Here is a 114,544-nt window from a genome sequence, read left to right as displayed (position 1 = left end):
ACCGGCGAGCCTGCCCCGGAGCCACCACGCTGGGGCCCGACCGCAGGACCCGACCCATCGCCACCCGGCGGGAGGAGCCGCATGAGCACGGACGCGAGCACGACGGACGCGGGCACGACGGACGTCGCCCCCCAGCCCCAGCCCCACCCCGAGGAGCCGGTGCGCCACCTCGGCATGGTCGGCCTGGGCAAGATGGGTGGCGGCATGCGCGCCCGCCTTCGCGACGCCGGCCTGCAGGTCACCGGGTACGACCGCGACCCGGACGTCACGGACGTCGACAGCCTGGCGGCGCTGGTCGCCGCCCTGCCCGCGCCCCGCGCCGTGTGGGTGATGGTGCCCGCGGGTCCGATCACCCAGGGCGTCGTCGACGAGCTCGGCGAGCTGCTGGAGCCGGGGGACCTCGTCGTCGACGGTGGCAACTCCAAGTGGACCGAGGACGAGCAGCACGCGCAGGAGCTCGCGGCCAGGGGCATCAACTTCCTGGACTGCGGGGTCTCCGGCGGGGTGTGGGGCGAGGACGCCGGGTACGGGCTCATGTGCGGCGGCTCCGCCGAGGACGTCGCACGGATGCTCACCGTCTTCGACGCGCTGCGTCCTGAGGGCCCGCGCGAGGAGGGCTTCGTCCACGCGGGCGACGTCGGCGCCGGCCACTACGCGAAGATGGTGCACAACGGCATCGAGTACGGGCTGATGCAGGCCTACGCCGAGGGCTTCGAGCTGCTGCTGGCCAAGGGGATCGTCAAGGACGAGACCGGCTGCTTCAAGGCATGGAGCCGAGGGACGGTCGTGCGCTCGTGGCTGCTGGACCTCATGGTCCGCGCCATGGAGTCCGACCCGGGGCTGGAGAAGATCCAGGGCTACGTCGACGACTCGGGCGAGGGTCGCTGGACGGTGCAGGAGGCGGTCGAGAACGCCGTCCCCGCCCCGGTCATCACGACGGCGCTCTTCGCCCGCTTCGCCTCCCGGCAGGCCGACTCCCCGGCGATGAAGGCCGTCGCCGCCTTGCGCCACCAGTTCGGCGGGCACGCCGTCAAGGACGCGGGGCCGAGCTCGGGCGCCGGGGACTCCGACTCCGACACGCGGGGCCGCTCGGACCAGCTGGGCGCCGGCGACGCCGACGAGGCAGGCCCGACGTCGGGCGGGCGCGCCGTCGACCACGAGGGCTAGCGGGTCGGAGGCCGGGTCCCGGGCCGCAGCAGGTCGGGTCGGGGACGGGGCAGCAGCAGGGGCGAGCAGGAGCGGGAGGGCGGCGCGTGCACGTGGCGCACCTGTCGCTCGCCGACTTCCGCAACTACGAGCGCGCCGAGCTGCCGCTGGAGGCGGGGGTCACGGCGCTCGTGGGGCCCAACGGCCAGGGCAAGACCAACCTCGTGGAGGCGCTGGGGTACGTCGCGTCGCTGTCCAGCCACCGGGTCGCCCAGGACGCCCCGCTGGTGCGGGCGGGCGCGGAGCGCGCCGTCGTCCGGGCCAGCGTCGTGCGTGACGGCCGGCCGGTGCTCGCGGAGGTGGAGATCACCCCGGGACGGGCGAACCGGGCCCGCCTCGGGCGCTCGGCCCTGCCGCGGGCGCGCGACCTCGTCGGGACGCTGCGGACGGTGCTGTTCGCGCCGGAGGACCTCGCGCTCGTCAAGGGCGACCCCGAGGGCCGCCGCCGCTTCGCCGACGACCTGCTCGTGCTGCTGGCGCCGCGCCTGGCCGGCGTCCGGGTCGAGTACGACCGGGCGTTGCGGCAGCGCAACGCCCTGCTGCGCAGCGCCTCCGGCCCTGGCGGGCGACGTCGCAGCGGGGGCGACATGGCCCTGGCGGGTCTGGAGGTCTGGGACGACCAGCTGGCAGCCCTCGGCGCGGACCTGCTCTCCGCGCGCCGGTACCTGCTCGCGCGTCTCGCGCCCTACGTCGCCCGCGCCTACGACGCCGTCGCCGAGACCGGCCCGGGCGGCGTCGGCGCGGGGGCGGCGGCCGCGGGTGCCCCGGCGGACGTGGTGCGGCTGCGCTACCGCAGCTCGCTCGCCGAGCACCGCGGCGAGGGCGAGGAGGACCTGTCCGCCGAGCCGGCCCGGGCGGGCGGGGCGCCGGCCCGGGACGTCCTCGCCGACCAGCTGCGGGAGGCGATGGCGGGCCTGCGGCAGCGGGAGGTCGAGCGCGGTCTGACGCTCGTGGGGCCGCACCGCGACGACGTCGTGCTGTCCTTGCGGGGGCTGGCGGCGCGGGGGTACGCCAGCCACGGCGAGTCGTGGTCGTTGGCGCTCGCGCTGCGGCTGGGGGCCTACGAGCTGCTGCGCAGCGAGGGTCCGGGAACGCCTTCCGAGCGTGAGCCGGTGCTCGTGCTCGACGACGTCTTCGCCGAGCTGGACGCCCGACGGCGGGCCCGCCTGGCCGAGCTGGTCGCCGGCGCGGAGCAGGTGCTGCTGACGGCCGCCGTGCCCGAGGACGTCCCCGCGCAGCTGACGGGCCGCCGGGTCGAGGTGCGCGCCGGTGCGCTGGTGCTGCCGGAGGTGCCGGGGCACCCCGTCGAGCCCGCCGACACCGTCGAGCCTGTGCGGCAGGTGGACGCTCATGGCTGAGCCCGGGCCGTCCGGGCCGGACGACGCCCTCCCCTCCGGCGACGCCCTCCCCTCCGGCGACGCCCTCCCCTCCGGCGACGCCCTCCCTTCTGGCGACGCCGTCTCCTCCGAGGCGGTCGGGCCGCCGGACGCCGTCGACCCGTCTGCGGACGCCGTGCGGGCGGCCCTCGGCCGGGCCCGGGCGGCGGCCCGCGAGCGTGGCCTCCTGCCAGGGGCCGCGGGGTCCCAAGGGGCGGCCGCCCGGGCGGCGCGGCGCGAGCAGGCGCAGCGACGCCGCGCCGGTCCGTCCATGTCCGGGGCGGCGCCGGACGAGCGCGACCCGCAGACGGTCGCGCGCAGCATGGACCGCCTCGTCGGCGAGCTGGGGTGGAGCGCACCGGTGGCCGTCGGCGGCGTGATGGGCCGGTGGGAGCAGGTCGTCGGCCCGGAGGTGGCGGCGCACGCCACGCCGGAGCGCTTCGCCGACGGCGTCCTGCTCGTGCGCGCGGACTCGACGGCGTGGGCCACCCAGCTGCGCCTGCTCCTGCCGGTCATCGCCCGGCGCCTGGACGAGGAGCTCGGCGCCGGCGTCGTCACGTCGCTGCAGGTCAAGGGGCCAGGGGCGCCGTCGTGGCGCCGGGGCCCCCGCCGTGCCGCCGGCGGCCGCGGCCCGCGCGACACCTACGGCTGATCCGCTCCTCCCCGGCCACCGCTCCTCCCCGGCCACCGCTCCTCCCCGGGCGCGGCCCTCCTCGGGGCGCGATGCGGTGATGCGTACCCCCACCCGAGACCGGCACCTGAACGGCTCAGCGGGCCGTCCAGGGGCCTCAGCGCGTCGCCGACGGCGGTCGGTGCCTCGGGCCAGGGGTAGACTTCCCGTGATCAGCGGGGTCCGACGCGGCGACGCGCGGGCGTCGCACGCGCAGCGGAGGGACACCTGGCCCGTGACGAGCACCGGACCCGAGGGCACCGACGGACCGGCGGGCGAGACACCTCGTCCGCACGCCTCACCCGCGGGAGGTCCCGGGGCAGGCGTCCCCACCGGGCCCGAGGGCGAGGTCCAGGAGCGCGCTCAGCTCGAGGCCGACGACGTCGCGGACGCAGAGGGCGTCGCCCCCGTCACCCAGGACGGTCACGGCCTGGACCCCAGCGCCCGTCCCGAGGACGCGGCCTCCCTGGCCTCGCAGGTCCAGGGCAGCTACGGCGCGGACGCCATCACGGTGCTCGAAGGTCTCGAGGCGGTCCGCAAGCGCCCGGGCATGTACATCGGCTCGACGGGCGAGCGTGGTCTGCACCACCTCGTCTACGAGGTCGTGGACAACGCCGTCGACGAGGCGCTCGCGGGCTACTGCTCGCACATCGAGGTCGTCATCCGCCCCGACGGCGCCGTGTCGGTGACCGACGACGGTCGCGGCATCCCCGTCGACGTCCACGCCACCGAGGGCCGCAGCGCCGTCGAGGTCGTCCTCACCGTGCTGCACGCCGGTGGCAAGTTCGGCGGTGGCGGGTACGCCGTCTCCGGCGGGCTGCACGGGGTCGGCGTCTCGGTCGTCAACGCGCTCTCCAGCCGGCTCGACGTCACGGTCCGCCGCCAGGGGCACGTGTGGCGCCAGAGCTACCGGCTCGGGGTGCCGCAGGCGCCCCTGGAGCGCGGCGAGGCCACCGACGAGACGGGCACGACCGTCGTCTTCTGGCCCAGCGAGGACGTCTTCGAGACCACGGTCTTCGACTACGAGACCCTGCGGGCCCGCTTCCAGCAGATGGCCTTCCTCAACAAGGGCCTGACCATCAGCCTCACCGACGAGCGTGACGGCGGCCGCGGGCCCGCCGACGGCGAGGAGGTCGGCGACCGCGGCGAGCCGGCCAGCGCCCGCGGCGCCGAGGGCGACGTGGCCGACGACGGTGCCCGTCGCGGGGTCACCTACCGCTACGACGGCGGGCTGGTCGACTACGTCACGCACCTCAACACGGCGAAGAAGATCGAGGTCGTCCACGACGAGGTCATCTCGTTCGAGTCCGAGGACACCGAGCGCTCGATCGACGTCGAGATCGCGATGCAGTGGACGGGGGCCTACTCCGAGAGCGTCCACACGTACGCGAACACCATCAACACCCACGAGGGCGGTACCCACGAGGAGGGCTTCCGCTCGGCGCTCACCTCGCTGGTCAACCGCTACGCGCGCTCGAAGAACCTGCTCAAGGAGAAGGACGACAACCTGACGGGCGACGACATCCGCGAGGGCCTGACCGCCGTCATCTCGGTCAAGCTCGGCGAGCCGCAGTTCGAGGGCCAGACCAAGACGAAGCTGGGCAACACCATCGCCCGCACCTTCGTGCAGAAGGTGGTGAACGACGAGCTGGGCGAGTGGCTGGAGCGGAACCCCAGCCCGGCCCGTGAGGTCATCCGCAAGTCGCTGCAGGCCTCGGCCGCCCGGATGGCCGCCCGCAAGGCCCGCGAGGCCACGCGCCGCAAGGGCCTGCTGGAGTCCGGCGGCATGCCGGGCAAGCTCAAGGACTGCCAGACCAAGGACCCGGCGCGCTCGGAGATCTTCGTCGTCGAGGGCGACTCCGCCGGTGGCTCGGCCGTCCGCGGCCGCAACCCCGAGACGCAGGCGATCCTCCCGCTGCGCGGCAAGATCCTCAACGTCGAGAAGGCGCGGCTGGACCGGGCCCTCGGCAACAAGGAGGTGCAGGCCCTCATCACGGCGTTCGGGACGGGGATCGGCGAGGACTTCGACATCTCGAAGCTCCGCTACCACAAGGTGATCCTCATGGCCGACGCCGACGTCGACGGCCAGCACATCTCGACCCTGCTGATGACGCTGCTCTTCCGCTACATGCGTCCGCTCTTCGAGGGCGGTCACGTGTACCTGGCCCAGCCGCCGCTGTACCGCCTCAAGTGGACGACGGGCGAGCACCAGTTCGTCTACACCGAGCGCGAGCGCGAGGTGATGACGAAGGAGGGCGTCGCAGCCGGCCGTCGCCTGCCCAAGGAGAACGGCGTCCAGCGCTACAAGGGCCTCGGCGAGATGGACTTCTCCGAGCTCTGGGACACGACGATGGACCCCGACACCCGCACCCTGCGCCAGGTCACCATCGGCGAGGCTGCGAGCGTCGACGAGATCTTCAGCGTCCTCATGGGCGAGGACGTCGAGTCCCGACGCTCCTTCATCCAGCGCAACGCCAAGGACGTCCGCTTCCTCGACATCTAGCGCCAGACACGAGGCGAGCTGACGTCATCGCTGCGGCGACGGACAGGGCTCGGACATCGGGGGCGGGCTGAGCGGCGCCTGCCCGAGGAGACGAACGAGGAGGCGGGGGGTGGGGTGGTCAGGTGGGGCACGTGAGGCGAGCAGCGAGGCCGGGGCGTGAGCCCGGCGGAGCGCGTAGCCAGTGCCCCACCTGACGACCCCACCCCCCGCAGCCAGCCGAGAGAACCCCAGCCGCAGCGCGCGAGCACGACCCACCGACGAGCACCATCCGTTGACGAAGGACTGACGTGAGCGAGACGACGCCTGAGGGCCCTGTCACCGACCGGGTCGAGCCGGTCGACCTCCAGCTGGAGATGCAGCGGAGCTATCTCGACTACGCGATGAGCGTCATCGTCGGTCGGGCGCTGCCGGAGGTGCGGGACGGCCTGAAGCCGGTGCACCGGCGGGTGCTGTACGCGATGTACGACGGCGGGTACCGGCCGGACCGCGGGTTCAACAAGTGCAGCCGCGTGGTCGGCGACGTGATGGGTCAGTACCACCCGCACGGGGACACCTCGATCTACGACACCCTCGTGCGGCTCGCGCAGGACTGGACGCTGCGGTACCCGCTGGTGCAGGGGCAGGGCAACTTCGGGTCGCCGGGCAACGACCCGGCGGCGGCGATGCGGTACACCGAGTGCCGGATGGCGCCGCTGGCCATGGAGATGGTGCGCGACATCGACCAGGACACGGTCGACATGGCGCCGAACTACGACGGGCGCAGCGAGGAGCCCGTCATCCTGCCGAGCCGGTTCCCGAACCTGCTGGTCAACGGCAGCGCGGGCATCGCGGTGGGGATGGCGACGAACATCCCGCCGCACAACCTGCGGGAGGTCGGGGCGGGGGTGCAGTGGTTCCTCGAGCACCCGGAGGCGAGCAAGGAGGAGCTGCTCGAGGCGCTGCTGGAGCGGGTCAAGGGGCCTGACTTCCCCACGGGGGCGCTCATCACGGGGCGGCGGGGCATCGAGGACGCCTACCGCACGGGGCGAGGGTCGATCACGATGCGCTCGGTCGTCGAGGTCGAGGAGATCAACAACCGCACGTGCCTGGTGGTCAAGGCGCTGCCGTACCAGGTGAACCCGGACGACCTGGCGGAGAAGATCGCCGGGCTGGTGCAGGACGGGCGGATGGCGGGGATCGCCGACATCCGGGACGAGACGTCGGGGCGCACGGGGCAGCGCCTCGTCATCGTGCTCAAGCGTGACGCCGTCGCGAAGGTCGTGCTCAACAACCTGTACAAGCACACGTCGCTGCAGCAGTCCTTCGGGGCGAACATGCTGGCGCTGGTCGACGGGGTGCCGCGGACGCTGTCGCTGGACGGGTTCGTGCGGCACTGGGTGGACCACCAGGTCGAGGTCGTGGTCCGGCGGACGCGGTACCGCCTGCGGCAGGCCGAGGAGCGCGCGCACATCCTGCGCGGGCTGGCGCGGGCGCTGGACGCGCTCGACGAGGTCATCGCGCTGATCCGGGCGGCGGCGACGGTCGACGTGGCGCGCGACGGGCTGGTGGAGCTGCTCGGCATCGACGAGGTGCAGGCGCGGGCCATCCTCGACATGCAGCTGCGGCGGCTGGCGGCGCTGGAGCGGCAGCGGATCGTCGACGACCTGGCGGCGCTGGAGAGCGAGATCGCGGACTACCGGGCGATCCTGGAGTCACCGCCGCGCCAGCGGGACATCGTCAGCTCCGAGCTGGCGGAGATCATCGAGAAGTACGGCGACGACCGACGCACGGAGATCGTGCCCTTCGACGGCGACATGTCGGCCGAGGACCTCATCCCGGAGGAGGAGGTCGTCGTCACGATCACGCGCGGCGGGTACGCCAAGCGCACGCGCACGGACGCCTACCGGTCCCAGCGGCGGGGCGGCAAGGGCGTGCGGGGGACGGCGCTGCGGGGCGACGACGTCGTCGAGCACTTCTTCACGACGACGACGCACCACTGGCTGCTGTTCTTCACCAACCTGGGGCGGGTCTACCGGGCGAAGGCGTACGAGCTGCCGGAGGGCTCGCGGGACGGGCGCGGGCAGCACGTGGCCAACCTGCTGGCGTTCGCGCCGGGGGAGCAGATCGCCCAGGTGCTGGACCTGCGGGACTACGAGCAGGCGCCGTACCTGGTGCTCGCGACGCGGCGGGGCCTGGTGAAGAAGAGCCGGCTGTCCGACTACGACTCGCCGCGGGCGGGTGGGCTCATCGCCATCAACCTGCGCGGGGGCGGGGACGTCGCGGCCGACGTCGCCGGTGACGACACCGAGGGGACCGAGGGCGACGAGGCGCCTGCGGCGGCGGTGGCCGTCGGGGGCGACGAGCTGGTGTCGGCCAAGCTCGTCGAGGCGACCGACGACCTGCTGCTGGTCTCCCGCCAGGGCCAGTCGCTCCGGTTCACGGCGAGCGACGAGGCGCTGCGGCCGATGGGTCGGGCGACGTCGGGCGTCACGGGCATGCGGTTCCGGGACGGTGACGACCTGCTGGCCCTCGGTGTCGTGCCGCAGGGCGCGCAGCACGACGTCTTCGTGGTCGTGGAGAACGGCATCGCCAAGCGCACGCCGGTCGACGCCTACCGGGTGCAGGGCCGGGGGGGCTACGGCGTCAAGGTCGCGCGGCTGTCCGAGCGCGGCGGTGACCTGGTGGGGGCTCTGCTCGTCGACGAGGGCGACGAGGTGCTCGTCGTCATGGGCCGCGGGCGGATCGTGCGCAGCCGCGTGGACGAGGTCCGCACGACCGGCCGGGACACGACGGGCGTGCGCTTCGCGACCCCGGACGACGGTGACGCGATCATCGCGGTCGCCCGCAACGCCGAGCGGGCGATCGAGGAGGAGGTAGCGGCCGGAGAGGCGGTCACGGATGGTGACGGTGCGGTCGATGCTGTCGACGCGGTGTCACGAGACGGCGACGGTGGTGCTCCCGGCGGCGTGGACACGTCCCCTGCGGGGGGCGATGGCGTAGCGTCGACGGCGGCCGAGCCGGTCGAGGACGTCACCGGCGACGGCGAGGGGGCCGCTGAGGAGCCCGACGACGACCGAGGGAGTGACGCGTGAGCGGGAGCCAGGCGCGACCCCAGCAGTCCGCGCCCGGCGAGGCGCGCTCCGGCGACCGGTCCGGCAGCTCGGGCACCGGCGGCTCGAGGGCCGGCGGCTCGGGCGGTCCGGCGCAGGCCTCGCGGCCTCGCGCGGAGGGCCAGCGTCCCGGCAGCGGTCAGGCCTCGACGACGCAGACCCAGGGCGGCCGCGCCGGTGCGGACCCGTCCCGTGGCGCCCGGACCCAGGGTGCGCAGGGCGAGGCGGCCGGTGCCTCGCAGCCGCGACCGGCGGCTGAGGCGCCCGCGCCCCAGCGGCGCGTGCGGCTCAGCGTCTCGCGGGTCGACCCGTGGACGGTGCTCAAGCTCTCCTTCCTCGTCTCGGTCGTCGTGGGCATCGCCGTCGTGGTCGCCGCCGGCACGCTGTGGACGGTGCTCGACGGGGTCGGCGCCTACGACAGCGTCAACCGGCTGATCGAGCAGCTCTCGGGGACCTCGACGGTCGACGTCACCGACTACGTCGGCTTCACGCAGGTCGTGTCGGCCGCGACGGTCCTCGCCGTCGTCGACGTCATCATCATCACGGCGCTCGCGACGCTCGGTGCCGTGGTCTACAACGTCTCGGCCTCGCTCGTCGGCGGCGTGCGCGTCACCCTCACCGACGACTGACCCCGACGACCGACCGGGTCTCACCGCCGCTCCCCCTGCACGCGCGGAGACGGACGCGGGGCGGTGCGGCGGCGGTGTGGCGGCGGGCGGTGGTCCCGCGTTTGGGTCGGGCACAGGCACTGGGGTAGCCTGCGGACGCCGTCGGACGACGTCGCAGCACCCGGGCCTATAGCTCAGTCGGTTAGAGCGCTTCCCTGATAAGGAAGAGGCCAGAGGTTCAAGTCCTCTTAGGCCCACCGCTGGCGCCCCGCGCCGGTCGCCCTCCCGGGGGGCGTGGCGCAACTGGTAGCGCACCTGCTTTGCAAGCAGGGGGTTAGGGGTTCGAGTCCCCTCGCCTCCACCCCGAGGCCTCGAAGGCCCCGCACTCTCGCCGGTGCGGGGCCTTCGTCGTCGTCGACACGCCTGTCCCGTCTCCCCGCGACATGTGACCTCGTCGACGCACCTCCGCCACGTGTGACCATCACGTGGGGCCCTGGCGGTGGGCTGTCGACGCCGCCGCCGCATCACGGTCACACGTCGCGGGGAGATGGACGACGACGGCCCGCCCCCACCGGGGACGGGCCGTCGGTCAGAGCTCTGGTCAGGGCTTGCTCTGCTGCTCCTGGGCCTTGGCCTTCGCGGCGTCGGTGCCCTCGTCGGCCTTAGCCTTCGCCGCGTCTGCGCCGTCCTTGACGGCGTCGGCCGTCTGGTCCGCGGCGCTCTTGGTGGAGTCGGCGGCCTTGTCGGCCGCGTCCTTGACGGCGGCGGTCGCCTGGGCCGTCGAGGACTTGGCGTCGGCGGCGGCCTGGGCCGGGGTCGTCGAGGAGGCGGTGCCGGTCCCCGAGGTCGACGTGGCCGCCCCGCCCGGGGCACCCGAGTAGGCCGAGGTGCCGGTGCTGGCCGCCCACGGGTCCTGCGTCGGCTTGGTCGAGCGCCACGCCGCGTAGCCCGCGGCCCCGGCCGCGCCGAGGATGCTGAGCACGAGCAGGACCTTGCCGACGCCGCCCGAGCGCTGGTTCTTCTTGGCCTTCTTCTCGGCCTTCTTGAGCTTCTTCTGCTGCTTCTTGATCGAGCCCTTGACCGGCTTGTGGACGTCGTCCACCTTGTCGGAGGCCGCTGCGGCCGCGGCGTTGAGCGACTCCACCAGGCGAGGCAGGAAGTCGTCGACGATCTTGTCGTGCGCGGCGTCGACGGCGGGGGTGATGGTGCCGGCGGCGGCGGCCACGCGGGGCGCGGCGGCCTCCACGCTGCGGTCACGCGCCTTCTCGTAGTGCGGCGTCGCCCAGTCGCGGGCGGCCTCGGCGTAGTGGCCGGCGCTCTTGCGGGCGCTGTCGGCCGCGGGGCCGACCTTGTCCTTGAAGGCGGCGGTCTGCTTCTGCAGCTGCTTCGTCTGCTTCTGCAGCTCCTTGGTCGCCTTCTCGCTACGACTCTTCGTCCCGAATGGCACGCGGTCCTCCGTGGGTCAGGGCCGCCGCCGGGTGCTGGCTGCGGCAGGTGGCTGCTGCGGTGCTCGTCTCGTCACCCTCCGGCACGGGTGCGCCGGAGCGGGTCGGTGGATCATCCTGCCCCGCCTGCGCGCTCTGCGCCGCTCGGGGGCACCATCTGCGCGGCGTCGGCCTGGTCCGGGCCCGGCCGGGCGTGAGGCGGGCGACGGCCGCGTGGGAGGATCGTGGTCATGTTCGCGACGATCAAGACCTCTGCCGGCGACATCCGCGTCGAGCTGTACGAGAACCAGGCGCCGAAGACGGTGAAGAACTTCGTCGGCCTCGCCACCGGCGAGCAGGAGTGGACGGACCCGCGCACGGGCAAGGCCTCCACCGAGCCGCTGTACTCGGGCATCGTGTTCCACCGCATCATCAGCGGCTTCATGATCCAGGGTGGCGACCCGCTCGGGACCGGCACCGGCGGCCCGGGGTACACCTTCGACGACGAGATCCACCCGGGTCTGGACTTCACCAAGCCCTACGTCCTGGCCATGGCCAACGCCGGCACCCGCGGCGGCAAGGGCACCAACGGCTCGCAGTTCTTCATCACCCTCGCCCCGACGACGTGGCTGCAGGGCAAGCACACGATCTTCGGCGCGGTCGTGGACGACGAGAGCAAGGCCGTCGTCGACGCGCTGGGCTCGGTGCCGACCGGCGCCGGCGACCGCCCCCGCGAGGACGTGGTCCTGCACGGCGTCGAGGTCGACCCCTCCGCGTGAGCGAGCGCCCGGGCCCCTGGTCCCCGACCCCTCCCGAGGGGTCGGGGTCCGGGGGTGCCAGGCCCGGGGACGGCGGTGGGTCGGGCGGCGTGCCCGTCTGCCCCCGCCACCCCGACCGGGAGTCCTACGTCCGCTGCCAGCGCTGCGGGCGACCCGCCTGCCCGGACTGCCAGCGCGAGGCGCCCGTCGGCGTCCAGTGCGTCGACTGCGTCGCGCAGGCGAGCAAGCAGATGCCCACCGTGCGGACGGCCCTCGGCGGGCGGGCGCGCGGCGGACGTCCGGTCGTCACCCTCACGCTCATCGGTGCGTGCGTGGTGACGTACGTGCTGCAGCTGGTGTCGGGCGGGCTGATGGTCAACCTCTTCGCCTTCTGGCCGCCGGTCGCCGACGTCCAGCCCTGGCGCTACCTGACGTCGGCGTTCCTGCACTCCCAGGGCGGCTTCCTGCCGCTGCACCTGCTGCTCAACATGTACGTGCTCTACCTCGTCGGGCCTCCGCTGGAGCAGCTGCTCGGGCGCGGTCGCTTCCTCGCGCTCTACCTGCTCAGCGCGCTGGGCGGCTCGCTCGCCTACCAGTACGTCTGGCTCCTCACCGGCGGGGACCCGCGCTTCGCCGTCGGGGCCTCCGGTGCCGTCTTCGGACTCTTCGGCGCGCTCGTCGTCGTGCAGCGCCGGATGAACGCCAACGTCGGGCAGGTCGGCCTCATCCTCGGGATCAACCTCGTCATCTCCTTCGTCTTCCCGTTCATCGCGTGGGAGGCCCACCTCGGCGGTCTGGCCGTCGGCGCGCTCGTCACGCTCCTGCTCGCCCGCACCACCCGCCGGCCGCGCGCCCAGGTCATCGGGCTCCTCGGCGTCGGTGCCGCACTCGTGGCGCTGGTGGTGCTCGCGGGCGTGCTGACCTGACGGCGCCCCGCAAGCCCGTCGAGGCGCTCGCGCCTCGGCCCGCTCCGGGTGCTGCCCGCGCAGGACGGCGTGAGGGTGGAGGGGCACCGGGCCACCCGGCCCGCCCGGCCCGCAGGAGCGCCGCATGACCACCCGAGCCGACGACCGGACCGCCCCTGGGCAGGAGCGTGACCACGACCCGTCGGCGCGCGAGGCAGCGCTGCTCGCCTCGCTGCCGCGCGACCTGCTCGTCGACGGGAGGTGGCGGCCCGCCTCGACCGGGGCGCAACTGCCTGTCGTCGACCCGTCGACGGGGCAGGTGCTCACCGACGTCGCCGACGCGAGCCCGGCGGACGGCGCGGCCGCGCTGGACGCCGCCGTGGCGGCGCAGGAGTCCTGGGGCCGCAGCGCCCCCCGCCAACGGGCTGAGCTGCTGCGGCGGGCGTTCGACGCCGTCGTCGCGCGCACCGAGGACCTCGCGCTGCTCATGACGCTGGAGATGGGCAAGCCGCTCGCGGAGTCCCGCGGCGAGGTCGCCTACGGCGCGGAGTTCCTGAGATGGGCGGGGGAGCAGGCGGCGCACGTCGCCGGGCGCTACCTGCCCGCCCCGGACGGCGGGCAGCGGGTCCTCGTGCTGCGCAAGCCGGTCGGGCCGTGCCTGCTCATCACGCCGTGGAACTTCCCGCTGGCGATGGCGACCCGCAAGATCGCCCCGGCGCTGGCGGCGGGCTGCACCGTCGTCCTCAAGCCGGCGGCCGAGACGCCGTTGACGGCGCTGCTGCTCGCCCAGGTGCTCCAGGAGGCGGGCCTGCCGCCCGGCGTGCTGGGCGTGCTGCCGTGCTCGGACGCTGCGGCCGTCACGGGGCCGCTCGTCGCCGACCCGCGCCTGCGCAAGCTGTCCTTCACCGGCTCGACGGCGGTGGGCCGCCAGCTGCTGCGCCAGGCCGCCGACGGGGTGCTGCGGACGTCGATGGAGCTCGGCGGCAACGCGCCGTTCCTCGTCTTCGACGACGCCGACCTCGACGGGGCCGTGGACGCCGCGATGGCCGCCAAGCTGCGCAACGGCGGGCAGGCGTGCACGTCGGCCAACCGCTTCTACGTCCAGGCGGGCGTCGCGGCCGAGTTCACCCGGCGCCTGGCCGAGCGGGTCGGGGCGGTACGGGTCGCCCGCGGCACGCAGGACGGCGCCCAGGTCGGGCCGCTCATCACCGAGGCGGCCCGCACGAAGGTCGCCGACCTCGTCGACGACGCCGTCGAGCACGGGGCGAGGGTCCTGACCGGCGGGGCCCGCCGCGAGGGGCCGGGCTACTTCTACGAGCCGACCGTGCTGGCCGACGTCCCCGCCGGCGCCCGGCTGCTCGCGGAGGAGATCTTCGGGCCGGTGGCGCCCGTCGTCACCTTCGCCGCCGAGGAGGAGGCGGTGGCGCTGGCCAACGACACCGAGCACGGTCTCGTCGCCTACGCCTGCACCGCCTCGACCTCCCGGGCTCTGCGGCTGGCCGAGCGGCTGGAGACGGGGATGCTCGGCGTCGGCACCGGCGTGATCTCCGACCCGGCAGCGCCCTTCGGCGGGGTCAAGGCGTCCGGGCTCGGCCGCGAGGGCGGCGAGGAAGGCCTCGGGGAGTACCTCGAGACGCTGTACGTGGGGATCGCCGACCCCTGGGGATGAGCCGCGTCCTTCTCCCCGCTCTTGTCCACAGGTCTTGTCCCCACTGTGGGGACGGGGCGTGCGGCCTGTGGAGGACGACGTCGTCATCCACACTGTGGAGAAGTCCTGTGGGGAACTTCCACCGCTGTGCTTCGGCTGCTCATGGCCCCCGGCCGAACACCTGTCGGTGCGTCCACCGGTCCACGACGACGACGGCTGTCCACCGCCGGCGTGCCGGCACCCTGGGGACGACGTCGTCTCGCCCGCCGCGTCGTGGAGGGTCGGGCGCCGTCGGAACGAGGTACTGATCGGATGCTGGCCTGATGAGGGTCGGCCGCACCGCGAGAGACGCTGGGCCCTGCTTCAGCGGGTGGGCAGCACGCCGCGCCTTCCCAGAGAGGACGGGCGGCGTCGAGGGCAGATCAGCGCCGGGTGGGGCGCTGGACGAGACGGGCCGGCGTCAGCGCCAGCGCGTCGTCATGAGGAAGCCGGCGAGGATGATCCCGAAGCCGGCGACGAGGTTCCAGCTGCCGATCCCCGGGACGGGGAGCTGGTTCTCCGAGACGTACCAGACGACGATCCACACGAGCCCGAGCAGCATGAGCCCGACCATGACGGGCACCCACCACGTGGGGTTGGGACCAGCGGGGCGGCGCGCCTTGGCGGCACCGGTCGCGGTCACCGGCGCGTCATCACCCTGGGGCGAGGACTTCTTGCGTCGGCGGGACTCCGGCATCGCGGCTGCTCCTCGGGGGTCGGGCTCGGGCCGTCGTCGAGGGACCGCCTGTGCGGGCGGCGCTTACGGCGCCCGGCGGCCTCCCGTCGGTGCCCCGTACCCTAGTCGTCGTGGGGACCGGGGGGACGAGGCTGACGCGCGGGGGTGCCGCCGCGGTCGCGGGCGTCCTCTTCCTCGCGGGCCTGCTCTTCTCCACGAGCGCGCGGACGGCCGACGGGAACGACCTGCGCGACGACGACGAGGACCTGCGGGCGCTCGTCCTGGAGGAGGGCCAGCGGGTCGCCGACCTGGAGGCCCAGGTCGCCGCAGTCCGCGGCGACGTCGACGCCCTCGGGGTGCGCGAGGCGCCGACGTCGCAGGCCGGCAGTGGGCCCTCCGACCTCGCCGTCGCGAGCCAGACCTCCCCGGTCAGCGGCGAGGGGCTCGTCGTCGAGCTCGCCGACGCCCCCCGCGGAGCCGCGTTGGAGGCGGGGTACTCCTTGCAGGACACCGTGGTCCACTCCCAGGACGTCCAGGCCGTCGTCAACGCCCTCTGGGAGGGCGGCGCCGTCGCGATGGGCGTCATGGACCAGCGGGTGGTGGCGACGACGGCGGTCCGCTGCGTCGGCAGCACATTGCGCGTCCACGGCCGCTACTACCCGCCGCCGTACCGCATCGAGGCGGTCGGCGACCCCGAGGCGCTGCGCGCCGCGCTCGACGCCTCCCCGGCCGTCCAGCTCTACGTGGCCGCCTCGGAGGACCTCGGCCTGGTCTACGACGTCGAGGAGGACGCCCTGGACCTGCCGGCGTTCGGCGGCTCCCTGGCCATGTCCTACGCGCGGCCGGCGCCGGCGGCCTGAGCGGACCGACGGGTCTCGGGCGAGCGGCCACGACGCTCATGGCAGCCGGCAGGTGATGCTGTGGGCAGATCTCGTTATCGACGACGCGGCCTCCACGGCGACGCCGTCAAGTCGTCAAGTCCGATGCCGAGAAGAGATCGAGGACACAGCTCGGGGAAGGCGAAGGCATGACGACGACGAGACCCGCCGCGTCATCCACCCGCGTCCTCGGCGGCGTCACGACCGTCCTCGGGGAGCTGCTCGTCACCCTCGGCGTCCTGCTCCTGCTCTTCACGGGCTGGCAGCTGTGGTGGACCGACGTCGTCGCCGACCGTGAGCAGGCGCAGACCGCGGCGGCGCTCGTCGACCGGTGGGCTGACCCGCAGCTGGTCCCGACCGCCGGTGACGCGCCCGTCCCCGACCTGGCCGAACCCCTCGCCGGCGAGGTCTTCGGCCTCGTCCACGTGCCGCGCTTCGGGCCCGACTGGCAGCCGCGCCCCCTCGTCGAAGGCACGACCACTGCCGACCTCGAGGCGGGTGTCGGCCACTACGCCGGCACGGCGCTGCCGGGGGAGGTCGGCAACGTCGCGATCGCCGGGCACCGCAACACCTACGGCAAGCCCTTCCACGGCATCGCCGAGCTGCAGGCCGGCGACCCCGTCGTCGTGGAGACCGCCGAGGGCTGGTTCGTCTACCGCGCCACGACCGCCCGCGTCGTCCGGCCCGACCAGGTCGAGGTCGTCGCCCCCGTCCCGGGCGAGCCCGGCGCGCAGCCCACCGAGAGGCTCCTGACGATGACGGCCTGCCACCCCATCGGCACCGCCCGGGAGCGCTACGTGCAGCACGCCGCCTTCGACCGCTTCGTCCCCCGCGCCGCAGGCGCCCCGTCGGAGCTCACGCAGGTGACTCCATGAGCATCTACGGCACCCTCTGGGCGGCCCTGCCCGGCCCGCGGCCTGTCCGCGTGCTCCTCGCCGCGCTGCTGGCCCTCGCCGTCGTCGCCGTGTGCTTCCGGTGGGTGTTCCCCGCGGTCGCGCCCTCCGTACCCTGGAACGAGGGCACGGTCGACGCACCGCCCGCCGCGAGCGCGGCGACCGACCCCGCTCCCTGACGGCCGCACGGCCCAGGGGCCCGCCGGCGGACCCGCCGGCGCACCGAGCACCGGGAGACGCCGCCGTGAGCAGCCCGAAGATCCTCGTCGTCGACAACTACGACAGCTTCGTGTGGACGATCGTCGGCTACCTGCAGCAGCTGGGCGCCGACTGCGAGGTCGTCCGCAACGACGCCGTCGACGCCGACGCCGTGCGGGACGTCGACGGCGTGCTGGTCTCCCCCGGACCCGGCGCCCCGGCCGACGCCGGGTCCAGCCCCGCGCTGGTGCGCGCCTGCGCCGACGAGGGGACGCCGATGCTCGGGGTCTGCCTGGGTCACCAGGTGCTCGCCGAGGTGCACGGCGCCACGGTCACCCACGCCGAGGAGCTCATGCACGGGCGCACGAGCCAGGTCGTCCACGACGGCGCGGGCGTGCTCGCCGGGCTCCCCGCGCCCTTCACCGCGACCCGGTACCACTCCCTCGCCGTCGTCGACGCGACCGTGCCCGACGACCTCGTGGTCACCGCCCGCACCCCCGGCGGCGTCGTCATGGCCCTGCAGCACCGCGAGGCCCCGCTCTACGGCGTGCAGTTCCACCCGGAGTCCGTGCTCACCGAGGGCGGGCACCGGCTGCTCGCCAACTGGCTCGCGGTCTGCGGCGACGACGGCGCCCCCGCCCGCTCGCAGGGCATGGCTCCGCTCGTCACCCGCTGAGACCTCACCGCTGGCGCCGACGCTGGCGGGCGAGCAGGCCGGACGTCGTCCGATTTGCCCCTTGTCCTCAGTTTCACGCGGCTCTCGTGTTGGTCGAGCACCACGTCCGCAACTGACCCGCGACCTTGCGCCTCGCCGCTCGGCTCAGCACATCTGCGCGCCCGCCGATCGAGAGGCATGGACGTTGGGCTGGCGTGATGGATACCCGAGGACCGGACCATCTTGTCGACCTTCGTCGCGAGCCGTGGCTCTACCCCGGGCCAGCACCTCTAGCGGCGCAACTTTTACATTCTGATCACGCTGAGTCACTCGATCTCGTCCATGGCAGGCGCCTTGGGCAGAGCCGCGTCCGTAGGAGCGGTGGGCTGGTCAGCCTCAACGAGGCCTTGCTCGTAGCTAACGCCGCCACCGTCGACAGCAGGACTGTCGTGGTGGCGGTCGGCTCGAACGCCTCGCCACAAGTCCTGCAGGCCAAGTTCCGGCGCGGCGGTGTCAGCGGCGTCGTGCCTCTGGTCCCTGTGCGCGTGCGTGGTTTAGGAGTAGGACTCAGTGCTCACGTATCGACCCCTGGTTACGTCCCGGCCGCGCCCTTCGCCGAGCCGACGTTTGGCCTGAAGCCACGGCTCCTGTGGGCTGCCTGGCTTGATGGCGAGCAGTTGGCTTGCCTTGACGAGACGGAGCCCAACTACACTAGGACGACGCTGAGCGCTGACGAAGCTCCTTTGACGGTGGAGACCGGCGAGAGGCTCGGCCAGTACTGCGTTTATGCGAGCAAGCATGGCGTCATCACCGACACCGACGGACGTCCACTGCCGTTGAAGGCAGGGCAAGACGCCGCCGTACGTGTCGTCTGGCAGTTCCTCGGCGAGCAGGTGCCGGCGGAGGGCCCAGAGGTCACGCGGGAGCTCATGCAGCGCCTCGCCGGTGACGAGTCAGCGCGGCGAGGCGCTGGTCGGGCGCTCCGAGAGCACGGTCGGGTCGTCGCGGACTCGCTGCCGCGACGTGAGCTGCAGGCACTTCCGTACCGCGACGTGGTGAGCACGTGGAAATCCGTCAGCCTCCCGAGGCCTCCGAGTGCGCGAGCGGAGGTCTCGGAGCTCCGTGTGGTGGGGACGACCTCAGCGCTGGACCGGGAAGGTCAGTCGTGCGCCGTTGTCCACCCTCGGTCGACCGTTGCGCGTGGTGGCACCTCTGCAGTGCAGCTACGCGGGGACTTCGGGCCCGCCGTCGTCGCTCGACTTGTCGTCGACCCCGCGGTGGGTGAGGAGACTGTACGCGTCGACCAGGTCCTACGGAACGCGATGGGCGTCGAGATCGGCGAACGAGTCTCGCTCATGCCGGTCTCCGTGCCCGGAGGTGTGGTCGCTGACCGGCTCGTCAGCCGTCGGCAGTACGCCATCTGCCGTGTGCAGCCGGCTGACCTCGCGACGGTCGAACGTGAGGTCTGCCTCCTCGACGAGCTGACCCTGTCCTTGTTGGGTGTCGCAAGCGGTGACACTGTGGTGCTGGAGGGACTCACCGACCACAGCGGCGGTGTCATCGCTTCAGCGCGGGTCCGTGCTCTCGCCACACCGGCGGAGGTGGGCGAGAGACGGCGGACGCTCTCGGGCGGAGACCTTCAGGCTCGTTTCCCATGCAGCCGGAGAGTGTTGGCCGTCTACCCCGACCTGCCGTGGATCTTTCTAGATGCCGCAACACGAGATCTGCTCGGTCTCGGCAACGGGCGCCTCTCTGCGATACGGGTGCGTGCGGCTCGGGGCCACCAGGTCGCCAAAGAAGCACGTGAGCTCATGCTGGTGCTGTCTGTCGCCTTGCTGGGACTCGTGACGGTGGTGGAGAACACCTTCCTTCTCGTACTGACCAGCGTCAGCCTCCTGACGGGTGCCGTCGTGCTGGTCCTCACCAGACTCAGGATGCGACTGGTCCATCCGCGTCCTCGGCGACAGCCCAGTCCGGGCACACCTCAAGAGCGAGCAAAGCCTTGCTTGCCGGAGCAGCGAGGAGGAGACGTGGAGGAGGCCACGTCACCGCGGCCCCGGCGCCAGTGGGACGACGTGTGCGAACCGGCGCTCGGAGAGCGACGAGCGGCGCGTGTCGAGGGACCACCCCGGCGGGACGTCGAGATCTTGCCGCGCTGGCTGAGTCGTCGACACACATCGGTGCCGCATCCCAGAACCTCTGACGTGGTCGGGGTGACACCACCGGGGAGCGGCGACGAGGTGGACGGGCGCGATCCGTCCTAAGCGTGCTCAAGGCGACGAGCGGTCACCCTCCGGCTGCGCGGTGGTCGTGGTGTCGGGCTCCGTCTCGGTCGGCTCGGGCGTCGGGACGGTCTCCGTCTCGGTCGGCTCGGGCGTCGGCGGCGACGGGACGGCGACGACGAGGGTGACGGTCGAGCCCTGCGGCACGGGTCCCGCGCCCGGGTCCTGGCTCACGACGACGTTCTCGGCCACCTCGTCGGTGGTCACGAAGTCCTGCGTCGGCGTCAGCCCCAGCGAGATCAGCGCGCTGCGAGCGGTCGTGACCGGTAGGCCCACGTAGTCCTCGATCTGCACCGTCCCGTCCGAGACCACGAGGTCCACGCTCGAGCCCGGCGCGACGGTCACCCCGGGGCCAGGGTCGGTCGAGATGACGGCGCCCTCCGGCTGCCGCTGGTCGGGGGACTCGCTCACGTCCCCGACCTCGAGGTCTACCTCTTCGAGCGCGGCGCGGGCCCGCGCCTCGGTGAAGCCGGTCACGGACGGCACCGTGACCGACTCGGGGCCCGTGGACACCGTGACCTCGACGGCGCTGCCCTCCTCGACCTCCTCGCCCGCAGCCGGGTCGCTCGCCACGACGCGACCTTCCGGGACGTCGGCGGACGGGGCGCTCGTCGCCTCGAAGTCGAGGCCGGCGGCCACCACGGTCGCCTCGGCGCCCGCCGCGGTCTCGCCGACCACGTCGGGCACGACCGTGAGCACGGGTTCCTCGTCCGCCAGCAGGCGCGGCAGGAGCACCGCGGCGGCGACGACGAGCGCGAGGGCGACGAGGGCGGCCAGCACCACGACGGCCCGGCGGCCCCGGTCCGGCGCCTCCTGCTCCTCCTCGGGCGCAGCGGGAGGGAGCTGGACCGGCCCGCTCGGGACCGACGTCGGCACCGGCGCGGCGACCGCGCTCGTCGCCGCCGCGACCGCCGCCACCTCGGCCGTGCTCGCGCCGCCGTCCGCCGCCGCGAGCAGGTCCAGCCGGAAGGCGTCCGCGTCGGGGTAGCGGTCGTCGGGGTCCTTGGCGAGGGCCCGCGCGACGACGCCGTCCAGGGCCGGCGGCAGCCCGGGGTGGTGCGCCGACGGCGGCTCCGGGGTCTCGCTGACGTGCTGGTAGGCCAGCGACACGGCCGACTCGCCCTCGAAGGGGGGCCGGCCCGTGAGCAGCTCGTGCAGCAGGCAGCCCGTGGAGTACAGGTCGGTGCGGGCGTCGACCGGGCGCCCGCGGGCCTGCTCGGGCGAGAGGTACTGCGCCGTGCCGAGGACGGTCGAGGTGTGCGTCGCCGTCACCGACGTGTCCGCCATCGCCCGGGCGATGCCGAAGTCCATGACCTTGACGTCGCCGCCGGGCGTCAGCATCACGTTGGCCGGCTTGATGTCGCGGTGCACGATGCCGGCGCGGTGGCTGTAGGCCAGGGCGGACAGCACACCCGCGGTGATCGTCACCGCGAGGTCGACGCCTACCCCCGGTTCCCCGTCCGACTGGCCCTCGCCCTGCTCGCCCTGGCCTCGGCCCTGCTCGTCCTGTCCCTGCTCGTCCTGTCCCTGCTCGTCCTGGCCCTGCTCGTCCTCGCCCGGTGCCAGGCGCGTCGTCGCGTCCGTCGAGCCCGCCGGGGCGCGCCGGCCCATCGCCGCCGTCGGCTCCGGCGCCCCGGAGACGGGCAGGCCCCGGGCGCGTCGGCGGTCGTCGAGCAGCTCTCGGACCGTCGCGCCGCGCACCAGCTCCATGACGATGAAGGGCAGCGGCTCGTGGCCGGGTGGCAGCGCGCCCTCGCCGACATCGTGGACGCCGACGACGGCGGGGTGGTTGAGCGCCGCGGCCGAGCGCGCCTCGCGCCGGAACCGCTCCTGGAAGGTCGCGTCCCGCGCCAGGTCGGCCCGCAGCAGCTTGACGGCGACCTGGCGCCCCAGCACCTGGTCCTGCGCCGCGAGGACGACCGCCATGCCGCCGCGCCCCAGCTCCTCGCCGAGCACGTAGCGGTCGGCGAGCACCCGCTCCGGAGGCGCCTCGGGCGCCCCCGTGCCGTCGTCGCTCACGAGGTGCCGCCACCGCCCGACCTGGCGAGGGGTGCCGTCGGCGCGGGGCGGGCCTCCACCGCGGTGGCTGCCTCGGTCGCGGTCGGTGCCGGCGCGGCCTCGGTGCTCGGTGCCGGCTCGCTCTCCGTCGGGTCGGTCGCCGTCGGCTCCGGCTCCGGCTCGCTCTCGGTCGGCGCCGGGTCGGGCTCCGGCTCGTCCGGCGCCTCGGCGTAGGTGACCGTGAGCGTCGTCGACGTCGGCACGGTCCCGGTGGGGCTCACCGCGACGACGTCGCCCGGGTCCTGCGCCGTGGTCGTCTGCGCCTGCGGGCTGACGGAGAAGCCGAGCGCCTGCAGGTCGGCGCGCACCGCCTCCAGGGAGCGCCCGACGTAGTCGTCGGCGTCGACCGACGCCGTCTCCTCCTCGTCCTCGTCCTCGCCCGTCTCGGTCTCTTCCGGCGCGGGCGTGCTCGCCGACGGCGTCGGTGCGGGGGCGGCCTCCTCGGCCGGGTCACCGAGCAGTGCCACGCCGATGACGGCCAGCACGCCGAGCAGCAGCAGCACCAGGACGGCGACGAGCGGTGCGCTGGAACGCCTCTTCGGCGGCGGGCCGCTGCGGCTGGCCCCGCCGGGAGGGCGCTGGCGCACCGGCGGCGCCGGGGCGGCCGGCGTGACCGGGGGCTGCACCCTCGTCGCGGGGGACTGCACCGCCGTCGCCGCCGTGGGTGCCTGCTGCGGCATCGCCGTGGTGGTCGCGGCCGTCGCGGCAGCCCCCGCCCCGGCGACGAGCCCGGACGCCACGAGCGCGCGGTGCGCCCCCGCCTCGTCCCCGCGCCCCAGGGCGGCGGCGACCGCCGCCAGCGCGCTGCCGTCGGCGGGCCGGCGCGCCGGGTCCTTGCGAAGGCACACCTCGACGAGCTCGCGGATGCCTGCCGGCACGTGCCCGGGCAGCCCTGGCGGCTCGTCGTTGACCTGCGCCATCGCGACGGCGACCTGGGAGTCGCCGGTGAAGGGCCGCTCGCCCGTCAGCGTCTCGTGCAGGACGACGCCGAGGGCGTAGACGTCGCTCGCGGGCAGCGCCGGCCGCCCCATCGCCTGCTCGGGCGCCAGGTACTGCGCCGTGCCCATGACCTGCCCGGTCCGGGTCAGCGGTGCCTGGTCCCCTGCCCGGGCGATGCCGAAGTCGGTGACCTTGACGTCGCCCTCGGGGGTGATGAGCAGGTTGCCCGGCTTGACGTCACGGTGGACGACGCCGGCGGCGTGCGCCGCGCCGAGCCCCGAGGCCGCCTGGGCGACGACCCGCACGGCGCGGCCCGGGTCCATCGGCCCCTCGCGGGCGATGATGTCCGACAGCGGCGCCCCCGGCACCAGCTCCATCACGAGGTAGGCCGAGCCCTCGACCTCGCCGTAGTCGTAGATGCCGGCGATGTTCGGGTGCGCGAGGGCGGCCGAGTGCCGCGCCTCCGCCCGGAAGCGCTCGAGGAAGCCGGGGTCGCCCGTGAACTCCTCCTTGAGGATCTTCACGGCGACCTCGCGGCCGAGGACCTCGTCGGCCGCGGCCCACACCTCGCCCATGCCGCCGACGGCGATCCGGGACGTCAGCCGGTAGCGCCCCAGCACGTCACCCGCTGCGGGCCTCATCCGCCGACCACCGCCTCCATCACCTGGCGGGCGACGGGCGCCGCCGTCCGGCCGCCCGAGGCGTCGTCACCGGCGACGCCGCCGTTCTCGACGACGACGGCGACGGCGACCTGCGGGTCGTCCGCGGGCGCGAAGCCCGTGAACCACACGTGCGGGTCCTCGTCCTGCCCGTCCCCGTCCTGGTCGCCGACCTCCGCGGTACCCGTCTTGCCCGCCACGTCGACGCCGCTGATCTGCGCCGCCGTCCCCGACCCGCTGCTCACGACCAGCTCCATCATCTCCGTCAGCTGCTGCGCCGTCTGCGACGACACCGCCCGCCCCAGCTCTCGCGTCCCCGGCTGCTCGACGACCGAGAGGTCCGCCGCACGCACCGTGGCGACCATCTGCGGGGCCACGAGGACGCCGTCGTTGGCGATGGCCGCGCTGACCATGGCCACCTGCAGCGGTGTCACCCGGACGCTGCCCTGGCCGATGGCCGCCAGCGCCCGCTGCGGCTCGTCGAGGTCCTCGGGGTAGCTGCTCGCGGTGACGTCGACCGGGACGGCGAGAGAGCGGCCGAAGCCGAAGTCGGCGGCCTCCTCGGCGACGGCGCCCTCCGGCAGCTCCAGCCCCAGCGCCCCGAAGGCCGTGTTGCAGGAGATCCGCAGCGCGTCGGCCAGCGACACCTCGTCGCCGGGTCCGCAGGCCTGGCCCGTGACGTTGGGAAGGCTGATGTCGGTCTGCGGCAGCGGCAGCTCTGCCGGGCCGGGCAGCACCGACTGGGGCGTGTAGTCACCGGTCTCCAGCGCCGCGGCCGCCGTCACCAGCTTGAAGGTGGAGCCCGGCGGGTAGAGGTCGCCGGCGAGCGCCCGGTTGACGAGGGGGTCCTCGGGGTCGGCCAGCAGCCGCTCGTAGGCCTGCTGCACCTGCGCGGTGTCGAGCGAGGCCAGCTCGCCGGGGTCGAAGGAGGGGTTGCTCACCATCGCGAGCACCCGTCCCGTCGAGGGCTCGAGCGCGACGACGGCGCCGCGCTGGCCGGCGAGGGCGTCCTGCGCCGCCTGCTGCACCTCGGGCACCAGGGTCAGCTCGACGTCGGCGCCCGAGGCCTGGGTGCCCGTGAGCAGGTCGGCGACGCGCCGGGCGAAGAGCTCGTCGGCCGTCCCGGCCAGCAGCGGCCCGACGGCGCTCTCGATGCCCGTGCTGCCGTAGACGACCGAGTAGAAGCCCGTGGCGTGCGCCCACTCGGCACCCCCCGGGTAGGTGCGGCGGTAGGCGATCTCGCCGTCGTTCTCCACGGACTCGGCGAGGATCTGCCCGCCCGCGGCCGTGATGGCGCCGCGGTCGCGGCCCAGCTCGTCGAGCAGGGTGCGCGAGTTGCGTGGGTCGGCGTCCAGCGACCCGGCCTGGGCGAACTGGACCCACGTCGCGCCGCCGAGGAGCAGCGCGAAGAGGAGCGCGACGACGACGGACAGACGGCGCAGCGGCGTGTTCATACCGTCCTCACCACCTGGGTCTCGCTCGTCGCCGGGTCCGGCGGCCCGCTGGGGGCCGGCGTCGGGGCGGGGCGCCGGGCGGCGTCGGAGATGCGCAGCAGCAGGCCGATGATGATCCAGTTCGTGAGCAGGGAGGAGCCGCCCGCCGCGAGGAACGGCATGGTCAGGCCGGTGAGGGGGATCACCCGCAGGACGCCGCCGGCGACGACGAAGCACTGCAGCGCCACGGTGAAGGCCAGACCCCCCGCGAGGAGCTTGCCGAAGCCGTCGCGGACGCCGATCGCGGTGCGCAGGCCCCGCTCGACGAGGACCAGGTACAGCAGCAGGATCGCCAGGAGCCCGGCCAGGCCGAGCTCCTCGCCGAGGCTCGCGAGGATGAAGTCGCTGTTGGCGAAGGGCACGATCTCGGGGCGCCCCCGCCCCAGCCCGGTGCCGGTCAGCCCGCCGTTCGCGAGGCCGAACAGCCCCTGGACCAGCTGGTAGCTGCCGCCGAACGGCCGGTCGTAGACCTCCGGGTCGAAGGGGTCCAGCCACCCCGAGACGCGCTGCTGCACGTGGGCGAACAGCCTCCAGGCGACGTAGGCGCCGCCGGCGAAGAGCCCGAGGCCGATGGCGATCCAGCTGACCCGCTCGGTCGCGAGGTAGAGCACCGCGACGAAGAGCCCGAAGAAGAGCAGCGACGTCCCGAGGTCGCGCTGCAGCACGAGCACGCCGACGCTGCCCGCCCAGGCCACGAGGATCGGCCCGAGGTCGCGCCCGCGCGGCAGCTGCAGCCCGAGGACCTTCCGGCCGGCGAGGGAGAGGGTGTCGCGCGCCGTCACGAGGTAGCCCGCGAAGAACACCGCCAGCGTGATCTTGGCGATCTCCCCCGGCTGGAAGGAGAGCGGCCCGACGGCGATCCAGATCCGGGCGCCGTTGATGGTCTGGCCGAGGACGGGCAGCAGCGGCAGCAGCAGCAGGACGAGGCTCGCGACCATCGCGACGAAGGTGTAGCGCCGCAGGTGGCGGTGGTCGGTGAGCAGGGCGACGACGAGCGTCGCCGCGGCCACCCCGATGGCCGACCACAGCAGCTGGCGCGGGGCCTGCGCGCTCCCGTCGGCGAGGTCGAGGCGGTGGATCATCGCCAGACCGAGCCCGTTGAGGGCGACGGCGACGGGCAGCAGCGTGGGGTCGGCGTACGGCGCCCGGAGGCGGACGACGACGTGGACGAGCAGCGCGAGCACCGCGAAGCCGCCGCCGTACCAGAGGACGCCGTCGCTCCAGGTGCCCTCGACGCCGACGCCGACCAGTCCGTAGCTGAGGGCGGCGACCCCGACGGCGAGGACGAGCAGGAGCAGCTCGACGCCGCGGCCGGTGCGCGGGGCCTGTGCGGGGGCGGAGGTGACGGCCATCCTCAGCTCCCTCCGTCCTGGTCCAGGGCCGAGCACCCGGGCGGCACGTCCTCGGTCCCCGCCGCCTCGGTGGGCTCGGCCGTCGCTGGCTCAGCTGGCTCGGTGGTCTCAGCTGGATCGGACGCCTCGGTGGGAGCCTCGGTGGGCGTCGGCGTCGCCTCGGAGGCGGGGCACGCCTGCTCGAGGAGCACCAGCGCCACGCCCTCGGCGGCCTCGCGGCTGTCGGTGGTGATGCCGTCCTCGACGCGCTGCCGGGACACGGGCGGCAGGTCCGCCAGCCGCAGCCCGACGGCGCTGACCTCCGAGGACATGGACAGAGGGCCGAGGTCCTGAGGCAGGCCGCGGTAGACGCCCACGGCCCCGCCCTGGTCGGCGCCGACGAAGTACTGCCGCTGGCTCCACGTCCACGCCGCGAGCGCGCCGCCGACGAGCAGCACGGCGACGAGCGCCCCCGCGAGCGCCCGCGGCCACACCGGGCGGCGCAGGCGCCCCGAGCCGCGACGGGAGGGCTGCCCCCCGGACCCCCGGCCGGACCCGGAGCCGGACCCGCTCGTGGGCCCGCCGGCGGGGGCGTCCCCGGCTGCCGTACGCGCGCCGGGGGTCGCGGGGGTGACCCCCGCGAGCAGCCCGGGCTGGGAGGCGGCCGCGCCGACCACCGTCACGTGGTCGGGCGGCGCCGTGCGGGCGTCGACGACGTCCGCGACGACGACGGTGACGTTGTCCGACCCGCCCCCGTGCAGCGCCAGCTCCACGAGGACGTCCGCGCACTGGCCGACGTCCTCGACGCCCGCGAGGGCGTCACGCATCGCCTCGTGGGCGACCATCCCCGACAGGCCGTCCGAGCACAGCAGCCAGCGGTCGCCGGTGCGGGCCTCGCGGACCGACGTGTCGAGCCTCTCGTCCTCGCCGCCGTCGCGCAGGACCCGCAGCACGACGGAGCGCTGGGGGTGGTGCTCGGCGTCCTGCGGGCTGATGCGGCCCTCGTCGACGAGGTGCTGGACGAAGGTGTGGTCGTGCGTCACCTGGCTCAGGACGCCGCCGCGCAGCAGGTAGGCGCGGCTGTCGCCGATGTGGGCGAGCACGAGGCGGTCGCCCGTGCGCAGCAGTGCCGTCACGGTGGTACCCATGCCCGCGAGCGCCGGTTCCTCCCGGACGCGGTCGACGAGACGACGGGTGGCCCGGCTGGCGGCCTCGACGAGCCGGCGCTCGGCGTCGGCGTGGCTGTCGCCCTCCAGCCGGCTCAGCTCGGCGACGGCCAGGGCCGAGGCGACGTCACCGCCCGCGTGCCCGCCCATGCCGTCGGCGACCGCGAGCAGGTGCGGGCCCACGTAGGCCGAGTCCTGGTTGGAGGAGCGGACGAGGCCGACGTGGGAGCGGGCGGCGTAGCGCAGGGCCGTGGGCACGGGCCGTTACCGCCGCAGCTCGAGGACCGTACGACCGATCCGTAGCTGCGCCCCGGCGCGCACGGGGGTGGCGGCCCCGAGCTGGTCGCGGCCGAGCAGGGTGCCGTTCGTCGAGCCGAGGTCCTCGACCCACCACGCCCCGTCCTGGGGGAAGAGCCGGGCGTGCCGGCCGGAGGCGTAGTCGTCGTCCAGCACGAGCGTGGAGTCGGGAGACCGGCCGATGACGACGGGCGAGCTCGCGAGCGTCAGGCTCGTGCCGCGCAGCGGGCCCTCGACGACGACGACGGCGCGCGGCGAGCCGCGGTCCTCGCGCGGGGGCGGCGGCGCGTTGTCGCGGCGCTGCGGACCGGCGGGCGCGGCGGCGCGGGCCGAGCGGGCGCCGAAGATGTCGCCGCGCAGCACGCCGACGACGGAGAGCACGAGCACCCACAGCAGCACGAGAAGGCCGAGCCGCAGGGCCGTGAAGGCCAGCTCGCTCACCGGCCGTCACCGCCGAGGTCGAGCTCGGAGGTCTCCGGCCGCCGCGTGCGGTCGCGGCTGGAGAAGGTGATGCGGGTGCGCCCGACCGCGATGACGGCGCCGTCCACGAGCGGCGCGGACTCGACCCGGCGCCCGTCGAGGAAGGTGCCGTTGGTGGAGCCGAGGTCCCGGACGCTCGCACGGCCCGCCTCGACCCGGATCTCGACGTGGCGCCGCGAGACCCCGGGGTCGTCGACGACGACGTCGGACTCGCTGCCCCGGCCGACCACGGTCGCGCGCCCGGTGAGCTGGTAGCGGCTGCCGTCGACGTCGAGCACGGGGTGCTCGGGTGTCGCCGAGGCCGCCGTCGCGGGGGCGATGGAGCCGCGCACCCGGGCGCTGCGGACGTTGAAGACGCCTGTCTCCAGCTCCTCGTCACGCTCGAAGACGACCGAGACGGGGCCGAGGAAGGCGTAGTGCTGCTGGCGGGCGTGCTCGGTGACGGCGTCGGCGAGCTCCTCGCCCAGCGCGTCGTCCCACGTCGCGATCCGGTCGTGGTCGCCCGGGCCGAGCGCGATGGTGAAGGCGTTGGGGACGAGCGTGCGCTGGCGGCTCAGCACCTGCGCGGAGGTGTCGGTCTCCTTGCGCAGGGCGCTCGCCAGCTCGACGGGCTGGACCTCGCTGCGGAAGGCGCGGGCGAAGACGCCGTTGACGGCGCGCTCGATGCGCTTCTCGAAGCGGTCGAGTGCTCCCACCGCAGCCTCCCTCCTGCTCGGCCTCTGCCCCGTCACCGGGTCTGCGATCGCGTCTGTCGTCGGGCTGCCCGTGGCTCACGAGCGCCCGCCAGCCTAGCGACGACGTCCGGGCGCACCGCCGTCCTCGGCCCGGCGCGGCCCGTCGTGGTCCGGCAGGGCCCCGTCCGGCTCACCCGACCGGACCACCTCACCGGCCCCACCCGGCCGTCGGGGGGTTCTCTCGTCGTCCGGGGCGGCGGCGCCCGGGTGCTAGCCTCGGCACCGCTCGCGCGAGTGGCGGAATGGCAGACGCGCACGGTTCAGGTCCGTGTGCCCGAAAGGGCGTGGGGGTTCAACTCCCCCCTCGCGCACCGTGAGCAGCAGCCCCGGACCGACGTCCGGGGCTGCTGTCGTCCGGGGCACGGCGCCGTCGCGGGCGGCCGACGTCCCCGGTCCTCGCCGTCGTGGGCCGTGACGGCTCCGCGGGCGCCGGGGCTCCCAGGTAGCGTCGCCGCGGCGGGGGGCCCACGCTGCAGGGCCGGGACGAGGAGGTGCGTGTGAGCGAGACGCCTGTCTGCGCCGACCGTGCCACCCCGTCGTCCGCCGTGGACGCGACCGCCGGTGACCGCGGCCTGCTGGTCGCCGCGCTGGAGGCCGTCGACCAGGCCGTGTGCGTCTCGGACATGCGCCGGCCGGACGAGCCGATCGTCTACGTCAACCCGGCCTTCACCCAGACCACGGGGTACACCGCGGCCCAGGCCCTGGGCCGCAACTGCCGGTTCCTGCAGGACGGCCTCGACGTCGGGGACGCCCCCGCCCGGATCCGTGCGCTCCTGCGCGAGGGCCGCAGCGGCGTCGTCACGCTGCCCAACGGCCGGGCGGACGGCACCGTCTTCGTCAACGAGCTGTCCCTCTCACCCCTGCACGACGCCGAGGGCGTGCTGACGCACTACGTCGCGGTCCAGCGCGACGTCACCGACCGGGTCGAGGCCGAGCGGGCCCGCGACGTCTCGCGCCTGGAGCAGACCGAGCTGGCCGAGCAGCTGCAGCGCACGCTCGTGCCCCGCCGGCTCCCGGACGCGCCGGGGTACGCCCTGGCCGTCCGCTACTCCCCGGCGACCCGCGCCGACGGCTCCCGCGGCGCCGTCAGCGGAGACGTCTACGACCTCGTCCCCCGACCCGGTGGCGGCTGGTTCGCCGTCATCGGGGACATCTCCGGCCGGGGCCCCCGGGCGGCCGCCGCCACCGGCGTGCTGCGGTGGTCCCTGCGGGGTGTCGCGACGACGGTGGACGGGCCCGCGGAGCTGCTGCGCGACGTCGCCGCCGTCGTCCTGGACGCCATGGACGGGCGGTTCGCCACCGCCGCCGTCGTCGCGCTGCCCGACCTCGCCGACCCGGCTGGCGACGAGGCGGTCATGGACGGGGCGCCGACGGACGGGGCGCTGACGGACGGGAGACCGGGGTCCGGGGGGGCCGCGACCGCCGTCGTCGCCCTGGCTGGCCACCCGCGCCCGGTGCTGCTGCCCGCCGACGGCCCGGCGCGCCACGTCGGCCGCCACGGGTCGCTGCTCGGGGTGCTGCCCGACGTCAGCACCTACGACGAGGCGGTGCCGTTGCGGCCCGGTGACCAGCTGGTGCTCTTCACCGACGGCGTCACCGAGACGATGGACTCCTCCCGGCAGATGCTCGGCGGGGACGGCCTGCTCGCCGCCCTCGACGGCATCGCGCCCGAGGACCGCCGCGGGCCGCACGCCCAGGACGCCACCGCCGACGCCGTCCTCGCGGCCGTCGAGGCCCACGCCGGCGGGCCCAGCTCTGACGACCTCACGCTGCTCGTGATCGCGAGGCCGGTCGCCGCGCCCTAGGTGTACCCGGCGCTAGCAGGCGGTCGAGACCTCGGGCCGCCACGCCTCGTCGTCGACCCGGTCACCGCCGAGGGGCGTGGGCCCCTCCCGCGGCGCCCGCGGGGCCGCGCACCACCGGTCCCCACCCGCGCGCTTGGCGGCGTACATCGCCGCATCGGCACGGGCGAGCACCGTCGCCGCGTCCTCGCCGCCCGCGGCGAGGGCCGTGCCGAGGCTCGCGGTGATGCGGTGCAGGCGGGCCGGGGGGTCGTAGGGCGCGCCGACGGCGGCGACCACCCGCGCCGCGACGACGTCGAGGTCCGCGGGCACCGAGAGGCCGGGGCAGACGACGACGAGCTCGTCCCCGCCGAGGCGGGCGACGGTGTCTCCGGGCCGCACCGCGGCGTCGAGCCGCCCCGCGACGGCGCGCAGGACGTCGTCGCCGACCGCGTGGCCCTCGGCGTCGTTGACGGCTTTGAAGCCGTCGAGGTCCAGGTAGAGGACCCCGACCCGCGAGTCGGCGGCGGGGCCCGGGCGGAGCAGGTCGTCGAGCCGGTCGAGCAGCAGCGCACGGTTCGGCAGCCCCGTCAGGGCGTCGTGCGAGGCCTGGTGGGCCAGCAGCACCTCGATCTCGTGCCGCTCGGTGACGTCCTCGACGAGGAGCACCGCCTCCGGCGCACCGTCGCCGGCGGCGACCACCGAGGCGGTGCAGGCGCAGCGGACCCGCCGCCCACCCGGGCCGAGCAGCCGCACCTCGAAGCGCTCGACGTCGACGCCGTCGGCCATCGCGTCGAGGGCGGCGTGCAGCAGCGGCATGTCGGTGGGCTCGGCGAGGTCGGCGACGTCGCAGCCGTCGAGGTCGGTGCGGCCGAGCAGCCGTGCCATGGCCGGGTTCGAGCGGGCCACCTTCCGGTCCCCAGGGGTCAGCGGCAGCACCAGCAGGCCCAGGGGCGAGGCGTCGAGGGCCAGGCGGAACAGCCGCTCGCGCTCGGCGTTGACGCGGGCCGAGCGGCGCCGGTCGGTGACGTCCACCAAGGTCACGACGGCGCCCGTGCCGTCGGGGCCGGGCAGGGGACGGGCGCTGACCTCGACCCAGCTCTCCCCGCCGTCGGCGCGGCGCACCAGCACGAGCTGCCCGTCCGACGTCACGCCAGCCAGCGCGGCCGCGCCGGGCTTCTCGCCCTCGCCGAGAGGGGTGCCGTCCGGCAGGTGCATCGTGTACGAGGCGACCCGCACGGCGCGGGACGCCTCGTGCGGCATCCCCAGCATCGCGCGGGCCGCGGCGTTGTCGAGGACCACCCGGTCCGCGGCGTCGAGGACGAAGACGCCCTCGCGGGCGCTGGCGACGACCGCCTCGAGCAGGCGGGCCTGCTGCTGCGCCGCCCGGCGCGTGCACCGCTCGCGCACGGCGAGCCCGCTCTGCGCGTCCCGGTGCAGGGCCAGGACCAGCACGCAGAAGCTGACGACGACGACCACGACCTGCGTCATCAGCACCTCGCGCTCGGTCAGGACGCGCAGGGACGGGCCGGTCGTCGCGTCCGCGAGGAAGAGCAGGCCGACGGCGTTCGCGAGCACGAGGAGGACGACGTGGTCGGTCGTCAGCCGGAGCCCGGCCCACACGGCCAGGGGGAGCAGGGTGACGACGAGGACGGTCGGGTCCTGCTGGGCCGTCGCCACGGCGTAGCAGCCTGCGAGGACGGAGCCGACGGCGAGCGCCTCGACCGGGCGTGACCTCGGGGCGGCCTCCGGCGCCGGCCCGCCCGGGGCGTCGGCCAGCTCGTGGAGGCCGGCGCCGCCGGCGCCGCGGTCGACGAGGCGGGAGAGCGCGGGCAGCACCCGGGTGCGCAGCCGCAGCCCCACGGCGAGCAGGACGAAGGTGGCGGCGGAGCTGCGCAGCCACCACTCCTGCATGACGAGCGGGATGTCCTCGTCGACGACGGCCCGCAGCAGCCCCGGGGCGACCAGGGCCGGGACGAGCCCGCCGGCGAGGGCGGCGGCGAGGACGGCGACGAGCTCGGAGGTCCGGCGGACGGTGAGGTCCTCCGCCACCCGGCACCGGCCCCCGACCAGCCGGTCGAGCGTCGCGACGGTGACGAGGCCGGAGAGGACGGCCACGACGCCGACGGCCATGCCGCGTGCGGCGGGGTACCCGACCGCGAGGTAGGTCACGACGGTGGTCAGCACCACGAGGACGGCGTCACGGGCCAGCCGGCGAGGTCGTCCCCAGGAACCGGCGAGCCAGAGCGCGGCGAGCCCCGCCGCCGGCCAGGCCAGCTCGAGCACCGTCGCGTGGGTGCGCACCCACCCGGTGACCACCCCGTACAGGAGCAGCAGCAGGACCGTGCGGACGACGTCGAGCCGCTCCTCCGGCGACCTCGTCCAGCCCGCCCCGCGCTCAGGCCCCCAACGCCCCACGGCTATCTCCTCTCCACCCCCGGGCCGCCACGAGGCGCGCGGGGTCTCCGCGGGGAGCATCGGCACGCCGCCGGTGGACCTTGAACGCCTGCCTCGTCGCGCACCCGGGCGCCCTGCCGCACCGCCCGTCCGCACGGCACCTCCGGGCCTGACGTGGCTGGCGGACCGCCGGCAGGTGACCGGTGGGTGCGGCGACCTGCGGGCGGCCCGGTGCGGGATACCGTCTGGGCCGCGGGCCAGGAGCCCGCGCAGGAGCGGGCCCGGGGCGTGGTCCGCGGGAGAGGAGCGGGATGCGCATCCTGGTGCTGGGCGGCGACGGCTACCTGGGCTGGCCGACGGTCATGTACCTGTCGGCGAAGGGGCACGAGGTCGGCGTCCTGGACAACGGGCTGCGCCGCCAGTACGACCACGAGCTGGGCGCGGGCAGCCTCGTCCCGATCGAGTCGATGGCGACGCGGGTGCGCGCGTGGCGCGAGGTCAGCGGCAAGACTCTCCCGGCCTGGACGACCGACCTCTGCGACGCCGACGGCCTGTACGCCGTGCTCCGGGAGTTCCAGCCGGAGGCCGTCGTCCACTTCGCGGAGCAGCGCGCCGCGCCGTACTCGATGATCGACCGCAAGCACGCGGTGCACACGCAGGTCAACAACGTCGTGGGCACGCTCAACCTCATGTACGCCATCGGCGAGCTGGACCGCGACGTCCACGTCGTCAAGCTCGGGACGATGGGCGAGTACGGGCAGCCGAACATCGATATCGAGGAGGGGTGGCTCGAGGTCACCCACAAGGGCCGCTCCGACCGGGTGCTCTTCCCGAAGAAGCCGGGCAGCTTCTACCACCTCTCCAAGGTGCACGACTCCCACAACCTCGAGTACGGCTGCCGGATCTGGGGGCTGCGGGTCACCGACCTCAACCAGGGCGTGGTGTACGGGCAGGAGACCGACGAGACGGTCCTCGACCCGCGCCTGGTCACGCGGCTGGACTACGACTCGGTCTTCGGCACGGTGATCAACCGCTTCGCCATCCAGGCGGTGCTGGGCGAGCCGCTGACCATCTACGGCGGCGGCAGCCAGACCCGCGCGACGATCGACATCCGCGACACGGTGGAGTGCATCCGCCTGGCCTGCGAGAACCCCGCCGACCGCGGTGAGTTCCGGGTGTTCAACCAGGCGACGGAGAAGTTCTCGCTCACGCAGATGGCCGAGACGGTCGCGCAGGCCTACCCGGGCGTCGCCGAGGTGGTGCACGTCGACAACCCGCGCGTGGAGATGGAGAACCACCACTACTCCTTCGTGCACACGGCGCTGGAGTCCCTCGGCCTGCAGCCCCACCACCTCTCCGACACGCTGCTGACGTCGATGTTCAAGGTCGTCGAGGAGCACGCCGGCCGGGTCGACCGCGAGGCGATGAAGCCCGTCGTCGACTGGCGTCGGGCGGCGAACCAGGCGCCCGCGCTGCGGCTGTCGGGCGCGTGAGGCCCCAGCGGTACGGCGCGTGAGCGGACCGCGCGTCCTCGTCACCGGCGCCTGCGGCTTCGTCGGCCGGCACGTCGTCGCCGCGCTGCTCGGGCGGGGCGCGCAGGTGTCCGCCGTCGACCGCTCGGCGCACCCCGACGTGCCGACCGTCGTGGGGGACCTGCGTGACGTCGGCACACGCGACCGTGCCGTCGTGCCGGGGCTCGACGTCGTCGTGCACCTCGCGGCCGTGACCTCGGTGCTGGGGTCGGTGGAGCGCCCGCAGGAGACGGTCGACCTCAACGTGACGGCGACCGCCGGGCTGCTGGAGCTGTGCCGCACGCGCGGGGTCGGGGGCCTCGTCCTGGCCTCGACGAACGCCGTCGTCGGCGACGTCGGGACCGGGACCATCACCGAGGACCTGCCGCTGCGGCCGCTGACGCCGTACGGGGCGAGCAAGGCGGCGGCGGAGATGCTGCTCTCGGGCTACGCGGGGGCCTTCGGGCTGCGGGCGCCCGCGGTGCGGCTCACCAACGTGTACGGCCCGGGGATGCGGGCCAAGGACAGCTTCGTGCCGCGGCTGCTGCGGGCGGCCGCGCAGGGCCGCGGCGTCGTCGTCTACGGCGACGGGCAGCAGCGGCGCGACCTCGTGCACGTGCACGACGCCGCGGCGGCGCTCGCCGACGCGGCGCTGGGGTGGCCCAGCGGCCCGACGGTCGTGGGTGGCGCCCGCTCGTACACGGTCACCGAGATGGTCGCGGCGGCGCGGGAGGCGACGGGCGCGCCGATCCCGGTGGAGCACCAGCCGGCCCGCGCCGGGGAGATGCCGGCCGTCGTCGTCGACATCTCGCGCGCACGCTCGCTCGGGTACGAGCCCACCACCGGGCTCGCCGCGGGGCTGGCGAGCGCGTGGCCGGACTTCCGGCCGTCGGCGGACCCGGCGACGGCCGGCTCGGACGACCTCGTCGACGCCGCGCCGGCCGGCCCCGCCGCGACGCCGGTGGGCGGCACGCGCTGAGGGACCGACCGCGGCGGGGCCGCCCCGCCGTCCGCACCGGCGAGGAGAGCCGACGGGGGGCCGGTGGCGTCCCCGGCGCGTCGCTGCTGCCGCAGGCGCCGCTGGCGGTCGTGCTGGCCCTCGGCGCGGGGGCGCGCGCGAGCACGTGGCCCGAGGAGGCGACCGGCGTCGAGCTCGTCGCGGCGCACGGGCTGGGCCTGCTCGGGGCGCTGCTGGTCGCCGTGATCGCCCAGCGGTGGGGGGTGTGGCGGTGGCTGTCGGCGCTCGCGGCGGCCCCATTGGCGCTCGGGCCGGCGCAGGTGGCGGCCGCCGGGCGCGGGGTGCTGGAGCCGGCGCTCGTCCTGTGCGTCGTCGGTGCCCTCGTCGCCGCGCTGTGGACGGCGCGCTCGGGCCTGGTGGCGTCGGTGCTGGCGCTGCTCGCCGCCGTCGGGGCGTCCGTGCTGCTGCTGGTGCTGTCACCGGGCGGGGACACCGGGCCGCTGGCGCTGCTGGCCCCCTTCGCCGGACCGCGCCCCGACGACGTCGTGACCCTGCTGCTCGGACGGCCCGTCGAGGACGTCTTCCTCACGGCGCCGCCGCCGCGTGGGCTGGGTGTCGAGCCCGTGGGGGTCGTGCGCGACGTGCCGGTGACGCTCGAGGTGCTGGCGGCGGCGGTGGCGGCCGTCCTGACGCTCGCGGCGCTGCTGGGGCTCGGGCGTGCCCGCCGCTCCCGGCTGCGGTGGGCTGCGGCGGCGCTCGCCGTCGTCCCGGGGCTCTTCGCGGCCGGTGCCCTGGTCGAGGGCGTCACGCCCGCGGTGCTGCTGCCGGTCCTGGCGATGCTGCCGGGGGCGGGGGCGGTCGGTCTGACGGCGCTGCTGCGCGGACGCCGAGGACGCCGTGCCGGCCCGGTCGGGCCCGACGACGTCGACCGCGCCGCCCTCGCCGCCCTGCCGGCCGCGCCCGAGGGGCCGCCGGCGCCGGTCGCCGTCGTCATCGCCGCCTACGACGAGGCGCCCGGCATCGGGGCGGTTCTCGCCGCGCTGCCGGGGGAGGTCTGCGGGCTGGGAGTGCTCGTCGTCGTCGTCGACGACGGCAGCACCGACGGCACGGCGCAGGCCGTCGCGGCCGCGGGCCGGGCGCTCGCGGAGGCCGGGCCGCCCGAGGGGGCGCCGGAGGTCCTCGCCGTCGCGTGCCCGGTCAACCGCGGGCAGGGGGCGGCCCTGCGGCTGGGCTACCGGGTGGCCCGCGAGCGCGGCGCGCGGTACGTCGTCACGACCGACGCCGACGGGCAGTACGACGTCGGCGACCTGCCCGCGGTGCTCGCGCCCGTCGTCGCCGGCGAGGCCGACTTCGTCACGGGATCGCGCCGCCTGGGTCGGCAGATGACGCGCGACCGTTTCCGCCGCCTCGGGGTCCACGTCTTCGCGGGCGTCGTCAGCGCGGTCTCGGGCACGTGGGTCACCGACACCTCCTTCGGCCTGCGGGCGATGCGCGCCGACCTGACCGGCGTGCTCACGCTGCGCCAGCCGCAGTACCAGTCCTCCGAGCTGCTCCTCGGCGTCCTGTCGCACGGGTACCGGGTCCGCGAGGTCCCGGCGACGATGCACGTGCGCACGTCCGGGTCGACGAAGAAGGGCACGAACCTCGTCTACGGCTCCCGCTACGCCCGCGTCGTCCTCGGCACGTGGTGGCGCGAAGGCCTCCTGCGCCCCGCCGACGAGACGGCCCCCGCCCTGCGCCGCCGCCCCCATCCCCGCGACGTGTGACCTCGTCGCGGCTCCTCGCGCGGCCCTTCGTCGCGTCGAGGTCACACATCGCGGAAGGGGCGTCGGGGTCAGGTCCGCGTCAAGGTCACACATCGGGAGGGAAGGGGAGGGTGGGGTGGGCGACGGAGCGGCGCCCATCGGCATGAGGCTCCGGCGGTCATGCCGCACCCTGGTCCCGTGACGACGGCGGAGGCGGACCGGGAGGCGCCCGGCGCGAGCGACGCCGCCGACGGCCGCGGACGGGCCCGACAAGGGGCCCGCGCCCTGCTCGCCGACCACGCCCCCTTCCTCGTCCTCCTCGGCCTCGGGGCGCTGCTGCGGGTCGTCGTTACCGTCGCCTTCCCGGGCGCGCTCATGGTCAGCGACGCCCCCTCCTACCTCGCCTTCCTCGACGACCTCACCCCGAGCGTCGCGCGCCCCGACGGCTACGGCCTCCTCCTGCTGCTGCCGCTCTCGCTGGTCGCGGACTCCCTCGCCCTCGTCGTCGGCGTCCAGCACCTGCTCGGGCTCGCCGCCGCCACCGGGCTGTACGCCGTCCTACGCCGCTGGGGGGTCGGGCGCTGGTGGGCCGCAGCCGCCGCCGCGCCGGTGCTCCTCGACGCGATGGTCCTGCTGCTGGAGCACACGGCGCTCAGCGACGCCCTCTTCCTCGACCTCGTGGTCCTCGCCGTCGTCCTCCTCGGGTGGCGACGACGCCCGACGCCGGGCATCGCCCTCGTCGCCGGCCTCGTCATGGGTCTCGCGACCATCACCCGCCAGGTCGGGACGCCGCTCGTCCTCGCGGGCGTCGTCTTCTGCCTGCTCGCCGCCGCCGGCCGCTGGCGCCGCGTGCTCACCGCGCTGTTGCTCGCCGTCGCCTTCGTCGTGCCGGTGGGGGCCTACGCCGCGTGGTACCAGAGCGCGAACGGGACCTTCGCCCTCTCCGGCATCGGCGGGACGTCGGCGTACATGCGGACGACGACGTTCGTCCAGTGCGACCGCCTGGACCTCCCGCCGTACGCCGAGGTGCTGTGCCCGCCCGAGCCCGTCGGGGAGCGGCGCGACCCCACCGACTACGGCTGGTACCAGATCGGCGTCGGCGCCCAGTCGCTCGCGGTGCCGCCCGGCGTCGACCGGGAGGAGGTGCTCCGCGACTTCGCCCGCCAGGCCCTCGCGGAGCAGCCCGGGGACTACGCGCGCATCGTGCTGCGCGACGCCGTGCTGATGTTCGACCCCTGGCGCGTCGACCGCTTCGAGTACGACACCACGCCCAAGTGGCGGTTCGAGAGCTACCTCGCGCCCCGTTCGACGGCGTGGACGCAGATGGGCTGGGCCCGCTACGCCGAGTCGCCGCCCGAGCCGCGGCAGCCGTGGGCGGACGCCCTCGTGGCCTACCAGCGGGTGGGGTACGTGCCCGGACCGGTGGTGCTGCTCTCGCTCGTCGTCGCGCTCGCGGGCGCCGTCCTCCCCCGGGCCGGCGCCGCGCGCCCTTACGTGCTGCTGCTCGTGCTCGTCGGGTTCGGCCTGTCCCTGCTGCCGGCGCTGACGACCGAGTTCATCTGGCGCTACCAGCTGCCCGGCGTCCTGCTGCTGCCGCCCGCCGCCGTCCTCGCCGCCTCGGCGCTGCGACGGCGCGGCGCCCGCCCGCCCGCCTGAGCCCGCCCCCGCCCGCTCCGACCCGGACTTCGGAGCCCTTCTTCGCGGCGCAGGCCCCAGGAGGCGGACTTCGTAGCCCTTCTCCGCCGCGCGGCGCTCACCGGGGCCCGGGCACCTGCGCGACGCCGAGCACCGACTGCCCGAAGGGCGGGGTGACGACCTTCTCGAGCACCCGGGTGACGGGCACGACGACGCCGTCGTAGACCCGCACGAGCCCCGGCCTCGGCGAGCCGACGCCGCCGCGGCGCACCGCCGCCCACCAGGCGATCCCCCCGAGCAGGTTCACCGGGCGCACGAGCCGCGTCGTCAGCCCGGCGCCGTCGAAGGCCGCCCGCAGCGTCGCCGGCGTGTAGCGGCGCACGTGCCCGACGCGGGCGTCGAAGTCCCCGTACAGCTGCATGTAGCCGGGGACGAACATGACGACGGTCCCGCCCGGCTCGACGAGCCGCGCCAGCCGCCGCAGCGCGCCGGCGTCATCCTGCAGGTGCTCCAGGACGTTGGCGGCGAGCACGGTCGCGACGGGCGCCTCGAGGTCGGGCAGCTCGCCCGAGAGGTCGAGCCGCCGCGCCTGGACCTCGGGCCGGTCGGCGAAGCGACGCGCGATGTGGGCGACGGCGCCTGGGTCGACGTCGGTGACGACGTGCCGTTCCAGCGACATGCCCTCGGCGAAGGTCGCCGCCAGCTCGCCGAGCCCGGCGCCGACCTCCAGGAGCGAGCGGCCGACGTGCGGGCGCATCAGCTCCAGCTGGTAGGCCTTGTAGTTCGGCTGCGCCGCGCCGGCGCCCTCCTCCAGGCTCCGGCCGGTGGCCTGGGCGAAGGCGCCCGCGCCGTCGTCGTCCGGGCGCGGCGCCGTGCCGCTCATGGGTGCTCCTCGGTGGGCTCGTCCGCGCCGGCGCCAGGCCCGCTCGCACGGGCCGCGGCACCGGCCGGCACCCTCCCACCGCGGTCGGGCAGGCGCCGGAAGAGCTGGTGCAGCAGTGCGTACCGGACCAGGGCCAGGACGGCGTAGACCCCGAGGAAGGCCGCGTTGACGCCCGCGACGACGACCGCCTGCGTGGCCCCGGCGCCCTCCAGCAGGTGCTCGGTGAGCCTCGTCGCGCCTGCTGCCAGCGTCACCGTGCCGAGCACGACGGCGACGTACGGCGCCACCTCTCGGCGCACGTCCGGCCGCCCGTCGACGCGCCACACCCACGCCCGGTTCAGCAGGTAGTTGGGGACCGCACCCGCGAGCCACCCGAGCACGGTGGCCGCCGTCGTCGACCCGGTGAGCGCGTACACGAGCGCGAAGGTCGCCACCGAGCACACCGTCGCCACCCCGGAGCCGGTGGCGTACCGCACGAGCCGGCGCAAGTGCCCGAGCAGCAGCGCACGACGGTCGGGCATGGGGCGGAGCGTAGGCGGGAGACGGCGCCGCGACCGCTGCGTCGCCGACCGGGGACGACCTGCGGGATGAAAGGGGCCAGTCCGCCCGGATGCGCGTCTGCAGCCCTGACGCCGGCGTGCGTGGCCAGCGACCTCTCTCACGACAGCTGGCTCCGCCGGAGCTCGCGGACTCCTCGACCATGACCAGCCGACACCGGTAGGTGTTGATGGTGCGCGAGCTGCTCCGTCTGTCGCGATGCGTCGTCAACCGTCGCCCCACAGCCGCGAGGGAAGGCCTGCGCTCGTCATCATGCCGAGGGAGGCGGCCACCTCGTCATGCCGACCACGGAGGCAGCAACCATGGGCGTAAAGACTAGTACGTGACGAAGAAGACGACGGCCGCAGAAAGCAGCACACTGAGCACATGGAGGGTGAGGGCGCCGATGAGGTCCTTTCCCCTGCTTGCTCGACAAGCAACGGCCAGGGCCGTCACCGGCACATGGGCGAGCAGGGTGGCCGCGCCGACGTCCCAGATCGTCGGACCGCTGGCGAGCTGGAATCGGTCCGATGCGGTGGAGAGGACGACGGAGGCTACGACGAGGTGCGCGAGAATGCTCGACAGGACAATGGCCCACTTGCCCAGTGCTTGCTTGGACGGGAGTCCGCGACCGGCCTCAGCGTCTTCGACGGGCGTGTTCGTGGCGCGTCTCGACATGTGTCGGCACATCCTCTTGCATTGGTCTCGTGTCGCTTGACGCGACAAGGAGCATAGGCGGCGCGGGTTGCAGGTCAGGTCCCACAAGCCGTGACCTGCTCGATCCTCTGGCGACCGGGGACGCCCTACCGGCGGTCTGGGCCAGATCACCCGGTGGCGCGTCCTCGGTCGGGGTCCGACGGGGAGCGTCGATGCCCTCGTCTTCAGGCATCTCGGCGTGGCGCTAGACAGCCTCAGACGCGCCGATCGAGCTGGCCCCTACCCTCGACCGCGTGAGCGCGCCTGTGCCCGCCGCGCTGCTGCGGGTGCTGCGGTGCCCGGTGTGCGAGCAGGGGCTCACCGAGGACGGACGGCGCCTGCTCTGCCCCGCCGGGCACGCCTTCGACCGCGCCCGGCAGGGCTCCGTGACGCTCGGTCGCGGCCGTCGCCCCAGCCAGAACGCCGACACCGCCGCGATGGTGGCCGCGCGGGCGGAGCTGCTCGCCAGCGGGCTCTACGACCCCGTGCGCGCAGCCCTCGCGGCCGCGGTCGCGGCCGCCCTCCCGCCCCCACCCGCCGAGCCGGACCCGCCCGACGAGCCCGACGAGCCCGGCCCGGCCTCCGCCCCGCCCGTGGTCGCCGACCTCGCCGGCGGCACCGGCTGGTACCTCGCCGGCGTCCTCGACCACCTGCCCGAGGCGCTCGGCCTCTGCCTCGACCTGTCTGCCCCGGCGCTGCGCCGCGCCGCCCGCGCCTCCCCCCGCGCGCTCGCCGTCGGCGCGGACCTCCGCGACCCGTTCCCCCTGCGGGACAGCACCGTCGACGTCGCGACGAGCGTCTTCGGGCCCCGCGCCGCCGCCGAGACCGCGCGCGTCCTGACCGCGGGCGGCGCGCTCGTCGTCGTCACCCCCGAGCCCGACCACCTGGCCGAGCTCGCCGCTCCCCTCGGCCTGGTCGGCGTCGACGCGGCGAAGGACGAGCGGCTCACCCGCTCCCTGCCCGGCTTCACCCGGCGTGCGACGACGAGCGTCCGCGAGCGCCTCGACGTCGACCGTCACCGCGCCCGCGCGCTCGCCGCCATGGGCCCCAGCGCCCACCACACCACCGCGCAGGAGCTCGACGCGCGCGTCGCTGGCCTCGCCGCGACGACGCCCGTCACCCTCGCCGTCACCGTCAGCACCTGGACCCCGCCGCCGGAGGGGGCCACCATCGACTCCCGCGCCGACCGATGAGCCCGCCCGGGCCCCGGCGCCGAGAGGACAGGCCCATGGCTGCCGGCACGACGACGCACCAGGTCGACCACGGGGCCGACCACCAGGCCGACCAGCACGACGTCATCCGCGTCACCGGCGCGCGCGAGAACAACCTCCGCGACGTCAGCCTGGAGATCCCCAAGCGCCGGCTCACCGTGTTCACGGGCGTCTCCGGCTCGGGCAAGAGCTCACTGGTCTTCGGGACGGTCGCGGCGGAGTCCCAGCGCCTCGTCGACGAGACCTACAGCGCCTTCGTCCAGGGCTTCACGCCGACCCGCAACCGCCCCGACGTGGACCGGCTGGAGGGGCTGACGGCCGCCATCGTCGTCGACCAGGAGCGCATGGGCTCCGACCCGCGCTCGACCGTCGGCACCGCCACCGACGCCGGCGCGCTCCTGCGCATCCTGTTCAGCCGCCTCGGCGACCCGCAGGTCGGCCCGCCGAGCGCCTTCTCCTTCAACGTCCCCTCGATCCGGGCGACCGGCGCGATGACGGTCGAGCGCGGCGAGCGGCGTGCGGTCCGCCAGGAGTACACCCGCACCGGCGGCATGTGCCCACGCTGCGAGGGCCGCGGCGCCGTCAGCGACGTCGACACCAGCGCCCTCTACGACGACACGAAGTCCCTTGCCGAAGGCCCCTTCCTCGTCCCCGGCTACAGCATGGACGGCTGGTACGGGCGCATCTTCAGCGGCAGCGGCTTCCTCGACCCCACCAAGCCGATCCGCGACTACACCGCCCGCGAGAAGCACGACCTGCTCCACAAGGAGCCGACGAAGATCAAGGTCGACGGCATCAACCTCACCTACGAGGGGCTCATCCCGAAGATCCGGAAGTCGTTCCTGTCCAAGGACGTCGAGTCGTTGCAGCCGCACGTGCGGGCCTTCGTCGAGCGCGCCGTCACCTTCGCCACCTGCCCCGAGTGCGACGGCACCCGCCTTGCCGCCCCCGCCCGCTCCTCCCGCGTCCGGGGCGCGACCATCGCCGAGGTCAGCGCGCTGCAGGTCAGCGACCTCGCCGCGTGGGTCCGCGGGATCGACGAGCCGTCCGTCGCCCCGCTCGTCGCCGGCCTGCAGCACACCCTCGACGCCCTCGTGGAGATCGGCCTGGGCTACCTCTCCCTCGACCGCCCGCCCGGCACCCTCTCCGGCGGCGAGGCGCAGCGGGTGAAGATGGTGCGGCACCTGGGGTCGGCGCTCTCCGACGTCACCTACGTCTTCGACGAGCCCACCGCCGGCCTCCACCCGCACGACGTCGCCCGGATGATCGACCTGCTCACGCGGCTGCGGGACAAGGGCAACACGGTCCTCGTCGTCGAGCACGAGCAGCAGGTCGTCGCCGTCGCCGACCACGTCGTCGACCTCGGCCCGGGTGCCGGCAGCGGCGGCGGCCACGTCGTCTACGCCGGCGACGTCGCCGGGTTGCGCACCAGCGGCACGCTCACCGGCCGCCACCTCGACGACCGCGCCCGGCTCAAGGATGTCGTCCGCACGCCGACCGGTGCGCTCGCCCTCCGCGGCGCGTCGCTGCACAACCTGCGCGGCGTCGACGTCGACGTCCCCCTCGGCGTCCTGTGCGTCGTCACGGGCGTGGCCGGGTCGGGCAAGAGCTCGCTCGTCCACGGCTGCCTGCCGACCGGACCCGACGTGCCCGAGGTCGTCTCGGTCGACCAGACGCCGATCAAGGGCTCCCGGCGTAGCAGCCCGGCGACGTACACGGGCCTGCTCGAGCCGATCCGCAAGGCCTTCGCCAAGGCCAACGGCGTCAAGCCCGCCCTCTTCAGCAGCAACTCCGAGGGCGCGTGCCCCGCGTGCGCCGGCGCGGGCGTGGTCGAGGTGGACCTCGGGCCGATGACGAGCGTCCCGGTGACGTGCGAGGAGTGCGAGGGACGCCGCTTCGACGCCTCGGTCCTGGAGCACCGCCTCGGCGGCCTCGACATCGCCGAGGTGCTGGCGCTGCCGGTGCAGGAGGCGCTCGGCGTCTTCTCGGCGGGTGAGGCGAGGACGCCGGCGGCGGCGAAGGTCCTGCAGCGCCTGGTCGACGTCGGCCTCGGCTACCTCGTCCTCGGCCAGCCGCTGACGACGCTGTCCGGCGGCGAGCGCCAGCGGCTCAAGCTCGCCGCGCACATGGCCTCGCCCGGCGGGGTCTACGTCCTCGACGAGCCGACGACGGGCTTGCACCCCGCCGACGTCGGGACCCTGCTCGCGCTGCTCGACCGGCTCGTCGACGCCGGCACGTCACTCGTCGTCGTGGAGCACCACCTGGCCGTCGCGGCCCACGCCGACTGGCTGCTCGAGATGGGACCCGGCGCCGGCCACGACGGCGGCCGGCTCGTCTTCGCGGGCACGCCCGCCGACCTCGTCGCCGACGCCTCGACCCTCACGGGTCGACACCTCGCGGAGGCCGTGGGTCGCTGAGCCGGCCCTCACCCGCCGCGGTGGACCACGCGTCCGTCCTTGACGACAGCGCGCAGGGTCTCCTCCGGGCGCGCGAGGACGGTGACGTCCGCCAGCGGGTCGCCCTCGACGACGAGCAGGTCGCCGTACGCGCCCGGGGCGAGGACGCCGATCTCGCCCTCGCGCTGCAGCAGGCGGGCGGCCGTCGTGGTGGCCGAGGCCAGCACCTGCGCCGGGGTCTGCACCTGGGCGCGCAGGGCGATCTCCTCGCTCTGGTGGCGGTGCATGCCGCCGAGCAGGTCCGTGCCCAGGACGACGTCGACGCCCGCGCGGGTCGCGCGGTCGACCGTGTCCAGCCCGGCCTCCAGGACGCTCGCGACCTTGGCGACGCTGTCCGCCGGCAGCCCGTGCTCGGCGCCCTCGCTCGCGAGGTGCTGGTAGGTCACGAGCGTGGGGACGAGGAAGGCGCCGTGCTGGAGGAACAGCTCGAGGCAGGCGTCGTCGACGAGGTTGCCGTGCTCGATGCACCGCACGCCCAGGCGCAGCGCCCGCTCGACCGACCGCGAGGTGTAGGCGTGCCCGGTGACGTACCGGTTCTGCGCCGTCGCCTCCTCGACGACGGCGCGGATCTCCGCCTCGCTGCTCTGGGTCGAGTCGATGCGGTCCGTCGGTGAGGCCACCCCGCCCGACAGCATGATCTTGATGTGGTGCGCACCCGTCCGGAGCTGCTCGCGCGCCGCCAGGCGGAAGGCCTCGGGGCCGTCGACGACGGCTCCGATCCCGGCGCCGCAGGGCGTCCCGACGTGCGACGAGCGTCCCGGTGGGCGGCCGTCGCCGTGGCCACCGGTCTGGCTCAGCGCCTTCCCGCCGAAGAACAGGCGGGGGCCACGCAGCAGGCCCTCCTCGACGGCGGCGGCCAGGCCGTGGTCGGCGCCGCCGACGTCGCGCACGCTCGTGAAGCCGCGCTCGAGCATCCCCGCCAGGATCTGGGTCGCGTGCGCCGTCACGTAGGACGGCGCCCACTCGGCCTGGGCGAAGAGGTCGGCCGTCGCGGCGGTCACGTGGACGTGCGCGTCGACGAGCCCGGGCATGACGGTGCGGCCGCCCGCGTCGAGCACCTCGACGCCCTCGGGGCCGCGGACCTCCTCACCGCCGACGGAGGTGATGCGCCCGTCCTCCACCAGGACGCGCGTGGCGCCCGAGTAGGTCCCGGTCGCGACGTCGAGCACCCGCCCCTCGGTGACCAGCAGGGGTGTGCTCGGGCTGTCGGCCACGGCCGTCGTCATCTCCTCGCGTCGTCCTCGCGGCACCCGGGGCCGATGCGCCGCCAGTGGGCATGGCGTCACCCGTCGGCGCCGCCGCGGTGCCACTATCGCCGCCGAGGGGCGGCCGCGCCGCCCGCCACGCCGCCTCTCGGGCCAGGTGCCCGCCTCTGCCAGCCCCGGAGACCGCCCGTGAACCCCGTCCACGTGACCGTGCTCGTCCTCTACCTCGCCGTCATGGTCGGCATCGGGCTGTGGTTCAGCCGGCGCAGCCAGGTCGCCGGCTCCGACGACTACATGTTCGCCGGGCGCAGGCTCCCGCGGCCGGTGCTCGTCGGCACCCTGCTCGCCACCTGGGTCGGCTCCGGGACCATCATCGGCGGGGCGAACTTCGCCTACACCTACGGCCCGCTCGCGTCGATCTTCTTCTTCGCCGGGACGCCGGTGGGCATCCTCGTGCTCTACCTCGTCGCGGGGAAGGTGCGCGAGGCGGCCAAGCGCACCGTCCCGGAGCTGCTGGAGGACCGTTTCGGCACCCCGACCCGGATGGTGGCGGCCACCATCACGATGCTGGCTTACATCGGCATCGTCGCCTACCAGTTCACCGGTGGCGGCTACGTCCTCAGCCTCATCACCCCGCTGAGCGTGGGGCAGGCGACGGTCGTCACCGGGCTGCTCATCGCCTTCCTCGCGGTCGGCGGCGGGCTGCTGTCCGTGGCGTGGACCGACGCCCTGTCGGCGCTCGTCATCGTCGTCACCCTGCTCGTCTCGCTGGGCTACGTCTTCGTCCAGGACGTCGGCGGGCTGGGCAGCTACGTGGACCAGCTGTCGGCGCCGCTGACCACGCTGACGGGCGGGCTGACGCCGGTGCAGCTGCTCGGCTACTTCCTGCCGCTCTTCCTGCTCATCCTCGCCGACCAGAACATGTACCAACGGCTGGCCTCCGCCCGCGACGCCGGCACGGCGCGCACCTCGACGCTGGGCTTCTTCCTGGCCAGCTTCCTCGTGACCGTCCCCGTGGCCCTGCTGGCCTCGGCGTCCTCCTTCCTCCTGCCGGGCATCGAGCCGGACACGGCGGTCCTCTCGCTGGCGGCCGAGGGCTACACCCCGGCGGTCGTCGGCGGACTGATCCTGGCTGGCGCCTTCGCCTTCGTCGTGACGACGGGCTCCTCCTTCTTGCTGTCCGGGGCCGGCAACGTCGTCTACGACCTGTACACCCGCTTCGCCCGGCACGAGGTGGAGGACCGTCGGAGGCTGCTCGTGCACCGGTTGGCCGTCGTCGCGATCGCCGTCCTCGCCTACGTGCTCGGCCAGTTCTTCCCCTCGGTGCTGGCCCTGCAGGTCTACGCGTACACCGTGTACGGGGTGGCCATCGCCCCCGCCGTCTTCGCGGTGCTCTTCTGGCCCCGCGCGACGTCGGCCGGGGCGCTCGCGTCCATGGTGCTCGCGACGCTCACGACGATCGGGTGGGAGGTGGCGGGGCTGTCGCAGCAGGTGAACGCCGTCATCGTGTCCCTGCCGGTCTCGGTGGCGGCGCTCGTCGTCGTCAGCCTGCTGACAGGCCGCCGTCGCACGCCCGTCGAGGTCGCCGGATGAGGGGGGCGACGTCGCCCGCATGAGGGGCTCGGCCTCCCGGCCGACGACGGCCGAGCGGCGGGCCAGGGCGGCGGTCGCGGCGCTGTTCCTGACGAACGGTGCGCTCTTCGCCAACCTGATCCCGCGCTTCCCGCAGATCAAGGCGGACCTGGAGCTCGGCAACGCCGCGTACGGCCTCGCCGTCGCGGCCTTCCCCGCCGGGGCGGTCGCGGCCGGCCTGCTGGCCGGCCCCGTCGTCCGCCGCCTCGGCTCCGCGCGGACCGCCGTGGCCGGCACCCTCGTCACCGCCGCCGGCGTGCTCGCCGCCGCGCTCGCGCCGTCGGTCGGGCTCTTCGTCGCGGCCTTCGTCGTCGGCGGCGCGGCGGACGCCATCACCGACGTCGGCCAGAACACCCACGGCCTGCGCGTGCAGCGCCGCTACGGCCGCTCGATCATCAACACCTTCCACGCCCTCTGGTCCATCGGCGCCGTGCTCGGCGGGGGCATGGCCGCCGCCGCCATCGCGCTCGGCGTGGGCCGCGGGGTGCACCTCGCCGTCGCCACCGGCGGCTTCTCGCTGCTCGCCCTGCTGGCGCTGCGCTGGTGCCTGCCCGGCGCCGACGAGCGCGACCCGCCCTCCGCGGCCGACGCGCCGACGGCCCAGGAGGTCGAGGCGGCCACCGTGACGGTCACCGGCACGACCGACCCCGCCGGGCCACCCGCGGTGACGAGGCCCCGCCGGCCGCGCCGCGGCCTGCCCACGCGGACCTCGCTCGTCGTCGCCGCGCTCGTCCTCGTCGCCTCCTCGGGCACCCTCGTCGAGGACGCCGGCAGCACGTGGGCCGCCGTCTACCTGTCGACGTCGCTGGGCGCGCCCGCAGCCGTGGCGGCGACGGGCTTCGTCGCCCTCGTCGGCGCGCAGACGGTCGGGCGGCTCCTCGGTGACGTCCTCGTCGACCGCTTCGGGGAGCGCGCCGTCGCCCGCACCGGCGGTCTCGTCGCCGCGGCCGGGATGGGCCTCGCGCTCGCCGTCCCGACCGTTCCCGGCACCGTCGCCGGGTTCGCCGCCGCCGGCCTCGGCGTCGCCACCCTCGTGCCCGCCGCCATGCACCAGGCCGACAAGCTCCCCGGGCTGCGCCCCGGCACCGGCCTCGCGCTCGTGTCCTGGCTCATGCGGCTGAGCTTCCTGCTCTCCCCGCCGCTCGTCGGGCTGGTCGCCGACGCCGCCGGCCTGCGCGTCGGGCTGCTCGTCGTCCCGCTCGCCGGGCTCACCGTGCTCGCCCTGTCCGGGGTGCTGGAGCCGCGCCGGCGGCGGTGAGACCTCGGGGCACCGTGCGGGGCCGACGCCGCGAGGAGGGGCACGTCGTCGAGACCGCGGAGCCGCCGGGCTGAGCTACAGACCTGCGTCGCCCAGCAGCCGGCCGACCCTGGCCGTCTCCTCCTCGACGAAGTCCCGGAACGGCGGGCCGACGAGCTCGGCGTCGATCCAGCGGTTGTTCTCCAGCACGGTGTCCCACTGCTCGGTCCCGAGGGTCTCCTCCAAGATGAGCGTGAGCTCGGCCTCTTGCTCTTGCGTGAGACCGGGCGGGGCCACCACGCCGCGCCAGTTGGCCTGGTGGACGTCGTAGCCCAGCTCGTAGAGCGTCGGGATGCCGACGGCGGGCTGAGGCTCGGGCGCCGACATCGCGAGAGCCCGCAGCCGGCCGGCGGCGATCTGGTCGGCGAACTCGTTGTAGCCGCTGATGCCGATGCTGCTGGCGCCGGACAGCAGCGCCCGGACGGCCTCGCCGCCCCCCGAGTAGGCGATGTAGTTGATCTCGGCCGGCGGGACGCCGACCTCGTCGGCGAGCTGCAGCGCGAGCAGCTGGTCCGTCGAGCCGAGCGAGCCGCCGCCGACGGCGACCGAGCCCGGGTCCTCCCGCCAGGCCGCCACGGCGTCGTCCATCGACTCGAAGGGTGAGTCCGCAGGGACGACGACGACCTCGTAGTCGTCGGTGGTGCGGGCGATGGTCGTCACCTGGTCGAGGCTGACGGGGCTGTCGTTGATCTCCACGCCACCGACCATGGCCGACCCGGTGATCATGACGACGTCACCGCGGCCCTCCATCTGCGCCAGCTGGGCCAGGCCGATGGTGCCGCCGGCGCCGGGGATGTTGACGACCTGCGGGTTGGTCACGACGCCGGTCTCCCGCATCACCGCCTGCAGCTGACGGGCGTTGGTGTCCCACCCGCCGCCCGTCCCGGCGGGGGCGATGATCGTCAGCCCCGTCCTCGCGCCCGCGAGGGTCCCGGTGCTGCGGGCGTCCCACGCGGCCGCCCCCACGAGGGGCACCAGCACGGCGATCCCGATGATGGCCCTCGCGCTCCGTCGCACGCCGTCCACGTCCTCTCGTCCGTCGGTCTCGTCCTCGAGCCCGGGGTCCCGGTGGTGGTGACCTGCAGTATGACGCGGCCGCGCGCAGGGCTGCAGGACCACAGCTGGGGTCGACCGGGAGGCCGCCAGGTGTCGTCGCCGACGAGAGGGCCGGCGCCGACCTAGGCTCCGCGTCTCCTGACCCCTTGGGCGGGCGGCACCCCGGAGCGGTGGCCGCGGTGCCCGGCGGGTCGGGCCGGTCGGAGGTGTCGGGCGAGGGAGGGGGCGGACCGGCAGTGCGAGCCGAGGGCGCTGTCGGCCGGGTCTCCTCGGTCGCCTACCTCGGCGAGGTCGTGCTCGTCCCTCTCGGCTACGTCCTGGCCGGGGTCCTGGCCGAGACGCTCGGGGCTCAGGTGGTGCTCCTCGTCGCCTTCGGGGGTATCGCCGCGACGACGGCGGCGCTGCTCCTGTCCCGAGACCTCAGGGAGCTGCCGGACCACCCGAGGTCGCGCCGGCCCTCCCTCGGGTGAGCCGAGGGGCTGGGGCCTGGACCGGGCGCCGATCGCCCCGTCTGGGGTTCTCTCGGCTCCCGGCTAGAGCACGTCAGAGAGTCGTCGAGAGCGGACCTCACACGTCGGCGCTGCGGCGGCTGCGCACCTTGCTGACGACGGCGAGGGTCACGGCCAGCGCCATCAGCACGTAGATCGTCGTCGAGACGCCGCTGGCGACCAGGGCGCTCGGGTCGCCCTGGCTGATGGCCAGGGTGTTGCGCAGGTTGATCTCCGCGAGCGGCCCGAGGATGACCGCGATGAGCACGGGGGCCAGCGGCACGCCGTGCCGCCGCATGAGGAAGCCGAGGAGGCCGAGCAGGAGCAGGACCACGAGGTCGACGACCGAGCCGGCCGAGACGTAGATGCCGAGCCCGGCGAAGACGGTGATGCCCGCGTAGAGGTAGTGCCGCGGCACCTGCAGCAGCTTCGCCCACAGCGGCGCGAAGGGCAGGTTGAGCACCAGCAGCACGAAGAGGCCGATGAAGAGGCTCGCGATGAGGGCCCACGCCACGTCGCCGGAGCGGTCGAACAGCAGCGGTCCCGGTTGGATGCCGAACTGCTCGAAGGCCCCGAGCAGGACGGCGGCCGTGGCCGACGTCGGCAGCCCCAGCGCGAGCAGGGCGCCCATCGCCGTGCCGGCCGTCGCGTTGCCGGCCGCCTCGGGGCCGGCGACGCCGCGGATGGCGCCGCGGCCGAACTGCGGGTTCCGGCGGCGGCTGTCCAGGCGACGCTCGGTGCCGTAGGACAGGAAGGTCGGCACCTCCGATCCGCCGACGGGGATGACGCCGAACGGCACGCCGAAGCTCGTCCCGCGCAGCCAGGCCGGCAGCGCCTCGCGGAACTCCTTGCGGTTGAGGAAGGGTCGGCCCTGGACCGCCACCAGCCGGGTGCCGCTCTGCCACCGCGACCGCGAGGCGACGTAGAAGACCTCGCCGAGGGCGAGCAGGCCGACGGTGATGACGACGATGCCCACGCCGTCGAAGAGCTGCGGCACCCCCAGGGTGTAGCGCACGGTGCCGGTCTGGCTGTCGATGCCGACGACCCCGACGGTGAACCCGATGACGAGGGCCACGACGCCCTTGAGCACCGAGTCCGCGACGACGAACGCCGTCGCGACGAAGGCGAAGGCGGCGAGGGCGAAGAACTCGGCGGGGCCGAACGCCGAGGCCAGCCCGGCGAGCAGGGGGGCGCCGACCGCGATGATCGACGTGGCGATGAGGCCGCCGGTGAAGGCGCCGATGGCCGACGTCGCGAGCGCCTGGGACGCCCGCCCGTCCAGCGCCATCTTGTGGCCCTCGAAGGTCGTCGCGATGGCCGAGGAGTTGCCCGGCGTGTTGAGCAGGATGCCCGTGATGGAGTCGCCGAAGAGACCGCCGTAGTAGACGCCGGCGAGCATGATCAGCGCACCCGTCGGGTCCAGGGCCAGGGTCACCGGCAGCAGCAGGGCCACGGCCATCGAGGAGCCCAGCCCGGGCAGCACCCCGACCGCGGTGCCGAGCACGGCGCCCAGGAACACCCATAGCATGTTCATGGGGGTGAAGGCGGTGGAGAAGCCACCGGCGAGGTCGGCGAAGACGTCCATGCGGTGTCGCTCCCGTCAGGGGTCGCGGGGGCTCACAGGCCCAGGAGGCCGGCGGGGAGGTTGAGGCCGAGGCCGGCGCCGAAGGCGAGCTGGACGATCGAGGCGATGGCCAGGCCGACGGCGAGGTCGAGCAGGCGTCGGCGGCTGCCGAGGGCCTGGGCGACGCCCCAGAACAGCCAGGTGCCGGCGACCAGCCACCCCAGCGGCACGAGGATGGCGACGAAGACCGCGAAGGTGCCGGCGACGAGCAGCATCGCGCGCCAGTCGGTCGGCGCCGTCGGCGGCGGGCCGGCGTCGGCCCTGCCGGGCTCGCCGACGGCCTCCACCAGGCCGGCCGTGCCGGCCGTCGCGTCGGCGGTGGCCGCACCTGCGGGGTCGCGGAGGTCTGCCGAGGCCGCGACGCGGCGCGACGCGGCGCGACGCTCGCGCACCGCGTCCACGGCGAGACCGACGGTGGCGACCCACGCCAGGAGCAGGACCAGCGTCGGGAAGAACGCGGGGCCGGGCGCGTCCTCGTCGCCGCGGTAGTCCATGACGAGGACCCCGACCGTGAGGAAGACGGCGAAGCCCAGGGCGACCGCCGCCATCGCGAACGAGCCCCGTGAGGGCTCGGGCGCGGCGACGGCGGGCCCCGTGCCGGCGTCCGGGGCGGCGTCCGTGCCGGCGTCCGGGGCGGCGCCCGGGGCCGGGCTCGGGGGTCGGCTCACGGTCTCCTCCTCGTCGAGCAGAGCGGTGTCGAGCAGAGCGGTGTCCAGAAGGAGCGGTGTCGCGCGGTGCGGCGGCCTGCGGTCGCGCGGGGCGGCGGTGCCGTCGTCGGCCCGGGTCGCGTCGTCGCACGGTACCGCTCGCACGGTCCGGTCCGGCCGCGCAGGCGAGCAGCACGGTTGCGGTGCGGGCATGCCCGTGACCGTGCTCGGTGTGGCGCGCCGGTCGTGCGCCGGCGCGAGGGCTGGAAGAGTTCGGCCGACACGACGGGTGCGGTGGGGCAGCGGAGCTCCGGCGCGGTGCAGGTAGGAGTGGTCGCGGTGGCGGTTCTCGTGGGCTGGTCGGGCTCGGCGGAGGGGGCGGCGGCGCTGAAGCGCGGTGCGGCCGAGGCGCTCCTGCGGGACCTCCCGCTCGCGGTGCTCGACCTCAGCACCCGGGACGACCACGGCGAGGCGGCCCGCGGCGCCGTCGGCGCCCTCGTCGACAAGCCGTCGTCGGTCGAGGTGCTGGTGCGTCCGGAGAACCAGGACCCGGTCGACGCCCTGCTGGACGCCGTGCCCGGGACGAAGGCCCAGCTCGTCGTCGTCGGCACCCGCCGCCGCTCACCCGTCGGCAAGTTCCTCCTGGGCAGCACCGCCCAGCAGATCATCCTTGGGTCCGAGGCGCCGGTCATGGTCGTCAAGGCGGGCCAGGAGGGCTGAGGCCACGGGTGAGGGGCGCACCTCCACGACGGAGGGCAGACCCGCTGACGCGGTGCCCCCTCGTCTCCTACGGTCGAGCCCCACCTGCCCGACGGTGTCGGGTGCTGGATCTGGCATCACGTCGCGTGCTGAGCTCCGGAGGTCCCTCGTGGTCACCACGTCCGCGGCTCGTCGAGCAGGCGACGTCGCCGGTCTCCCTGTGGGCGGGCGCCGGTGACGACACGACGAAGCGGACCTCCTCCACTCTCTGCGAGGCGGCCGGTGTGAGCTGCCGACCGATGAAGCACACCGGTCTGAGGACCTTCGCGGATGTCTGCACGGACATCAGGCTCGCCCCCGACAAGTGCTCGGGGACGTGGTGAACGACGCTGCTGGGACGCCGTCGCTCACGCTGAGGGACCTGTCGTTCAGCTACGGCCGGCGGCAGGTCCTCGACATCCCCGACCTGACGTGGCGAGCGGGCCCGGTCGGCGTCCTCGGGGTCAACGGCGCCGGCAAGACGACCCTGCTCAGGGTGCTGGCGGGCATCGCCACGCCGTCGGCAGGCCACCTGCTCCTCGACGGCGCCCGGCTGGAGAGCCGACGGGACCGGTCCCGGTACCGCGAGCGTGTGGGCTACCTCCCGCAGGACCCGAGCTGGCTGCCCGAGTTCCGCGTCGCCGACTTCGTGCGGTACTTCGCCTCTCTCCGGCTCGCCCGCGGGGTGGACCTGGACATGGCTGTCTGGACGGCCCTGGAGGCCGTCGACCTGCAGCAGCAGGCGCACGAGCGGCTCGGGGAGCTCTCCGGAGGCCAGCGCCAGCGGGCCTTCATCGCCCAAGCCCTCGTGCACGACCCCGACGTCGTCGTGCTCGACGAGCCGACGGCAGGACTGGACCCGGTCCAGCGCATCAGGGTGCGAGGTCTGGTCGCCGGCCTGGCGGAGTCTCGCCTGGTGGTCGTCTCCACCCACCTCGTCGAGGACCTCCACCAGCTGGCGCGGGAGATCACCGTGGTCGACGGTGGCCGCGCCCTCTGGCACGGGACGTCCGAGTGCCTCGCGGAGCGGGGTCGGGCGTCGAGGTCGTCCGGGCAGCACGTGTCGACGCTGGAGGCTGGCTTCCTCGACGTCCTCGAGGCCGGCGCCGGCACGCCCAGGTCCGCATGAGGGTGCTCCGGAGCTGGTTCGTCCTCCCCGTCACCGCTGTCGTCGCTGCGGTGAGTCTCGTCTCCCAGCCGGAAGCCCGCTTCTCGACGACCTGGGCGGTCGACGCGGCGGTGACGTCGCTGCTGGTCGTCTGGCCGCTCTCGGCGGGTCTGGCCGCCGCCGACGCCGTCCGGGTCCGTCGGACCGGAGGGGCTCTCGTCGACGCCCTCCCGGCGCCGGCGGTCGTGAGACTGCTGTGGCGGCGAGCCGCTGCGGCCGGTGCGTGGACGGCAGCGGGCCTGGGCATCGCCGCCGCCGGCGGAGCTGTCGTGGGTGCAGCGCACGGTTCCCCTCCGACGCTGGCCGCCTTCACCCCCGTCGCGCCGGCCGTCGCGGGCAGCTTCGCCGTGGCGGCGCTGGGGGCAGCCCTCGGTGTCCTTCTGCCGTCGTGGCTCCTGCCCCCGCTGCTGGCCGCCGGCTCCTACGCCTTCCTGGCCTTCGACGTCGCAGGCGCCCAGTCACTCGTCGGTCTCGTCGGCGCCACGAGCGGCGTCGTGCTCGGCCTCGAGGTAGGTCCCGTCGCTCTCGGCGCGCGTGTCGTCGCCCTGTCCGCCGCCGCAGCAGCCGCCGCCGTCGTGCTGGCGTGGTCTGCGACCCGACGGCCGTGGCTCCTCGCGCCGCTGCTGGGCGTCGCGGTCCTCGCCGCAGGGGCGTGGGCTCTCGCCGACATGGACGACCCCTACGGCCACTGGCGCAGTGACGCCGACTGGCCGTGCGCGGACGTGCCTGGTGCGGGTGGGCTCGTGTGCGTCCCGTCCGACCAGCGTCGCGACGTCGAGGTCCTCGCCGAGGCCCTCTCGCCGGTCTCCGGCCGGCTCACGCAGCTCGACCCGGCGCGCGCCGACCAGGACTTCTCCGCCACCAGGGCGAGCCGCGCCGACGCGCTCCTCGTCCCCCTGCCCTTCGGGCGTCCGGTCGACGAGCCCTCGATGGCCGATGCGGTGGCCGCCGAGCTCGCCCCGTGCCTCCGCGGAGACCGTGACCTGTCGGCGAGGGAGGAGGAGGACGTCTTCGCGGCCGTCGTCACGACGGCCTGGTGGCTCGCCCCGGGCCGGGAGCAGGACCCGGCGCTCCTGGAGTCGCTCGGCCTGCCCGACTCGCCGCCGACGCGGGCGGAGGCGCAGCGCGCCTACGACGTCATCACCACCTGCCGATGAGGACCTCGTTCGCCGCCCTCTTCCTCCGGTCCCGCGGCGGGGCGGCCAGGACGGGCCTGCTGGCCGCAGTGGTCACGGTCGCGCTGCTGCTGGCACCCGTCGACCTGCTCGCCGTCCCCCTGCGCGGCCAGGTCAACGCCTCGCCGATGCCGAACGCCGTCCTGCTCGTCGGAGCTCTCGTCTCCTTCTCGCTCGCCTCGCCCTGGCGCGACCTGCACGAGCTGGTGCCGCTGCGTCGCCTGGTCCTCCCCCGGGCGCTCTGGTACCTGGCCTTGACGGCGTGCCTGCTCCTGGCCGGGTACGTGGCGCTCGCCGTGCGAGGTCTAGAACCCTTCGCCGCCCACCTCCTGCGGTCGGGGCTGGCCGCGACGGGTGCGGGAGCTCTCTCCGCCTGCCTGCTGCCTCGGTCGGTGTCGTGGACCCCGGTCCTCCTCTACGGGATGGTGAGCTGGGTCTGGGGCACCGTCGACCAGGAGGGCACGGCGCGGGTGTGGTCCCTGCCCAACCAGCCGCTGGACTCGGCTCCCGCCGCCGCGGTCGCCGCTGCGGCGTGGCTCGTCGGTGGTCTCGTCTTCACCTGGCGCGACGGCCGCCAGGTGGGCTGAAGGCGACCACGAGCAGCCACACCGTCGTGGCGGCGACGCCGAGCGAGAGCGGCACGTGCACCGAGAGCGGGGCGTAGGAGCCGCTCGCCGCCTGCGGGAAGGTGAGGGCGAAGCTGGCGGCGGCGAGCACGACCACCCACGTCGGGCCTCCCGACAGGCGCCACCACAGCGCCGCGGCTGCGGCCAGGCCGGTGAGGACGTGCAGCACGAGCGCGCCGACCGAGTGCGCACCGAGCCAGGAGCCGGTGCTCAGGAGGTGGCCCGCGGTGACGAACTGCGCGAGGACGCCGAGGACGGCGAGCGCCGCGCTCGCCTGGAGGGCGCGCCGCGCCGCACTGCCGCCCGCGCGGTGACCTGGACCCATCGCTGCTCCCTCATTCGTCGTCCGGCGCGTGAGCCGGGGGCCGGCCGACCCGGTCAGCCCTCGCGGGCCTCGGGCGGGCCGGGCCGGCGCGTCCGGGCCGCCGCCATGCCCAGCTGGACCCTGTTGGTGGTGCCCAGGCGGTCGTGCAGCTCGCTGACCCAGCGTCGCAGGGTGCGCCCGCTCACCCCCAGGGCGGCGGCGACGCCGGCGTCCGACATCCCGCTCGCCAGCAGCCTCAGCGCGCGCGCCAGGTGCGGCTCGAGCCCCCGGCCGACGGCGCCGTCCTCCTCGACGGCCATCAGCACCGGCTGGCTGCGTCGCCACAGCAGCTCGAAGAGCTGCTGCAGCGCGTCGGTCAGGGCCGACCTGCCGAGCAGGAGGGCGGAGACCTCCGTGCTGTCCCCGCGCGCGAGCGGCAGCAGCGCCGTCGCCCCGTCGGCCACGAGCATCTTCGTGCCGACGCCGACGCTGACCCGTGACTGCTCCCCGGCGGTCGCCAGGGCGACGACGTGCTCGCGCAGCTCGGCCGTCTCCAGGACGCTGGAGTCGTAGACGGCGCGGAAGGAGATGCCACGGTCGAGCAGGCCCCGCTGGGCCGCGAGCACCTCGTCGTCGTCACCGGCGACGAACGGCGGGGTCACGGTGCCGACCACCTCGTGGACCGCACCCCGCAGCACCGCGGCCGCGCCCCCGAGCACCGCCGGGGCGCCCCGCAGCACGCTGAAGAACTCGTGCGGCGAGGCCTGCAGCCGGGCGGCCTCGACGACCGTGCCGAGCTCGTCGGCCAGCGGGCCGACCCCGTCGAGCAGGCTCTGGCGCGAGCGGGCCAGGGCGACGAGCGCCCGGCGGGGGTCTGCCGGGGCGAAGTCCCCGCCGCTGCGGTGGACGAGGCGGGCCGCCACGAGGGCCTCCAGCCCCGCGAGGGCGACGTGCGTCGGCACCCCCACCGCGGCGGCGTGGGCCTCGAGCCCCTCCTCGGGGGCCTGCAGCAGCCGCAGGTAGAGGTCACGCGCCAGGGCGTCCAGCCCCAGCAGGTCCCAGACCTCTGGTGATAGCGACACCTCCAGATGCTAGGTCGCCCGACGCGCGAGACCCGCCTCCAGAGCATCACCCGTCCGTGGATGACCGCTTCCGGTCGACGGCCTCATCCGGCCTCCCGGCTCCTCTACGGTCTGGCCACCCCGCAGGTCCAGGAGGTCCTCTCGTGCCCACCACCGCAACGCCACGGCGTCGTCGCCGCCGGCTGGTCGCCCTCGCGACCGCCGCATCGGCCGCCCTCGTCGTCACCGCCCTCGTCCCGGCCGCCTCGGCCACCGTCCCCGGCAGCTCGCCCTCCCTGGGCGTGCCCGGGCTGCCCGGACCCACGCCGGTCCCGGCCGCCCCCGTCGACGGCGAGGCCTTCAGCCCCGGCAGCCAGCCGCTGCCTGGCTCCGGCGACGTCCTGCTCGGCTCCACGGCCGGCGCGGACACCGCTCCCCTCGTCGACCTGGAGGGCTCGCTCGCCTCCGGCGGCGCGCAGGCCCTCGCTCCCGCCGCTGCCGACGGCGGCCCGGACGTCCCGATGCCCGACCCGGCCTACGACTCCCTGACCGTCGAGGTCAGCCAGGAGTCCATCGCCGGCTACTGGTACTGGGCCGAGGGCGTCGAGGTCGCCATCTCCGGCCTGCCCGCCTGGGGCTCCGCCGTCGTCCGTGGGTACGGCCCCGCCGGCGTCGAGACCTTCATGCCGCTGCAGGCCGACGCCGACGGCGAGGCCGTGGTGCGCGTCAGCACCCGCCACTACAGCCCCGAGCTCGGCACCTACACGATCGTGGTGACGGGCGCCGACGGGTCCGCCGGCCGCTCGACCCTGGAGGTCGTCCGGTGGGAGCGCGACGTCTTCGAGGTCTCGACCGACCCGAGCAGCATCACCCGCCACCAGTGGCGCCGGAGCCCGGTGACCGTCCGGGTCGAGGGCATGGAGCCCGGCGAGCGCCTGACCCTGCACATGATCGGCCCCGACGGCGCGGGCTTCCAGGTGGACCCGACCACGCTGCTCGTCGCCGACGAGGACGGGACCTTCTCCTACGACCTGCAGGCGGCCACGGCCGACGTCACGGTCGGCACCTGGGACGTCACCGCGCTCGCGGTCGGCAGCAACCGCACCGGCACCACCACCCTGGAGGTGCTGGAGGGCCGCCGGTCGGCCGAGGTCGGCACCATGACGGTCGAGCCCTCGACGATCGACTCGCAGGAGATGGTCGACCCGGGCATCACCTACGTGGCCGAGGGCCTGCGCCCCTGGGACGTCGTCAGCGTCGTCCTGCACACCCCCACCGGCACCGAGGCCCCCCTCGGCAACTTCCGGGCGTCCAACTTCGGTCGCCTGGCCGACGGCGTCTCCTCCAGCAGCCCCGCGCCGCCCGGGACCTACGAGCTGGTCGCGACCTCGATCTTCACGACCAACACCACCAGCGGCACCTTCGAGGTGACCGGGGACGGCCCACAGCCGCCCACCGGTGAGCTGGCCTCCGACCGGCTCACCCGCCTCGACGTCATCGACCCCAGCACGGGCGTCGTCGTCCACGCCGAGGGCCTCGAGCCCGGCGCCCTCGCGACCATGGACGTGCGCTCGCGCACCAACGTGCGCATGCGCGCCTCGGACACCTCGGTGACGACGACGAGGGTCGCGTCCGACGGGTCCCTCGTCCTGCGCCTGTCCTCCGCCGAGGTGGTCGAGCGCGGCACGTACACCGTCACCGTGTCCGTCGCCAGCGGTACCTCTCTCCCCGTCTTCTTCGAGCTCCCCCTGGAGGTGCGCGGATGACGCGCCGCACCACGTCCCCGACCCTGGCGCGCCGCCCCTCCCGCGGGCGCAGCCGTGCCCTCGCGGTGGCCGCCGCGCTCGCCGCCAGCACGGTCCTGCTGGTCCCCGGCGCGGGGGCCAGCGAGCCCACCGCGGCCGAGGAGGAGGCAGCGGGCCTGGGCCTCAGCGAGCGGATCCAGCCGACCGACGAGCCGCAGGCCGCCTTCGTCCGCCTCCGCGGCCCGGGTGCCCTGGAGGTCGACGCGCAGGCCAAGTCCGGCGACCTCACCTCCGCCGACGAGGCGTCCGCGCCGGCGCAGGAGCGCGTGGAGGAGGTCGAGGAGGAGGTCGAGGAGGTCGTCTCCGAGGCCACCGACCTCGACGAGGACACCTTCGTCCTCTACGAGTCCAGCTACACCGTGCCCGGGGTCGCCGTGCACGCCACGCCCGAGGTGCTCGCCGCCCTGGCCGAGCGCCCCGAGGTCCTCAGCGTCGACCCCATCACGATCAAGACGGTCGGCGACCCGGACGTCGGGACCACCGAGCCCGCCAACACCGGCGCCGACCTCATCACGCAGTCCCTGAAGGCCTGGACGGACGCCGGTCGCACCGGTGAGGGCGTCAACATCGCCGTCATCGACACGGGCATCGACTACACCCACACCGACTTCGGCGGCCCCGGCGGCCCCTTCACCTACCGCACCGCGGCCTTCAGCACCGAGGAGCCCTCGCCGGACTGGTACGACCCCGAGAAGTACCTCGGCGGCTGGGACTTCGCCGGCACCCGGTACACGATCGGCGGTCCGGCCGGGGCCGACATCCCCGTCCCCGACCCCAACCCCATCGACGGCTTCGGCGGCGGCCACGGCACCCACGTGGCGGGGACGGCGGCCGGCTACGGCACCGACGCAGAGGGGGCGACCTTCCGCGGTGACCACACCTCGCTCACCGAGGACGAGCTGGCGACGATGCGGATCGGGCCGGGCTCCGCCCCGAAGGCGGGCCTGTACTCCCTCAAGGTCTTCGGCGACCAGGCGGCCTCGACGGCCCTGACCGGCGCGGCGCTGGACTGGGTCGGTGAGGCCCTCACCCGGGGCGAGAAGATCGACGTCGTCAACATGTCCCTCGGCTCCAGCTACTCGGCGCCGGACGACCCGGACAACGCGAAGGTGGCGGCCCTCGTCGAGCAGGGCGTGCTGCCGGTCATCTCCGCCGGCAACTCCGGCGACGTCACCTCCATCGCCGGCAGCCCGGGCAACGCCGCGGCCGCCCTGACGGTCTCGGCCTCGGCCAGCGGCCGGGTCGCCTTCGACAACGTCCTCGTGGACGGGCCGGAGGAGCTCGCGGGCAGCTACCGCGCGCAGTACTCCCAGAACTACGCCCTGTACCTGAACGTCAGCGGCCGCGTCGTCACCCCCGGCCCGGGCAGCGACGACAGCGGCTGCACCGCCTTCCCCGAGTCCGAGCGGGAGCGCCTGTCGGGCAACCTCGTGCTGCTGGAGTGGGACGACGACAACATCGTCTGCGGCTCGGCCCAGCGCTTCGACAACGTCGAGGCCATCGGCGGCACGGGCGTCCTGCTGACGAGCACGCTCGACAGCTTCGGGGCCGGCATCGGCGGCAACCTGCTGCTGCCCGGCGCCCAGCTCACCGCGTCGGCGAGCGAGGCGCTGCGCCCCGCGGCGGAGGCCGGGACGCTCGAGGTGACGCTGCGCGAGGACCTCAAGACCGTCGAGGAGGTCGACGACCCGGAGGCGCGCGACCGCATCGCGGACTTCACCTCCCGGGGCGCGCACGGCTCCTACGAGGACCTGGTGAAGCCGGACGTCGCCGCCCCGGGCGTCGGCATCCTGTCCGCCCAGTTCGGCTCCGGCAACGGGCGGACGGCGATGAGCGGCACCTCGATGGCCGCCCCGCACGCCGCCGGTGTCGCGGCCCTGGTCGTCGAGGCGCACCCGGACTGGACGGCCCGCCAGGTCAAGGCCAACATCATGAACACGGCGACGCACGACACGACCACGGAGGCCGGCGACCGCACACCGCTGCTGCGCCAGGGCACCGGGCGGGTGGACGCGCTGCAGGCCGTCTCCAACCAGGTGCTCGTGCGCTCCCAGGAGAACGGCGACCTCGTCACCGCCTCCTTCGGCCACGTGGAGATCGCCCGCAACCTGCGCGAGCAGCGCACGCTGGAGCTCACCAACACGGGCTCGACGGACGTGACCTACGACGTGGCCCTGGAGGACTGGCAGCCCCTCCCGGGCGTCGAGTACCGGGTCTCCCCCCGCCGCGTCACCGTCCCGGCCGGTGGCAGCGCCACCGCCACCGTGACCCTGCGCGTCGTCGACGCCACCGCGCTGCGGCGGGTCCTCGACCCCACGCAGGAGCGCTCGCTCGGCAGCTTCGGCGGGCAGCCCCTGGCCCGCGACGTGGTGCCGGTCTCGGCCAGCACGGTGAGCTTCACGCCGGTGCTCTCGGACGCCACCCCGCTGCGGCTGGCGGCCTTCGCCGCACCGGAGCCCGTCGCGGCCATGAGCGGCCGCTCGCCCCGCTTCGGCCGCAACGGCACCGAGGCCACCCTCGCCCTGCGGGGCCGGTCCCTCGACCAGGGTGAGGGCGACGAGGCCTACGCCTCGCTCGTCGCGCCCTTCGTGCACGGCACCTACGACGCCGAGGAGGACTTCTCGGCGACCGCGACGCCGTGGACGCTGCGAGGGCTCGACATCCGCAGGATCGGTGCGTCCTCGACCGCGCCGCTGTCGGAGGTCCCCGCCGACGGGCAGCTGTCCTTCGGGGTGGAGCACTACGGCCCGACGCCGCTGCACGGCCCCACCGGCTACCCCGAGGTGCGCATCGACGTCGACCGGGACCGGCAGGCCGACTTCGGCATCATCCTCAGCCGGCCCTCGTCGCTGGACACCGTCATGTCGGTGACCTACGACATGGTCACCGGGCGGACCGTCGCCGTCACCCCCGTGGGCGGCGGGTACGACGGGCCGGGCGACCTCAACGTCCTGGACTCCTCGGTGGCCGTGCTGACCACCGACCTCGCCGCCCTGGGCTACGAGGAGGGCTCGACCAGCGAGAACACCGAGCCGCTGCGCTACCAGGTGGTCACGTCCTCGCTCTACGCACCGGGCTACTCCACCGCCGGTGACCCGACGGTCGACAGCACCCGGTGGGTCGACTTCGACGCCTTCGACCCGGCGTACTGGTTCACCCAGGACGGCGAGGGCGGCCAGGTGTTCCGCGACGACAGCCGCGGGCTCCAGGTCCACCGTGACGGCGCGACGGACGAGCGGGTCCTCCTGCTCCACCTGCACAACGCCAACGGGCGCCAGGCGGAGGTGCTGCAGGTCCGCTGACCCGGCGGGCACCGACCCGCCCCCAGACCAGCAGGACCCTGGTGTCCCCCGCCCCAGGGTCCTGCTGTCCCACCCGAGGCCGGGCGGGGCAGCCGACCGGCTGCCCCGCCCGGCCTCCGGCGTCTTCGCGCTGGCGTCCCGCTCAGAGGTCGAAGTCGGCCTTGCGGATGCGGGCGTGCACGCCCGTCGTGCGGTCGACGACCTGGGAGACGGCGAAGTCCGTGGCCGCCGACAGGTAGGCGTAGGCGACCGGCCCCGGCATCCCGCGCTCCTGGGTGAGGAAGGCGAGGGCGTGCCGCACGGCCTGGCGCATGGCGACGTCGAGGTCGCGCTCCTCCGGGGCGCCGGAGCCGCCCTGGTCGGACAGGCCGATGGGGATCCAGTGCTCGGGCGTCTCGGCGAAGGGCTGGTACGCCGTCAGCCGCGGCGCGCCGTCACCGGGACGGACCACCGTGAGGCGCAACCGGGCCCGCAGCGAGCCCTCCATCGCCGTCAGCGCGACCTCGCCGTCGCCCTGGGACAGGTGCGGGTCGCCGGTGAAGAAGAGCGCCCCGGGCACCCGCACCGGCAGGTACAGGCTCGCGCCGACGCCGACGTCCCGGACGTCGAGGTTGCCGCCCGCGTCGGTCGGCGGCACCGAGTCGACGACGTCGTCGGTGTCCCGCGCCACGCCCATGAGCCCCAGGAAGAGCCGCAGCGGGAAGCGGGCGGGCACCGGCCCGGGCATGACGCCGACGAGCCCGCCGGCGCGGGCCTCCACCCGCGTGAACACGCTCACGTTGCCGCCGGGGTTGAACCACGGCTGGTGGCCCGGGTCGGCGGCCCAGCCCTCGGGGTACTCACCCGGCAGGGCGCCGCGCCCGTGCCGGTTGGAGACGACCCCGTAGGGCACCCGCGGGGCGAGGTCGAGGACGTCGACGCGCAGGACGTCGCCCGGCTCGGCCCCCTCGACGGCGACGGGCCCGGTGACGACGTGCGGGCCCGGCCCGTCGTGCGGCGTGCGCGCCGCGACGCCGACCGCGTCGGTCAGGACGGCGTCGGCCGGCACGCCGTGGGAGGCGAAGTAGGCGAGGGGGTCCCGGCCCTGGTCGGGGAGCACGCCCTCGTGGGAGACCGTGTCGACGGTGACCACCTGCCCCGAGCGCACGACGAGCACCGGCGCGGTGCGCCGCGTCGGCAGCCGGCCCCACAGGGCCCGGTCCGGGTCGCAGGGCAGGTACAGCTCGCCGGGCGGCGCGGCGGCCAGCGGCTGGAGCACCGGGAGGGCGTCGGTCGAGAGGGGCCCGGGCGTCGTCGCGTCCACGTCGCCCACCCTGCCGACTCGCGCGCCGACGCGGGCCGCGTGGGGCGTACCTCGCCGAGTCCGACGAAGGGCAGGGACGACGGCCGCCGGACCTGCCGGAGGTCGGACTCGACGCGCCGACGGCTGCCGACGACCGGGTCGATCGCCACCGGGAGCCGCACCGTCTCGCCCGCGCGGCCGAGGCCGTCGGCCAGGAGCCACCGACCGCACCGTCCACGGGTGTCGTCGTGGCCGGGCTCGCCGGGCCGGGGCTGCTCCTCGAGGTGCAGGCCACCGCCGTCGTCGGCTGAGCACGGCTTGTCGGGGTCGCCGAACGGGGTCGAGACTGGCCCGACCGCGCGGCAGCGCCGCCGCGCCCGAACCCCGAGGACGCCGTGAGCACCCCCTTCGCCTCCCCCGACCACGACCCCGTCGCCCGCGCCGCCGCCGGTCTCGTCCGCGCCCACGAGGACCTGCTCGCGCTGCGCCCCGAGCCGCTGCACCTGCTCGCCCGCACCCGGCACGAGGGCCGGCGCGTCGGGCTGGTCTCCGGCGGCGGGGCCGGCCACGAGCCCCTGCACGCCGGCTTCCTCGGGCCGGGGATGCTCGACGGCGCCGCGCCGGGAATGGTCTTCACCTCCCCGCACAACCGGCAGGTGCTCGAGGCCGGGCGGGCCGCCGCCGGGCCGGACGGCGTCGTGCTCGTCGTGAAGAACTACACGGGCGACGTCATCAACTTCCGGATCGCCGCCGAGCGGCTGCGCCTGGACGGCGTGCAGGTGGGAGAGGTGCTCGTCGACGACGACGCCGCGACCGACTCCGCCGACAACGCCGCCGGCCGGCGCGGGACGGCGGCGACGCTCGTCGTCGAGAAGCTGCTGGGGGCGGCGGCCGACGGCGGGGCGTCGGTGGCCGAGCTGGTCGACCTCGGCGGCCGGGTGGCGGCGGCCAGCCGCAGCATGGCGGTCGCGAGCCGCGCCCAGACCGACCCCGCGACGGGCGAGCCGGCCTTCGCCCTCGCCGCCGACGAGGTGGAGCTCGGCGTCGGCATCCACGGCGAGCGGGCGGAGCAGACGGTCGCCCGCCCGCCGCTGCCCGAGCTCGTCGCCGACCTCGTCGACCGGGCGCTCGCCGCGCTCCCGCAGGCTCCGGGGGAGGACGGGGTCCTGCTGCTGGTCAACGGCCTGGGGGCCACCACGCAGCTCGAGCTCTTCGGCGTGCTGGAGGAGGCCGCCGAGGTGCTGGAGCAGCGCGGCGTCGCGCTGCAGGCCTCGGCCGCAGGCACCTTCGTCGCGGCGCTGGACATGCACGGGTTCTCGGTGACCGTGACGGCGTTGCAGCCGGGGTGGCTGGACCTGTGGCGCGCCCCCGCCCTCACGCCCGGGCTGCCGGCGCCGCACCTCGGCGGGGCCGCCCCGGCGAGCCCGGGCGTCGTCGCCGCGCCGTGGGTGGAGAGCGGCGTCGGCCCCGGTGAGGCACGCGGTGGCCCCGAGGTCGCGGCACCGGCCGACGGGTCCGTGCCCTCCGGTGCGTCGCCGGCCGAGGCGGTGCTGCGCCGCTGGGCGGGCGACGTCGAGGACGCCTACGCCGACCTCACCCGCCTGGACCGGCTCGCCGGTGACGGCGACTTCGGCGACAACCTGCGCGGCGGGCTGCGGCGCGTCGTCGCCCGGCTCGACGGCGGGGACGACGGCGGGCCGGCTGGTCGCTCCGGTGCGGACGCGCTGGCCGCGGCCGGCGAGGTCTTCCTCGACGAGGTGGGTGGCACCAGCGGCCCGCTCGTCGGCCTGCTGCTGGCCCAGCTGGCCGCCGCGGCCGAGCGGGCGGGCGGCGCCGCTCCCGAGCCGGACGGGCCGGGTGAGGCGTGGGGCGAGGGCCTCACGGAGGGGCTCGCCGCGGTGCAGCGCGTCGGCGGCGCGGAGCCGGGGGACCGCACGCTCGTCGACGCGCTCGCCCCGGCCGCGCGCGCCCTCGCCGAGGGCGGCTCGCTGGCCGACGCCGCCGCTGCCGCGGCCGACGGCGCGGGGGGCACGGCCGACATCCGCGCCCGTCGCGGCCGCGCCGCCTACCTCGGTGACCGGGTGGTCGGTGCCCCCGACCCGGGCGCCGTGGCCGTCGCGATGCTCCTGCGCGCCGCGGCTGCGGGCGGCGACGTCCGGTCTCCTGCCGGCGACCCCGTCGAGGCGCTCCTGGCCGGGGGGCGCTGAGCCGCGCACGGGCCGGCCGGCGGGGCCGGCGTCGCTCAGACCACGAGGACGGTCTTGCCGCGGCCGTCGACCTCCACGTGCCGGTGCGCGGCGGCGCCCTGCTCGAGGGGGTAGGTGGCCTCCACGGGCACCCTCAGCTCGTCGGCGTCGACCATCGCGGCGAGCGCCGCGAGGTCGTAGGAGCGGGCGGCGGTGCGGACGGCGACCAGGCGGTCCCGGCCCCCAGGCGCACCCGGGGTCGGGAGCCGGCGGGCCAGCGACCCCACCAGCGCGTCGGGGGAGATGCCGCGCGTCGTCACCGCGGTGCCCCCGGCGGCCAGCAGCGCCCGCTGGTCGGCCCACGGCGTCCCCCCGTGGGCGTCGAGCACGACGTCGAAGCGCTCCCCGGCCCGGGCGAGGTCGCCGAGCGCGGTGGTCCGCCGGTCGAGGGTCCGCTGGGCGCCCAGGCCGGCGACGTACTCCCGCTTGGCCGCGCTCGCGAGGGCGGTGACCTCGGCCCCGTGGCGGCGGGCCAGCTGGACGGCGTAGGCGCCGATGCCGCCCGAGGCGCCGAGGACGAGCACCCGGGCCCCCGGGGGGCGGGTCGCGAGCCCGGCGTGCCGGCGCAGCGCCTGCAGGGCCGTCAGCCCGGCCAGCGGCAGGGCGGCCGCGACCTCGAGGGGCTGGCTGCGAGGAGCCAGGGCGGCTCGGTGCTGCTCGACCAGCACCCGCTCCGCCTGGCCGCCGCCGCCGTGGCCGAGGAGGGCGACGACCCGGTCGCCGGGGCTGAAGGCGCTGACGGCCGGCCCGCAGGCGAGGACCTCGCCGGCGACGTCGAAGCCGGGCACGAAGGGCAGCCGGCCGGCGGTCACCACCCGCCCGCCCCCGCGGCGCAGACCCAGGTCGGTGCCGTTGACGCTCGAGGCGGCGACCGCCACCAGCAGCTCCGTCCCCCGGGGCGGTCGCAGGTCGGCGACCTCCTCGACGGCCAGGACCTCTGGGCCTCCGTACCGGGAGAAGACCAGTGCGCGCATGCGGCTCCCTCGTGACGTCACTGCTGTGTCAGGTCACCTGACACAGTAGGTGGGGTCAGTAGCGTCCGCCGGGTGGACGACGAGCCGCTGGCCTTCCTCCTGCTGCGTGCGAGCCGGTGGTTCGACCGACAGCTGCTCGAGCGGCTCGAGGCGCGGGGGTGGCCCCGGCTCTCGTCCGCGCAGTCGCTGGTGTTCCCGCACCTGGTGCAGGGCGGCGTCTCCCCGGCCGCGCTGGCGCGGGCGCTGGGCAGCACCCGCCAGTCCTCCGCCGAGCTCGTCGGCGGGCTGGTCCGCCTCGGGCTGCTGGAGTCGCGGGTCGACGGCCGCTCGCCCCGCCGCCGGGTGGTCGTGCTCACGCCGCGGGGCGAGCAGCTGGCCGCCGACGCCCGCACGGTCCTGGACGAGCTGGAGGCGGAGCTGGCCCGGGGTCCCGGCGGGGTGGACGTCCGTGCGTTGCGGAGCTCGCTGGTCGCCGACGCCTTCACCGGACGCCGAGGGCAGGCCCCGCCCGGCGAGCGGTCAGGCGCCGGGCAGGAGCGCGCCGACCGGTGAGTCGTCGAGGTGCTCGAGCAGGTCGGCGGGCGTCGCGTAGACGGCGGCCGCCCCGGCGGCCAGCAGCTCCTCGCGGGAGCTGCCGCCGCAGGTGAGCCCGATGCAGGGGACGGCGGCGTCCCCCGCGGCCTCGACGTCCCAGACGGTGTCGCCCACGGCGACGCACCGGCTCGGCTGCAGGTCGTGCGCCTGCGCCGCCCGCCCGAAGATGTCGGGCGAGGGCTTGGCGGCCTCGACGTCGCTGGAGGTCAGGACGCCGTCGAGGGCGTCCTGCGCCCCGACGGCCGGGAGCATCCAGTCCAGGTCGTCCTGGCCGCCGCTGGTGGCCAGGACGACGGTGAGGCCCCGCCGCGACAGCTCGGCGACCAGGTCGCCGGCGCGCGGGAAGGCCCGCACCTCCTCGCGGAGCTCGGCGTAGAAGTCGGTGTGCCCCTGGGTGACGGCGGCGACGAGGTCGGCGTCGACGTCGTCGGATCCGGGCGCGCCGAGCCCGTCGCCGAGCACCCTGCGCACCAGCTCCTCGCTGCCGAGCCCGATCGCACGGTGCAGCACGGACATCGGCACAGGAGCTGCTCCTGCCTGCCGCAGGGCCCGGGCCCACGCCACGACGTGCAGGTAGTTGGTGTCGAGCAGCGTGCCGTCGACGTCGAGCAGCACCCCGACCCGGTCGGGGGAGCGTGCGTCGTGGTCGTCGTCGTCAGTCACGCGGCGACGGTAGGGCGGTCCTCGCCGACGCACCTGTCGAGCCCACCGGAGAGGCTCCCGGCGGAGCCGGGTGTCGACCGCTGCGGTCACGACGCCGCAACGATCGACGGGAGGCCGCGCCCGTGGGGCCACGACGCGCGGCCAGAGGAGGAAGGTCCTCGGCCATGACCGACCACTCGGCCCGCACCCTCGTCCGTCGCCAGGCCGCTGGCACCTCCCGGCGCGCCGGCGCCCTCGCGGCGACGGCCGCGGCCGCGCTGGTGCTCGCCGCCTGCTCCGGCGGCGGCGAGGGCGTCGACACCGGGGCGGGCGGCGGCGCGGGAGGGGGCGACGGCTCGGGCGGGACCCTCGTGGCGGCGGTCAGCGCCCAGCCCGACCAGCTCGACCCGCACGTGACCAGTGCCTACGCGAGCTTCCAGGTGCTCGAGAACGTCTACGACACCCTCGTCGTCCCCTCGCCCGAGGACCTCGTCATGGAGCCGAGCCTCGCCACCGGGTGGGAGACGAGCGAGGACGGGCTCACCTGGACCTTCACCCTGCGCGAGGGTGTGACCTTCCACGACGGCAGCGACCTCGACGCCGCCGACGTCGTGTACTCCTTCAACCGCATCATCGACGAGGAGCTCAACCCCTCGTTCCGCTTCGCCGACGTCGCGTCCGTCGAGGAGGGCGACGGCGGCACCGTCGTTATCACCCTCACGCAGCCGACGCCGAACCTCCTCGCGCTCATCGGCTCCTACAAGGGCCTCGCGATCCTGCCCGAGGGCGCCGCGGAGGACTACGACCTGACCACCGAGGCGGTCGGCACCGGGCCCTTCGCCCTGGAGAGCTCCGACGCCAGCGGCACGGTGCTGGCCGCCTACCCCGACTACTGGGACGGCGCACCGACCGTCGACGGCGTCGAGTTCCGCTACATCACCGAGCCGGCGGCCGCCCTCACGGCGCTGCAGACCGGCGAGGTGCAGTGGACCGACAACGTCCCGCCCCAGCAGGTCGAGGCGCTGGAGTCCGACGACGCCGTCGAGCTCGCCACCGTCGAGAGCGTCGACTACTGGTACTTCTCCATGAACTACGACGTGCCGCCCTTCGACGACCCGGCGGTCCGGCGCGCCATCGCGACGGCCGTCGACCGCGAGGCGGTCGCCGAGGCCGCGACCTTCGGCGCCGGGCAGGCCAACCAGACGGCCATCCCGCAGGGCAGCTTCTACGCCAGCGACTACGCGCCCTACCCCTCCGACACGGAGGCGGCGATCGCCATCCTCGAGGAGGCCGGCGTGCAGACGCCGATCCAGATGGGCCTCATGGTCACCGACGAGCTGCCCGCGAGCGTGACCGCGGCCCAGGTCGTCGCGGCCCAGCTGGAACCGATCGGCGTCGAGGTCTCCATCCAGACCGAGGACTTCGCCACCTGGCTGGACCGCCAGTCCCAGGGTGACTTCGACGCGTTCCTGCTGAGCTGGCTGGGCAACATCGACCCGTTCGACTTCTACCAGTCCCAGCACATCACCGACGGGGCCAGCAACTACCAGGGCTACAGCAACCCCGAGGTCGACGCGCTGCTGGAGGAGGCCGCCGTCGAGACCGACGAGGACGCGCGCAAGGCCCTCTACGACGAGGCGTCGGCGATCATCGTCGACGACGCCTCTTACGTGTACCTCTACAACCCCGACGTCGTGCAGGCCTGGGCGCCGGGCCTGTCCGGGTACACCATCCGCGCCGACCGGGCCATCAACTTCGAGCAGGTGGAGCTCCCCTGACCGCCTACCTCCTGCGGCGGCTCGGCCAGACCGCCGTCGTGCTCGTCGGGGTGAGCGTCCTCGTCTTCGCGCTGGTCCACCTCGTGCCCGGGGACCCGGTGCGGCTGGCGCTCGGGACGCGCTTCTCCCAGGAGTCCTACGACGCGCTGCGCGAGCGCAGCGGGCTCGACCAGCCGCTCCTGGTGCAGTACTTCACCTGGGCGGGGCGGGCGCTGACGGGCGACCTCGGTGTCAGCTTCCGCACCGGCGAGCCGGTGACGCTGCTCATCCTCGAGCGGCTGCCGGCCACCCTGCTCCTCGCGGGCGCCGCGATCGTCGTGGCCCTGCTCATCGCCGTGCCGCTGGGCACGGTCTCGGCGCTGCGCCCGCGCACCCTGCTGGACCGTGCGGCGACGGTGGTCAGCCAGGCCGGCATCTCGATCCCCGACTTCTGGATGGGCATCGTCTTCATCCTGCTGTTCGCCGGCACCCTCGGGTGGCTGCCGACGGGCGGCTACGTCTCACCGGCCGACGACCCGGCCGGCTTCCTCCAGCGCCTGGTCATGCCGGCCGTCGTCACCGGCGTCGTCTCGGGGTCGGTGCTCACCCGGTTCGTGCGCTCCAGCGTGCTCGAGGCGCGGGGCGCCGACCACGTGCGGACGGCGGAGGCCAAGGGCCTGGGCACGCGCGTCGTGCTGTCCTGGCACGTCCTGCGCAACGCGCTGCTGCCGCTGGTCACCGTCACGGGCGTCCAGCTCGCCTACCTGCTCTCGGGGGTCGTCGTCGTGGAGATCGTCTTCTCCTGGCCGGGGCTGGGCCAGCTCGCGCTGCAGGCGGTGCAGTCCCGGGACTACCCCGTGCTGCAGGGTGCCGTGCTGCTCTTCGCGCTGACCTTCCTGGTGGTCAACCTCGTCGTCGACCTCCTCTACACCCGCCTCGACCCGCGGATCCGGGTGTGAGCGCCGACCCGGCCGGCGCCGACGCAGCCGGCGACGCGACGCCGGCCGCGCCGATGCGCCCCGAGCGGCCCCGCTGGCGCGAGACGCTCGGCCTGCTGGCGCGCAACCCGACAGCGGTGGTCGCGGCGGGCGTCATCACGCTCGTCGTGCTCGTGGCGGTCTTCGACGATCTGGTCGCGCCGACCGACGGCCTCGGCGTCTCGATCCCCGACCGGCTGCTGCCGCCGAGCCTGGCGCACCCCTTCGGCACCGACGAGCTGGGCCGGGACGTGCTCTCCCGCGTCGTCCTGGGCGCGTCGGTCTCCCTGCGCGTCGGGCTGGTCGCCGTCGGCATCTCCCTGCTCGTCGGCACGACGACCGGGCTGGTCGCGGGCTTCTACGGCCGCTGGGTCGACGACGTGCTCATGCGCGTCATGGACATGCTCTTCGCCTTCCCCGCGGTGCTGCTGGCCATCGCGGTGCTCGCCGTGCTGGGGCCGGGGACGACGAACGCGACCATCGCCATCGGCGTCGTCTACATCCCGATCTTCGCCCGCGTGACCCGCTCCAGCGTGCTGTCGGTGCGCGAGGAGGTCTACGTCCGCGCCTCCCGCTCGGTGGGGGCGGGTGACCTGCGGCTGCTCGTGCGGCACGTGCTGCCCAACGCGGCGCCGCCCGTCATCGTGCAGACCTCCGTGAGCCTGGCCTTCGCCGTCCTGTCCGAGGCGGCGCTGTCCTTCCTCGGCCTCGGCACGCAGCCGCCGTCCCCGTCGTGGGGGCTGATGCTCGCCGAGGGGCGGGGCTTCATCCAGGTGGCCTGGTGGATGTCGGTCTTCCCCGGCCTGGCGATCTTCCTGCTCGTGCTGTCCTTCAACCTCCTCGGCGACGGGCTGCGCGACGTGCTCGACCCCCGTCAGCGCACGGCCATGGGCGGTGGCCGGTGAGCCGCCGCAGCGCCGCCGGCGAGCGAGCGCCCGCGCCGGTGACGGGCTCGCCGCTGCTGGAGGTCGAGGACCTGCGGGTGCGGCTGCGGACGCCACGCGGGCCCGCCGACGTCGTGGGCGGGCTCAGCTACGCGGTCCGCGCGGGCGAGACGGTGGCCGTCGTCGGGGAGTCCGGCAGCGGCAAGAGCGTCTCGGTGCTGGCCCTGCTGGGCCTCCTGCCGTCGCGGACCGCCACGGTGACCGGCAGGGCGCTGCTGGCGGGTGAGGACCTGCTCGCCATGGGCCCCCGTCGGCTGCGGGAGGTCCGTGGGCCCGGCGTGGGGATGGTCTTCCAGGACCCGATGACCTCGCTCAACCCCGTGCTGTCCGTCGGCCGCCAGCTGACCGAGGGCCTGCGCGCGCACGAGGACCTCTCCAGGGCCGCGGCGCGTGACCGGGCTCGGGAGCTGCTGGCTGAGGTCGGGCTGCCCGACCCGCGCGGCGCGCTGGACCGCTACCCCCACCAGCTCTCCGGCGGGATGCGGCAGCGCGTGATGATCGCCATCGCGCTCAGCTGCTCGCCGTCGCTGCTCATCGCCGACGAGGCGACGACGGCGCTCGACGTCACGGTGCAGGCGCAGATCCTCGACCTCGTCGAGCGGCTGCGCTCCGAGCACGGCACGGGCGTCATCTGGATCACCCACGACCTCGGCGTCGTCGCGGGCATCGCCGACCGGGTGCTCGTCATGTACGGCGGCCGGTGCGTCGAGGACGGCAGCGCCGAGGACGTGCTCACCCGACCGCGGCACCCCTACACGCGCGGTCTGCTCGGCGCGCTGCCCGACCTCGCCGAGCCCGGGGCGGACGGCGAGGTCCCCGAGCTGCGGACCGTGCCGGGGACGCCGCCCCAGCCGACCGCGCTGCCACCAGGCTGCGTCTTCTGGCCGCGCTGCCCCGTGCGCTCGGACCCGCGGTGCGAGCACGAGCAGCCGCCGCTCGCAGCGGTGGGCCGGCCGTCGTCGGCGGTGTCGACGTCGGCGTCGGAGGAGGGGGCCGCAGGGGCGGGCGGCGTCGTCCACCGCGCCGCGACCTGGTGCGAGGAGGAGGCCGGATGACGGCGACGAGCGGCGCCCGTGCGGGCGGGCAGGAGGCGGGCGCGGACGTGCTGGTGCGCGTCCGCGGCCTAGAGGTGCACTTCCCGGTCAGGAGCGGGCTGCTGCGCCGGACGACGGGCGCGGTCCGGGCCGTCGACGGCGTCGACCTGGACATCCGCCGCGGCGAGACCCTCGGCCTGGTGGGCGAGTCCGGGTGCGGCAAGTCCACGCTCGGCAACGCCCTGCTGCGGCTCGTCGAGCCGACGGGCGGGCAGGTCTCCTTCGACGGCCAGGACGTCCGCGGCCTGTCGAGGCGGGGGCTGCGGACGCTGCGCCGCCGCGCGGGCATGGTCTTCCAGGACCCGTTCGCCTCCCTCGACCCGAGGCTGACCGTGGCGCAGACGGTCGCCGAGCCGCTGGAGGTGCACGGCCTGCACGAGGGTCGGCAGGCCCGCGCCCGGCGCACGGGCGAGCTGCTGGAGCTGGTGGGCCTGGACCCGGCCGTGGCGGGCCGCTACCCCCACGAGTTCTCCGGCGGCCAGCGCCAGCGCGTCGGCATCGCGCGGGCGCTGGCGGGTGAGCCGGACTTCCTGGTGTGCGACGAGGCGGTGGCCTCTCTCGACGTCAGCGTGCAGGCGCAGGTGCTCAACCTGCTGCGGCGGCTGCAGCGCCAGCTCGGGCTGACGTACCTCTTCGTGTCCCACGACCTCTCGGTCGTCCGGCACCTCTCGGACCGCATCGCGGTGATGTACCTCGGCCGGGTCGTCGAGGTCGGGCCGGCCTCGGCGGTCGGCACCGACCCGCAGATGCCCTACACCCGAGCGCTGCTCTCGGCGGTGCCGACGCCCGACCCGGCAGCCGAGCGGGGCCGCCAGCGCGTCGTCCTGCGCGGCGACGTCCCCTCGCCCGCGGCCGTGCCCAGCGGCTGCCGCTTCCACACCCGGTGCCCCGAGGTCTTCGACCCGTGCGCCGACGTCGACCCGGCCCTGCAGCCCGTCGGCGCGCCCGGCCAGCTCGCCGCGTGCCACCTCCACGGCGTCGTCTCCCAGACCGACGCCCTCGCTCCCGGCACCTAGTCGTCGAGGTGCCGCGCAGGTGCCCCACTCCCGGCAGGTAGTCGTCGAGGTGCCGGGAGAGGCCGGGTGCGGCGGCAGGTAGTCGTCGAGGTGCCGGGTGAGGGGAGGGCCGGGTCAGCGGCTGCGGAGCCGGCCCAGAAGCTCCTCGGCCATGGCGACGCGCTCGAGCATGCGGGCCCGGGCCTCCTCGGCGAGGACGACGTACCCGGCGAGCCGCTCCCGCAGCGCCGCGTCGTCCTCGCCGGACGCCGACGCCAGCGCGCCGACGACGTCGAGCAGCTCGCGCATCTGCTCCAGGGAGAAGCCGAGCGGCTTCATCCGGCGGATGAGCAGCAGCCGCTCGACGTCGTCCTCGGCGTAGAGCCGGAACCCGCCCTCGCTGCGCGCCGACGGGCGCACGAGGTCCACCTCGTCGTAGTGGCGCAGCGTGTGCAGCGAGAGCCCGGTGATCTCGGCGACGCGGCCGATCTGCAGCGGCTTCGTCGCGGTGGACGGCGGGCACCCGTCCACGTCCGTCACCGCCCGGCCACCCACGTCAGTGCCCCGCGCCCAGGTGCCCGGAGAGCCGCTCGCGGCGCGCGGCGCTGTGCTCGTCGAGCCCGACGATGCTCACCCGCTTGCCGTGCCGGGCGTACTTCGTCTCGACGGCGTCCAGCGTCGCGACGGTCGAGGCGTCCCAGACGTTGGCGTCGGTCAGGTCCACGACGACGTGCTCGGGGTCGTTGACGTAGTCGAACTGGTTGACCAGGTCGTTGCTGGAGGCGAAGAACAGCTGCCCGGTCACGGCGTAGACACGGGTGCCCTCCTGGTCGGTCGGGACCTCCGTGACCTCCGTGAGGTGCGCGACCCGGCGCGCGAACAGCGTCATCGCCACGAGCACGCCCGCGACCACGCCGTAGGCGAGGTTGTGCGTGAGCACCGTGACGGCGACGGTCGAGAGCATCACCGCCGTCTCCGAGAGCGGCATGCGTCGCAGCGTCGAGGGCCGCGCGCTGTGCCAGTCGAAGGTGCCGACGGCCACCATGACCATGACGGCGACGAGGGCGGCCATGGGGATCGTCGCGACGACGTCGCCCAGCCCCACCACGAGGGCCAGGAGGAAGACGCCGGCGAGGAACGTCGAGATCCGCGTCCGCGCGCCGGAGGTCTTCACGTTGATCATCGTCTGGCCGATCATCGCGCAGCCGCCGAGGCCGCCGAAGAAGCCAGTGACGATGTTGGCACCGCCCTGGCCCCACGCCTCGCGGGACTTGTTCGAGCGGGTGTCGGTGACGTCGTCGACGAGCTTGGCCGTCATGAGCGACTCCAGCAGGCCGACGACGGCGACGGCGAGCGCGTACGGCGCGATGATCTGCAGCGTCTCGACCGAGAAGGGCACGTCGGGCACGAGCAGCGACGGCAGGTCCGAGGGCAGCTCGCCCTGGTCGCCGACGTCCGGCACGGCCACCGAGGCGAGGACGACGAAGCCCGTGAGCGTCACGATCGCGACGAGCGGCGAGGGCACCGCCGTCGTGAGCCGCGGCAGCAGGACGATCACGGCGATGCCGACGGCCACCATCGGGTAGACGACCCACGGCACGTCGCGCAGGTAGGGCAGCTGCGAGGTGAAGATGAGGATCGCCAGCGCGTTGACGAAGCCGACCATGACGCTGCGCGGGATGAAGCGCATGAGCCGCGCGACGCCCGAGACCCCGAGCACCACCTGGATCACGCCGCCGAGGACGACGGCGGCGAAGAGGTACTGCACGCCCTCGGAGGCCACGAGCGGCGCGAGGACGAGCGCCGTCGCCCCCGTCGCCGCCGAGATCATCGCCGGCCGGCCGCCGAGCACCGAGATCGTGACGGCCATCGTGAACGAGGCGAAGAGCCCGAGGCGCGGGTCGACGCCCGCGATGATCGAGAAGGCGATGGCCTCGGGGATGAGCGCCAGCGCGACGACGAGGCCGGCGAGCACCTCGATCCGCAGCCGCCGCGGGTCCTTGAGGGCCTGCAGCACCGAGATGCCGTTGTCCGGCGGCGTGGGCGTGGTGACCCGACGGCGCTCGCCGGTCTGACGGACCGCCCGCCCGCCGGGGCTCTCGTCAGCGGCCTCGGCGGGGCTCTCGGCCGGACCGGGCGGCACGGCGCCGACGCTGGCGTCGTCGGTCGTCGTGGTGCTCGTGAGGGTGGTCGTGGCGCCGGCGTCGGGGGAGCCGCCGGCTCGCTCGCTCGGCTCCTCGGGCGTCGCGTCGTCCGGGCGCGGGCTGGTGTCGGGCACTCGTGTCTCCAGGGCGGGGCGCGTGCGCGCCCACGGTCGGTAGGGGCGGCGCGACGGTGCACCGGAGGGGTCGGGGGCCGGCGCCGGGCAGGGCGGCGCACGCAGCGGAGCAACTCTACCCTCGCCCGAGGGTCGGGAGGGTTCCGCTGCCCCATCGGGCCCGCACCGCTCGGGCCGCACGTCCAGGTCGGGCGCACGTCCAGGTCGGGCGCACGTCCGGGGGGCGCCGGGTCCAGGTGGCGGGCCGGCATGCCGATAGGCCCCCATGGCCATGTCGACCGCGACGGGGAGCAGCCCGGTCGCCGCGAACGCCCCCGCCGCGCCCGCCACGGGCTCCGGCGCGCTCGTCCGCCTGCCGCGCCAGCGCACCGCTCCTGCGCCGGCGGACGCCTGCGCCACGGCCGACGCCTGGTGGCGCGACGCCGTCGTCTACCAGGTGTACCTGCGCAGCTTCGCCGACGGGGACGGCGACGGCGTCGGCGACCTCGCGGGGCTGCGGGCGCGGCTGCCGCACCTGGCCTGGCTCGGCGTCGACGCGCTGTGGATCACGCCGCACTACCCCTCGGGCGGCGCCGACGGCGGCTACGACGTCTGCGACTACCGCTCGGTCGACCCCGAGCTCGGCGACGTCGACGACGTGCGCCGGCTCGTCGAGGACGCCCACGCCCTCGGCCTGCGGGTGCTGCTCGACGTCGTCCCCAACCACACCTCCGACGCCCACCCGTGGTTCCGGGCGGCGCTCGCGGACCCGAGCAGCCCGCACGCCCGCAAGTACGTCTTCGCGCCGCCGTCGCCGGAGCCGCCCAACCGGTGGCGCAGCCTCTTCGGCGGGCCGGCCTGGTCACGCACCCCCGACGGACGCTGGTACCTGCACCTGTTCTCCCCCGAGCAGCCCGACCTGGACTGGCGCGAGCCGTCCGTCGCCGAGGACTTCGACGCGACGCTGCGCTTCTGGCTCGACCTGGGCGTCGACGGCTTCCGGGTCGACGTCGCCTACGGGCTCTTCAAGGACGCGGCGCTGCGCGACAACCCCGGCGAGTACTCCCCGACGCTCTTCGGGCACGGCGACGAGCAGTGCCACACCTGGGACCAGCCGGAGGTGCACGCCGTGTGGCGCCGCTGGCGCGCGCTGGTCGACTCCTACGGCGCGGACGGCGGCAGCGCGCGGATGCTCGTCGGCGAGGTCTGCCTCGCCGACCCGGAGCGGGTCGCGGCCTACGTGCGGCCCGACGAGATGCACCAGGCCTTCGCCTTCCGGCTGCTGAAGTCGCGCTGGGACGCCGAGGCCTTCGAGGACGGCGTCCGTCCGGCGCTGGAGGCCTTCGAGCGGGTCGGTGCGCCGGTCTCCTGGGTGCTCGGCAACCACGACAAGGACCGCCAGGTCACGCGGTTCGGCGGTGGCGCGCAGGGGCTCTCGCGGGCTCGGGCGGCCGCGCTGCTGATGCTCGCGCTGCCGGGCTCGGCCTACCTCTACGCCGGCGAGGAGCTGGGGCTTCCGCAGGTCGTCGTCCCCGACGAGGCCAGGCAGGACCCGATCTTCGTCCGCTCCGGTGGCGCGCGCGCCGGACGTGACGGCTGCCGCGTCCCGATGCCGTGGACGGACGGGCCGTCGGCGGGCTTCTCGGTCGCCCCGGGGCGGGGGGCGCTGCCCGCGGCGCCGTGGCTGCCCCAGCCGCAGGGCTGGGCGGAGCTGTCGGTGCAGGCCCAGGCCGCCGACCCGACGTCGACGCTGCACCTCTACCGCGCCGCGCTGGTCCTGCGGCACGAGCACCGGGCGCTCGGGCGCGGCCACGCCGCCGTCGAGCGTCGCGGCGACGTCCTGCTCGTCCACCGCGGCGACGAGGCCACCGGCGTCGTCACGTGCGTCGTCAACATGGGCGCGGTCGACGTCGTCGTCGTCCCGGCAGGGGAGCTGCTGCTGGCGTCCGAGGCCTCGGTGACGCACGCCGACGGCGCCCTCACGCTCCCGCCCGGCACCGCAGCCTGGTCGCTGGAGCCCTGACCCGACGCCCCCTTCGGACTTCGTAGCCCTTCTTCGTCTGCGGGGCGCCTGAGGGGGGACTTCGTAGCCCTCCTCCGAAGCGTCAGAGCGGCTGGGTGAGGTTGACGGCGTTGCCGTCGGGGTCTGCGGCGTGGGCGACGCGCTCGCCCCAGGCCATGTCCTGCGGGCGGGCGAGCACGGTGCCGCCGAGGGCCTCGACCCGGCCGACCGCGCGGGCGACGTCGTCGACGCCGAAGGAGAGCACGACCCGCCCGCCCTGCCCGGTCTCGACGTCCTCGTCGGTGACGACCGTCAGGCGAGCGCCGCCGGCCTCCAGCGTGACGGCGAAGGCCGGCCCTTCCTCGGGCGTGCGCTCGACGACCTCGGCGTCCAGCAGCCCCGTGTAGAAGGCGGCCAGCGCCTCGGCGTCAGGGGTGACGACGACGGGCTCGAGCGTGGTCACGGCGTTTCCCTCCGGGGTCGACGAGCGGCAGGCGCCCACGGTCGCAGGCCCCGGCTCGTCGGCGCGACGAGGGCTACGCGCCAGAGCTGCGGGCGCGGTAGGCGGCGGCGGCGGCGCGGTTGCCGCAGCCGCCCTCGCAGAAGCGGCGGGAGCGGTTGCGGGAGAGGTCGACGAGGACGTCGTCGCAGTCCTCCGCCGCGCATGTGCGCAGGCGTGAGCGCTCGCCGGCGCGGACGACGTCGACCAGGGCCATCGCGGCCTCCACCGCCATCCGCTCGGCGAGCGGCGCCTCGGGGGTCGTGGCGTGCAGGTGCCAGTCCCAGCCGTCGTGCCGCACGAGCTGCGGCAGCGCGCCGGCGCGGGCGAGCAGGTCGTTGACGCCGGCGACCTGCTCCTCCTCCTCGGCCTGCCACATCGCTCGCAGCTCCGGCCGCAACGCCCGCACCGCCTCCAGCTCGGCGAGGTCGTGGCGGCGCGAGCCCGTGTAGTCCCACCGCCGCACGAAGTCGTCGAGGTCAGCCGGCGTCGCGAGCCCCTCCTCCTGCCCGCCCGGCCGGACGCTCGGCGCGGTGTTGACGAGGGCCGCCGCCGTCGCCAGCGAGGTCTCTGTGTCATGGGTGAACACCATGTTGACTCCTGATGCCTCCGTCCGTACCGTCATCAGCGTAACGACAGTTGACTCATGACGGGCTGTGCTGGCCCGCGCCGGGAGGAGGAGCAGTGACGACGACCACCGCGACGGCGGCAGACCCCACGGCGGGCGGGGTGAGCCCGAGGACGCCCAGCGTGCCGGGCGCCGAGGCCGCCCGCGCGACGCCAGGCCGCACCCGCGCCGTCGGGCTCGTCGTGGCGCTGCTCTCGGCGCTCGCCTTCGGCACGTCGGGGACGCTGGGCAAGGGCCTACTGGAGTCGGGCTGGTCGCCGGGCGCCGCCGTCCTCGCCCGCGCGCTCGTCGGTGCGCTCGTGCTCGCCGTCCCCGCCGCCCTCGCCCTGCGCGGGCGCTGGCACCTCCTGCGGGCGGACGCCGGCACCGTGGTCGCCTTCGGGGTCGTGGCCGTGGCGGGCTGCCAGCTGGCGTACTTCACGGCCGTGCAGACCGTCGACGTCGCCGTCGCCCTGCTCGTGGAGTACCTCGCGCCCGCGCTGCTCGTGCTCCTCGCGTGGGCCCGCGGCCGCCGGCCGAGCCCGCTCGTCCTGGTGGGCACGCTCGCGGCGCTCGGCGGGCTCGTGCTCGTGCTGGACGTGACGGGCGGTGCGCAGGTCGACCTCGTCGGCGTGGGCTGGGCGCTCGTCGCGGCCTGCGGCCTCGCCGCCTACTTCCTGCTCTCGGCGCGCCCCGGCGCCGGCCTGCCGCCGCTGGCCCTGGCGACGGGCGGGCTCCTCGTCGGCGCGGCGGTCCTCGCGCTCGCCGGCCTCGTCGGGCTGCTGCCGCTGACGACGTCGACCGCGGACGTCGCCCTCGCCGGCGCCCTCGCGCCGTGGTGGGTCGCCGTGCTCGCGCTCGGCGTCGTCGCCGGGGCGGTCGCCTACGCCACCGGGGTGGCCGGTGCGCGGCGGCTCGGGTCGCGCACGGCGTCCTTCGTCGGGCTCACCGAGGTCGTCTTCGCCGTCCTCGTGGCCTGGGTGCTGCTGGGCCAGCTCCCTGTGCCGGTCCAGCTGCTCGGCGGGGCGCTCATCGTCGCCGGCGCCGTCGCGGTCAACGCCGACGAGGGCCGCCTAGCGCGCACCACCCGCCCGGCACGCACTGGCCGCCGTCGCGCGGCCGTCCTCGTGGAGGGACCGCCGGCTCTCTGAGGCGCTTGGGCGCCCGCTCGCCGCGGGCGACGACCGCAGCAGTCCTGGTCACCGGGCGTCGCCGCCGTGCCGCTCGCCGCGGCGGCTCAGGCGTCGCGACGCTGCAGCAGCAGGAGTCCGGCGAGGACGGGGACCAGGGCCCAGCCGAGGAGCACGAGCACCGCGGCCGTCGTCCCGTACGGCGCCGAGCCGTCGAGCTGGGCGAAGGACAGCGCGGCCGAGACGGGCGTGTGCTCCGACGCCGTCGTCAGCCAGTCCACGCCGAAGACGGGCAGCAGCGGCGGCGCGACGAAGACGAGCGCCACGAGCAGCGTGATGGTGCCGGCGGTGCTGCGGAGCACCGCGCCGACGCCGAGCCCCAGCAGGGCGAGCGAGACCATGCCGGCCGCGTTGGCGAGGACGGCGCCGAGCACCCCGTCGTCGCCGAGCCCGACCCGCACGTCCTCGGGGAAGAACGACGCGCCGAGCAGCAGCGCGGCGAAGGAGACCACCAGCGCGACGACGCCCGCGAGCACGAGGAGCACGAGCGCCTTGGCCACGAGCACCGGCCAGCGGCGGGGGACGGCGGTCAGCGTGGCGGTGATGGTGCCGGTGGCGTACTCGCCCGTGATCGCCAGCCCGCCCAGGACGGCGAGGAGCAGCGCCGCCAGCGACGTCGAGGACAGGATCGGCACGAGCTGGCCCGTCGGGCCGGTCTGGAACCCGCCAGGGGGCCCGCCGGGCGGCACCTGCCCGCTCGTCTCCGCGGCCTCGAGCGCCTGCGAGACGCCCCAGCCGGACAGCGTGGCGACGCCGATCCCGAGGACCAGGACGACGAGCACCAGGACCCACGTCGAGCGCAGGGTGGCGAGCTTCGCCCACTCGCCCCGGACGACCCTGGGCAGGCTCGCGCCGCCCGACCCGGTGCTCGCCGACCCGGCGACCCCCCGGCGGGTCCCGGGAGACCCTCCGCCCACCGTGCTCGTGCTGCTCATGGTGCGGCCCCCTCGGCTGCGGTCCCGGTGGGCCCGTCCTCGTCCCCGTCGTCCGTGCGGTACTCGCGGCTGTCGCGGGTGAGGGCCATGTAGGCCTCCTCCAGCGTGGAGGTCCGCGCGTGCAGCTCGTGCAGCACCACGCCGTGGTGGCCTGCCACCTCGCCGACGCGGGCGGCCGTGGCGTCGTGCACCTCGAGCCGGTCGGCGTCGTCCGTCGTGGCGACGCGCGCCCCGACGTCTTGCAGCAGCTCCGTGAGCCGCGCGGCCTGCGGCGAGCGCACGGTGACGGCGGCGTCCTGCGTGCGGGCCGTGAGCTCGGTGACGCTCGTGTCGGCGAGCAGGCGGCCGCGGCCGACGACGACGAGGTGGTCGGCGGTCTGCGCCATCTCGCTCATCAGGTGGCTGGAGACCAGGACGGCGCGTCCTTCGGCCGCCAGCCCCCTGAGCAGGGTGCGGATCCACAGGACGCCGTCGGGGTCGAGCCCGTTGACCGGCTCGTCGAGCATGACGACGGCCGGGTCGCCGAGCAGTGCCGTCGCGATGCCGAGGCGCTGGCCCATGCCGAGGGAGAAGCCGCCGACGCGCTTGCGGGCGACGCCGGTGAGCCCGACGAGGTCGAGCACCTCGTCGACGCGCCGGGCCGGGATGCCCTCGGTGCGCGCGAGGCCCAGCAGGTGGGAGCGGGCGCTGCGGCCGGGGTGGACGGCGCGGGCCTCGAGCAGCGCCCCGACCTCGCGCAGCGGCGCCGCGTGCTCGCGGTACGGCTTGCCGCCGACGAGCGCCTCGCCGGACGTCGGCCGGTCCAGGCCGAGGAGCAGGCGCATCGTCGTCGACTTCCCGGCGCCGTTCGGCCCGAGGAACCCGGTGACGGAGCCCGGCCGCACGGTGAAGGAGAGGTCGTCGACCGCCGTCTTCGCGCCGTAGCGCTTGGTCAAGCCCTTGGCCTCGATCACCGCGCCAGGCTACGGACGTCGGTGCCAGATGACGGCGGCGGCGCCGACCTCGCGCCGGGTGGCCCGCCGCGGCCGGGTCGACCACCATGCGCTGGGCGGCCCGCCGTGGCGCGCCGGTCCCGGGCCAGGGCACCGCGCACACGAGAGGGGACGTCGTGAGCCAGCTGCACCTCGTCTACGCGGTGGTGGGTGCCGTCGGCGTCGCCCTGGCGCTGCTCAGCACGGTGGTGCGCCGCTCGCCGGTGAGCGAGCCGCTCGTCGCGCTCGGGCTCGGCGTCCTCGTGGGGCCCGCCGTCCTCGGGCTCGTCGTCGTCCCCGACGACGTCCGCGACCCCCTGCTGCTCGAGGGCACGCGGTTGCTGCTGGCCTGGTCGGTCATGGCCGCGGCGCTGCGCTTCCGGTACCGCGGGATGCGCACGGTCGTGCGGCCGGTCCTCCTCCTGCTCGTCCTCGTGATGCCGCTGGCGATGCTCCTCGGCGGGGCCGCGGCCCTGGCCATGGGCCTGCCGCTCGGGCTGGCGCTGCTCGTGGGCGCGTGCCTGTCCCCGACCGACCCCGTCCTCGCCTCCTCCGTCGTCTCCGGCGGTCCGGCCGAGAAGGACCTCCCCGCCCGGCTGCGGCAGGTGCTCACGGGGGAGAGCGGCGCCAACGACGGTCTGGGCCTGCCCTTCGTCCTGCTCGGCCTGGCGGCGGTCCTGCCCGGGGAGAGCCTCGGGGCGGCGGCCGGTGAGGCGGTCCGGGAGGTCGTCGTCGCCGTCGTCGTCGGTGTGGTGCTCGGGACGCTCGTCGGGCGCCTGGTGCCGCGCGCGGACGACGAGCGCACGCTCGCCGGCGGCCCCCGCCTCGTGCTCACGCTGCTCCTGGCGGTGGCCGTGCTGGGTGTCGCGCGGGTGGCGGGCGCCGACGGCGTCCTCGCCGTCTTCGTCGCAGGCCTGGCCTACAACCGGGTGGTGCCGACGTCGGACCGCGAGCCGCAGAGCTCCCTCGACGAGGCGGTCAACCGCTACGCCGTGCTGCCCTTCTTCCTCGTGCTCGGCGTCGTCCTGCCGTGGGCGGGCTGGGCGGACCTCGGCTGGGGCGCCGCCGTCTTCGCGGTCGCGGTGCTGCTCGTCCGACGGCTGCCGGCGCTCCTGCTGCTGCACCGGCCCCTCGGGCTGTCGTGGCGCGACGGCGCCTTCGCCGGCTGGTTCGGGCCCATGGGCGTGAGCGCCGTCTTCTACCTCGCCTACAGCCTCGACGAGGGCGTCACCGACCCGCGCCTGTTCGCCGCCGGGTCGCTCGCCGTCGCGGTGAGCACCGTGGCCTTCGGGGCGAGCGCGGCACCGGCGACCCGGCGCTACGGGCGGGTCGCGCAGCAGTAGGGCTGCGGCCCGTGCGCCGTGCGCCGTGCGCCGGGCCCGGTGCGGGCGCGGACCTGCCGACGGGTGGCAGGGTGAGGACGTCGGGCAGCCGGGGCGGAGGAGGGCCACGCGTGGGTGAGCGAGCGCGCTTCCCCCGTCGCGTGTACGCGCACGGCGAGGAGCCCGATCCCCGCTTCAGCCTGGCCAACGAGCGGACCTTCCTCGCGTGGGTGCGGACGGCGCTGGCGCTGCTCGCGGCGGGCGTCGCGGTCGAGGCGCTGGCGCTGCCGCTGCAGGAGACCCTCCGCCAGCTGACGGCCGTGCTCTTCGTCGTGATGGGGCTGCTGAGCTCGGCCCAGGCGTGGTTCGGGTGGGCCCGGGCGGAGCGCGCGCTGCGGCTCGGGCGGCCCCTGCCGTCCCCGGCGCTGTCCGGCGTCGTCGCGGCCGGCGTCGTGCTGGCCGGTGTCCTGCTCGTCGTCGGCGTGCTGCTGTGACCCGAGTGCTGCCGTGACCCGAGTGCTGCTGTGACCCGAGTCCTGCTGTGAGCGGCGCCGGCGAGGTCTTCGACCCGGGCGCGCAGCCGGAGCGGACGCTGCTGGCGTGGCGCCGTACCGCGCTCGCGCTCGGCGTGGGCAGCGCGGCGGTCGTGCGCTTCGTGACGCCGGAGGTGGGCCTGCTTGCCGTCGTCGCCGGCGTCCTCGGCGTGGTGCTGTGCGGCGCCGCGTACGCCGCCACGGCCTCGCGCTACCGCCACGTCACCGCTCGGCTCGTCGACGGCGCCCGCGGGGGCGACGCCGCGCCCGCGGCTCCGCCCGCCTCGCCGGGGGCCGCGTGCGCCGCGTTGTCGGTGTCCCTGCTCGCCGTGGGCGTGGGCGCTCTCGCCTTCGTGCTCCTGCGGGCGCTCGGGTGAGTCGCCGGCCCGGCCCGGCCGACGACGGCGCTCCTACCTCCCGTCAGGCGTCCCACGGTCATGGGCCCACGGCTAGGGGTCCAGCAGCAGCCGGCCCAGGTGCGCGCGCAGGTCCGCCGCCATGTCGAGGTCGGGCCCGGGAGCGTCACGCCCGAGCAGCCACTGCACCTGCAGGCCGTCCATGACGGCGACGAGCCCCCGCGCCGCCGTCGCCGGGACGACGCCGGCTCGCAGGTCGCCGTCTTCGGCCGCCTGCTCCAACGAGCGCGTCAGGTCGGCGACGAGCCGGGCGTAGCGCTCGCGGAAGTAGGTGTGCGCCGGGTGGTCCGGCGCCGTCGCCTCGGCCGAGAGGGTGCAGAACAGCTCGACGACACCGGGGACGGCGGCGTTGCGGCCGACGACGTCGACCAGCCGGCCCAGCGCGGTCGCGCCCCGGGAGCCGGGCTCCTCCGCGGCCGCGTCGAGCTCGTCGCGGCGGCGGAGCACCCCCTCCAGCAGCGCCTCCTTGCGCGGGAAGTGGTGCAGGAGACCGGGGTGGCTCAGGCCGGCCCGCCGGGCCACGTCCCGCAGCGAGGTCCCCCGGTAGCCGCTCTCGCCGAAGAGAGCCAGGGCGGCGTCGAGGATCTCCTCGCGCGCGCGGCGGCCGGTCGCGTAGGCACCGCGTGCCGCCGTCGCCGGCTCCGTGCTCGCCATGGGGCCTCCTGTCGTGTCGTCGCCGCATCGTCCCGCACCTCCGCGCTCCCGCCCGAAGACCTACCGTCTGGTCGGTGTTCGCGCTACGGTGGCGGGCACGGCGACGGCGCCGCACCCGACGAGGAGCCCCATGACCACGCAGACCAGCCCCGGCGCGCTCGACGTCGACGCCGTCATGGCGGCGCTCACGACGGAGGAGAAGATCTCCCTCGCCTCGGGCCAGGACTTCTGGCACACCCAGGGCGTCGAGCGCCTCGGCGTCCCGGCGGTCATGGTCACCGACGGCCCGCACGGGCTGCGCAAGCAGGCGGGGGCCAGCGACCACGTCGGCCTCGACGACAGCGTCCCGGCGACCTGCTTCCCACCCGCCGCCGGCCTCGCGTCGACCTGGGACGTCGACCTCCTGCGCCGCGTGGGGGAGGCGCTCGGCGCCGAGTGCCGCGCCGCGGAGGTGGCGGTCCTGCTCGGGCCGGGCGTGAACATCAAGCGCAGCCCCCTGTGCGGGAGGAACTTCGAGTACTTCTCCGAGGACCCGCTGCTGGCCGGCGAGCTGGCGAGCGCCTTCGTCCAGGGCGTGCAGGGCCAGGGCGTCGGCACCTCGCTCAAGCACTTCGCGGCGAACAACCAGGAGACCGAGCGCATGACGGTCTCCGCCGAGGTCGACGAGCGCACGCTGCGCGAGATCTACCTGCCGGCCTTCGAGCGCGTCGTCACCCGTGCGCAGCCGTGGACGGTCATGTGCTCCTACAACCGGGTCAACGGCGTCTACGCGAGCCAGGACCCGTGGCTGCTCACCCAGGTGCTGCGCGAGGAGTGGGGCTTCCAGGGCCTCGTCGTCTCCGACTGGGGCGCCGTCGACGACCGCGCCGCGGGCGTCGCCGCCGGCCTCGACCTGGAGATGCCGTCCTCCGGCGGCGTCGGCGAGGCCAGCATCCGCGCCGCGCTCGCGGCCGGCCGCCTCACCGAGGCCGAGCTCGACGTCGTCGTCCGCCGCACCCTCGAGCTCGTGACCACGGCGCTGCCCGCGCTCAGCCCAGGGCAGACCTTCGACGCCGACGCGCACCAGGCGCTGGCCCGCGAGGCGGCCCACCAGAGCGCTGTCCTGCTCACCAACGACGGCGTGCTGCCGCTGGACCCGTCGCGGGGAGGCCCGATCGCCGTCATCGGGGAGATGGCGCGCAGCCCCCGCTACCAGGGCGCCGGCTCCTCGCTCGTCAACCCCACCCGGCTGGAGGACGCCCTCGGCGCGCTGCGGGTCGGCACGAGCCGAGAGGTCGTCTTCGCGCCGGGCTACGTCACCGAGCAGGTGCGTGCGGACGACGCCCTGGTCGCCGAGGCCGTCGAGGCGGCGCGCGGCGCCGAGGTCGCCGTCCTGTTCCTCGGCCTGCCCGCCTCGTTCGAGTCCGAGGGCTACGACCGCGAGCACCTCGACCTGCCCGCCTCCCAGGTGGCGCTGCTGGAGGCCGTGCGCGCCGTCAACGACCGCGTCGTCGTCGTGCTGTCCAACGGGTCGGCCGTCGCCGTCGAGGGCTGGGTGCAGCACACGTCCGCGCTGCTCGAGGGCTGGCTGCTGGGCCAGGCCGGTGGCGGCGCGACGGCCGACCTGCTGCTCGGCGTGGTGTCGCCGTCGGGCCGGCTCGCCGAGACCATCCCCGTGCGGCTCGAGGACACCCCCGCCTACGGGGCCTTCCCGGGCGACTCCGGCGTCGTCCGCTACGGCGAGGGCCTGCTCGTGGGCTACCGCTGGTACGACACCCGGCGGGTGCCCGTCTCCTTCCCCTTCGGGCACGGGCTCTCCTACACCGACTTCGGCTACGACGACCTGGCCGTGCACACCGCCGGCACGGGCGCGCAGACGTCGGTCGAGGTCTCCTGCACGGTGACCAACGTCGGCGAGCGGGCCGGCGCGGAGGTGGTGCAGGTGTACTGCGCGCCGCAGGCGCCCGGCGTCCACCGGCCCGAGCAGGAGCTCGTCGGCTTCGTCCGGGTGCCGCTGGAGCCGGGTCAGGCGCAGCGGGTCTCGCTGAGGCTGGACGCGCGCGACCTCGGGCACTGGAGCGAGGTGCACCGCCGGTGGGTGCTGGAGGGGGGCCGGTACGAGGTCCGCGTGGCCAGCTCCTCGCGCGCCGTGCGGCTCAGCCATGTCGTCGAGCTGGAGGGCGAGGACCTCACGCCACCGCTGACCCTGCAGTCCCAGGCGGGCGAGTGGCTGGCGCACCCCGTCGTCGGGCCGCGGCTGCGCGAGCGGCTCGGCGAGGCGGTGGCGGCGCTGGAGGACGGCCAGCACGGCCAGATGATGCGCGCCAACCCGGTCGAGCGGCTCGCGCGCTTCCCCGGGTTCCCCGTGCGCGAGGAGGAGCTGGCGACGCTGCTCGAGGACGCGCGCTGAGGCGCTACGACGGAGGCCGACCCCCGTCGTCACCGGGGCTGCGCCCGTCGCCTCCCGCCTCCAGCGACCGCCTGACGAGCGCGCCGACGGCGACCGCGGTGACCAGGGAGACCCCGAGCCCGGCGAGGTAGGGCAGGCCCGGTGCCACGACGGCGAGCAGCGTCCGGACGACGATGACGGCGATGACGACCGCCAGGAGCGAGACGGCTCCCGGGTGCCGGCGCAGCAGCTCCACCCAGGCACCGTACGGCCTGGTCGACCGGCGACGTCTCCTCCCGGCGAGGTGCTCCGGGTGGTGTGCGCCCTCGTCCGGATGATCGATGCCGTCCTGTGACCACCACGGGGGCGCGAGCGGTGCCACCCTCGCTGAGGGTGAGGGCCCTGAAGGCGCGCGCGCGCGCCGACCACCGCGCAGGCACACCCGACGGCTGCCGCGGCGAGGACCTCCGGAGCCGGCACCTGCGGCAGTGGACGGCGCTCGCCCTCGCGCTGGCGTCGCTCGTGTGGGTCGCCGCGGCGGCGTCGCTGCTGGACGACGCGCTCGCCTGGGCCGTGCGGGGCGTCGGCCTCGGCGTCGCCTCGGCGCTCGCGGTGATGACCCTGCGGCCCGGCGGGCGCTCCGACGGCATCGACGAGCGGGTCCGCAGCCTGCCGGAGGAGTGGGGCAGCTACCTCGGCCGCACGCTGCTCAGCATGGGCGTGCTCTCGCTGCTCGTCGTGCTGCTCGGGGCCCTGACCGACGTCCCGCAGGTCGTCACGCCGCTGCTGACGGTCGTCGTCGGCGTCCACCTGCTCGTCGTCGCGTCCGTGCTCGACCAGCCGCAGCTGCGCTGGGCCGCCGCCGGTCTCGTCGCCGCCGGGGCCGCCGGCATCGGGATGCTCGTCGGCCTGGCGCCCAAGGACGTCGTCCGGGTCGTCGTCGGCGGCGTCGCGGCCCTCTCCCTCTGGGTCACCGCCCTCCGGCTTGCGCTGCACCCGTGAGGCGCGGTGAGGCGTGCGTCGTCGACTCCGTGCGTCGGGGAGCGCGACAAGGCGCCCGCTGCCCACCCCACGCCCGACGACGACGTCGAGACGCCGTCCCGGCGCGTGGGACGCTCGCGCGGTGCTGCTCGCCGTCGCCGTCCTCGCCGCGGTGGTGCTGGGGGCGATGTCGCAGCGCATCACCGGTCTCGGCTTCGCGCTGACGGCGGTGCCCGTGCTCTCCCTGGCGGTGGGTCCGCTCGGTGGGGTGCTCGTGGCCAACGTCTGCGCCGCGATGGTGAGCTCGCTGGTCCTCTGGCGGGTGCGCCGGGACGTCGACTGGCGCCGGTACGCCCTCCTCATCACCGCCGCGGTGGCGGGGATCCTGCCCGGCTCGGTGCTCGCCCAGGCCGCCCCGAGCGCCTGGCTCGAGCTCGTCGTCGGGCTGCTCGTGCTCCTCTCCCTCGCCGCGTCGCTGTGGGCCCGGCGCGCGCCGGCGGTGAGCGGACGGGCGCCGGCCGTCGCCGCCGGGTTCGCGGCCGGGGTCATGAACACGACCGCCGGCGTCGGCGGGCCCGCCTTCAGCGTCTACGCGGTCGCGAGCCGGTGGCCCCAGCGCTCCTTCGCCGCGACGCTCCAGCCGCTCTTCATCTCCACCGGCCTCGTCTCCTTCGGCTCCAAGGTCGCCATCGACCCCAGCGCCCTGCCGCCGCTCGACTGGTGGGTGTGGGTCGGCCTCGTCGCCGCCCTCGCGCTCGGCGTCCTGCTCGGTGACCTCGCCTCGCGGCGCGTGAGCGTCGAGCGCGCCCGCGTCGCCCTCCTCGTCGTCGCGGCGACGGGCGCCGGCACCATCGCCGTGCGCGGCGCTGTCGCGCTCCTGACCGGCTGACGCCGTCGTCCGCCGACCCCGACCGAGCCCCACCAGCCCGGCCCGGGACGTCGGCGCCCGCCCCGGCTGGCAAGGTGCGTGAGGTGACGACGGCGGCGGCGCTCCTGGCCGTCTCCGTCCTGCTCGTGGGGGCTGCGGCGCAGCGGGTGACGGGGCTCGGCTTCGCCGTCGTCGTGGCGCCCGTGCTGGTGCTGCTGCTCGGGCCGCTGCAGGGCGTCGTGCTGGCCAACGCGCTCGGGGCGGTGGTGGCCCTGCTCGTGCTGGTGCGCCTGCGCCGGGACCTCGAGGCCCACCCCACCGTCCTGCTCACGGTCGCGGCGGTCGTCGGCGTGGTCCCCGGCCTGGCCATGGCGACGTCGGTCTCCCCGGCGCTGCTGCAGCTCGGCTTCGGCGTCCTCGTGCTCGCGCTGCTCGGCGTGGCCGTGGCCGCCGCGGCGCGCGAGCGGGCCCGCCCGCGACCGGTGCCGGCGCTCGGCGCGGGGGTGGCCTCGGGCCTGGTCCACTCGGCGGCCGGCCTGGGCAGCCCGGTGCTCAGCGTCTACGCGGTCCTCAGCGGCTGGCCGCAGCGCGCCTTCGCCGCCTCGGTGCAGCCGTGGTTCGTCGTCGTTGGGGTGGTCGCGTCCTCACCGCCTGCCCCGACGAGCCGCTGCCCACGGCCGAGGTGACCGGCACCCCGCCCCGCGGCGCGGGCCTCGACGTCGCCGGCGTCGCCGAGCGCGAGCCGGCCCCCGAGCCGCCATCCCAGCCCGATCCGCCGGCTCCCGCGCCGCCGGCCGCCGAGCCGCAGGACGCCGGCACCGACCCACGCTTCGACACCTGCGGCGCGGCGCTGGACACGGGCTACGGCGAGTACGTGCGCGGGGTCGACCCGGAGTACGACCGGTACCGCGACGGCGACGGCGACGGGGTGGTCTGCGAGGGCTGAGCCGCCGCCTCGCCCGCCGCCACCTCGCCTGCCGCCCCCGGGGCAGCCCCTCAGTCCCTCAGCTCCTCAGGCCCCCGGCCTCACCAGCCCGCACTCGTACGCGAAGGCGACGGCCTGCGCGCGGTCGCGCAGGGAGAGCTTGGTGAAGATCCGGCTGACGTGGCTCTTGGCCGTCTGCTCCGCGATGAAGAGCCGGCGCGCGAGCTCCTGGTTGGACAGGCCGCGCGCCACGAGCTCGAGCACCTCGACCTCCTTGGCCGTCAGCGCGGCGAGGTGCTCGTGCTGCGCGCCGTCCACCTGCGCGGCGTCGCGCGTCTCAAGGTAGTGGCTGATGAGCCGGCGGGTGAGGTCGGCGTCGAGCAGTTGCTCGCCCGCGGCGACGACGCGGACGGCGCGGACGAGCTCGCTGGCCGGGGCGTGCTTGAGGAGGAAGCCGCTCGCGCCGGCCCGCAGGGCCGCGTAGACGTAGTCGTCGAGGTCGAAGGTGGTGAGGACGAGCACCATGGTGCCCGTGAGGGTCGCCTCGGCGACGACGTCGGCGGTCGCCTCGATGCCGCTGCGCACCGGCATCCGCACGTCCATGAGGATGACGTCGGGACGCCGCCCCTCGTGCGCGAGGGCCAGCGCTGTCCTCACGGCGGCGGCGCCGTCGGCGGCCGTGCCCACGACCTCCATCCCCGGCTGCGCGTCGAGGAGGGCCCCGAAGCCCTCCCGCACCATCGCCTGGTCGTCGACGACCATGACGCGCAGCACCTCCGTGCCCGGGACGTCCGGGTCGGGCACCGTCACCGCTGCCCTCCCCGGGCGGCCGTCCCGGTCGACGAGGGCCGCGGCGGTCCGGTGGCGGCGACGTCCGATCGATCGCCGTCGGTGGGTGCCCACGGCACCCACACGTCGAGGACGAAGCCGCCCTCGGGCGACGGCCCGGCGACGAGCAGGCCCGCGTGGACGCCGACCCGCTCGTGCAGCGACGCGAGGCCGAGTCCCGAGCCGGGGCCGTGGTCGAGGCCGGTCGCGCTCGTCACGGTGAGGCGGACGCCGGGGCGCGGCGCGACGTCGGCGCGCCCGTGGTCCTCGGGCGTCGGGGGCGGGGCGGCCGGGCTGCCCAGCGTCACCCGTACGCGAGCCCCCGCGGCGTGCTGGCGCGCGTTCGCGAGGCCCTGCGCCAGGGCGCGGTACAGCGTGAGGGCGACCGGCGGGGGCAGGCGCCGGTCGAAGTCGACCTGCCAGGTGACGTCCGTCCCGGCGGTGCGGGCCGCAACGAGCAGGGGCAGCAGGTCGTCCTCCCCGGGCTGCGGGTGCCAGGGAGCCACGCCACCCGGCTCCTCTACCGGGGGCGCGGGGGACGCCGCCGCCCCGGGCGGCGCGTGCTCGGACCGCAGGACGCCGAGCAGCTGCTGCATGTCGCGCATCGCCTCCCGGGCGCTGACGGCGAGCAGCTGCAGCTCCTCGAGCGCCGCGTCCGGCAGCCCGGGTCGGCGGTAGGGCGCCGTCTCGGCGCGCACGGCCACCGCCGAGAGGTGGTGCGCCACGAGGTCGTGCATCTCGCGCGCGATCCGGGCCCGCTCGGCCATCGCGATCCGCGCGTCCCGCTCGACCTCGGTCAGCTCGCCCGCCGCAGCCACCCGCTCGAGCGCGTCCCGGCGCACGCGCACGGCCGTGCCGACGAGCAGCGGGAGGAAGAGGAGCGGCACGGAGACGTCGGGGTCGGCCACCGACCAGTCGAGCAGACCCATGACGCCCAGCGCCACGGCCGAGACCACCCACACCCCGAGGAGCGTGGGGCCCGGGGCCGCCAGGGCCGCCAGCAGCAGCAGGGGCACCCACGCAGGGACGAGCACCTCGAGGGTCTGGGACTCGACGCCCTGATCCATGACGCCGACGAGCACGACGAGCGCCGCGGTCGCCAGGCGCCAGGCGTCGAGCGGCCGCCACACCGCGGCCACAAGGGCCGCGGCGGCGAGCACGGCCGGCACCACCGCGACCCGGTCGTCCGACAGGAGCACGGGCGCGAGGACCAGGACGAGGGCGTAGAGGCCCGCGAGGACGGCGAGGACCCGCCGCCTGGTCCGCCGTCCGTCCGCCCGCTCGGTGCCGAGCGGCCGCTCGTGCCGGCCGGGGACGACGGCGTTCACGACGCCGGCGGCGAGCGCCGAGCGCACGCGCTCCCCGAGGTCGAGCGCGAGGCGGGCGGTGGAGTCGGTCGTGGCGGCGCGGGGCACGGCGTCCACGCTAGGCAGCCGGCGGCCCGCGAGGCGTCGCCCCGGGGACGGATCTGCACCCCCTACTGCCGTAGGGGGGCGGGGCCCGCCCCGGTGGCCCGAGGCGGTCGGCTGCCCGCCTCGGGGCCGGTGCTCGTGGCTACCGAGGGGCGATGTGCCGCGACGCCTCGCGGGGCGACCGTCCTCGGCATGCCTTCTCCAGCCGCCGCCGCGGCGGCCTCCCTCCTGCTCCTGCTGACGGCCGGCGTCCCGGCGGCCGGGGCGCCGCCGGCGCCCCGGGGATGCCTGGAGCAGTTGGTCGGGCGGGCCGGCGCCACCGCGCCGGTGACCGTCCTCGGCTGCGACGCCCGGGGGCGCGGGCGTGCCGTCGTCGCGCTGGGCGACCTGGGGACGGCCGAGCGGCTCGTCGTCCTCGTGCCCGGCGTCGGCACCGACCTGCGGACCCTCGTCGCCCCCCGCGACCCCCGCCGGCCGCAGGGAGGGCCGCTCGACTGGGCCGGGACCCTGGTCGCCCACGCCCCCGCGCGCACCGCCGTCGTGCTCTGGGTCGACTGGACGACGCCGCGGGGCGTCGGCCCGGGCGCGGCCACCGGCGCTCTCGCCCGGGCCGCCGTGCCCGCGCTCGTCGAGGCCGTCGAGGACCTCCAGGGCCGTGCCGGGGCGCGACCGCGGACGACCGTCGTCGGCCACAGCTACGGCGCCGTCGTCGTGGCGACGGCCGCCGCCGCGCTCGACGCCGACGCGCTCGTCCTGCTGGCGAGCCCGGGCGCCCGCGCGAGCCGCGTCGACGACCTCGGGACCACGGCCGACGTCTGGGCCGCCCGGTCCCCGTCGGACTGGGTCCGCCACGTGCCGCCGTGGCGCCTCGGCGACGTCGGCCACGGCCTCGACCCGACCGACGCCGCCTTCGGCGCGCGGGTGCTGCCCGCCGACGACGTCGTCGGGCACGACGGCTACCTCGTCCCGGGCACGGGCACTTTCGCGGCGCTGCTGGACGTCGTCGCGACCGGCCCGGTCGCCGGTCCCGTCACCCCCGAGCCCGCCGACGACGTCCTCGTCCTCCGATGAGCCCGCAGCAGTCGGCTGTGGTGGTGACGGCGGGCGCGGTCGCCCTGCTCGCGGCCGCGCCCGGGGGCTGGGTGCTGACGCCGACGGCCGGCACCCGTGCGGTGGCCGCCGGCGGGGCGGCGCTCACCGTGCTCGCGGCGGGCGGCATCGTGCTACTCGGCCGCCGGCTCGTGCGCGGACTGCGGTCCGAGGCCCGCCGGGCCGGGCCGTCGACGGGGCTGGTGCTGGTCGTCCTGCTCCTGCCGGGGCTCGTCGGCGTCGGCGTCCCGGCTGGCGCGGCCCCCGGCACCGGCTCGTCCTCCGGGGGTGAGCGCCTCGCTCGGCCCGTCGCCTCGGGCGGGCCGTGGGCGGGCCGCTCCGTCCGTGAGGGCCGCACCTTCCTCGCGGCTCCGCGGGGCGCGCCCGACGCCGGCCGCGTCTACGTCGACCTCGCGGAGGGCGCCGTCGCGGCGCGCGTCCGGGTGGCCGTCGAGCAGTGGCGGGCCGGTGGAGGGCGTGACCAGGGCATGGTGCTCGTCGCCGTGCCGACCGGCTCCGGGTGGGTGGACCCGGCCGCCGTCGCCGCCGCCGAGCGGGTGGCCGGCGGCGACCTGACGACGGTCGTCGTCCCGTACGCCCAGCGCCCGAGCTGGCTCGAGACCCTCCTCGGCGGCTCGCGGGCCGAGGACGTGACCGGCGCGCTCGTCACGGCCCTGCGCGCCGAGCTGGACGACGTCCCCGCCGCGCGCCGTCCGCGGCTCGTCGTCTTCGGCGAGAGCCTGGGCGCCCGCGCGGCGCTCGCCGTGGCCGAGCACGTGCGCGTCGATGCGTGTCTCGCCGCCGGGACGCCCGTCCTCCGCACCGACGTCCTGCCCCCAGGAGGCCGGTCGGGCGGGTGCCACGAGGTCGCCAACGCGGACGACCCCGTCTCCCGCTGGTCGCCCGGCCTGCTCGTCCGCCCACCCGAGGGCGGGCGGGACGGCGGCGCCTGGCTGCCCGTCGTGACCTTCTGGCAGGCCTGCGCGGAGCTGCTCGTGGCCCTCGACCAGCCGGAGGGCCACGGGCACCGCTACGGCGGGGCGCTCGCACCGGCGTGGCGGGAGGTGCTGGCCGCCCACCCCCTGCGGCCGGCGCCGTGACGGCCTCGGGGCATGGTCGGACAGCGAGCCCGCCGGTGGTCGGACCTCGACGTCACGGGTGAGGGGCTGCTGCTGCGTCCTGCGGGCAGTGCCCTTTACCTCGCCGTGGTCCTGCTGGCGGGGGCGCTCATGCTCGGGTCGACGGGGTGGGTGCTCGCCGGCGGCCCGCCTGCGCTGGCCCAGCCGCTCTTCCTGCTCGGCATGCTGCTGTCGGTGTCGCAGCTCGTCTGGGCGGGACGCCGGAGGCCTCGGACGTCCTGACGCGCGCCGTGCTGCGGCTCGAGGGGGCGGCGGTGCGGCCCTGGACGCGGGCTACGGCGAGTACGTGCGCGGGTCGACCCCGGGTGCGACCGGTACCGCGACGGGGTGGTGCGCGAGCGCTGACGCCCGTGGCCGCCCCGCGCAGTCCTCCAAGGCCGTCCTCCGCCCGACGGCTCAGGCCGCGGTGGCGAGAGCCGATGAAGCCCCTGTGGTCCCGGCGGCCGGGTCCCCCGTCGGGGAGCGCCCGGAGCCTCAGTCCCTCAGACGATGCCGGACCGACGGCGGCGAGGCAGGAGAGCGGCACCATGGGCAACGGCACCACCGCGTGCGCGGTCGGCGGGCGCCGGCGTCCGCCGCTGCTGCAGTGGGTCTACGACCGGAGCACCCGGGCGAAGATCCTCGCGACCGCCGCGCTCTCCCTGCTCCCCTTCCCGCCTCTCGTGGCTGTCCTGCTTCTCTCGCACCTGCGCACCGTGGAGGACGTGCAGGAGCTCGCCGCCGGTGTCGCCGGCGGGTCGACGGCGTCCGTCCAGGCGGCCGCCGCCGCGCTCGTCGCCGACGCCGAGGCCGACATGCGCTTCGCCCTCGTCGTCGGCGTCGTCGTCACCGTGGTCGTCGGCGCGCTCGCCGTGACCTGGGCGCTGTCCTTCGCCCGGGGGCTCGAGGGGGGCATGCGGGACGTCCGCGACGTGGCGCTCGCCCTCTCCAAGGGAGACCTCACGCGCGCCAGCGCCTTCGGCACCCGGTGCGAGCTCGGGGAGGTCAGCGCCGCGCTGGACCAGGCCGTCGCGGACGTCCGGGAGCTCATGCGTGAGGTGACGCGCTCGGCCGACGCCGTGACGTCGTCCACCCGGCAGCTCGCGGAGTCCTCCACGCGCATCGCCACGTCCTCGGCGCAGGCGAGCTCGCGCGCCGGGGTCGTCTCGGTCGCCGCCGGTGGGGTGTCGCAGACGGTCGGGTCGATGGCGTCGTCGTCGGAGCAGATCGGCGCAGCGATCGGCGACATCAGCCGGCACGCCGCCGAGGCCGCCCAGGTGGCCGCCGACGCCGTCGAGGCCGTGGCCGGCACGAGCGCCGCCGCGGCCCGGCTCGGCGCGTCCTCCCAGCAGGTCGGCGACGTCGTCAAGGTCATCACCTCCATCGCGGAGCAGACGAAGCTGCTGGCGCTCAACGCCTCCATCGAGGCCGCGCGGGCCGGCAGCGCCGGTCGCGGCTTCGCCGTCGTCGCCGAGGAGGTCAAGGACCTCGCGCAGGAGACGGCGAGGGCCACCGAGGGCATCACCCGGCGGGTCCACGACATCCAGGGCGACACCGACGGCATCGTCGAGGCCATCGGCCGGATCGGCGAGATCATCGACCACATCTCCTCCTCGCAGAGCTCCATCGCCGCCGCCGTCGACCAGCAGAGCGCGACGACGGGCGAGATGGTCCGCTCTGCGGCTGCGGCGGCCACGGCGTCCGGCGAGATCGCCGGCACCATCGAGGGTGTCTCGGCCGCCGCGGCCACGACGACGACGAGCCTCGGGGAGGCCGAGGTCGTCGTCGCCGACCTTGGCCGCAGCGCCGACTCGCTGCGCCGGGCGGTGGGGCGCTTCACCTTCTGACCTCCCACCGGCTCCCGGCACGTCGGCGTCGGCCGGGGGGCGGCTGCTTGACCCCGCGCCCTCGCCTGCCTACCGTTGCGGCCAGATGGTCTGACCATCGGACCTCGACGCGGAGGAGTGACCGATGAACCTGTTCTCCCTCATGGCGGCGCGGACGGAGGCCTCCGGCCCGATCAGGGTCGGCGTCGTCGGCGCGGGGAAGTTCGCGTCGATGTTCTTGACCCAGGCGGTGCACACCGAGGGCCTCCACGTCGTGGGTGTCGCCGACCTCGACGTGGCGAAGGCGCGTGGCGCCCTGCGGCGCACGGGGTGGCCGGACGAGCGGGTGGCGGCGTCCTCGCTCGACGAGGCGGCCCGCACGGGAGGCACCTGCGTAGTCGAGGACTCCGCGGCCCTGATCGGGCACCCGGCCGTCGAGGTGGTGCTGGAGGTGACCGGCAACCCCCTGGTCGGCACGGCGCACGCCGTCACCGCCATCGACCACGGCAAGCACGTCGTCATGGTCAACGTGGAGGCCGACTGCATGGTCGGGCCGCTGCTGGCGCGCCGCGCGGCTGCGGCGGGCGTCGTCTACGCCATGGCCTACGGCGACCAGCCGGCGCTCATCTGCGAGCTGGTGGACTGGTGCCGCACCGTCGGCTTCGACGTCGTCGCGGCCGGCAAGGGCACCAAGTACCTGCCCGAGTACCACTACTCCACGCCCGAGACGGTGTGGGACTACTACGGGTTCACCGCCGAGCAGCTGGACTCGGGCGACTTCAACCCGACGATGTTCAACTCCTTCCTCGACGGCACGAAGTCGGCCATCGAGATGGCGGCGGTGGCCAACGGCACGGGTCTGGAGCCGCAGGAGGAGGGCCTGCTCTTCCCACCCGCGGGCGTCGACGACCTGCCGCACGTCTACCGCCCGCGGGAGGTCGGCGGGTCGCTGACGCGGCGGGGGACGGTCGAGATCGCCTCCAGCCTCGACCGGGACGGCCGCGAGGTGCCTCGCGACCTGCGGTGGGGCGTCTTCGTGACCTTCGAGGCGCGCACCGACTACGCCGTCCAGTGCTTCGGGGAGTACGGCGTGCGGACCGACGAGACCGGCCGCTACGGGTCGCTCTACCGGCCGTACCACATGATCGGCCTGGAGCTCGGGGTCAGCGTGGCCTCGGCGGTCCTGCGCGGGGAGCCGACCGGCGCCCCCACGGGGTTCCGCGGCGACGTCGTCACGACGGCGAAGAAGCACCTGCGCGCCGGTGAGCGGCTCGACGGCGAGGGCGGCTACACCGTCTTCGGCCGGCTCGCGCCGGCGCGGGCCTCGCTCGACCTCCACGCCCTGCCGCTGGGGCTGGCGCACGGCGCGCGGCTGACGCGTGACGTCGCGAAGGACGCCGTCGTCACCTGGGACGATGTGCAGGTGGACGAGACCCAGTTCGCCGTGCGGATCCGGCGGGAGCTCGAGTCCGAGTTCCGCGCCGAGGCCGAGCAGGTGGCCGCAGCCCGGTGAGCCGGCGATGAGCGCCGGGCCCGGCGAGGCGCCGGACGGCTGGCAGCGCGTGCGCAAGGTCCGCACCTACGAGCAGGTGATGGGCCAGATCGAGCGGCAGATCGACGACGGCACCCTGCGTGCCGGCGACCGTCTGCCGAGCGAGCGTGAGCTCTCGGCGCTGCTCGGCATCAGCCGCCCGTCGCTGCGGGAGGCGCTGCGCGTGCTGGAGGGGCTCGGCGTCGTCGACGTCCGCCCCGGCGGCGGTTCGGCCGGCGGCGCGGTGCTGGTGGCCGAGCCCGGTGGGGGCTTCGCGACGTTGCTGACGCTGCAGCTGGCGCTGGGCCACTTCAGCGACCACGACGTCCTGCACACCCGGGTGGCGCTGGAGAGCTGGGTCGCCGAGGAGGCCGCCCAGCGGGTGCAGCCCGAGCAGGTGGCGACGATGTCGGCGCTGCTGGACCGGATGGACGACCCCGCCATCGCCGCGGCCGAGTTCAACGCGCTCGACGCCGAGTTCCACGTGCAGCTGGCCCGGGCCAGCGGCAACGCCCTGACCAGCCACCTCATGGCCTCCCTGCGGACGGCGATCCGCCGCCGGATGGAGGAGGCCTACGACGACCTGCCCGACTGGCGTGCCACCGCCGTCACCGTCCGCGCCGAGCACCGCGCGATCCTCGCCGCTGTCGCCGACCACGACGAGGCACTGGCCGTCACGCGGATGCGCGAGCACCTCGAGACCTTCTGGTCGATCGGGTCGGGCGGACGGGCGGGCTGAGGCGCCAGGGTCAGGCGCCCTCGGTGAGGTCGCGACCGAAGAGCCGCCCGTAGCCGAAGACGTGGGCGCTGAGGATGTCGACCTCGCGCCGGATGTCGCCGAAGAAGGCGCTGATGCGCCCGGAGGCTCGGAGGAAAGGACGTTCGCGCCCTTGCCCCGACTGCGTCGTGTTCTGTTGCGGCACGATGAGGAAGAGGTGCTGAGCGTCAGGGGCGATGTGCGCCTTCCAGACGTCCTTGAGGTCGTGGTTGTTGTTCACGGCGCCGCCGCGCTCGACTTCGGCGAGGATGCCGCGTCCACGACCGAGGTCGTAGAAGAAGTCCGGGCGGGCCCGGGTGACGAAGCCGTCCTCGGGCGTCAGCACGACCTCCTCACGGAAGCCGACCTGGTGTCGCAGCAGCTCCCCCACGATGGTCTGGATGGACATCGACCCGGCGCCGAACACGTGCGCTGCGTCGATGGCGTCGCTCTCCTCGTCGAGGTGGTGAACGAGGCCTTCGGCGATGGCGTCGACCTCGATGAGCTCGGCCTGCTCCGCCGAGGTCAACCGATGACGGACGTAGCGGCGGTACGCGGTGGGCACCTCGGCAGCTTGGCTGCCGGACGGGGCGTCAGCAACGCCCGATGCACAGCTGCGCCGAGTCCGACGTTGCGCAGGTTGGCGCGGTCGTGCGCCTGCCAGAGGTCGGACTCGAGGCGCTTACCGGACAACGGCGAGACCCGCGCCCGCCCCCCGCCCCGAGTCGACGACACAAAGTTCGCGCAGTTCTGAAACCTCCGTAGACACCGTCGGGATCCGGTGTCACCGTCGTGCCCACGAGGACGCCGCTCGACGTCCTCGCCCGCGGGCCGACGAGGCCCGATCCCCTGGGGAGGCCCCATGCGACTCGCCCGCTGCACGACCGCCGCCGCGGTGGTCGCCGCCCTGACCCTCACCGCATGCGGGTCCGGCGGCGGCGGCGCCGGCGACCAGGAGGCCTTGAGCATCGCCGTCGGCGAGCCCGACAGCCTCACCCCGGGCCGCCAGACCGTCGCCTTCGAGCACGTCACGGCGATCTTCGCCCCGCTCACCGGCATCAGCGACGACTCCGACCTGGAGTACATCGCCGCCGAGAGCGTCGAGTCCGACGACGCGATCACGTGGACCATCACCCTGCGGGAGGGCTGGACCTTCCAGGACGGCACCCCCGTCACCTCCCAGAGCTACGTCGACGCCTGGAACTACACGGCGTACGCGCCCAACGCCTGGCCGAACAACGGCCAGTTCGCCAACGTCGAGGGCTACGAGGCGCTCAACCCGCTGGAGGGCGAGCCGAGCGCGACCGAGCTCTCGGGCCTGGAGGTGGTCGACGACACCACCTTCACGGTCACGCTCACCGCCCCCGACGGGCAGTTCCCCCTGCAGCTGAGCCAGGGGCAGACGGGCTTCTACCCGATGCCCGAGTCCGCCTACGACGACCTTGACGCCTACGACCGGGCACCGGTCGGCAACGGCCCCTTCCAGATGGTCGGCACGTGGGAGGACGACCAGCCCGTCTTCATCGAGCGGTGGGAGGACTACCAGGGCGAGGACGCCGAGGTCGAGCAGGTGGAGCTCCGGCCCTACGCCGACCAGGGCACCGCTTACACCGACGTCCAGGCCGGGAACCTCGACATCCTCTTCCTGCCTGCCGACCGGTACACGGTGGCCGCCGACGACTTCGGCGACCGGCTGTACAGCTTCGACGCCCCGGGCATCTCCTACCTCGGGCTGCCGACCGAGTTCGACGAGCGGTACGCCGACATCCGTGTGCGCCAGGCCATCTCGTTGGCTATCGACCGCGAGGCGATCAACGAGGTCATCTACGGCGGGCTCTACGAGCCGGCGACGGCGTGGACCCCGCCGGTCGAGCCGGGCACCCCCGAGGGCGTCTGCGGTGAGTTCTGCGAGTTCGACCCCGAACGAGCCCAGGAGCTGCTGGCCGAGGCCGGCGGCTGGGAGGGCCCCATGGAGATCGTCTACCCCGGCGGCTCGGGCCTCGACACGCTCTACGAGGCCTACGCCAACCAGCTGCGGCAGAACCTCGGCATCGCCGACGTCGTCGCCTCGCCGACCACCGACTTCGCCGAGTTCTTCGAGGTCCGCACGTCCGGCGAGCTCGGTGGGCCCTTCTTCTCCCGCTGGGGCGCGCTCTACCCCAGCCAGCAGAACACCCTGCGCGCCTTCTTCACCCCGACCGGCGGGTGCGCCCCCTGCGTCCAGGCCGTCCCTGAGGAGATCCCCGAGCTCATCGCCGCGGCGGACGCCGAGCCCGACGAGCAGGCCGCGCAGCAGGCCTACGCCGCGGTGCAGGAGGCCATCGCCGAGGACTTCGTCGTCCCGCCGACCTTCTTCGAGACCTACTCCTTCGTCGTCTCCGAGCGCGTCAGCGACCTGCCCTCGACGGCCGGCAGCGTCGACCTCTCCGGCGTCACCCTCGCCGATGCCTGAGACGGCGACCGCCCCGGCGCGGCAGGCCCCCGCGCCGGGGTGGCAGGAGGAGGTGTACCGGCGCGCGGGCGAGGTGCCCGACATCTCCGCCTTCCCGACGGTCGACGCCCTGCTCGCCGACTTCCACGCGCTGGCCGCCGAGCACCCCGGGCTCGTCCGTCCACGACGGGTGGGCACCTCGCGGCTCGGCGAGCCGCTGGAGGCCTTCACCATCGGCGAGGCCGGCGCCGACGGGCCGGCGCACCTCGTCGTCGGGGGCGTGCACCCCAACGAGCCCATCGGCGCCTGCACCGCGCTGCACCTGGCCCGCCTGCTGTGCGACGACGAGGGGCTGCGTCGCCGGCTCGGCGCCACCTGGCACGTCGTGCCCTGCGTCGACCCGGACGGCGCCCGCCTCAACGAGGGGTGGTTCGCCGGTCCCTTCGACCGGGGCCACTACGCCCGGCACTTCTACCGGCCCGCGCCGGCGGAGCAGGTGGAGTGGTCCTTCCCACTCGCCTACGAGAAGGCCTACTTCGACCAGACGACGTCCGAGACCTTCGCGCTCATGCGGCTCATCGACGACGTCCGGCCCGAGCTCATGGTCACCCTCCACAACGGCGAGATGGGCGGCGTCTACTACTACCTGAGCCGGGAGGTGCCCGGGCTCGTGCCCGCGCTGCACGCCCTGCCCGGCCACCTCGGCCTGCGCCTGGCCCGCGGCGAGCCCGAGGACCCTCTCGCCCCGCTCTGGGCCGACGCCGTCTTCGGCATGGCCGACGTCCGCAGCCACTACGACCATCGGGAGTCCCTGGGGCTCGACCCCGTGGGCATGGTCCAGGGCACGTCGAGCGCGGACTACGCCTCCCGCCACGGCACCACGAGCCTCGTCGCCGAGCTGCCGTACTGGTCCCACCCGGCCGCGGACGACACCTCCGAGAGCGGCCGCACCTACGCCGACGTGCTGCGCGAGAAGGCGGACGCGCTCGGGGCCAGCGGCCGCGAGCTGGCCGACCTGCTGGCCGAGGCCGAGCCGCTGCTCGACCAGGACACGCCCTTCCTGCGCGCGTCGCGGGCCTTCGTGCCGATGTTCGCCTCCCTCGCCGAGCAGGAGCGCGCGCGCTCGGGCGCCCCGGACGCGAGTCGCCCGGCGCGCGTCGCCGAGGTGTTCGACGCCGAGGACCTCGTCCGCTGCTTCCGGCTCCGCTACGGCGGGATGCTCGTCCGTGCCCTCGGCGCGCCCGTGGCGGCGGGGACGGCGCCCGCGCTGCTGCGGCGTCTGCACGCCCGGGCCGTCGCCCTCTACGAGCGCTGGCAGGAGGAGGCCGCCCGGCTGGAGGGGACGGAGCTGCTGCCGATCGCCCGCCTGGTCGGCGTCCAGGTCGGATCGACGCTTGCCGCGGCGCTCGCCCTGCAGGCCGAGCAGTCCGCCGCCGGGACCGACCGGCCGCCGTCGCCCGAGGGCTCGCCGTCATGATCCTGTATGTCGCGCGCCGGGTCCTCGGGCTGGCCGGCACGCTCGTCGGGGTCACCTTCGTCATCTACGCGATGGTCTTCGCGCTCCCGGGCGACCCCGTCGCGGCGCTCGGCGGTGACCGCCCCCTCTCGCCGAGCGTCGTCGCGCAGCTGCGCCAGCAGTACAACCTCGACGAGCCGCTGGTCGTCCAGTACCTGCTCTACCTCGGCGGCGTGCTGACGGGCGACCTCGGGTCCGACTTCAACGGCCGGTCCGTCGCCGGCCAGATGGCGGGCCGCTGGCCGACGACCATCGCCCTGGCCCTCACCGCGTGGGGCCTGCAGATCGTCGTCGGGGTGGTGCTCGGCGTCGTCGCCGGCCTGCGCCGCGGCAGCCTGCTGGACCGCGGCGTGCTGCTGCTCACCATCCTCATCAGCTCCGTCCCCGTGTTCGTCCTCGGCGTCACCGCCCAGCTCGTCGTCGGCGTCCGGTGGCAGCTGCTGCCCATCGCCGGCAGCTCGGCGGGGTGGCCGACGGCGTACCTCCTGCCCGCCGCGGTCATCGCGGTCTTCGGGCTCGCGCCGATCGCCCGGCTCGTGCGGGGCAGCGTCTCGGACACGCTCGGCGCCGACTTCGTGCGGGCCCACCGGGCCAAGGGCCTCTCCCCGCGGCGCGTCGTCGGGCTGCACGTCATGCGCAGCTCGGCCATCCCTGTCCTGACCTACCTGGCCGTCGACCTCGGCCTGCTCCTCGGGGGCACGGTCGTCGTCGAGGGGATCTTCAACCTGCCCGGCGTCGGCCAGCTGCTCTTCTCGGCGGTCCGCGAGCAGGAGGGCGCCATCGTCGTCGGCGTCTCGACGGCCCTCGTCGTGATCTTCCTGCTCGCCAGCCTCGTCGTCGACCTGGTCGCCTCCGCCCTCGACCCGAGGATCCGCCGTGCCTGAGCCGCGGAGCCACGACGCCACCGACGTCGAGGAGCGGGGCGAGGTCACCGACCAAGGACGAGAGACAGGTGCGGGTGCGGGGCCGGGCGCGGGCACGGCGTCTCCGGCCGGGGGGCCGGGCGCGCGCGGGGTCTGGCCGCGGCTGCGCACTCGGGCGTCCTTCTGGGTGCCGACTGGCGCGCTCGTCGTCCTCGGCGCCGTCGCGCTCGCGCCCGGGTTCTTCGCGACCCTCGGCGGCGGCGACGGCGACCCCCGGGTCTGCCTGCTCGCCCGCAGCGTCCAGGCCTCCGCAACCGGGCACCCGTTCGGCTTCGACGTCCAGGGCTGCGACGTCTTCGCGAACGTCATCTACGGGACGCGGGCGTCGCTGTCGGTCGGGCTCCTCGCGACGGCGGTGGCGCTCGTCGTCGCGCTCGTCGTGGGCACCGCCGCGGGGCTGCGGGACGGGTTGCTCGACACGGCCCTGTCACGCCTGACCGACGTCTTCCTCGGCTTCCCGTTCCTCGTCGGCGCCCTCGTCGTCCTCACGAGCCTGGGGGACCGCTCGGTCGTCTCGGTGGCTCTCGTCCTCGGGCTCTTCGCCTGGCCGACGCTCGCCCGGCTCGTGCGCTCGTCGGTGCGGTCGGTGCGCGGCGCGGAGTTCGTCGCCGCCAGCCGGGCCATGGGCATCAGCGCCACCCGGACCGTGCTCCTGCACGTGGTGCCGAACTCCCTCGGCCCGGTGCTCGCCATCGCGACGATCATGGTGGGGCAGGTGATCGTGGCGGAGTCCACGCTGACCTTCCTCGGCGTGGGTCTGGAGGCGCCGTCGATCTCGTGGGGCCGGCAGCTGGCCGAGGCGCAGAGCCGGGTCTCCAGCGCCCCGCACCTGCTGCTGTGGCCCAGCCTCTTCCTCACCGTGACGGTGCTGGCGCTGATCAGCCTCGGCGACGTCCTGCGTGACGTCCTGGACCCGCGGTCATGAGGGCTGGGACGCCGCGGCGCACCGGCTCTCACGGCGGTCACCACGGGAGGTCAGGATGGGGGGCGTGGCGGACACCAGGGGCAGCGACGGCGACGGCCCGGCGGAGCAGGACCCGCTCGATCCCGCGTGCCGGCGTTTCGTCGAGGACTTCGGGATGCTCTGGGCGACCTCGGGGGCCCCGCGCATGGAGGGTCGCGTGCTCGCCTACCTCATGGTCGCCGCTGCGCCGCAGAGCTCGTCGGCCGAGCTGGCCCAGGCCCTGGGGGCCAGCCCCGGGTCGGTCTCGACGACGACGCGGCACCTCGCCGACGTCGGCTTCGTCCAGCGGCGCTCGCTGCCAGGTGATCGCGCGCACTACTTCACCGTGGACGACGACGTCTGGGGCGCCTGGCTCGCCTCGGAGCGCCGCTACCTCTCCCGGCAGGCCGGCGTCATCGAGCGCGCCATGGACGACCTCGCCGGCGGCGCGGAGGGGGCCGACCCGCCCGCGGCGGAGGGCCAGGACGCGGCGGAGGGACGCCGCCGCGCGCTGCGCCGCCTGCGCAACGGCCGCAACTACATGCGCTGGCTGCAGGGCTACCACGACCAGATGCTGCGCGACTGGTCGGTCTACAAGACCGAGCACGGTGATCCAGAGGAACGCTGATGACTGCCGCTGAGCACCCGGGAGCACCCACGGACCGGGGGCCCGGCAGCCCCCTCCTGCGCGTCGAGGACCTGGACGTCGAGTTCACGGTGGACGGCCGACCCGTCCCGGCCATCGTCTCGGCGAGCTGGGAGCTCGCCCGCGGCGAGGTCCTCGCCGTCGTCGGGGAGTCGGGCTCGGGCAAGAGCACGACGGCGCTGGCCCTGCTCGGCCTGCTGCCCGCGGGGGCCCGGGCGCGCGGCACGGCCCTGTTCGAGGGCCAGGACCTGCTGAGCCTCGACGAGAAGGCGATGCGCGAGGTCCGCGGCTCGCGCATCGCCATGATCTTCCAGGACCCGACGGGCTCGCTGGACCCCGTCTTCACCATCGGCTCGCAGATGGTCGAGCTCCTGCGCACCCACCACCCCGGCATGACCCGCGAGGCCGCCCGCGCCCGGGCCGTCGAGCTGCTGGAGCAGGTCGACGTGCCCGACCCTGCGCGCCGGCTCGGCCAGTACCCGCACGAGCTCTCCGGGGGGCAGTGCCAACGCGTGATGATCGCGATGGCCCTCTCGGGCGAGCCCGAGGTGCTGCTCGCGGACGAGCCGACGACGGCGCTCGACGTGACGGTCCAGCAGGAGGTCCTGGACCTCCTGCACCACCTGCGCGAGCGCACCTCCGTCGCCGTCCTCCTCATCACGCACGACATGGGCGTGGTCGCCGACCTGGCCGACCGCGTCGTCGTCATGCGGCACGGCCGCGTGGTCGAGACGGCGCCGGTCCGGCAGCTCTTCGCCGCACCGGGGGAGGAGTACACGCGCATGCTCCTGAGCTCCGTCCCGGGCCGGACCTCCTCCGCGCGGGCCGAGGGGTCCGCACCCGAGGCCGACGAGCGGGCGCGAGGAGGGCGGCGGGAGGGCCGGCCCTACCTGGAGGTCGAGGACCTCGTCGTCTCCTACCGCGGCCGCGGCCGCCGGGCCGAGACCGTGAAGGCCGTCGACGGGGTCAGCCTCGCGGTCCGCCGGGGCGAGGTCCTCGGCCTCGTCGGGGAGTCCGGCTCGGGGAAGTCGACGATCGGCAAGGTCGTCATCGGGCTGGCGCCCGTGGCGTCCGGGCGGGTGCACGTGGGTGACGTCGACCTGGGGGCCGCCCCACGGCGTCGGGTCCGGGAGGTCCAGCGCACGGTCGGCGTCGTCTTCCAGAACCCGACCGCGTCGCTCGACCCCCGACGGTCGGTGGGCGCGGCGCTGGAGGAGCCGCTGCGGGTGCTGGGCGGTCTGCGCGGCGGTGCGCTGGACGCGCGGCGGGACGAGCTGCTCGAGGCGGTCGAGCTGCCGGCGTCGTGGGAGCGGCGCTACCCCCACGAGCTGTCCGGCGGGCAGCGCCAGCGGGTCGCCATCGCCCGGGCGATCTCGCTGGAGCCACAGCTGCTCGTGGCCGACGAGCCGACGTCGGCGCTCGACGTCTCCGTCCAGGCGACGGTGCTGCGCCTGCTCGCCGAGCTGCAGCAGCGCCTGGGCTTCGCGTGCCTGTTCATCTCCCACGACCTGGCCGTCGTCGAGCAGCTGTGCGACCGGGTCGCGGTGCTGCGCGCCGGCCGGGTGGTGGAGGAGGGGACCACGGCGAGGGTGCTCGGGCAGCCGGATGCCGACTTCACCCGCGAGCTGCTCGCGGCCGCGCCCGTCCCGGACCCGCAGCGGCAGTCCGAGCGCAGGCGGGAGCGCCTGGCGGGCGTCGCGTGAGCCTGCTGCTGCACCGCGTCCGGCTGGTCGGCGCCCCCGACCCGGGCCGGGTCCGCGACGTGCTGCTGGAGGAAGGCCGGGTCGCGGCCGTCGTCGACAGCGGGGACGGCCCGTGGGGTGCGGCGGCCGAGGTCGTGGACGCCGACGGCGCCTGGCTGCTGCCCGGGCTGCGGGACGAGCACGTCCACCTGGGCCAGTGGGCGTCCGCGCAGCACCGGGTCGACCTCTCGGCCGCGAGCAGCGCCGCGGAGGCCGCCGCCCTGCTCGCCGGGCTGCCGGCGGCGCTCGACCCGGGCGACGTCCTGCTCGCCGGTGGCTTCCGGGACGGGATGTGGCCGGCGCCGCCTCACCGCGACCAGCTGGACGCCGCGTTGCCCGGTCGTCTCGTCGTGGCGGCGAGCGCAGACCTGCACACCGTGTGGTGCAGCACGCCCGCGGCGCAGCGGCTCGGCCTCCGCGACCCCTCCGGCCTCGCCCGGGAGGCGGAGGCGATGGAGGTGCTCGCGCGGGCTGGCGCGCTCGACCCGGACCTCCTCGACGCGCGCGTGCTGGCCGCGACCGCGGCGGCGGCCGCGCGCGGCGTCACGTCGGTGCTCGACCTGGAGCACGCGCCGCTGGCGGACTGGGGACGCCGGGCGGCCCTGCCGCTGCCGCCCGGCGCGGCCGTCGGGGCGGACGACGTCCCGGGGCCGGCCGTGCGGGTCGGCGCCGGCGTCCAGGTGGGGTGGCTGGACGACGTCCTCGCCGCCGGGCTGCGCACGGGGGACCCGGTCCCCGGTGCCTCGCCGTGGACGGCCCAGCACCCGGTCTCGCGGGACCGGGTCCGCGTCGGCCCGCTCAAGGTCTTCCTCGACGGCTCGCTCGGCGCGCGGACCGCTCGCTGCGACGACGCCTACCCCGACGGCACCCACGGGCTGCTCCTCCTGCCGGCGGCAGAGCTCGAGCAGCTGCTGCGGCGGGCCACCGTGGCTGGCCTGCACGTGGCGGTGCACGCCATCGGGGACGCGGCGGTCGGGGTCGCGCTGGACGCCTTCGAGGCGGTCGGCTGCCGCGGCCGGGTCGAGCACGCCCAGCAGGTGCGGGCGCGCGACCTGCCCCGCTTCGCCGCGCTCGGCGTCGTCGCGAGCGTCCAGCCGCGCCACGCGCTCGACGACCGCGACCTCGCGGACCGCTACTGGGCCCACGGCGCCGCCCGCTCCTTCCCCACCGGTGCCCTGCACGCGGCGGGAGCAGGGCTGGTGCTCGGCTCGGACGCCCCTGTTGCCCCGCTCGACCCGTGGGAGACGCTCGCGAGTGCCGTCCACCGCTCGGGGGACGAGCGGGCGGCGTGGCACGCCGAGCACCACCTCACGCTGCGCGAGGCGCTGACGGCGTCGTGCGGCGGGCGGGCCTTCGTCCGGGTCGGGGACGTGGCCGACCTGGCGCTGCTGGCGGAGGAGCCGGCCGAGGTGCTCGCGACGCGCGGACCGGACGGGCTGCGTGGCATACCCGTGCTCGGGACTCTCGTCGGCGGGCTGTGGACGCACCGGGACGCCGCGGTGGTGGCTGAGCGTCCACCGGTGCCCGGCGAGCCGGCCGGGCCGGTCTAGAGAGAGGAGACGACGTGCACGTCTACGAGGAGTACCAGGCGCCGAGCCGGGCCGCGATGCTCGACGTCCTGCGGTGCAACCCCTTCGGGCTGCTGGTGACGACGGCCGTCGACGACCGCGGCCCGGTGCCGGTGGCGACGCACCTGCCCGTGCTCGTGCCGCCCGCGACCGACCCGGGGCTGGACGCCATGGAGGACCCCTTCGACGGACTGCTGCTGTGGGGCCACATGGGTCGCGCCAACCCGCAGTGGCGGCACTTCGAGCACGGGGGGCGCGGCCTCGTCGTCGTCAACGGCCCGCACCGCTACGTCTCCCCGACGACCTACGACGTCGACCCAGCGGCGCCGACGTGGAACTACGTGGCCGTGCACCTCACCGTCGCGCTGGCGCCGCTGTGGGACGACGAGGACGCCCTCGCCGTCGTCCGCGCCACCGTCGACCTCATGGAGCGGCAGCAGGCCGAGCCGTGGGACGACGCCTCCTCGGAGGGCTACTTCCGACAGATCGTCCGAGGGGTGACGGCGTTCACCGCCCGCGTCGAGCACGCGACGGCCGTCTTCAAGATGAGCCAGGACAAGGACGACGACGTCTACGGGCGCGTCCACCGTGCCGCCGAGCGCGACGACCCCGCCCTCGCGCACGCCATGGACGTCAGCAACCCCGGCCGCACCGGGCGGTGCCCGGCCGGCTGAGCGGGCGCGGACGACGAGGAGGTGCTCTCCGCCGCCGTAGCCGACCGGCCGGCGTCGGGGAACCTGCCCCCACTCACCCCTGCGCCAGCAGCACCTCCGCGAGGGCGCTGAGCAGCGCGGGCTCCAGCTCCATCGCGACGAGCCGCGACATCCGCAGGCTCGCGGGCTGGTCGGCCGTGATCACGTCGTAGGCCCGGTTCTTGAGCCGGTGCTCGGTCTGCGCGGCGTCCAGCAGCGCGAAGAGCCGGCCGTGCACGTCGTTGTCGCGCAGCGCGGGTCGGACGCCGAGGTCCACGTGCAGCGTCGACGTCGGGGCGATGCCGGACGCCGTCACCGACGTGCGCGTCGCCGTCCGTGTCACCTCGGCGGACGCCGCGTCGCCGTCGACCGTCACGACAGGGGCGCGCCCGTCCTCCAGCGCCACGAACGTCACCGTCCACGTCCGCCGCGCGGGGACGACGTCGGTCGGCCCGGTCGCCGGCCCGACGGTCAGCCGCCCGCTGGCCTGGTTGAACGTGATCGGCGTGCGGACGACGTCGCCCGTGGTCGTGTCGTCGTCCTCGCACAGCTCGAAGGTGCCGTCCGCGCCCACGACGACGAGCAGCTCCAGGTGCTCGGGGTTGACAGGAGCGTTGCCCGTCACCGCCGCCCCGTCCAGCGGCACGACGGCGCCCGCCCGTGCAAGCACCGGGATGCTCGTGAGGTCCCGGTGCAGGAGGACCTCGCGGTCGCCGTCGTAGACGAGGTCGGTGAAGACGTCGACCCAGCGCCCCTGCGGCAGCCATGCGCGCACCTGCCCGAGCCCGGTGCGGCGGTCGGCCGGGGCGGTGATCGGTGCGAGCAGCAGCTCGGTGCCGAACATCGCCTGGTGCGGGACGTCGTAGGCCTCCTCGCGGGTCGGCCAGCCGTAGTGCATCGGCAGCACGAGGGGGAGGTCGCGGGCCGCACGGTGATTCATCGTGTGCAGGTAGGGCAGCAGCCGGTGGCGCAGCCGCAGGTGCTCGACCATCACCTCCCGCACCGGCGAGGGGAACGACCACGGCTCCTTGGTGATGAAGGCGTCGGCGCCGGAGTGCAGTCGCATGATCGGCGAGAAGCAGCCCAGCTGGTACCAGCGCGCGCTCAGCTCGTCGTCGCGCGTGCCGAAGAAGTGCCCGCCGATGTCGTGGCTCCACCAGCCGTAGCCGATGTTCGACGCGCGGGCCGTGAACTCTGGCTGGAAGGCCAGCGAGGCCCACGAGACCACGGTGTCCCCCGAGAAGCCGATCGGGTAGCGGTGGCTGCCCGGCCCGGCGTACCGCGAGAACGTGAGCCCGCGTCGTCCGTCCCGCCGGTTGTCGAGGAAGTGCAGGTGGTTGAGCATCCACAGCGGGTCGACGCCCGGGACACGCGAGTGGTTGCCCTGCTGCCAGTCCAACCACCAGAAGTCGACGCCGTCGGCCTCCAGGCCGTGGTGCATCTGCAGGTAGGCCCGCGCGAAGTCGGGGTCGGTGATGTCGAAGCCGATCGGCAGGCCGTCCGCGGGGTCGCGGCCCAGCGAGCGCGCCATGGCGGCGTACGGCTCCTCGAAGGAGCGGACCCCGTCGGCCGGGTGCACGTTGAGCGTCGTCCGCAGCCCCGCCTCCTCCAGCTGCGCGAGAAAGCCCGGCGGGTCGGGGAAGAGGTCTCGGTTCCACGTGTACCCGGTCCAGCCGCTGCCGTGCTCGGGCGGCACGTGGTCGACGAGGTGCCAGTCCATGTCGATGACGGCGACCGACAGCGGCACGCCCTCGTCGGCGAACCGCTGCACCACCGCGAGGTACCCCTCCGCGGTGTAGGGGTGGTAGCGGCTCCACCACGTGCCCAGCGCGTAGCGGGGTAGCACGGGGGTCGGCCCGGAGAGCGCCCGCAGCGCCCGTAGTGCCTCGACGTGGTCCAGGCCGTAGACGAAGAGGTACAGGTCGGTACGGCCGACGGAGTCCGCGGCGACCCACCCGTCGTCGGTGAAGACGAAGCTCTCGCCGTCGTCGAGCAGCGAGAGGCCCAGCCGGGAGACGACGCCCGCCTCCAGCGGGACGGCGCCGTCGGCCTCGTCGAGCGTGCGCGCCGTCCCGCCGAGGGACTCGGGCGTCTCGCCGAAGCGCCAGTGCGAGTGGTAGTTCGAGATGTTGCCCAGGGCGGCGACGGTCAGGCCGCTCGGGCTGAACGGGCGCTTGTCGTAGGTGAGGTGGAAGCGGGCGGTGATGATCTCCAGCGTCTCCCCGCGGTCGACCACCCGGAAGTCCGGTACCGGCAGGTCGCGGTGGACGGCGAAGGTCGACGCGCGGTCCTCGAAGACGTCGTCGGCGGAGTGCTCCATTCGCACGAGCCCGTCGGTGAGCACGGTGAAGCGGTACCCAGGGCCCTGCACGACGGCGCGCGGGTCGGCGACCGGGCTGGTGGCGAGGGCGGGCAGGGCGGTCGTCGTCATGGTGTCCAGGTGTCCGTCGTCGTGGCGGTCGGTGCTGGGCGGGTCGGTCGGGCGTCGGGTCCGACGCTGTGCAGGTCTGCGCGCTGTCGATCCTGCCGGACGTCGGACTCGACGTCGTAGGTCCGGTCGACGGCGGTCACCACCGCTCTCCGACCGGTCGGACGGCGAGGACGCCACGCAGCGTGAACACCCCTTCGGCGTCCCGCAGATGGCACCAGGCCACGACGGAGGAGCCCTGGACGGCGTACGGGGGTGTGGGTCGTGGCGTGCCGCCGAGTCCGACGCCCGGCAGGTCCCGTGCTCGCCAGATGTGCAGGACGTCGGAGTCGAGCCGTCGTCCACAGGCCCTCAGCGCGGTGCCGGCGGCCTCGGTCACAGTGCGCCCATGGCCCGCCGCCGCCTCCCGCCCGACGCCGTCGGCGCACCTCTGACCAGGGCCGAGCTGCTGACGTGCGTGACGCGCGCCCAGCTCGCCGGCCCGTCCTTCCGCCGGCTGACGCGCGGGGTGCACGTGAGCTCGTGCACGCTGGTCGACCACGGCGTCCGCGCCCGAGGAGCGCTGCTCGCGGTGCGGGGCCGGGCTGTGCTCGGGGGGCTGTCGGCCGCGTGGGCGTACGGCGTGCGAGAGGCGGGCGACGACGACCCGGTGCTGCTGCTCGCACCGCGTCCGGCTCCGCGCTGCCGGACCGGCGTCGTCGTCCGGCAGTGCACGCTCGACCCCGGCGACGTCGTGACGACCCGGCTGGGACGGGTGACGTCGCCGGCTCGCACCGTCGTCGACCTGCTGCGGACGCTCGATATGCCGCGGGCCCTCTGCGCGGCGGAGGCGGTAGCGCATCGCACCCGTCTGACGAGGGCGCACGTCGACGCCGAGCTCCACCGCCAGCGCGGCGCCCGAGGTCTGGCCGCGGCAAGACGTCGTGCGCGGCAGCTGGAGCCGATGGCCGAGTCCTACCGCGAGACGCTGCTGCGGCTCGTGGTGGCGGAGGCGGGGCTGCCGCCGTGCGTCGTCCAGCACGAGGTCCACGACGAGGAGGCCCTCTTCGTCGCCCGGCTCGACCTCGCGTGGCCCGCGGTGCGCGTCGCGCTGGAGTACGACGGCGACCACCACCGGGACCGGGCCCAGCACAGCGCCGACCTGGCCCGCCACAACCGGCTGCGCCGGCTCGGCTGGACGGTGCTGCAGGTCGACGCCCGGATGCTGGAGGACCCTCGTGAGCTGCTGCACCAGCTCCGGCAGCTGCTCGAGTCCGACGGTGCGCAGGACTGACGTCGGCGACACCTGCGCACCGTCGGACTCGGCGCGGCGCTCTCCACGCCCCGGAGGCGGCCGTCGATGGCGAGGCCTGGCACGGTGGCTGCCGTGACGTCGTCGGCGGAGCTGCTGGCCCGAGCGCGGGCGCTCGCCGAGGCGCCCGGGCGCGCGGTGCTCGGCATCGCCGGGGCGCCCGGGGCGGGCAAGACGACGCTGGCGGAGTGGCTCGTCGCGGAGCTGGCCGCCGACCCGCCGCCCGGCCAGACGGCGTCGTGGGTGGCGCACGTGCCGATGGATGGTTTTCACCTCGCCGACGTCGCGCTGCGCCGGCTTGGCCGGTTGGAACGCAAGGGCGCGCCGGACACCTTCGACGCCGCGGGCTTTGCGGCGCTGCTCGGGAGGCTGCGGTCGGAGCTGTCGGCGACGGTGTACGCGCCGGCCTTCGAGCGGCACCTCGAGCAGCCGCTGGCCGGCGCGCTGGCGGTGGCGCCGGAGTGCCGCCTCGTCGTCAGCGAGGGCAACTACCTGCTGCTCGACGACCCGGCGTGGGCTGGCGTCCGGGCGCTGCTCGACGAGGTCTGGTTCGTCACGGTCGACGACGACCTGCGCCGGGATCGCCTGGTGGCCCGGCACGTGCAGTTCGGCAAGGCCGCGACCGACGCCGTCGCGTGGGTCGCCGCGACGGACGAGCCGAACGCCCGGCTCGTGGCGCCCGGTGCGGCGGGCGCCGACGTCGTCGTGCCGTCGTCGGTGGTGCCGGCGCCACGCTGATGCGCCCGACCGGCCCTGTGGCCCTCTCCTCGGGGCGGGGTGCTAGCCGTGGAGGTCGGCGACGGGGGTGTTGGGGCCTTGGTAGGTGACGACGGGGTGGGGGTCGCTGTCGACGTGGGCTTGTCCGGG

Annotated in this window: 97 protein-coding genes and 3 tRNA genes; 66 read left to right on the top strand and 34 right to left on the bottom strand. The window is 75.4% G+C overall.

Going from position 1 to position 114,544, the window contains the following annotated elements; translation table 11 throughout:
• Positions 1–174: 174 nt before the first annotated feature.
• The 8 genes from gnd to WDV86_RS09200 all read left to right on the top strand — a co-directional run bounded on the left by gnd (position 175) and on the right by WDV86_RS09200 (position 9,813).
• The gene (gnd, locus tag WDV86_RS09235; RefSeq protein ID WP_445263009.1) at positions 175–1,167 is read left to right on the top strand and encodes a phosphogluconate dehydrogenase (NAD(+)-dependent, decarboxylating); all 993 of its coding nucleotides are present in this window, start codon (positions 175–177) and stop codon (positions 1,165–1,167) included.
• 86 nt (positions 1,168–1,253) lie between these two features.
• Positions 1,254–2,564: a DNA replication/repair protein RecF gene (gene recF, locus WDV86_RS09230; RefSeq protein ID WP_339567327.1), complete on the top strand. Its 1,311-nt coding sequence runs from the start codon at positions 1,254–1,256 to the stop codon at positions 2,562–2,564.
• Positions 2,557–3,234, top strand: a complete 678-nt coding sequence (locus WDV86_RS09225) for a DUF721 domain-containing protein (RefSeq protein ID WP_339567326.1) — start codon at positions 2,557–2,559, stop codon at positions 3,232–3,234. The genes recF and WDV86_RS09225 overlap by 8 nt, the downstream gene beginning before the upstream one ends.
• Before the next feature lie 448 nt (positions 3,235–3,682).
• Positions 3,683–5,755, top strand: coding sequence for a DNA topoisomerase (ATP-hydrolyzing) subunit B (gyrB, locus tag WDV86_RS09220; protein ID WP_445263008.1), 2,073 nt, complete (start codon positions 3,683–3,685; stop codon positions 5,753–5,755).
• 353 nt (positions 5,756–6,108) lie between these two features.
• A complete protein-coding gene (gyrA, locus tag WDV86_RS09215) occupies positions 6,109–8,826 on the top strand; it encodes a DNA gyrase subunit A (RefSeq protein WP_445263007.1) in 2,718 nt (905 codons plus the stop codon).
• Positions 8,823–9,473 carry a DUF3566 domain-containing protein gene (locus tag WDV86_RS09210; RefSeq protein ID WP_339567324.1) on the top strand — a complete coding sequence of 217 codons (651 nt, stop codon included), beginning with the start codon at positions 8,823–8,825 and terminating at the stop codon, positions 9,471–9,473. The genes gyrA and WDV86_RS09210 overlap by 4 nt, the downstream gene beginning before the upstream one ends.
• Positions 9,474–9,635: 162 nt before the next feature.
• Positions 9,636–9,709 (top strand) — tRNA-Ile (locus WDV86_RS09205).
• Between the two features lie 31 nt (positions 9,710–9,740).
• A tRNA-Ala gene (locus WDV86_RS09200) sits at positions 9,741–9,813 on the top strand.
• Between the two features lie 240 nt (positions 9,814–10,053).
• On the opposite strand, the gene WDV86_RS09195 is transcribed toward WDV86_RS09200, so the two are convergent.
• Positions 10,054–10,899 (bottom strand): hypothetical protein, encoded by an 846-nt coding sequence (locus tag WDV86_RS09195; protein ID WP_339567323.1) that lies wholly within the window; start codon positions 10,897–10,899, stop codon positions 10,054–10,056.
• A 228-nt stretch (positions 10,900–11,127) separates the two neighbouring features.
• Here WDV86_RS09195 and WDV86_RS09190 point away from each other — a divergent pair, with 228 nt between their 5' ends.
• The 3 genes from WDV86_RS09190 (at position 11,128) to WDV86_RS09180 (ending at position 14,208) form a co-directional block, all read left to right on the top strand.
• Entirely contained in the window at positions 11,128–11,655 is a 528-nt protein-coding gene (locus WDV86_RS09190; RefSeq protein ID WP_339567322.1) for a peptidylprolyl isomerase, read from the top strand.
• Between the two features lie 89 nt (positions 11,656–11,744).
• A complete protein-coding gene (locus WDV86_RS09185) occupies positions 11,745–12,560 on the top strand; it encodes a rhomboid family intramembrane serine protease (protein WP_339567321.1) in 816 nt (271 codons plus the stop codon).
• A 124-nt stretch (positions 12,561–12,684) separates the two neighbouring features.
• The gene (locus WDV86_RS09180) at positions 12,685–14,208 is read left to right on the top strand and encodes an NAD-dependent succinate-semialdehyde dehydrogenase (protein ID WP_339567320.1); all 1,524 of its coding nucleotides are present in this window, start codon (positions 12,685–12,687) and stop codon (positions 14,206–14,208) included.
• A gap of 439 nt (positions 14,209–14,647) precedes the next feature.
• Here WDV86_RS09180 and WDV86_RS09175 read toward each other — a convergent pair whose 3' ends face one another.
• Positions 14,648–14,923, bottom strand: coding sequence for a cell division protein CrgA (locus WDV86_RS09175; protein WP_339567319.1), 276 nt, complete (start codon positions 14,921–14,923; stop codon positions 14,648–14,650).
• A gap of 110 nt (positions 14,924–15,033) precedes the next feature.
• Here WDV86_RS09175 and WDV86_RS09170 point away from each other — a divergent pair, with 110 nt between their 5' ends.
• From WDV86_RS09170 to WDV86_RS09150, 5 genes are all read left to right on the top strand, one after another.
• A complete protein-coding gene (locus WDV86_RS09170) occupies positions 15,034–15,762 on the top strand; it encodes a DUF881 domain-containing protein (protein ID WP_339567318.1) in 729 nt (242 codons plus the stop codon).
• Between the two features lie 167 nt (positions 15,763–15,929).
• A complete protein-coding gene (locus tag WDV86_RS09165; RefSeq protein ID WP_339567317.1) occupies positions 15,930–16,655 on the top strand; it encodes a class E sortase in 726 nt (241 codons plus the stop codon).
• Complete coding sequence (locus WDV86_RS09160) at positions 16,652–16,852, top strand: hypothetical protein (RefSeq protein ID WP_339567316.1); 201 nt, start codon at positions 16,652–16,654, stop codon at positions 16,850–16,852. The genes WDV86_RS09165 and WDV86_RS09160 overlap by 4 nt, the downstream gene beginning before the upstream one ends.
• 65 nt (positions 16,853–16,917) lie before the next feature.
• A complete protein-coding gene (locus WDV86_RS09155; RefSeq protein ID WP_339567315.1) occupies positions 16,918–17,547 on the top strand; it encodes an aminodeoxychorismate/anthranilate synthase component II in 630 nt (209 codons plus the stop codon).
• A gap of 728 nt (positions 17,548–18,275) precedes the next feature.
• The gene (locus WDV86_RS09150; RefSeq protein ID WP_339567314.1) at positions 18,276–19,790 is read left to right on the top strand and encodes a hypothetical protein; all 1,515 of its coding nucleotides are present in this window, start codon (positions 18,276–18,278) and stop codon (positions 19,788–19,790) included.
• A gap of 6 nt (positions 19,791–19,796) precedes the next feature.
• On the opposite strand, the gene WDV86_RS09145 is transcribed toward WDV86_RS09150, so the two are convergent.
• Genes WDV86_RS09145 through WDV86_RS09115 form a run of 7 tightly spaced genes read right to left on the bottom strand, consistent with a single transcriptional unit; the run spans position 19,797 to position 28,926 of the window.
• A complete protein-coding gene (locus WDV86_RS09145; protein ID WP_339567313.1) occupies positions 19,797–21,827 on the bottom strand; it encodes a protein kinase domain-containing protein in 2,031 nt (676 codons plus the stop codon).
• Positions 21,824–23,446: a serine/threonine-protein kinase gene (locus tag WDV86_RS09140; protein ID WP_339567312.1), complete on the bottom strand. Its 1,623-nt coding sequence runs from the start codon at positions 23,444–23,446 to the stop codon at positions 21,824–21,826. Before WDV86_RS09140 ends, WDV86_RS09145 begins: the two co-directional genes overlap by 4 nt.
• Positions 23,443–24,918 (bottom strand): peptidoglycan D,D-transpeptidase FtsI family protein, encoded by a 1,476-nt coding sequence (locus WDV86_RS09135; protein ID WP_339567311.1) that lies wholly within the window; start codon positions 24,916–24,918, stop codon positions 23,443–23,445. The genes WDV86_RS09140 and WDV86_RS09135 overlap by 4 nt, the downstream gene beginning before the upstream one ends.
• Positions 24,915–26,309: an FtsW/RodA/SpoVE family cell cycle protein gene (locus tag WDV86_RS09130; protein WP_339567310.1), complete on the bottom strand. Its 1,395-nt coding sequence runs from the start codon at positions 26,307–26,309 to the stop codon at positions 24,915–24,917. The genes WDV86_RS09135 and WDV86_RS09130 overlap by 4 nt, the downstream gene beginning before the upstream one ends.
• 2 nt (positions 26,310–26,311) lie before the next feature.
• Positions 26,312–27,712, bottom strand: a complete 1,401-nt coding sequence (locus WDV86_RS09125; RefSeq protein WP_339567309.1) for a PP2C family serine/threonine-protein phosphatase — start codon at positions 27,710–27,712, stop codon at positions 26,312–26,314.
• A gap of 6 nt (positions 27,713–27,718) precedes the next feature.
• Positions 27,719–28,192 carry an FHA domain-containing protein FhaB/FipA gene (locus tag WDV86_RS09120; RefSeq protein ID WP_339567308.1) on the bottom strand — a complete coding sequence of 158 codons (474 nt, stop codon included), beginning with the start codon at positions 28,190–28,192 and terminating at the stop codon, positions 27,719–27,721.
• The gene (locus tag WDV86_RS09115) at positions 28,189–28,926 is read right to left on the bottom strand and encodes a DUF3662 and FHA domain-containing protein (protein ID WP_339567307.1); all 738 of its coding nucleotides are present in this window, start codon (positions 28,924–28,926) and stop codon (positions 28,189–28,191) included. The genes WDV86_RS09120 and WDV86_RS09115 overlap by 4 nt, the downstream gene beginning before the upstream one ends.
• Positions 28,927–29,193: 267 nt before the next feature.
• Between WDV86_RS09115 and WDV86_RS09110 the strand changes: the two genes are divergently transcribed.
• Both WDV86_RS09110 and WDV86_RS09105 read left to right on the top strand, forming a co-directional pair.
• Positions 29,194–29,276: transfer RNA gene (locus WDV86_RS09110), tRNA-Leu, on the top strand.
• 186 nt (positions 29,277–29,462) lie between these two features.
• On the top strand, positions 29,463–30,770 hold the full coding sequence (locus WDV86_RS09105) for a PP2C family protein-serine/threonine phosphatase (RefSeq protein WP_339567306.1): 1,308 nt from the start codon (positions 29,463–29,465) through the stop codon (positions 30,768–30,770).
• Between the two features lie 12 nt (positions 30,771–30,782).
• Here the strand turns inward: WDV86_RS09105 and WDV86_RS09100 are convergent, their stop codons facing one another.
• The gene (locus WDV86_RS09100; protein WP_339567305.1) at positions 30,783–33,164 is read right to left on the bottom strand and encodes a diguanylate cyclase domain-containing protein; all 2,382 of its coding nucleotides are present in this window, start codon (positions 33,162–33,164) and stop codon (positions 30,783–30,785) included.
• 290 nt (positions 33,165–33,454) lie between these two features.
• Between WDV86_RS09100 and WDV86_RS09095 the strand changes: the two genes are divergently transcribed.
• From WDV86_RS09095 to WDV86_RS09080, 4 genes are all read left to right on the top strand, one after another.
• Positions 33,455–34,636: an NAD-dependent epimerase/dehydratase family protein gene (locus WDV86_RS09095; RefSeq protein WP_339567304.1), complete on the top strand. Its 1,182-nt coding sequence runs from the start codon at positions 33,455–33,457 to the stop codon at positions 34,634–34,636.
• Positions 34,637–34,655: 19 nt separating this feature from the next.
• Positions 34,656–35,633 carry an NAD-dependent epimerase/dehydratase family protein gene (locus WDV86_RS09090; protein ID WP_339567303.1) on the top strand — a complete coding sequence of 326 codons (978 nt, stop codon included), beginning with the start codon at positions 34,656–34,658 and terminating at the stop codon, positions 35,631–35,633.
• 110 nt (positions 35,634–35,743) lie between these two features.
• On the top strand, positions 35,744–37,378 hold the full coding sequence (locus tag WDV86_RS09085; protein ID WP_339567302.1) for a glycosyltransferase family 2 protein: 1,635 nt from the start codon (positions 35,744–35,746) through the stop codon (positions 37,376–37,378).
• Positions 37,379–37,555: 177 nt separating this feature from the next.
• On the top strand, positions 37,556–39,013 hold the full coding sequence (locus WDV86_RS09080; RefSeq protein WP_339567301.1) for a hypothetical protein: 1,458 nt from the start codon (positions 37,556–37,558) through the stop codon (positions 39,011–39,013).
• Between the two features lie 97 nt (positions 39,014–39,110).
• Here WDV86_RS09080 and WDV86_RS09075 read toward each other — a convergent pair whose 3' ends face one another.
• The 3 genes from WDV86_RS09075 to WDV86_RS09065 all read right to left on the bottom strand — a co-directional run bounded on the left by WDV86_RS09075 (position 39,111) and on the right by WDV86_RS09065 (position 41,090).
• Positions 39,111–39,875, bottom strand: coding sequence for a class I SAM-dependent methyltransferase (locus WDV86_RS09075; RefSeq protein WP_339567300.1), 765 nt, complete (start codon positions 39,873–39,875; stop codon positions 39,111–39,113).
• Positions 39,872–40,396 carry a GtrA family protein gene (locus tag WDV86_RS09070; RefSeq protein WP_339567299.1) on the bottom strand — a complete coding sequence of 175 codons (525 nt, stop codon included), beginning with the start codon at positions 40,394–40,396 and terminating at the stop codon, positions 39,872–39,874. The genes WDV86_RS09075 and WDV86_RS09070 overlap by 4 nt, the downstream gene beginning before the upstream one ends.
• Before the next feature lie 352 nt (positions 40,397–40,748).
• Positions 40,749–41,090 (bottom strand): hypothetical protein, encoded by a 342-nt coding sequence (locus WDV86_RS09065; protein WP_339567298.1) that lies wholly within the window; start codon positions 41,088–41,090, stop codon positions 40,749–40,751.
• Between the two features lie 272 nt (positions 41,091–41,362).
• On the opposite strand from WDV86_RS09065, the gene WDV86_RS09060 reads away from it, so the two are divergent.
• Together WDV86_RS09060 and WDV86_RS09055 are read left to right on the top strand one after the other, a co-directional pair.
• The gene (locus tag WDV86_RS09060) at positions 41,363–42,301 is read left to right on the top strand and encodes a putative RNA methyltransferase (RefSeq protein WP_339567297.1); all 939 of its coding nucleotides are present in this window, start codon (positions 41,363–41,365) and stop codon (positions 42,299–42,301) included.
• A 35-nt stretch (positions 42,302–42,336) separates the two neighbouring features.
• On the top strand, positions 42,337–44,736 hold the full coding sequence (locus WDV86_RS09055; protein ID WP_339567296.1) for an excinuclease ABC subunit UvrA: 2,400 nt from the start codon (positions 42,337–42,339) through the stop codon (positions 44,734–44,736).
• A gap of 8 nt (positions 44,737–44,744) precedes the next feature.
• Here WDV86_RS09055 and WDV86_RS09050 read toward each other — a convergent pair whose 3' ends face one another.
• Positions 44,745–46,001 (bottom strand): metal-dependent hydrolase family protein, encoded by a 1,257-nt coding sequence (locus WDV86_RS09050; protein ID WP_339567295.1) that lies wholly within the window; start codon positions 45,999–46,001, stop codon positions 44,745–44,747.
• A 168-nt stretch (positions 46,002–46,169) separates the two neighbouring features.
• Between WDV86_RS09050 and WDV86_RS09045 the strand changes: the two genes are divergently transcribed.
• The gene (locus WDV86_RS09045) at positions 46,170–47,573 is read left to right on the top strand and encodes a sodium:solute symporter family protein (protein ID WP_339567294.1); all 1,404 of its coding nucleotides are present in this window, start codon (positions 46,170–46,172) and stop codon (positions 47,571–47,573) included.
• A gap of 19 nt (positions 47,574–47,592) precedes the next feature.
• The gene (locus WDV86_RS09040) at positions 47,593–48,870 is read left to right on the top strand and encodes an MFS transporter (protein WP_339567293.1); all 1,278 of its coding nucleotides are present in this window, start codon (positions 47,593–47,595) and stop codon (positions 48,868–48,870) included.
• Between the two features lie 75 nt (positions 48,871–48,945).
• On the opposite strand, the gene WDV86_RS09035 is transcribed toward WDV86_RS09040, so the two are convergent.
• Positions 48,946–49,935, bottom strand: a complete 990-nt coding sequence (locus WDV86_RS09035) for a Bug family tripartite tricarboxylate transporter substrate binding protein (protein ID WP_339567292.1) — start codon at positions 49,933–49,935, stop codon at positions 48,946–48,948.
• A 266-nt stretch (positions 49,936–50,201) separates the two neighbouring features.
• Here WDV86_RS09035 and WDV86_RS09030 point away from each other — a divergent pair, with 266 nt between their 5' ends.
• Positions 50,202–50,435: a hypothetical protein gene (locus WDV86_RS09030; RefSeq protein ID WP_339567291.1), complete on the top strand. Its 234-nt coding sequence runs from the start codon at positions 50,202–50,204 to the stop codon at positions 50,433–50,435.
• A 97-nt stretch (positions 50,436–50,532) separates the two neighbouring features.
• Here the strand turns inward: WDV86_RS09030 and WDV86_RS09025 are convergent, their stop codons facing one another.
• Both WDV86_RS09025 and WDV86_RS09020 read right to left on the bottom strand, forming a co-directional pair.
• Positions 50,533–52,038, bottom strand: a complete 1,506-nt coding sequence (locus tag WDV86_RS09025) for a tripartite tricarboxylate transporter permease (protein ID WP_339567290.1) — start codon at positions 52,036–52,038, stop codon at positions 50,533–50,535.
• A 32-nt stretch (positions 52,039–52,070) separates the two neighbouring features.
• Positions 52,071–52,745, bottom strand: coding sequence for a tripartite tricarboxylate transporter TctB family protein (locus tag WDV86_RS09020; protein WP_339567289.1), 675 nt, complete (start codon positions 52,743–52,745; stop codon positions 52,071–52,073).
• A 318-nt stretch (positions 52,746–53,063) separates the two neighbouring features.
• Here WDV86_RS09020 and WDV86_RS09015 point away from each other — a divergent pair, with 318 nt between their 5' ends.
• From WDV86_RS09015 to WDV86_RS09000, 4 genes are all read left to right on the top strand, one after another.
• Entirely contained in the window at positions 53,064–53,444 is a 381-nt protein-coding gene (locus tag WDV86_RS09015) for a universal stress protein (protein ID WP_339567288.1), read from the top strand.
• A gap of 358 nt (positions 53,445–53,802) precedes the next feature.
• Complete coding sequence (locus WDV86_RS09010; protein WP_339567287.1) at positions 53,803–54,591, top strand: ATP-binding cassette domain-containing protein; 789 nt, start codon at positions 53,803–53,805, stop codon at positions 54,589–54,591.
• Between the two features lie 50 nt (positions 54,592–54,641).
• Complete coding sequence (locus WDV86_RS09005) at positions 54,642–55,787, top strand: hypothetical protein (protein WP_339567286.1); 1,146 nt, start codon at positions 54,642–54,644, stop codon at positions 55,785–55,787.
• A complete protein-coding gene (locus tag WDV86_RS09000) occupies positions 55,784–56,392 on the top strand; it encodes a hypothetical protein (protein ID WP_339567285.1) in 609 nt (202 codons plus the stop codon). Before WDV86_RS09005 ends, WDV86_RS09000 begins: the two co-directional genes overlap by 4 nt.
• Here the strand turns inward: WDV86_RS09000 and WDV86_RS08995 are convergent.
• Both WDV86_RS08995 and WDV86_RS08990 read right to left on the bottom strand, forming a co-directional pair.
• Positions 56,361–56,756, bottom strand: a complete 396-nt coding sequence (locus tag WDV86_RS08995) for a hypothetical protein (protein WP_339567284.1) — start codon at positions 56,754–56,756, stop codon at positions 56,361–56,363. The genes WDV86_RS09000 and WDV86_RS08995 overlap by 32 nt on opposite strands.
• Positions 56,757–56,809: 53 nt before the next feature.
• Positions 56,810–57,817, bottom strand: coding sequence for a helix-turn-helix domain-containing protein (locus tag WDV86_RS08990; RefSeq protein ID WP_339567283.1), 1,008 nt, complete (start codon positions 57,815–57,817; stop codon positions 56,810–56,812).
• 143 nt (positions 57,818–57,960) lie between these two features.
• Between WDV86_RS08990 and WDV86_RS08985 the strand changes: the two genes are divergently transcribed.
• Entirely contained in the window at positions 57,961–59,562 is a 1,602-nt protein-coding gene (locus WDV86_RS08985; RefSeq protein ID WP_339567282.1) for a hypothetical protein, read from the top strand.
• The gene (locus tag WDV86_RS08980; protein WP_339567281.1) at positions 59,559–62,903 is read left to right on the top strand and encodes a S8 family serine peptidase; all 3,345 of its coding nucleotides are present in this window, start codon (positions 59,559–59,561) and stop codon (positions 62,901–62,903) included. The genes WDV86_RS08985 and WDV86_RS08980 overlap by 4 nt, the downstream gene beginning before the upstream one ends.
• A 142-nt stretch (positions 62,904–63,045) precedes the next feature.
• Here the strand turns inward: WDV86_RS08980 and WDV86_RS08975 are convergent, their stop codons facing one another.
• Positions 63,046–64,206 carry an acetamidase/formamidase family protein gene (locus WDV86_RS08975; protein WP_339567280.1) on the bottom strand — a complete coding sequence of 387 codons (1,161 nt, stop codon included), beginning with the start codon at positions 64,204–64,206 and terminating at the stop codon, positions 63,046–63,048.
• Between the two features lie 374 nt (positions 64,207–64,580).
• Here WDV86_RS08975 and WDV86_RS08970 point away from each other — a divergent pair, with 374 nt between their 5' ends.
• Positions 64,581–66,392 (top strand): dihydroxyacetone kinase subunit DhaK, encoded by a 1,812-nt coding sequence (locus WDV86_RS08970; RefSeq protein ID WP_339567279.1) that lies wholly within the window; start codon positions 64,581–64,583, stop codon positions 66,390–66,392.
• Between the two features lie 35 nt (positions 66,393–66,427).
• On the opposite strand, the gene WDV86_RS08965 is transcribed toward WDV86_RS08970, so the two are convergent.
• Positions 66,428–67,405 carry an NADP-dependent oxidoreductase gene (locus WDV86_RS08965; RefSeq protein ID WP_339567278.1) on the bottom strand — a complete coding sequence of 326 codons (978 nt, stop codon included), beginning with the start codon at positions 67,403–67,405 and terminating at the stop codon, positions 66,428–66,430.
• Positions 67,406–67,477: 72 nt separating this feature from the next.
• Between WDV86_RS08965 and WDV86_RS08960 the strand changes: the two genes are divergently transcribed.
• Positions 67,478–67,957, top strand: a complete 480-nt coding sequence (locus WDV86_RS08960; RefSeq protein ID WP_339567277.1) for a MarR family winged helix-turn-helix transcriptional regulator — start codon at positions 67,478–67,480, stop codon at positions 67,955–67,957.
• On the opposite strand, the gene WDV86_RS08955 is transcribed toward WDV86_RS08960, so the two are convergent.
• Complete coding sequence (locus WDV86_RS08955; protein ID WP_339567276.1) at positions 67,925–68,662, bottom strand: HAD family hydrolase; 738 nt, start codon at positions 68,660–68,662, stop codon at positions 67,925–67,927. The genes WDV86_RS08960 and WDV86_RS08955 overlap by 33 nt on opposite strands.
• A 164-nt stretch (positions 68,663–68,826) precedes the next feature.
• Here WDV86_RS08955 and WDV86_RS08950 point away from each other — a divergent pair, with 164 nt between their 5' ends.
• From WDV86_RS08950 to WDV86_RS08930, 5 genes are read left to right on the top strand one after another with little or no spacing between them, the layout of a single operon-like run.
• The gene (locus WDV86_RS08950) at positions 68,827–70,419 is read left to right on the top strand and encodes an ABC transporter substrate-binding protein (protein WP_339567275.1); all 1,593 of its coding nucleotides are present in this window, start codon (positions 68,827–68,829) and stop codon (positions 70,417–70,419) included.
• Positions 70,416–71,357, top strand: coding sequence for an ABC transporter permease (locus WDV86_RS08945; protein WP_445263006.1), 942 nt, complete (start codon positions 70,416–70,418; stop codon positions 71,355–71,357). Before WDV86_RS08950 ends, WDV86_RS08945 begins: the two co-directional genes overlap by 4 nt.
• 53 nt (positions 71,358–71,410) lie before the next feature.
• Complete coding sequence (locus WDV86_RS08940) at positions 71,411–72,280, top strand: ABC transporter permease (protein ID WP_445263005.1); 870 nt, start codon at positions 71,411–71,413, stop codon at positions 72,278–72,280.
• A 38-nt stretch (positions 72,281–72,318) separates the two neighbouring features.
• Positions 72,319–73,374: an ABC transporter ATP-binding protein gene (locus WDV86_RS08935; protein ID WP_445263004.1), complete on the top strand. Its 1,056-nt coding sequence runs from the start codon at positions 72,319–72,321 to the stop codon at positions 73,372–73,374.
• Entirely contained in the window at positions 73,371–74,429 is a 1,059-nt protein-coding gene (locus WDV86_RS08930; protein WP_339567272.1) for an ABC transporter ATP-binding protein, read from the top strand. The genes WDV86_RS08935 and WDV86_RS08930 overlap by 4 nt, the downstream gene beginning before the upstream one ends.
• Before the next feature lie 114 nt (positions 74,430–74,543).
• On the opposite strand, the gene WDV86_RS08925 is transcribed toward WDV86_RS08930, so the two are convergent.
• Entirely contained in the window at positions 74,544–74,948 is a 405-nt protein-coding gene (locus WDV86_RS08925) for a MerR family transcriptional regulator (protein ID WP_339567271.1), read from the bottom strand.
• A 16-nt stretch (positions 74,949–74,964) separates the two neighbouring features.
• Positions 74,965–76,431 carry a SulP family inorganic anion transporter gene (locus WDV86_RS08920; RefSeq protein WP_445263003.1) on the bottom strand — a complete coding sequence of 489 codons (1,467 nt, stop codon included), beginning with the start codon at positions 76,429–76,431 and terminating at the stop codon, positions 74,965–74,967.
• Between the two features lie 520 nt (positions 76,432–76,951).
• Here WDV86_RS08920 and WDV86_RS08915 point away from each other — a divergent pair.
• Positions 76,952–78,688 (top strand): alpha-amylase family glycosyl hydrolase, encoded by a 1,737-nt coding sequence (locus WDV86_RS08915; protein WP_339567269.1) that lies wholly within the window; start codon positions 76,952–76,954, stop codon positions 78,686–78,688.
• 82 nt (positions 78,689–78,770) lie between these two features.
• Here the strand turns inward: WDV86_RS08915 and WDV86_RS08910 are convergent, their stop codons facing one another.
• Positions 78,771–79,130: a VOC family protein gene (locus tag WDV86_RS08910; RefSeq protein WP_339567268.1), complete on the bottom strand. Its 360-nt coding sequence runs from the start codon at positions 79,128–79,130 to the stop codon at positions 78,771–78,773.
• A 73-nt stretch (positions 79,131–79,203) separates the two neighbouring features.
• Positions 79,204–79,791 (bottom strand): CGNR zinc finger domain-containing protein, encoded by a 588-nt coding sequence (locus WDV86_RS08905; protein ID WP_339567267.1) that lies wholly within the window; start codon positions 79,789–79,791, stop codon positions 79,204–79,206.
• Positions 79,792–79,850: 59 nt separating this feature from the next.
• Here WDV86_RS08905 and WDV86_RS08900 point away from each other — a divergent pair, with 59 nt between their 5' ends.
• Positions 79,851–80,924, top strand: coding sequence for an EamA family transporter (locus WDV86_RS08900; RefSeq protein ID WP_339567266.1), 1,074 nt, complete (start codon positions 79,851–79,853; stop codon positions 80,922–80,924).
• 86 nt (positions 80,925–81,010) lie between these two features.
• Here WDV86_RS08900 and WDV86_RS08895 read toward each other — a convergent pair whose 3' ends face one another.
• On the bottom strand, positions 81,011–81,898 hold the full coding sequence (locus WDV86_RS08895) for an ABC transporter permease subunit (RefSeq protein WP_339567265.1): 888 nt from the start codon (positions 81,896–81,898) through the stop codon (positions 81,011–81,013).
• Complete coding sequence (locus WDV86_RS08890) at positions 81,895–82,851, bottom strand: ATP-binding cassette domain-containing protein (protein ID WP_339567264.1); 957 nt, start codon at positions 82,849–82,851, stop codon at positions 81,895–81,897. The genes WDV86_RS08895 and WDV86_RS08890 overlap by 4 nt, the downstream gene beginning before the upstream one ends.
• 155 nt (positions 82,852–83,006) lie before the next feature.
• On the opposite strand from WDV86_RS08890, the gene WDV86_RS08885 reads away from it, so the two are divergent.
• From WDV86_RS08885 to WDV86_RS08875, 3 genes are all read left to right on the top strand, one after another.
• Entirely contained in the window at positions 83,007–84,212 is a 1,206-nt protein-coding gene (locus WDV86_RS08885; protein WP_339567263.1) for a cation:proton antiporter domain-containing protein, read from the top strand.
• Between the two features lie 110 nt (positions 84,213–84,322).
• Positions 84,323–84,685: a YidH family protein gene (locus WDV86_RS08880; protein ID WP_339567262.1), complete on the top strand. Its 363-nt coding sequence runs from the start codon at positions 84,323–84,325 to the stop codon at positions 84,683–84,685.
• 47 nt (positions 84,686–84,732) lie between these two features.
• The gene (locus WDV86_RS08875) at positions 84,733–85,101 is read left to right on the top strand and encodes a DUF202 domain-containing protein (protein ID WP_339567261.1); all 369 of its coding nucleotides are present in this window, start codon (positions 84,733–84,735) and stop codon (positions 85,099–85,101) included.
• Positions 85,102–85,173: 72 nt separating this feature from the next.
• Here the strand turns inward: WDV86_RS08875 and WDV86_RS08870 are convergent, their stop codons facing one another.
• Positions 85,174–85,794, bottom strand: coding sequence for a TetR/AcrR family transcriptional regulator (locus tag WDV86_RS08870; RefSeq protein ID WP_339567260.1), 621 nt, complete (start codon positions 85,792–85,794; stop codon positions 85,174–85,176).
• A 130-nt stretch (positions 85,795–85,924) separates the two neighbouring features.
• Between WDV86_RS08870 and WDV86_RS08865 the strand changes: the two genes are divergently transcribed.
• On the top strand, positions 85,925–88,183 hold the full coding sequence (locus tag WDV86_RS08865) for a glycoside hydrolase family 3 C-terminal domain-containing protein (RefSeq protein WP_339567259.1): 2,259 nt from the start codon (positions 85,925–85,927) through the stop codon (positions 88,181–88,183).
• A gap of 4 nt (positions 88,184–88,187) precedes the next feature.
• Here WDV86_RS08865 and WDV86_RS08860 read toward each other — a convergent pair whose 3' ends face one another.
• Positions 88,188–88,418, bottom strand: coding sequence for a hypothetical protein (locus WDV86_RS08860; RefSeq protein ID WP_339567258.1), 231 nt, complete (start codon positions 88,416–88,418; stop codon positions 88,188–88,190).
• A gap of 137 nt (positions 88,419–88,555) precedes the next feature.
• On the opposite strand from WDV86_RS08860, the gene WDV86_RS08855 reads away from it, so the two are divergent.
• The 4 genes from WDV86_RS08855 (at position 88,556) to WDV86_RS08840 (ending at position 90,957) form a co-directional block, all read left to right on the top strand.
• On the top strand, positions 88,556–89,164 hold the full coding sequence (locus WDV86_RS08855) for a hypothetical protein (protein WP_339567257.1): 609 nt from the start codon (positions 88,556–88,558) through the stop codon (positions 89,162–89,164).
• Between the two features lie 121 nt (positions 89,165–89,285).
• The gene (locus WDV86_RS08850) at positions 89,286–90,032 is read left to right on the top strand and encodes a TSUP family transporter (RefSeq protein WP_339567256.1); all 747 of its coding nucleotides are present in this window, start codon (positions 89,286–89,288) and stop codon (positions 90,030–90,032) included.
• An 83-nt stretch (positions 90,033–90,115) separates the two neighbouring features.
• Entirely contained in the window at positions 90,116–90,697 is a 582-nt protein-coding gene (locus tag WDV86_RS08845) for a TSUP family transporter (RefSeq protein WP_339567255.1), read from the top strand.
• The gene (locus WDV86_RS08840; RefSeq protein ID WP_339567254.1) at positions 90,694–90,957 is read left to right on the top strand and encodes an excalibur calcium-binding domain-containing protein; all 264 of its coding nucleotides are present in this window, start codon (positions 90,694–90,696) and stop codon (positions 90,955–90,957) included. Before WDV86_RS08845 ends, WDV86_RS08840 begins: the two co-directional genes overlap by 4 nt.
• 66 nt (positions 90,958–91,023) lie before the next feature.
• On the opposite strand, the gene WDV86_RS08835 is transcribed toward WDV86_RS08840, so the two are convergent.
• Both WDV86_RS08835 and WDV86_RS08830 read right to left on the bottom strand, forming a co-directional pair.
• On the bottom strand, positions 91,024–91,710 hold the full coding sequence (locus WDV86_RS08835; protein ID WP_445263002.1) for a response regulator: 687 nt from the start codon (positions 91,708–91,710) through the stop codon (positions 91,024–91,026).
• A gap of 32 nt (positions 91,711–91,742) precedes the next feature.
• A complete protein-coding gene (locus tag WDV86_RS08830; protein ID WP_339567252.1) occupies positions 91,743–93,179 on the bottom strand; it encodes a sensor histidine kinase in 1,437 nt (478 codons plus the stop codon).
• Between the two features lie 189 nt (positions 93,180–93,368).
• Between WDV86_RS08830 and WDV86_RS08825 the strand changes: the two genes are divergently transcribed.
• The 6 genes from WDV86_RS08825 (at position 93,369) to WDV86_RS08800 (ending at position 99,479) form a co-directional block, all read left to right on the top strand.
• The gene (locus tag WDV86_RS08825; protein WP_339567251.1) at positions 93,369–94,247 is read left to right on the top strand and encodes an alpha/beta hydrolase; all 879 of its coding nucleotides are present in this window, start codon (positions 93,369–93,371) and stop codon (positions 94,245–94,247) included.
• The gene (locus WDV86_RS08820) at positions 94,244–95,365 is read left to right on the top strand and encodes an alpha/beta-hydrolase family protein (protein WP_339567250.1); all 1,122 of its coding nucleotides are present in this window, start codon (positions 94,244–94,246) and stop codon (positions 95,363–95,365) included. The genes WDV86_RS08825 and WDV86_RS08820 overlap by 4 nt, the downstream gene beginning before the upstream one ends.
• Positions 95,366–95,377: 12 nt before the next feature.
• Positions 95,378–95,626 carry a hypothetical protein gene (locus WDV86_RS08815; RefSeq protein ID WP_339567249.1) on the top strand — a complete coding sequence of 83 codons (249 nt, stop codon included), beginning with the start codon at positions 95,378–95,380 and terminating at the stop codon, positions 95,624–95,626.
• A 305-nt stretch (positions 95,627–95,931) separates the two neighbouring features.
• Entirely contained in the window at positions 95,932–97,230 is a 1,299-nt protein-coding gene (locus WDV86_RS08810) for a methyl-accepting chemotaxis protein (protein ID WP_339567248.1), read from the top strand.
• 124 nt (positions 97,231–97,354) lie between these two features.
• On the top strand, positions 97,355–98,722 hold the full coding sequence (locus WDV86_RS08805) for an NAD(P)H-dependent oxidoreductase (protein ID WP_339567247.1): 1,368 nt from the start codon (positions 97,355–97,357) through the stop codon (positions 98,720–98,722).
• Positions 98,723–98,729: 7 nt separating this feature from the next.
• Entirely contained in the window at positions 98,730–99,479 is a 750-nt protein-coding gene (locus WDV86_RS08800; protein ID WP_339567246.1) for a FadR/GntR family transcriptional regulator, read from the top strand.
• Between the two features lie 10 nt (positions 99,480–99,489).
• Here WDV86_RS08800 and WDV86_RS08795 read toward each other — a convergent pair whose 3' ends face one another.
• Positions 99,490–100,062, bottom strand: coding sequence for a hypothetical protein (locus tag WDV86_RS08795; protein WP_339567245.1), 573 nt, complete (start codon positions 100,060–100,062; stop codon positions 99,490–99,492).
• Positions 100,063–100,359: 297 nt separating this feature from the next.
• Here WDV86_RS08795 and WDV86_RS08790 point away from each other — a divergent pair, with 297 nt between their 5' ends.
• The 8 genes from WDV86_RS08790 to WDV86_RS08755 all read left to right on the top strand — a co-directional run bounded on the left by WDV86_RS08790 (position 100,360) and on the right by WDV86_RS08755 (position 109,940).
• A complete protein-coding gene (locus WDV86_RS08790; protein ID WP_339567244.1) occupies positions 100,360–101,949 on the top strand; it encodes a peptide ABC transporter substrate-binding protein in 1,590 nt (529 codons plus the stop codon).
• Complete coding sequence (locus tag WDV86_RS08785) at positions 101,942–103,405, top strand: M14 family zinc carboxypeptidase (protein ID WP_339567243.1); 1,464 nt, start codon at positions 101,942–101,944, stop codon at positions 103,403–103,405. Before WDV86_RS08790 ends, WDV86_RS08785 begins: the two co-directional genes overlap by 8 nt.
• The gene (locus WDV86_RS08780) at positions 103,402–104,328 is read left to right on the top strand and encodes an ABC transporter permease (protein ID WP_339567242.1); all 927 of its coding nucleotides are present in this window, start codon (positions 103,402–103,404) and stop codon (positions 104,326–104,328) included. Before WDV86_RS08785 ends, WDV86_RS08780 begins: the two co-directional genes overlap by 4 nt.
• Positions 104,321–105,292, top strand: coding sequence for an ABC transporter permease (locus WDV86_RS08775; protein WP_339567241.1), 972 nt, complete (start codon positions 104,321–104,323; stop codon positions 105,290–105,292). The genes WDV86_RS08780 and WDV86_RS08775 overlap by 8 nt, the downstream gene beginning before the upstream one ends.
• Positions 105,293–105,356: 64 nt before the next feature.
• Entirely contained in the window at positions 105,357–105,938 is a 582-nt protein-coding gene (locus WDV86_RS08770; protein ID WP_339567240.1) for a GbsR/MarR family transcriptional regulator, read from the top strand.
• The gene (locus WDV86_RS08765; RefSeq protein ID WP_339567239.1) at positions 105,938–107,659 is read left to right on the top strand and encodes an ABC transporter ATP-binding protein; all 1,722 of its coding nucleotides are present in this window, start codon (positions 105,938–105,940) and stop codon (positions 107,657–107,659) included. Before WDV86_RS08770 ends, WDV86_RS08765 begins: the two co-directional genes overlap by 1 nt.
• Positions 107,656–109,248 carry an amidohydrolase gene (locus WDV86_RS08760; RefSeq protein WP_339567238.1) on the top strand — a complete coding sequence of 531 codons (1,593 nt, stop codon included), beginning with the start codon at positions 107,656–107,658 and terminating at the stop codon, positions 109,246–109,248. The genes WDV86_RS08765 and WDV86_RS08760 overlap by 4 nt, the downstream gene beginning before the upstream one ends.
• Positions 109,249–109,262: 14 nt before the next feature.
• Positions 109,263–109,940 (top strand): FMN-binding negative transcriptional regulator, encoded by a 678-nt coding sequence (locus WDV86_RS08755; RefSeq protein WP_339567237.1) that lies wholly within the window; start codon positions 109,263–109,265, stop codon positions 109,938–109,940.
• Positions 109,941–110,013: 73 nt separating this feature from the next.
• Here WDV86_RS08755 and WDV86_RS08750 read toward each other — a convergent pair whose 3' ends face one another.
• Positions 110,014–112,389, bottom strand: coding sequence for a glycoside hydrolase family 31 protein (locus WDV86_RS08750; protein ID WP_339567236.1), 2,376 nt, complete (start codon positions 112,387–112,389; stop codon positions 110,014–110,016).
• A 385-nt stretch (positions 112,390–112,774) separates the two neighbouring features.
• Between WDV86_RS08750 and WDV86_RS08745 the strand changes: the two genes are divergently transcribed.
• Complete coding sequence (locus WDV86_RS08745) at positions 112,775–113,659, top strand: endonuclease domain-containing protein (RefSeq protein WP_339567235.1); 885 nt, start codon at positions 112,775–112,777, stop codon at positions 113,657–113,659.
• A gap of 66 nt (positions 113,660–113,725) precedes the next feature.
• Positions 113,726–114,415, top strand: a complete 690-nt coding sequence (locus WDV86_RS08740) for a nucleoside/nucleotide kinase family protein (RefSeq protein WP_445262988.1) — start codon at positions 113,726–113,728, stop codon at positions 114,413–114,415.
• The last annotated feature ends 129 nt before the right edge of the window (positions 114,416–114,544 follow it).

This window comes from Pseudokineococcus sp. 1T1Z-3, from assembly GCF_037482365.1.
In the GTDB taxonomy this organism is placed as follows: Bacteria; Actinomycetota; Actinomycetes; order Actinomycetales; family Quadrisphaeraceae; genus Pseudokineococcus.
This window is presented reverse-complemented; position numbering and strand designations above follow the sequence as displayed.

Excerpts from the sequence above, each read along its gene's own strand:
- gnd (WP_445263009.1), top strand. The coding sequence starts at position 175 with ATGGTCGGCCTGGGCAAGATGGGTGGCGGCATGCGCGCCCGCCTTCGC.
- WDV86_RS09225 (WP_339567326.1), top strand. The coding sequence starts at position 2,557 with ATGGCTGAGCCCGGGCCGTCCGGGCCGGACGACGCCCTCCCCTCCGGC.
- gyrA (WP_445263007.1), top strand. The coding sequence starts at position 6,109 with ATGCAGCGGAGCTATCTCGACTACGCGATGAGCGTCATCGTCGGTCGG.
- WDV86_RS09190 (WP_339567322.1), top strand. The coding sequence starts at position 11,128 with ATGTTCGCGACGATCAAGACCTCTGCCGGCGACATCCGCGTCGAGCTG.
- WDV86_RS09180 (WP_339567320.1), top strand. The coding sequence starts at position 12,685 with ATGACCACCCGAGCCGACGACCGGACCGCCCCTGGGCAGGAGCGTGAC.
- WDV86_RS09175 (WP_339567319.1), bottom strand. The coding sequence starts at position 14,923 with ATGCCGGAGTCCCGCCGACGCAAGAAGTCCTCGCCCCAGGGTGATGAC.
- WDV86_RS09165 (WP_339567317.1), top strand. The coding sequence starts at position 15,930 with ATGACGACGACGAGACCCGCCGCGTCATCCACCCGCGTCCTCGGCGGC.
- WDV86_RS09160 (WP_339567316.1), top strand. The coding sequence starts at position 16,652 with ATGAGCATCTACGGCACCCTCTGGGCGGCCCTGCCCGGCCCGCGGCCT.
- WDV86_RS09140 (WP_339567312.1), bottom strand. The coding sequence starts at position 23,446 with ATGAGGCCCGCAGCGGGTGACGTGCTGGGGCGCTACCGGCTGACGTCC.
- WDV86_RS09135 (WP_339567311.1), bottom strand. The coding sequence starts at position 24,918 with ATGAACACGCCGCTGCGCCGTCTGTCCGTCGTCGTCGCGCTCCTCTTC.
- WDV86_RS09130 (WP_339567310.1), bottom strand. The coding sequence starts at position 26,309 with ATGGCCGTCACCTCCGCCCCCGCACAGGCCCCGCGCACCGGCCGCGGC.
- WDV86_RS09095 (WP_339567304.1), top strand. The coding sequence starts at position 33,455 with ATGCGCATCCTGGTGCTGGGCGGCGACGGCTACCTGGGCTGGCCGACG.
- WDV86_RS09075 (WP_339567300.1), bottom strand. The coding sequence starts at position 39,875 with ATGAGCGGCACGGCGCCGCGCCCGGACGACGACGGCGCGGGCGCCTTC.
- WDV86_RS09070 (WP_339567299.1), bottom strand. The coding sequence starts at position 40,396 with ATGCCCGACCGTCGTGCGCTGCTGCTCGGGCACTTGCGCCGGCTCGTG.
- WDV86_RS09065 (WP_339567298.1), bottom strand. The coding sequence starts at position 41,090 with ATGTCGAGACGCGCCACGAACACGCCCGTCGAAGACGCTGAGGCCGGT.
- WDV86_RS09055 (WP_339567296.1), top strand. The coding sequence starts at position 42,337 with ATGGCTGCCGGCACGACGACGCACCAGGTCGACCACGGGGCCGACCAC.
- WDV86_RS09050 (WP_339567295.1), bottom strand. The coding sequence starts at position 46,001 with ATGACGACGGCCGTGGCCGACAGCCCGAGCACACCCCTGCTGGTCACC.
- WDV86_RS09040 (WP_339567293.1), top strand. The coding sequence starts at position 47,593 with ATGAGGGGCTCGGCCTCCCGGCCGACGACGGCCGAGCGGCGGGCCAGG.
- WDV86_RS09025 (WP_339567290.1), bottom strand. The coding sequence starts at position 52,038 with ATGGACGTCTTCGCCGACCTCGCCGGTGGCTTCTCCACCGCCTTCACC.
- WDV86_RS09000 (WP_339567285.1), top strand. The coding sequence starts at position 55,784 with ATGAGGACCTCGTTCGCCGCCCTCTTCCTCCGGTCCCGCGGCGGGGCG.
- WDV86_RS08995 (WP_339567284.1), bottom strand. The coding sequence starts at position 56,756 with ATGGGTCCAGGTCACCGCGCGGGCGGCAGTGCGGCGCGGCGCGCCCTC.
- WDV86_RS08980 (WP_339567281.1), top strand. The coding sequence starts at position 59,559 with ATGACGCGCCGCACCACGTCCCCGACCCTGGCGCGCCGCCCCTCCCGC.
- WDV86_RS08965 (WP_339567278.1), bottom strand. The coding sequence starts at position 67,405 with ATGCGCGCACTGGTCTTCTCCCGGTACGGAGGCCCAGAGGTCCTGGCC.
- WDV86_RS08950 (WP_339567275.1), top strand. The coding sequence starts at position 68,827 with ATGACCGACCACTCGGCCCGCACCCTCGTCCGTCGCCAGGCCGCTGGC.
- WDV86_RS08940 (WP_445263005.1), top strand. The coding sequence starts at position 71,411 with ATGCGCCCCGAGCGGCCCCGCTGGCGCGAGACGCTCGGCCTGCTGGCG.
- WDV86_RS08930 (WP_339567272.1), top strand. The coding sequence starts at position 73,371 with ATGACGGCGACGAGCGGCGCCCGTGCGGGCGGGCAGGAGGCGGGCGCG.
- WDV86_RS08915 (WP_339567269.1), top strand. The coding sequence starts at position 76,952 with ATGGCCATGTCGACCGCGACGGGGAGCAGCCCGGTCGCCGCGAACGCC.
- WDV86_RS08905 (WP_339567267.1), bottom strand. The coding sequence starts at position 79,791 with ATGACGGTACGGACGGAGGCATCAGGAGTCAACATGGTGTTCACCCAT.
- WDV86_RS08895 (WP_339567265.1), bottom strand. The coding sequence starts at position 81,898 with ATGAGCAGCACGAGCACGGTGGGCGGAGGGTCTCCCGGGACCCGCCGG.
- WDV86_RS08870 (WP_339567260.1), bottom strand. The coding sequence starts at position 85,794 with ATGGCGAGCACGGAGCCGGCGACGGCGGCACGCGGTGCCTACGCGACC.
- WDV86_RS08865 (WP_339567259.1), top strand. The coding sequence starts at position 85,925 with ATGACCACGCAGACCAGCCCCGGCGCGCTCGACGTCGACGCCGTCATG.
- WDV86_RS08825 (WP_339567251.1), top strand. The coding sequence starts at position 93,369 with ATGCCTTCTCCAGCCGCCGCCGCGGCGGCCTCCCTCCTGCTCCTGCTG.
- WDV86_RS08820 (WP_339567250.1), top strand. The coding sequence starts at position 94,244 with ATGAGCCCGCAGCAGTCGGCTGTGGTGGTGACGGCGGGCGCGGTCGCC.
- WDV86_RS08815 (WP_339567249.1), top strand. The coding sequence starts at position 95,378 with ATGGTCGGACAGCGAGCCCGCCGGTGGTCGGACCTCGACGTCACGGGT.
- WDV86_RS08810 (WP_339567248.1), top strand. The coding sequence starts at position 95,932 with ATGGGCAACGGCACCACCGCGTGCGCGGTCGGCGGGCGCCGGCGTCCG.
- WDV86_RS08805 (WP_339567247.1), top strand. The coding sequence starts at position 97,355 with ATGAACCTGTTCTCCCTCATGGCGGCGCGGACGGAGGCCTCCGGCCCG.
- WDV86_RS08800 (WP_339567246.1), top strand. The coding sequence starts at position 98,730 with ATGAGCGCCGGGCCCGGCGAGGCGCCGGACGGCTGGCAGCGCGTGCGC.
- WDV86_RS08790 (WP_339567244.1), top strand. The coding sequence starts at position 100,360 with ATGCGACTCGCCCGCTGCACGACCGCCGCCGCGGTGGTCGCCGCCCTG.
- WDV86_RS08785 (WP_339567243.1), top strand. The coding sequence starts at position 101,942 with ATGCCTGAGACGGCGACCGCCCCGGCGCGGCAGGCCCCCGCGCCGGGG.
- WDV86_RS08780 (WP_339567242.1), top strand. The coding sequence starts at position 103,402 with ATGATCCTGTATGTCGCGCGCCGGGTCCTCGGGCTGGCCGGCACGCTC.
- WDV86_RS08765 (WP_339567239.1), top strand. The coding sequence starts at position 105,938 with ATGACTGCCGCTGAGCACCCGGGAGCACCCACGGACCGGGGGCCCGGC.
- WDV86_RS08750 (WP_339567236.1), bottom strand. The coding sequence starts at position 112,389 with ATGACGACGACCGCCCTGCCCGCCCTCGCCACCAGCCCGGTCGCCGAC.
- WDV86_RS08745 (WP_339567235.1), top strand. The coding sequence starts at position 112,775 with ATGGCCCGCCGCCGCCTCCCGCCCGACGCCGTCGGCGCACCTCTGACC.
- WDV86_RS08740 (WP_445262988.1), top strand. The coding sequence starts at position 113,726 with ATGGCGAGGCCTGGCACGGTGGCTGCCGTGACGTCGTCGGCGGAGCTG.